Here is a 114355-nt window from a genome sequence, read left to right as displayed (position 1 = left end):
GGATGGGTCCCTTCCGTGGCCTTACGGCCCCGGAACATACACGGCTGACGGGTGGTCACCGTGAATCCGTGAGGTGATTCGTCCGACATTCAAGCCATTCGCACTAAGGTGCGGTGGGCGACCGCACACGTACCGGATCACGTACGGTCGCCCACCGGGCCCTCGGCGGACCGGAACCCTTGACGGGCCCGGCCCTTGACGGTGCGTCGGATCAGGCCACTGCGGCCGTGTCCGGGGTGCGGGTCCCGGTGTCCCCGCCGTCGCCGTCCTCGTCGCCCTCCATCGCGATGCCGCGCCGCTTGGAGATGTAGACCGCGATGACGATGACGGCGATCGAGACCACCGCGACGGTGACGCGTACGCCGAGATTCGCGTCCACGCCGTAGCTGAACTTGACCACCGCGGGGGCGATCAGCAGCGCCACCAGGTTCATCACCTTCAGCAGCGGGTTGATGGCCGGGCCCGCGGTGTCCTTGAACGGGTCGCCGACCGTGTCGCCGATGACGGTCGCGGCGTGGGCCTCGCTGCCCTTGCCGCCGTAGTGGCCGTCCTCGACGAGTTTCTTGGCGTTGTCCCAGGCGCCGCCGGAGTTGGCCAGGAACACCGCCATCAGCGTGCCCGCGCCGATCGCGCCCGCCAGGTACGAGGCGAGCGAGCCGACGCCGAAGGTGAAGCCGACCGCCACGGGCGCGAGGACGGCGAGCAGGCCGGGGGTGGCCAGTTCGCGCAGCGCGTCCTTGGTGCAGATGTCGACCACCCTTCCGTACTCGGGCAGTTCGGTGCCGTCCATGATCCCCGGGTGTTCGCGGAACTGCCTGCGCACCTCGTAGACCACCGAACCCGCTGACCGGGAGACGGCGTTGATGGCGAGGCCGGAGAAGAGGAAGACGACGGCCGCGCCGAGCAGCAGCCCGACCAGGTTGTTGGGCTGGGAGATGTCCAGGGACAGCCAGCGGGCGTCGGAGGCCGCTGGATGGGCCTTGGCGACGGCGGTGTCGATGGCCTCCTTGAACGAGCCGAACAGGGCGGTGGCGGCCAGTACCGCGGTGGCGATGGCGATGCCCTTGGTGATGGCCTTGGTGGTGTTGCCGACGGCGTCGAGGTCGGTGAGCACCTGGGCGCCCTCGCCGTGCACGTCGCCGGACATCTCGGCGATGCCCTGCGCGTTGTCGGAGACGGGTCCGAAGGTGTCCATGGCGACGATGACGCCGACGGTGGTCAGCAGGCCGGTGCCCGCCAGCGCGACCGCGAACAGCGCGAGCCAGACGGAGGTCCCGCCGAGCAGGAAGGCGCCGTAGACGGACAGGCCGATCAGCACCGCCGAGTAGACCGCGGACTCCAGTCCGAGTGAGATCCCGGACAGGATGACGGTGGCGGGGCCGGTCAGCGAGGTCTTGCCGATGTCGCGGACCGGGCGCCTGGTGGTCTCGGTGAAGTAGCCGGTGAGCTGCTGGATCACCGCGGCCAGCACGATGCCGATGGCGACGGCGACCATCGCCAGGGTGCGCGGGTCACCTGCGTGGCCGGAGATGTCGCTGTCGACGCCCTTGAGGTCGGCGTAGGAGGACGGCAGGTAGGTGTAGACGGCGATGGCGACGCCGATCAGGGAGATGACCGCGGAGATGAAGAAGCCGCGGTTGATGGCCGTCATGCCGCTGCGGTCGCTGCGGCGGGGGGAGACCGCGAAGATGCCGACCATGGCGGTGAGGACGCCGATCGCCGGGATGAGCAGCGGGAAGGCGAGGCCGGAGTCGCCGAAGGTCACCTTGCCGAGGATCAGCGCGGCGACCAGGGTGACGGCGTACGACTCGAAGAGGTCGGCCGCCATGCCCGCGCAGTCGCCGACGTTGTCACCGACGTTGTCGGCGATGGTCGCGGCGTTGCGCGGGTCGTCCTCGGGGATGCCCTTCTCGACCTTGCCGACCAGGTCGGCGCCGACGTCGGCCGCCTTGGTGAAGATGCCGCCGCCGACGCGCATGAACATCGCCAGCAGCGCCGCGCCGAATCCGAATCCTTCGAGCACCTTGGGCGCGTCGGCCTTGTAGATCAGGACGACGGCGGACGCGCCGAGCAGGCCGAGGCCCACGGTGAACATGCCGACGACGCCGCCGGTCCTGAACGCGATCCGCATCGCCCGGTGCGACACGTCGGTCAGGTCGGCCGGGGGTTCGCCGGGTGCCGGTGTCGCCGATCTGGCCGCGGCGGCGACCCGCACATTGCTGCGGACCGCCAGCCACATTCCGACATATCCGGTGACCGCGGAGAACACGGCGCCCACGAGAAAGAAGATCGACCGGCCGATCCGCTGCGAAGTGGTGTCCGAGGGCAGCAGCATGAGCAGGAAGAACGCCACCACGGCGAAAATTCCCAGAGTACGGAACTGCCGTGCGAGGTAGGCGTTGGCGCCTTCCTGCACGGCAGCCGCGATTTTCTTCATGCTGTCGGTGCCCTCGTCCGCTGCGAGCACTTGACGTACCAACACCGCGGCGAGCGCGAGTGCGCCCAGTGCGACGACGGCGATGATCCATACGAGGAGACGATTTCCGTCGGTCAGTACCGGTGTCGCGGCAAGCGTGTGAGGGGTAAGTGGCCCCGCCATTCGTCCTCCTTGACGTTTGGCGCATGGGCGTGCGGCTTCACGGCTCGACAAGCCGCAACGCTCAGGCGAGCTGAGCAAGATGGACGGATTGTAGGGAGCCGCAGCACTTCAAAACAGGGTGCCGCGTCGAAAAAGGATATTCGTGAACGCGGCGTTCGCCTGTGAACAGGAGTGAGTGTCGCCTGTGATCAGGCGAGAAAGATGATCTGAGGGGCGGCCGGGGGCCGCGTCGCGCTCAGAACGGTGTGCCGGTCTGGCCGGGCCGCCGGTCGAGCCAGTGCGCCGGTCGAGCGGGTCCGCCGGTCGAGAGGGCCCCCGGTCCACGGTCGGACGGGCGGGACGGGCTACGGTCAGACGGGCGGGACGATCGGCCAGCTCATGCGGATCACACCGCCGGTGGCGGTCTCGGTGACCTCGACGTCGTCGACCAGGCCACTGATCACGGCGAGGCCCATCTCGCCCTCGTCGCTCAGCTCGTCACCCGCGGCGTCGGACGCGGAGCCCGAGGCGTTGCCCGGGACCTCGTCGGCGACCTCGATGGAGAACTTCTTCTCCTCCTCGGTCAGCATCACCCGGACCGGTTCTTCCACACCGTTGCCACGGTGCAGACCCACCGCGCGGCTGCACGCCTCGCCCACCGCGAGCCGTACTTCGTCCAGAACCGCCTCGTCCACCCCCGCCCGGCGCGCCACCGCCGCCGCTACGAGCCGTGCTGTTCGCACATGCTCCGGCTGGGCGCTGAAGAGCAGTTCTACGGTGGGCATGGCCTCCCCTTCGGTCCTTTGGGTGGGCATCACGGGGGCCCGGACGGTGATCCCGTCCGGTACCCCTCGACGGCGATCGTCAGTCGGTCGCCGCGACAGCCTCGTCGACCGAGGTGTGAATCGGGAACACCTTGGTCAGACCGGTGATACGGAAAATCTTCAGGATGCGCTCCTGGTTGCACACCAGTCGCAGCGATCCTTCATGAGCACGCACCCGCTTCAGCCCGCCGACGAGCACACCCAGGCCGGTGGAGTCGAGGAAGTCCACTCCCTCCATGTCCACGACCAGGTGGTAACTCCCGTCGTTCACAAGCTCCACAAGCTGTTCCCGCAGCTTGGGCGCGGTGTACACATCAATCTCGCCGCCGACTTCGACGATCGTACGATCGCCGACGGTTCGGGTCGACAGGGACAGGTCCACGGATCCTCCAGCACCTTGCATCGACGCGGCGCCCCCCTGGGGCCCCCACCAGAAGGTAGGGGACGGATCGACGGCCGCGATGGCATTCAATCACTTCGCAGCGGGCGAGCACGACGCCTTACTGCGATTGTCCGTCACGCCGGTGACACACTGAGTGCCGATGGCCCAGGATCATCTTCCGCAGTCGGCGCACGGCCGCCCGTCCCCCCGAACCGCTTTGGAGCGGCTCGCCAGGGGGGCAGACCGAGCCGCGCGCATCACCCATACGGAGCACCTGCCCCCGCGGGTCGGCCGCCATGCCTCCTGGCCCGACACGATCAGAAGCGAGGTCGTGGACGCGATCCGCGCGGCCGGGATCGACCGTCCCTGGGAGCACCAGGCGCTGGCCGCGGGCCACGCGGCGCGCGGCGAGTCGGTGGTGGTGGCCACCGGAACCGCCTCCGGGAAGTCGCTGGCGTATCTGGCACCGGTGCTCAGCGCCCTGCTGGACGGCTCCGAGGCGCCGAACGGCCGGGGCGCCACCGCGCTCTACCTGTCCCCCACCAAGGCCCTGGCCGCCGACCAGCGCCGCGCCGTCACCCGCCTCGCCGCGCCCCTGGGCACCGCGATCCGCCCCGCGGTCTACGACGGCGACACCCCCGTCGAGGAACGCGAGTGGGTCCGGCAGTACGCCACCTATGTGCTCACCAACCCCGACATGCTGCACCGCGGCATCCTGCCCGGCCACGCCCGCTGGGCCTCCTTCCTGCGCCAGCTGCGCTACGTGGTGATCGACGAGTGCCACACCTACCGCGGTGTCTTCGGCTCGCACGTCGCCCAGGTGCTGCGACGCCTGCGCCGGGTCTGCGCGCGGTACGGGGCCGAGCCGGTGTTCGTGCTCGCCTCCGCGACGGCCGCGGACCCGGCGCGGGCCGCCTCCCGGCTCACCGGGGTGCCGGTGGCCGAAGTGACCGAGGACACGTCGCCGCGCGGCGGCCTGGCCTTCGCGCTGTGGGAGCCGCCGCTGACCGAGCTGTCCGGCGAGCACGGCGCTCCCGTGCGCCGCACCGCGACCGCCGAGACCGCGGAACTCCTCACCGACCTGGTCGTCCAGGGCGTGCGCAGCGTGGCCTTCGTCCGCTCCCGGCGCGGCGCGGAACTGGTCGCCCTGATCGCCCAGGAGCGCCTGGCCGAGATCGACCCCTCGCTTCCCGGGCGGGTCGCCGCCTACCGCGGCGGCTACCTCGCCGACGAGCGCCGGGCCCTGGAACGCGACCTGCACTCCGGCCGCCTGCTCGGCCTCGCCTCCACCTCCGCCCTCGAACTGGGCGTGGACATCTCCGGCCTCGACGCGGTCCTGCTGGCCGGCTACCCGGGCACGCGGGCCTCCCTGTGGCAGCAGGCGGGCCGCGCCGGACGGACCGGACAGGGCGCGCTGGCGATCATGGTCGGCCGGGACGACCCGCTGGACACGTATCTCGTCCACCACCCCGAGGCGATCTTCGAGCAGCCCGTCGAGAGCACCGTCCTGGACCCGGACAATCCCTACGTGCTGGCCCCGCACCTGTGCGCCGCCGCGGCCGAGCTGCCGCTCACCGACGACGACCTCGTCCTGTTCGGCCCCGAGGCGGCGTCGCTGATGCCGCAGCTGGAGAAGCGCGGGCTGCTGCGCCGGCGCGCCTCCGGCTGGTACTGGACCCGCCGGGAGCGGGCCGCGGACCTCACCGACATCCGCGGCGAGGGCGGCAGTCCCGTGCAGGTCGTGGAGACGGCGACCGGACGGCTGCTGGGCACGGTGGACGCCTCCTCGGCGCACACCGCCGTCCACGACGGCGCCGTCCACCTCCACCAGGGCCGCACCTACCTGGTCAAGCGGCTCGACCTGGAGGACGGCGTGGCGCTGGTCGAACCCGCCGACCCGTCCTACTCCACGATGGCCCGCGACACCACCGACATCCGGGTGCTCAGCGGCGACCTGGAGGAGCCGTGGGGCGAGGCGCGGATCCACTTCGGCTCCGTCGAGGTGACCCACCAGGTGGTGTCCTTCCTGCGCCGCAAGCTGATCACCGGTGAGATCCTCGGCGAGACCAAGCTCGACCTGCCTCCGCGCACCCTGCGCACCCGGGCCGTGTGGTGGACCGTCACGGACGCGCAGCTGGACGCCGCCCGGATCCACCCCGAGGAGCTGCCCGGCGCCCTGCACGCCGCCGAGCACGCCGCGATCGGTCTCCTCCCGCTCTTCGCGACCTGCGACCGCTGGGACATCGGCGGGGTCTCCATACCCCTGCACGCCGACACCGGCCTGCCCACCGTCTTCGTCTACGACGGCCACCCCGGCGGCGCGGGCTTCGCCGAACGCGCCTTCCACACCGCCCGCACCTGGCTCACCGCCACCCGCGAGGCCATCGCCTCCTGCGAATGCGAATTCGGCTGCCCCTCCTGCGTCCAGTCCCCCAAGTGCGGCAACGGCAACGACCCCCTGGACAAGGCCGCCGCCGTCCGCCTCCTGGACTGCCTGCTGACGGCGGGCGCCGCCGAGGACGGTGATGGGGCCGGGGCCGCTGACGGCGCCGGGGCCGGTCCTGAGGCGGGGGCCGGGTCCGGGGCCGAGACCGGTCCCGGGGCCGCGCCTGAGGCGGGGGACAGGCCCGGGTCCGGGGCCGAGACCGGTCCCGAGGCCGCGCCTGAGGCGGGGGACGGCGCCGGGGCCGGGCATGAGGCCGGTCATGAGGCAGGGGACGGGGCCGGGTCCTGGGCCGAGACCGGTCCTGAGGCCGCGCCCGGTGCCGCCGACGGCGGCCGGGCCGGGGTCGGGACCGGGGTCGAGTGACGGTCCCGCGCGGGACCGCACACGGGCGCCGTCGACCTCCGCCGTGACGTCGGAGATCTCGCCCGCCACCACGCAGCTCACCAGCCGGGCGCCCTGCGCCGCCGCCACCTCGGCCGCCAGCCCGCAGGCCCGCGTACGGCCCTCCAGCGCGTGGTCGGCCGCGGCGAGCGCCGCCAGATCCGCGGCGCCGCCCGCCCGGTGCCGGGCGATGACCGCCTCGTCCATGAAGAGCACGGCGGCGAAGACCGCGCCCAGCACGGCGATCAGCCCCAGTGACCACACGGTGGCGGAGCCCCGGTCCCCGCGGGGCGCGGGGGCCTTCACGGCTGCCCACCCCCGCCCACGGCGTCCTCGGCGAGCGCGACCGCCTCGGCCCGCAGGGTGACGGGGAAGCGCGGCGCCGGGACGGTGACGCGGACCCGGATCAGGTCGCCCGACCGCTCCACGCCGACCCGCGCTCCGGACGGCGCGGCCTCCCGCGCCACCCGCAGCACCTCGCCCGGCGCCTCGGAGCGCGCCGCGGCACGCGCCCCAGCCCGCGCCGCGTCCACGCACCGCACCTGCGCCGCGGCCGCCATCAGGCCCCAGATCAGGGCGGCGGTGAGCGCCACCAGCATCGGGATCACCATGGCGGCCTCCGCCGTCACATACCCCTGGTCGCGCGGCGAGCGGCCCCGCTCAGAACGGCACATGGAGTGCCTTCACGATCACGCCGGTCAACGCCGAGCGCACCGGCCCGCTCGTCACGATCTTGTAGAGCACCGCCGCGAACCCGCACGCCGCGATCGTCCCCACCGCGTACTCGGCCGTGCTCATCCCCGCCTCCGCCGCCGTACGGCTCATGTCCCTGTACCGCGCCGCCCTCCGCCGCATCCGGGCGACCCACCGCCGCCGCTCGGCCCGCGCCAGGCGAACCGCGCGCGGCACCGGCGGCACCCGGAGCGCGGGCGGAGCCGAGGCCCTCGCACCGGGCGGGTTCTTCGAGTTGATCGCGTTGATCGAGTTCGCCAGGGCCGGCTGGGCCGTCCGGGCGAGGTGCTGGTCCATCGTCTGATGCGTCATCGGGATCTCCTGGTGTCGTGGATGTGCCTGTGGGTGTGCGTGTGGACATGGCTGTTCGAGTCGTTCGCATCGGGTGGTGCGTCGGGCGCGGGCAGTCCGGGGCGGGGGTGTCAGCCCGTGCGGTCCGGGGCGGGGTGTCAGCCCGTGCGGCCGAGGACGGTGCCCGCCAGGCCCATCACCACGGGGGCGACGCCGACCAATAGGAAGGCCGGGAGGAAGCAGACCCCCAGGGGGGCGGTGGCGTGCACCGCGGCCCGCCGGGCCCTGGCGAGCGCCGAACGGGCGTACGCGGCCCGGTAGTCCGCGGCCAGCCGGGACATCTCCGCGACCGGTGCGCTGCCCGTCGTGGAGGCGCGGGCCAGGCAGCGCCCCATCTCGCGGGCGGCGGGCAGCCGTCCGAACCGCTGCCAGCACTCCGCCGGGTCGCCGCCCAGCCGCAGCTCGGCCCTGACCCGTATCAGCGCGGTCCCGAGTGGCCCGGCCAACGACCGGCCCACGGCGCCCGCCGCTTCTCCGGGTGACGCCCCGGCGGCGAGGCAGGCGGCCATCAGGTCCGCGCAGAGCGGGAGTTCCGACGGATCGGGCTTCTCGTCCGCCTCGGAGCTCTCTGTGGCGTTCTGCCGCCCCCGGAGTGATCTCCTGACCCCGAGGGCCGTGAGGACCCCCACCAGGCCGCCCAGCACCCCGCTGATCAACGTCGCGGCCCCCAGCCCGGCCGCGACCGGCGGACCCCAGTCGCGCAGCGGTCCCCTGAGCCGCCGCAGCGCCCGCCGCGGGGACCTCCGGGACTGCCCGGTCCCCAGCGCCACGCGCAGCCGTCGCGTCGCCGCTTTCTCCCTCCGCGCCTCGGCCAGCGCCCCGCCGACGGCGGCCACCGCAGCCGCCACCAACGCGAGCACCACGAGGGCTGTCCCCAGGCTGTGGACACTCCCGGCGGTCACGGCCGCCCCCGGTCCCGCGACCCCGCCGGGGTCGCCGCCTTTCCCCGGCCGACCGTCGCGGTCTCAAGCACCGCGCCACCGGCCGCTGGAGAGCCGCCCCCCGAGGAACCGTCCCTCACGGAAACGGCGGCCGTCGAAGCGCCCTTCGCAGGACCGGGGGGCCGAGTTCTGGCCGCCGTCGGTCCGCCCTCCGCCGCGCGGATGATCCGCGCCGTCCACGCGAGCCCCACCCATTCCAGGCAGCCGCCCGTGACCAGGCAGAGCAGTCCCGCCGGGGTGTGCAGCAGCACTCTTGAGGGGTCGGCGCCCAGGCCCGCGCCGAGCACGACGCCGAACAGCGGCAGCAGCGCGAGCAGCACCGACGTGGACCTCGGACCCGCCAACTGGGCGCGCAGGTCGTCGCGTTGATCGGCGTCCGCCCGTAGCGCCGCGGCGACCCGGTCGAGCGCGGCGGCCAGTCCGGCACCGCCGTCCACCGCGACCTGCCAGCAGGCGGCGACCGCGGCGAGCCCGTGCGTCCCCGCGCCGAGCCGGGACGCCTCCCGCAGCGCGTGCGGCACGTCGCCGCCGAATCTGGCCGCCGACAGCACCATTCGTGCCGCGTCGGCGAGGTCGGGCGAGGCGGGCCAGCCCGCCGACTCGACCGCGTCGGTCAGCGCCGCGTGCGGTGGCCGTCCGGCCCTGAGGTCTCCGGCCACGGTGCCGCACAGCGCGCTCACCGCGACCGCCCGGCGCTCGGCCGCCGCCCGCTCGCCCCGCCGTCGCAACGCCCGCCCCACCAGCGGCACCGCCACGGCGCCCGCGACCACCGGCAGTACCGATCCCGTCAGCAGCCCCAGCCCACCGCCCACCGGCAGGCACACCGCCTCGGGCCCGACCCGGCCGCGCCGACCGGCGAACCGTGCGGCGATCCGCAGCGGCTCCCACGCCCGGCGACGGCCCGCCGTCCGTCCGTCGCGCCACCGCGCAAGCCGGATCGCCCACTCGCGGCGAGCCGTCTCCCCCGCCTTCCTCAGCCGTGCCAGCGGATTCGCCCGCTGCTCGCCGGTAACCGGCCCCCGCTCGCCCTCCCCCGCCTCTTCAGGTCCTGCTCCGATGAGCAGATCGCGCGCCCGGCGGCGGGGATCGGAGGTGCGGCAGCGCGTCACGAGGAGGGCCAGGGCAGCACAGAGGGCAGCGGCCCACACGACCGAGGGCTGAAAGGCCGCCGCGCTCATGACGCACCTGCCCGGCGATGTCCGATCCCCGGCTCACGGCCCGGACCGCGGCACCAGCGAACCCCCGCCCCCGCCAGAACAGCACGCCAGGTGGCAGCCCGCATGACCGAGGGTGGACAGACCGGGGCGCTCATGACGCACCCGCCCAGCGATGCCCGACCCGCAGCTCGCAGCCCAGGCCAGGAGGATTCGAGGCGCGCCAGCGAAGCCCCGCGAGCAACAGAAACACCACGCCGGGCGGCAGCCCGCACGACATCAGGTTGAGAAAGCAGGGCGCTCATGACGCACCCGCCGAGCACAGTGCCGCCAACCGGTCCCAGCCGGGGCCGCGTTCGTGGTGGCCGCGGGCGTCGCGGAGCAGGGCGGGCACGGTGGCGACCAGGCCGTCGGAGCCGCGCTTGAGTACGTGGATCTCGGCGAGGCGGCGCAGGCCGGAGTTGTCGCGGACGAGGTGGATGACGACGGCGAGTGCGGCGGCCAACTGGCTGTGCAGGGCGGCCCGGTCGAGGCCCGCGGTGGAGCCGAGGGCTTCGAGGCGGGCCGGGACGTCGGCGGCGGCGTTGGCGTGGACGGTGCCGCAGCCGCCTTCGTGGCCGGTGTTCAGCGCGCTCAGCAGGTCGGTGACCTCGGCGCCGCGGACCTCGCCGACCACGAGCCGGTCGGGGCGCATGCGCAGCGCCTGGCGGACGAGGTCCCGCAGGGTGACGTGTCCCGCGCCCTCCTGGTTGGCGGGGCGGGTCTCCAGGCGGACGACGTGCGGGTGGTCGGGGCGCAACTCGGCGGAGTCCTCGGCCAGGACGATGCGGGCCGCGGGGTCGACGAGGCCGAGCAGGCAGCTCAGGAGTGTGGTCTTGCCCGACCCGGTGCCGCCGCTGATCATGAACGACAGCCGGGCGTCGAGGACCGCGCGCAGCAGCCGGGCGGTCTCGGTGTCGAGCGTTCCGGCCGCGCCGAGTTCGGCGAGGGTGAAGGCGCGGGCCCGCACCACGCGCAGCGACAGGCACGGCGAGCCGACCACGACCGGCGGCAGGACGGCGTGCAGCCGGGTGCCGTCGGGCAGTCGGGCGTCGACCCACGGGTGGGCGTCGTCCAGGCGGCGGCCGGCGGTGGTCGCGAGGCGCTGGGCGAGCCTGCGCACGGCCGTGGTGTCGGTGAAGCGGACGGCGGCGCGTTCGAGACCGCTGCCGCGGTCGATCCACACCTGGTCGGGTGCGTTGACGAGGATGTCGGTGACGGCGGGGTCGGCGAGCAGCGGCTCCAGCGGGCCCACGCCGACGAGTTCGGAACGCAGTGCCGCGACCACGTCGAGGACTTCGCTGTCGCCGAGCAGGCGTCCACGGGCGCGCAGTGCCGCGGCCACGCGTGCCGGGGTGGGTTCGCCGCCGTGTTCCGCCAGGTGCAGCCGTACGGCGTCGAGGAGTTCGGCGTTCATACCGTCACGCTCCCGCCACTGGGCTGGGCCTGGGCGAGGAAGGCGGCGCAGAAGCGGGCGAGCGGGCCGCGGCTCGCGGAGCCCGGTGGTCCGCTGCCGGACAGGGCGTCCGACAAGCCTGGTTCCGGAGGGAGTTGGCCCGCCAGCGGCAGGCCGACGAGACGGGCGATCTCGTCGTCGGTGAGGCCAGAGTCGAAGGGGCCGCGGGCGACGACGCGCAGGTCCTTGAGGACCATGCCGACCGCCGCGGCGACGCGGGTGGCCGCGGCGACCGCCCGCAACTCTGCGGGTACGACGAGGAGTCCGACGTCGATCTGCGCGAGGGTCTCGGCGACCGCGTCGTCCACGCGCCGTGGCAGGTCGACCACGACGACTCCGCCGCGGCGGCGGGCCGCGCCGAGCACGGACCGCATGGCCTGGGGCGGGATGAGCACGGAATCGCCGCGGTCCCAGCTCAGGACGCTCAACGCGTCGAGCCTGGGCAGGGATTCCTCCAGTGCCCCGCTGTTGACGCGGCCCCGTGAGTCGGCGAGGTCGGGCCAGCGCAGGCCGCCGACGCGCTCGGCGCCGAGCAGGATGTCGAGGCCGCCGCCGAGCGGATCGCCGTCGATGAGCATGGTGCGCCTGCCCGTACCGGCCGCGGTGACGGCGAGCGCGCAGGCCAACGTGCTGGCGCCCGCGCCGCCCCGGCCGCCCACCACCCCTACGGTCAGGGCGGGTTCGCTCACGCCTTCGGCGATGTCGGCGATGCGGTCGACCAGCCAGGTCTCGGCGTCGGGCAGGAAGAGGACATGGTCGGCGCCGATCGCGACGGCTCTGCGCCACACGTCGTGGTCGTGCAGATCACGCCCGACGACCAGAACTCCCTTGCGGCGGACGGTGTCCTGGACCCGCGAGGTGGCCTCGGCGCCGACCAGGACGAGGGGCGCGGTGTCCCAACTCGTCGCGCGCGGGGGCGCGGTGAAGACCACCTCCGGTTCGGTACCGGCCGCGGCGCACAGCCGCAGCAGGTCGTCGAGGAGCGTTTCGTCCTCGGTGACAATCAGCGGGCCGGCCGGCCCTTCGATGGCGGTCGGCCGCTGGTCGGGTGTCGTCGATCCCGTCATTTCCTGTCCCCCGTCGCTTCTGACGCGAGCACCGGTGTGCATCGCCTGGGATCAGGTTGGGGCAGACAGGAGAATTGAGATGATCTTGGTCGGAATCTGTGGACAACTCAGCGATTGTGGATAACTCCGCCACTCTCACGGGTGAGTTCGCCGACGCCTGGCAACGATTACGGACCGTCACACGTCGTACGCATCACAGCCGTGCCGCACGCGAGGGGGAACGACATGAGGATGCGAGTGGAAGGACGTCGCGAGAACCGGGAAAAGGCATCCGGACATGCGACGACCCCCGCCGGGGGGGAGAGCGGGGGTCGTCCCCACGGTCCGACTCGGGGGGGGAGGAGCCAGACCGGGTTAGCACGGTCGCGAACGATCCGTGACTTCCATGGTGTACCCGAAGCCCTTCTCAGGCAAACCCACACGCCCGAGCTTACGCCGAATGGTGGTTGCCTATGCTCGTCACGTGGAAAACCACCTGCCACCGCGCACCGCGGCGTTCTTCGATCTCGACAAGACCGTGATCGCCAAGTCCAGCACGCTCGCCTTCGGGCGCTCCTTCTACCAGGGCGGTCTCATCAACAGACGTGCGGTATTGCGTACCGCATATGCCCAGTTCGTGTACTTGGTCGGTGGCGCGGATCACGACCAGATGGAAGGTATGCGCAAATACCTCTCCGAGCTGTGCCGGGGCTGGAATGTCCAGCAGGTGCGCGAGATCGTGGCGGAGACGCTGCATGACCTGATCGACCCGATCATCTACGACGAGGCGGCCTCGCTGATCGAGGAGCACCACGCCGCGGGCCGCGACGTGGTGATCGTCAGCGCCTCCGGCTCCGAGGTGGTCCAGCCGATCGGCGCGATGCTGGGTGCCGACCATGTCGTAGCCACACGGATGGTCGTGGAGGACGGCGCGTACAACGGGGAGATCGAGCACTACGTCTACGGTCCCGCAAAAGCGGACGCCATCGCCGAGCTGGCGAAGTCGGAGGGCTACGACCTGGAGCGGTCCTTCGCGTACAGCGATTCGGTGACCGACATCCCGATGCTGGAGTCGGTCGGTCATCCGTACGCGGTCAATCCCGACCGGGCGCTGCGCAAGGAGGCCGTCTCACGTGACTGGCCAGTGCTGACTTTCAGCCGTCCCGTGCGGCTGAGGCAGCGGATTCCGTCGCTGTCGATGCCGCCCCGGCCGGTGCTCGCGGCGGCGGCCGTGGGGGCGGCGGCCGCGACGGCCGGGCTGGTGTGGCTGGCGTCCCGACGCCGTCGGCCCGCCCTTATGTCCTGATTGATCCCAAAAGTAAAGAAGTCGGGCGAGGGGTTCCCCTGCGCCTCCCACGGCGGTACAAAGGACGTAGCGGCCCGCGAGACCACGGAGTTCCGAGAGGAAGACCGCAGTTCACAGCACCAGGCCCCACGGACCGAGCATGGAAGTCAGGCACCCACGCGGAGCCGACCCGCTTATCGGGCCAGCCGCACCAGGTGACGGGCGAAGATCCCGGCCTGATCGGCAATTACCGTGCACGCACTGGTAACTTGACGGACATGGCAGCGGCGGCACCTCAAGGTGCCGCCGCATCTCTTTTCAGCCACCACACATCCGGCGGTCGACCGCTCAGGCGGCGCCCCGCTGAAGCGCTTCGCACACCGCGACACTTTCGCGGACCCCGAGTTCCAGTGCCCGCCCGCAATGGCTGATCCACTGGACCATGCCTTCCGGAGTACCGGACGCGTATCCCTCCAGCGCCTTGAGATAACCGGCCCGGCCCAACTCCGCGTGACCGACCTCGGCCGGACAGATCGACTTCGGGTCGAGACCGCTGCCGACCAGCACGATCCGCTCGGCGGCCCGCGCGACCGGCCCGTTGAAGGAGCCGAAGGGCCGCAGGCACAGCAATTCGCCGTGCACGACCGCGCCGACGACCAGGGCGGGCGCGTCGGTGCCCGCCCGCAGCAGGCCGGTCAGACCGTCCAGCCGGGCGGCGACCTCGGCGGGGTCGGGCAGCGGGATCTCGGCGATCTCGACCAGCGGCTCGTCCACCGGCTCCCCCGCCCGCCGCGGGCGGCCGACCGTCGGCTCGTCCGCCACTCCGCCCGCCGCCACCAGGTGCAGCCGGGCGAGCGCCTGCACGGGCGACTGCCGCCAGACACTGAGCAGTTGACCGGCCTCGGCGGTCAGCCGCAGCGCCGCGCCGACCGTACGCGCCTGCTCGTCGGCCGAGAAGTCGCTGCGCCTGCGCACCTCCTCCAGCGGCCAGTCGGCGCCGGCCAGCGCCGCGGACCCGCGGGCACCGCGCAGCGCCGCCTCCGATGTGACCTCGGTGGAGCGGCGCCGCATCACCCGGTGCCCGTAGACCTTGTCCACCGCCTGCCGTACGGCGTCCACCGATTCGGGTACACCCGGCAGCGCGCCGAGGACAGCCATCGGGTCCGTCCGACCGGCGGCGGGAGCGGGATCAGCGTTCGTAGCCATGGTTCCGACCCTAGCCACCCCCCAACCCGCGGAACGACCCCGAAAGAGTGGCCTTCCCCACTCCAAACGCTCACGATCCGTATCCGTGCCGCTACTCTTGGCGAACATGAAGATCGCTTTCGTCGGGAAGGGCGGCAGCGGCAAGACCACGCTGTCCTCCCTCTTCATCCGCCATCTCGCCGCCTCCCGCGTACCGGTCGTCGCGATCGACGCGGACATCAACCAGCACCTCGGCCCGGCGCTCGGGCTGGTGGAGGACGACGCCGCCGCGCTGCCCGCGCTCGGCGCGCACCTGCCGGAGATCAAGGAATACCTGCGCGGCGCCAACCCCCGGATCGCCTCCGCCGAGACCATGATCAAGACCACCCCGCCCGGCCACGGATCCCGGTTGCTGCGGCTGGTCGAGGACAACCCCGTCTACGCGGCCTGCGCGCGCACCGTGCACCTGGACCGAGGCCACGGAGACGACGGGGACTCAGAGAGCGCCGGGAACACCGGGGGCGACACCGCGCGGCTGATGGTCACCGGCCCCTTCAACGAGTCCGATCTCGGCGTCGCCTGCTACCACTCCAAGGTCGGCGCGGTCGAACTCTGCCTGAACCACCTGGTGGACGGCCGCGACGAATACCTGGTCGTGGACATGACGGCGGGCAGCGACTCCTTCGCCTCCGGTATGTTCACCCGCTTCGACATGACGTTCCTGGTCGCCGAGCCGACCCGCAAGGGTGTGGCCGTCTACCGCCAGTACAAGGAGTACGCCCGCGACTTCGGCGTGGATCTCGCGGTCGTCGGCAACAAGGTGCGGGACGCGGACGACCTGGCCTTCCTGCGCGCCGAGGTCGGCGACGACCTGCTGGTCACCGTCGGGCACTCGGACTGGGTGCGCGCGATGGAGAAGGGCAGGCCGCCGCGGTTCGCGCGGCTGGAGGAGGACAACCGCCGCGCGCTGCGCACGCTGCACGAACGGGCGGACGCCACGTATGAGCGCAGGGACTGGGCGCGCTACACCCAGCAGATGGTGCACTTCCACCTCAAGAACGCGGAGAGCTGGGGAAACGCGAAGACGGGCGCCGACCTGGCGGCGCAGGTCGACCCCGACTTCGTACTCGGCGAACGGGAACGGGAACAGCACGAGCAGTTGCCCCGCCCCGCTGCGGCCGCTAGCGCACAGCCGGCCTGATCCGCTCGGGACCGCCCGCCGTCGCGGCGGCGGGCGCTCCGCCCATGAAGGTGTTCCAGCCGTCCTTGGGCGCCTGGCCGACGTCCAGCGTCCGCAGCCGCGCGAGCACCGCAGGGTCCTGCGCGTCCATCCAGTCCGCGACCTGCTTGAAGCTGACGCAGCGCACGCCTTCCTTGCCGCAGACCTCCTTGACGGTGTCCTCGACGGCCTTCATGTAGACGCCGCCGTTCCAGGACTCGAAGTGGTCGCCGATGAAGAGCGGGGCGCGGTTGCCGTTGTAGGCGCGCTCGAAGGCGGCGGCCAGTCCGTCGTGCATCTGCTTGCCCCAGGCGGCCTGCTTGGCGGGGTCGCCGTGCACGGTGCCCGACTGGTTGGCGAGGAAGTTGTAGTCCATGGAGAGCGTCTCGAAGGCGCGTCCCGGCACCGGGATGTCCTGGAGCGGGAAGTCCCAGACGCCGTCGATCTTGGAGGGCCAGGTCTGCCGGCCGCCGATCGAGCTGGCGTCGTAGCGGAAGCCCGCGGCCTTGGCGGCCGGGATGAGATTGTGCTGGCCCTCCAGGCACGGGGCGCGCCCGCCGACCAGTTCCTTGCTGTAGTCGAAGGGCAGCGGGTCGAGCTTGGTGAGGCCGGAGTTGGTCTTCCAGTTCTTCACGAAGCCCTCGGCCTGCTGGATCTCGCTGGACCACTCGTCGCTCGACCAGGTGCCGACGCCGCCGTTGGGACCGCAGAAGTGGCCGTTGAAGTGGGTGCCGATCTCGCTGCCGTTCTGCCAGGCGAGGCGCAGTTCGCGCAGGGTGTCGGTGATGCCCTGGCGGTCGTTGAAGCCGATGTCGGAGGCGCCGCGCGGGTGCTTGGGCGGGGCGTAGACGTCCTTGTGGTCGCCGGGCAGCAGGTAGACGCCGCTGAGGAAGTACGTCATCGCCGCGTTGTAGCGCTCGCCGACCTCGCGGAAGTGCGAGAAGAGCTTCTGACTGTCCTCGCCCGCGCCGTCCCAGGAGAACACGACGAGCTGCGGCGGTCGCTCCCCCGGCTTGAGGCGCGCGAAGACCGGCTGATGGGGCTGCGGGCCGGTGTCGGCGGTCGAGCCGTCGCCGATGAGCCGGACGGCGTGGGGCGCCGCGGCTTCGGGGCGGGTGCCCGCGTTGCCGGGCTCGGCGCGGCCGACGGCCGGGGCGGCGCCGGGGCCGGACCCAGCGGCTGATCCGGTGCCGGAGCCCGAGCCGCCGGCGGCGGAGCACGCGACCGCGCCCGCGGCCAGCGCGGCTACGGCGAGTAGCGCCGGTGCCTTGCGCAGGGAGTGCATTCGTACCTCACATCACAGAAAAAGGGATTTGCCCAAAAAGTGACATGCGACCTTGTCGTGACCGCAACGACCTGGCCGTTTATCTGCCAATTCACTCGATAGCAGTAAATAAAGCCCCGATCAGACCTCTGGACTTCACTCTCCGCAGTCAGTCGATTACTCTCCATTTACTGACGCTTGAGAGTAGCGAGCGATAACGCTCCGCAATCACGTCCCGCCGCCCACCGAAGGAGACGGGAATTATGCAGAGAATCCACCGGTCCGATCTGTCCGCTTCGATCACGGTCTTCCTGATCGCCGTCCCGCTGTCGCTCGGCCTCGCGCTGGCGACCGGGGCGCCTCTCCAGTCCGGCCTCGTCGCCGCGGTCGTCGGCGGCATCGTCGCCGGGCTGCTCGGCGGGGCGCCCCTCCAGGTCAGCGGCGCCGCGACCAGCCTGGTCGTGGTCACCGCCGATCTCGTCCACCGCTACGGATGGCGCAGCACCTGCGCCATCACCGTGCTCGCCGGTCTCGCGCAGCTCGTGCTCGGCATGGCGCGGGTGGCCAGATCCGCGCTCGCGGTCAGTCCCGCCATCGTCCACGGCATGCTCGCGGGCATCGGTACGGTCATCGCCCTCGGCCAGCTCCATGTGGTCCTCGGCGGCAGCCCGCAGAGCTCCGCCCTCGACAACATCACCGCGCTGCCCGGCCAGTTGGCGGTCACCAACCCGGCCACACCCGCCATCGGCGCGATCACCGTGGCCGTGCTGCTCGGCTGGCGGCGGCTGAGAGGCAGGGCGGGACGGCTGCTCGGCGCGATCCCCGCGCCGCTGGCCGCGGTCGTCCTGGCCACCGCCGTAAGCGCGGGGCTGTCGCTGCCGCGGGTGAATCTGCCCGCGTGGAGCGCGCCCGTGCTGCCCACCCTGCCCTCGGGGCCGGTCCTCGGGGTGGTCGCCGCCGTGCTCACCGTCACCCTGGTCGCGAGCATGGAGTCGCTGCTGTCCGCGGTCGCCATCGACACCCTCCAGGGCCGGCGTCCGGGACCGCACGCCCCGCCGGCCAAGCTCGACCGCGAACTGCTCGGCCAGGGCGCGGCCAACATGGTGTCGGGCCTGCTCGGCGGCCTGCCGGTGGCCGGCGGCGCGATCCGCGGCTCGGCCAATGTCGAAGCGGGCGCCGTGACGCGCCGCGCCACCGTGATGCACGGCGTGTGGGTGCTGCTCTGCGCCGGGCTCGCCTCCTGGGCGCTGGAGCTGATCCCGCTGGCCGCGCTCGCCGCCCTGGTGATGCTGGTCGGCGTCCGCATGGTGAGCTTCGCGCACATCAGACACGTCCAGCGGCACCGCGAATTCCCGGTGTACGCGGCCACGCTCGGCTCCGTGGTGCTGTTCGGTGTGCTCCAGGGCGTGATCGTGGGGATCGTGGTCGCGCTGTGCCTGTCGCTGCGCCGCCTGACGCACACGCGGATCACCGTCACCGAGGAGCCGGAGTGCCACCGGGTGCGGGTCACCGGCCAGTTGACGTTCCTGGCGGTGCCCCGGCTGACCCGGGCCTTCGCCCAGGTCCCCGACGGGGCCAACGCGGTGGTGGAGCTGGACGGCTCCTTCATGGACCACGCGGCCTACGAGGCGCTGAACGCCTGGTGCGCCAGGCACCGTTCGCGCGGCGGACACGCGGCGCTCGGCGACGCGGTCGGACGGACCGTCAGCGAACCGGTGAGCGCTCACGCCTGCCGCCCCTGGACGCCGTGGCGCAACCACCACTGCACCCGCTCCGGCACCGTGCCCGCCACCAGCGGCGGTCAACTGCTCGGCGGCGTCAGCGCCTTCCAGCGCAACACCGCGCCGCTGGTCCGCGAGGAGCTGGCGCGGCTGGCCCGCGAAGGACAGCGGCCCGGCCAGCTCTTCCTCACCTGCGCGGACTCCCGGCTGGTCACCAGCATGATCACCTCAAGCGGTCCCGGTGACCTCTTCACGGTGCGCAATGTGGGCAATCTGATGCCGCCGCCCGGCTCCGACGCCTCCTGCGACTCGGTGGCCGCCGCCGTCGAGTACGCGGTGGACGTGCTCCAGGTCTCCAGCATCACGGTGTGCGGACACTCCGGCTGCGGCGCGATGCAGGCACTGCTGGGCTCCGACCACGAGCCGGGCGCGCAGACCCCGCTGGCCCGGTGGCTGCGGCACGGCCGCCCCAGCCTGGCGCGGCTCAACCGGATCGGCAGACTCGGCCGCGGCGAGGTGGCGCTGGCGGACCGGCCGGTCGCCGACGACCTCGAAAGGCTGAGCCTGGTCAATGTGATGCAGCAGCTCGAACACCTGATGGCGCACCCCTGCGTGGCGCGTCGGGTCAGCGAGGGCACGCTCCAACTGCACGGCATGTACTTCCATGTCGCGGAGGCGCAGGCGTACATCCTGGACGGTTCGACGAGTGTGTTCGCGGCGGTGGGGCCCGACGCCGCACCGGACACCGCCCGGGAGGCCGCAAAGGTCTAAACCATTTTTCGGGTAGCTATTGTCAGGGTGGCCCAGGACTGGTGAGGTAGTGCTGGGACATGTGGGACACCCTGACAAGGAGCTGGCGTGAGCAGCAACGAGAGCCTGGCCAACCTGCTGAAGGAGGAGCGGCGGTTCGCTCCCCCGGCCGAACTGGCGGCGTCCGCCAACGTCACGGCGGACGCGTACGAGCAGGCGGCGGCCGACCGGCTGGGGTTCTGGGCCGAGCAGGCCCGCCGTCTGACCTGGGCCACCGAGCCCACGCAGACCCTGGACTGGTCGAACCCGCCGTTCGCGAAGTGGTTCGCCGACGGTGAGCTGAATGTCGCGTACAACTGCGTCGACCGCCATGTGGAAGCCGGGAACGGCGACCGGGTCGCCATCCACTTCGAGGGCGAGCCCGGTGACAGCCGCAGCATCACCTACGCGGAGCTGAAGGACGAGGTCTCCCGCGCCGCCAACGCGCTGACCGAGCTGGGCGTCGAGAAGGGCGACCGGGTCGCGGTCTACCTGCCGATGATCCCCGAGGCCGTCATCGCGATGCTGGCCTGCGCCCGGATCGGCGCCGCGCACTCGGTGGTCTTCGGCGGCTTCTCCGCCGACGCCGTCGCGTCCCGGATCGCCGACGCCGACGCCAAGCTCGTCATCACCTCCGACGGCGGCTACCGGCGCGGCAAGCCGTCCGCGCTCAAGCCCGCCATCGACGACGCCGTCTCCCGCTCCCCGCAGGTCACCAACGTCCTGGTGGTGCGCCGCACCGGCCAGGACGTGGAGTGGACCGAGGGCCGGGACGTGTGGTGGCACGAGATCACCGCGCGCCAGTCCGCGGAGCACACCGCGCAGCCCTTCGACGCCGAGCACCCGCTGTTCATCCTCTACACCTCCGGCACCACCGGTAAGCCCAAGGGCATCCTGCACACCTCGGGCGGCTACCTCACCCAGGCCAGCTACACCCACCACGCGGTCTTCGACCTCAAGCCGGAGACCGACGTCTACTGGTGCACCGCCGACATCGGCTGGGTCACCGGTCACTCGTACATCGTCTACGGCCCGCTCTCCAACGGCGCCACCCAGGTGATCTACGAGGGCACGCCGGACACCCCGCACCAGGGCCGGTTCTGGGAGATCGTGCAGAAGTACGGCGTCACGCTGCTCTACACCGCGCCCACCGCGATCCGTACGTTCATGAAGTGGGGCGACGACATCCCCGCGAAGTTCGACCTGACGAGCCTGCGCGTGCTGGGCAGCGTCGGCGAGCCGATCAACCCCGAGGCGTGGGTCTGGTACCGCGAGCACATCGGCGGCGGCAGGACCCCGATCGTGGACACCTGGTGGCAGACCGAGACCGGCGCCATGATGATCTCCCCGCTGCCCGGCGTCACCGAGACCAAGCCCGGCTCCGCGCAGCGCGCGCTGCCCGGCATCGCGGCGACCGTGGTGGACGACGAGGCCAACGAGGTGCCGGACGGCTCCGGCGGCTACCTGGTCCTCACCGAGCCGTGGCCGTCGATGCTCCGCACCATCTGGGGCGACGACCAGCGCTACATCGACACCTACTGGTCCCGTTTCCCCGGCCGCTACTTCGCGGGCGACGGCGCCAAGAAGGACGAGGACGGCGACATCTGGCTGCTCGGCCGGGTCGACGACGTCATGCTCGTCTCGGGCCACAACATCTCCACCACCGAGGTCGAGTCGGCGCTGGTCTCGCACCCGAAGGTCGCCGAGTCCGCCGTCGTCGGCGCCGCCGACGCCACCACCGGGCAGGCCATCGTGGCGTTCGTCATCCTGCGCGGCACCGCGGAGGACAGCGCGGACCTCGCGGGCGCGCTGCGCGACCACGTCGGCAAGGCGCTCGGCCCGATCGCCAAGCCCAAGCGGATCCTCATCGTCAACGAGCTGCCCAAGACCCGCTCCGGCAAGATCATGCGCCGCCTGCTGCGCGACGTCGCGGAGAACCGCGAGCTGGGCGACGTCACCACCCTCACCGACTCCACGGTGATGGACCTCATCCAGAGCAAGCTGCCGAGCGCGCCCAGCGAGGACTGACACCCCCGGCCCCAGCACACCCGGCGCGGCCACACCCGCGCGACCACACCCGTGAGGGGCGCCCCGGCAACCACCGGGACGCCCCTCACACGTTCGGGTTAGGCTGACACCACATCGCGGCAGGATCGCGACAAAACTTAAGGGCGCGCCGGGAAGTCTGGTCGGCACACGGGACACCTGTGTCCGCAGCCAGCCGCACCCGCCCAGGAGGCCGCCCCCATGACCGAGTACCCGCGTGACTGAGCAACCGCGCCGTCGCGCCGACACCGTCCTCGGACGGCTGCCGCTCCCGGAACGCACCTTCGTCCTGGACGCGCTGCGCGCGGAGACCGTCGGCGGAGTCCTGCTCCTGGTGGCCGCCGTGGTGGCGCTGGTCTGGGCGAACACCCTGCACCACAGCTACGAGAGCGTCAGCCACTTCCACTTCGGCGTCTCCACGCTCGGCCTCGACCTGTCCGTCGCGCACTGGGCGGCGGACGGCCTGCTCGCCGTCTTCTTCTTCGTGGCGGGCATCGAGCTGAAGCGCGAACTGGTCGCGGGCGAGCTGCGCACCCCCTCGGCCGCCGCGCTCCCGGTGATCGCGGCCGTGTGCGGCATGGCGGTCCCCGCGATCTTCTACACCGTCGTCAGCGCCACCGGCGGCGGCTCCCTCAAGGGCTGGGCCGTCCCCACCGCCACCGACATCGCCTTCGCGCTCGCGGTCCTCGCCGTCATCGGCACCGCCCTGCCCGCCGCGCTGCGCGCCTTCCTGCTCACCCTCGCCGTCGTCGACGACCTCTTCGCCATCCTGATCATCGCCGTCTTCTTCACCTCCTCGATCAACTACGCCGCGCTCGGCGGAGCGGCGGCCGGGCTGGTCGTCTTCTGGCTGCTGCTGCGCTCGGGAGTACGCGGCTGGTACGTGTACGTGCCGCTGGCGCTGGTCATCTGGGGCCTGATGTACAACAGCGGCGTGCACGCCACCATCGCGGGCGTCGCCATGGGCCTGATGCTGCGCTGCACCAGGCGCGAGGGTGAGCGCGAATCTCCCGGCGAGCACATCGAGCACCTGGTGCGGCCGATCTCGGCGGGCCTTGCCGTACCGCTGTTCGCCCTGTTCTCGGCCGGGGTCGCGGTCTCGGGCGGCTCGCTGCGCGATGTGTTCACCAAGCCCGAGACGCTCGGTGTGCTGATCGGACTGGTGGCCGGAAAGATCGTCGGCGTGTTCGGCGGCACCTGGCTGGCGGCCCGCTTCACCCGGGCGCGGCTCAACGCCGACCTCAAATGGCCCGACGTCCTGGCGGTCGCCTCGCTCGCCGGGATCGGCTTCACAGTCTCCCTGCTGATCGGCGAACTCGCCTTCAAGGACGACGCGCTGCTCGCCGACGAGGCGAAGGCCGCCGTCCTGGTCGGCTCGCTGCTCTCCGCGGTGCTGGCGACGATTCTGCTGAAGCTGCGGAACAACAAATACCGCGCCTTGTGCGACGAGGAGGAGCGCGACGAGGACGGCGACGGGGTCCCCGACGTGTACGAGCAGGACCAGCCCGCCTACCACCTGCGGATGGCCGAGATCCTGGAACGGAAGGCCGCGGAACACCGCAGGCTCGCCCGTCTGGCCGGGGGCGACGGCGGAGATGACTCCGGCTGAGGCATGATCTGACGGAACGACAACGATTTGACGACGGAGGACGCAATGAGCGCAGCCCACGACGACGACGGGCGCAGCCTCGGCCAGTTGTTCGCCTCCGCCACGGCGGATGTCTCCGCCCTGGTGCACGACGAGATCGCCCTCGTCAAGGTGGAACTGCGGCAGGACGTGAAGCGGGCGCTGTTCGGCAGCGGCGCGATCGGTGTCGCCCTGACCCTGGCCTTCTTCGCCATGCCGATGTTCAGCATGGCCGCCGCGTACGGCATCCACGCGCTCGGGATCACCCTGGGGTGGTCGTTCCTGATCGTCGCCGGGGCGTACGTGCTGATCGCCGCGCTCCTCGGCCTGATCGCGTACGGCCGGTTCAAGAAGGTGAAGAAGCCGGAGCGCTCCATCGAGTCGGCCAAGCAGACCGCCGCGGTGATGAAGAACGCGAAGCCGCACCCGCGTCCGCAGGACACGGCCACGAGTCTGGACAAGGCCGCCGCCAAGCCCGCGCTGCCCCGCGCGGACAGGGACGCGGGACGCGGCGGCGTCCGGGATTCGGTGTCCGGCGCCGGGCCGGATTCGATGGCCGGTTCGACCAGAGCACCCGACCTGAAGATGTGACACTCTCTCCACCATGAGGGTCGTCGGCAGGTCGGGCAGTGCCACGGGAAACGACAGCGGAAGCGGTTCGGGAGAAGAGTCGCGGAACGGCTCGGGGAACGGGCCGGGAACCGGGCCGTCAGGTGCGGGCGGCGGCGGTTCCGTCCCCCGCCTCGAAGGGCCGTGGACCCACCGTGACGTGGCCGCGAACGGCGCCCGCTTCCACATCGCCGAGATGGGCGACGGCCCGCTCGTCCTCCTGCTGCATGGCTTCCCGCAGTTCTGGTGGACCTGGCGGCACCAACTGCCCGCACTCGCCGAGGCCGGTTTCCGCGCGGTGGCGATGGACCTGCGCGGGGTGGGCGGCAGCGACCGTACGCCGCGCGGTTACGACGCGGGCAACCTCGCGCTCGACGTCACCGGGGTGATCCGGTCGCTGGGCGAGCCGGACGCCGCGCTGGTCGGCCACGACCTCGGCGGCTACCTGGCGTGGACGGCCGCGACGATGCGGCCCAAGCTCGTACGCCGCCTCGCGGTCGAGTCGATGCCGCACCCGCGCCGCTGGCGCAACGCGATGCTGACCGATCTGCGGCACAGCAAGTCGGGCGCCTACATCTGGGGCTTTCAGTCGCCCTGGCTGCCGGAGCGTCACCTGGTGGCGGACCACGCGGAGTTGGTCGGCCGGCTGATCCACCAGTGGTCGGGGCCGCGGCTGCCGGACGACGAGGCCGTGGACGTCTATCGGCGCGCGATGCAGATCCCCTCGACGGCGCATTGCGCGGTCGAGCCGTACCGCTGGATGGTGCGGTCGATGGCGCGGCCCGACGGCATCCAGTTCAACCGGCGGATGAAGCGGCCGGTCCGGGTGCCGACGCTGCACCTGCACGGCTCGCTCGACCCGGCGATCCGCAGCCGCAGCGCGGCGGGCAGCGGGGAGTACGTCGAGGCGCCGTACCGCTGGCGGCTCTTCGACGGCCTGGGGCACTTCCCGCACGAGGAGGACCCGGCCGCGTTCTCGACCGAGCTGATCAACTGGCTGAAGGACCCGGAGCCGGACCGCTGAGCCGTACGCTCCCGACGGGCCCAAGCCGCCGCCTCCGCACGGCCTCGCGCCGTAACTGACTCACCCTCAGCGAGGCTCTGACCCGCCATCAGGTGTCCCTCTGCCAGCGCGCCCGCCCCGTACGCATCAGGCGTCCGCGTGTCGGTCATATGATCCGCAAAATGCCGGACGCATACGCCAACCGGGCGACCGAAGGGCGATTACCGACCAAGGGCTGCGGGCACTTAGCTTCGTATGGGTTGGACGCACGACTACCGTGACGTATCACGCAATCGCCGTAACACTTCCGTCTCCGTCAACAGCGGGGCGCCCTTGGCCGTGCTCCCGCCGGGGGAGCCCCAGATCGGAATCCCGCGCATCCTGCGGCGCCGGGCCCGCTGGGTCGGCGCCCGGCTGCGGCACGCCAGGGCGCAGTGACCGCCCGGCCGACGGACGGCCCGGCCGACAGGTACGCCGGGCCGGCCGTCGGTCACCTCACAGCGCGCAGTTCTCCGTGTCGACCTGCTGGCTCGCCGCCCTGCCCGCCGCGATGTCCGGGCGGATCTCGTCGGCGGTGAGCGCGTAACCGGTGTTCGAGTCGTCGAGTGACTTGGCGAAGACGACGCCCGCCACCTGCCCGTTCGTGGTGAGCAGCGGGCCGCCGGAGTTGCCCTGGCGGACGGTCGCGTACAGCGAGTAGACGTCGCGGTGGACGGTGCCGCGGTGGTAGATGTCCGGGCCGTTGGCCTCGATACGGCCGCGGACGCGGGCGGCGCGTACGTCGAAGGCGCCGTTCTCCGGGAAACCGGCCACGATGGCGTCGTCGCGGGACTGTACGTCGCCGCTGGTGAACGTGAGCGCCGGCGCGTTCAGGCGCGGCACGTCCAGGACGGCGATGTCGCGCTGCCAGTCGTAGAGGACCACGCGGGCGTCGTACAGGCGGCCCTTGCCGCCGATCTGCACGGTGGGCTCGGAGACGCCGCCGACGACGTGCGCGTTGGTCATCACGCGGTCCTTGGCGAAGACGAAGCCGGACCCTTCGAGGACCTTCCCGCAGCCCGACGCCGTGCCGACGATCTTGACGATGCTGCGGCGGGCGTCGGTGACGACGGCGCTGTGCACGAGGTTCGGGTCGGGAGGGGGCACCGAGGTGATCGGCTCGGACCCGAAGGGCCCGAAGACCTGCGGCAGGCCGTTCTGCGCGAGGGTGGAGCTGAAGTCGGTGAACCAGGTGTCGGCTTCCTGCGGCACCACCCTGGAGACGCCGAGCAGCACCTTGGACGAGCGCACCTCGCGGCCTATCGTCGGCAGCGCCGTGGTGGCCAGCGCGCTGCCGATCAGCCAGGCCACCAGCAGCATGGCGAGCACATTGACCAGCGCGCCGCCGCCCGCGTCGATGGCGCGGGCGGGCGACCACGTGATGCGGGTCCTGAGCTTGTTGCCCAGGTGCGTGGTGAACGCCTGCCCCACCGACGCGCACACGATGACGACCACCACGGCGGTGATCACCGCGACCGAGCCCGGCGAGGAGTGGTCCGTCGCCTTGTCCCAGAACAGCGGCAGCAGATAGATCGCGGCGAGACCGCCGCCGAGGAAGCCGACCACCGACATGACTCCGACGACGAAGCCCTGCCGGTAACCGACCACGGCGAACCAGACGGCGGCGAGGATGAGCAGAAAGTCCAGCACGTTCACCTGGACACGGTCTCATGGCCGCCCCGCCCGACGGCACCGTACGGCCCAGGTGACCTGCGCGGTACGGCCGATGACCGGCACCAGGAGGCCGAACTCGCCCCGGACACGCACTGGACACCCCTCGACGGAGCCCCGGCACGCGCCCCCGAGGACCGCCGTACGTGCCCCGGCACGCGCCCCCGAGGACCGCCGTACGAGCCCCGCAGAGGCGGGGTACGGCGCGGACACGCCCTAGGCGAGCGGCACCTTGCGGTCGCGGTCCCAGGGCCGCTCCCAGCCCGCGAACTGCACGATTCTGTCGATCAGCCCCGCGGTGAAACCCCAGACCAGCGCGCCTTCGACCAGGAAGGCCGGGCCGAGGAAGCCGCTGGGGTGGGTCAGGGTCGCGCGGTTGGCGGGGTCGGTGAGATCGGCCACAGGCACCCGGAAGACGCGCGCGGTCTCGGCCGGGTCGACCACGCCGACCGGGGTGGGCCTGCGCCACCAGCCGAGCACGGGGGTCACGACGAAGCCGCTGACCGGGATGTAGAGCCGCGGCAGCACGCCGAAGACCTGGACGCCCGTCGGGTCGAGGCCGGTCTCCTCCTCGGCCTCGCGCAGCGCGGCGCGCACCGGCCCGTCGCCGTCCGGGTCGCCGTCCTCGGGGTCGAGGGCGCCGCCGGGGAAGGAGGGCTGGCCCGCGTGCGAACGCAGCGCCCTCGACCGCTCGATGAGCAGCATCTCGGGGCCCCGGTCGCCGTCCCCGAACAGGATCAGGACGGCGGACTGCCGCCCGCCGCCCTCGGGCGGCAGAAAGCTGCTGAGCTGTTCCGGCCGGACCCCGGCGACGGCGTCGGCCACCGGTTCGAGCCACCGCGGCAGCCCGGCCGTGCTGATCTCGACCCCGGTGCCTTCTCCGGCATCGGCGCCGAAGCCGGCTCGCGCGTCGGCGCCGAGGCCCGCTCGCGGGTCCGTGCCGAAGCCCGCGCCCGTCTCCGGCCCGGCACCCGTGTCCGCTCCGGTGCCCGCCCCCCGCGCGTGGGTCATGAGGCCGCCAGCGGGGGCGCGGGCTGGCCCGGGTAGTCCGGCGGGGGCTTCAGGCGCTGTCCGGGGGCGCCGCCCTTCTCGTACTTGAGCAGCTTCTCCGCCTTCTCCGGGTCCGTCTCGCCCTCGCCGTAGGCCGGGCAGAGCGGGGCGATCGGGCAGGCGCCGCAGGCGGGCTTGCGGGCGTGGCAGATACGGCGGCCGTGGAAGACGACGCGGTGCGACAGCATCGTCCAGTCCGACTTCGGGAAGAGCCCGGCGACGTCCTCCTCGACCTTCTCCGGGTCCTGCGACTCGGTCCAGCCGAAGCGGCGGGCGAGGCGGCCGAAGTGGGTGTCCACGGTGATGCCGGGGACACCGAAGGCGTTGCCGAGTACGACATTGGCCGTCTTGCGGCCGACGCCCGGCAGGGTCACCAGGTCCTCGAGACGGCCGGGCACCTCACCGCCGAACCGGTCCCGCAGCGCCGCCGAGAGCCCCTGCACGGACTTCGCCTTGGCGCGGAAGAAGCCCGTCGGGCGCAGGATCTGCTCCAGCGTCTCGGGGTCGGCCACCGCCATGTCCTCGGGCGTCGGGTACTTCGCGAACAGCGCGGGCGTCGTCTGGTTCACCCGCAGGTCCGTGGTCTGCGCGGACAGCACCGTGGCGACCAGGAGCTGGAAGGGATTCTCGAAGTCCAGCTCTGGATGCGCGTACGGATAAACCTCCGCCAGCTCGCGGTTGATCCGCCGCGCCTGCCGTACCAGTCCCGCATGCGTCTGCGCGACCTTCGCCTTCTTGATCTTCTTGACCACCGCACCACTCGTCGCCATGCCGCCAGCCTACGGGCCGCCGCCGACACAGGGCGCCACAACGATCGGGGCGCGGCGTCGCGTGGCCGGGACCGGCGGCTCAGGGGCGGCGGGGCGCGCCGTCACCGGCCGCGCCGGACGCGTGCGGGAGGTCGTCCCCCGGTCCGGGGCGCTCCCCCGCGGCACCCGCCGTCACGCCGTGCGGCCTGTCCGGTACGGGCCCGGCGGCATGCGAGCCGGTGACGATCCGCGAAGTGTCGGCGAGGCCCGCGCCGCGCCCGGTGAAGCCGCGGCCGACGCCGTGTCCCGGCGGGAGTACGGCCAGCTCGTGCAGGAGCTGCCGCAGCCGCAGCAACGGCCTGGTGACCGGCGGCAGCACCGTACCGGCGGCGGGGAGCCTGGTCAGGAGCGCCGCGTCGGCGGTACGCAGGGCGCGGGCGACCTCGGCCGCGGGCCGGCCCTGCGGGGCGGGCGCGAGCGCCAGGGCGGTGGCCGCGTGGCCGAGCGCGCGGCTGGCCTCCGCCAGGTGCGGCGCGGGCGCGAGGCCGGGTGAGCGGCGCGGGCCGAGCGCCAGGGCCCTGGTCTGCCGGGTGACGGCCGCGTAGAGGGTGAGCCGGTGCCGTACGAGGCGCGGGTCGTTGCCCCACACCAGGGGGCGGGTCAGCGGGCGCGCCACCAGGGCGAGCTGCTGGAGGCGGTGGTCCACCACGCGCACCAGGGCGTCGAGGTCGGCGCCGTCGGGGCTTGCGGACCCGTCCTCGCGGTCGGGGCGGCCGTCGTGCTCCAGGCGCGCGGCGGCGGCGTGCATCAGCTCGCCCACGGCAGCGAAGTAGCTGCCGCGCGCGCTGCTGACGGTGTCGCGCGTGCTGGTCGGCAGGACGACCAGGGCGACCGCTATGCCGATGGCGGCGCCTATGGCGGTCTCTTCGAGGCGAAGCATCAGCAGACCGGCGGAGAACTCGTGGAGCTGGGTGTAGAGCTGCGACACCATGATCGTGACGAAGAAGATCATGGCCGCGTAGGAGAGGCTGACCAGGTAGAAGCCGCAGGACATGCTGAGCACGATGACCGCGATCACCCACAGGGTGTGGCCCGCGGTCAGGTGCGCGAGGCCGATGCCCGCGCCGAGGCCGAGCAGGGTGCCGACGACGCGGTTGGTCGCCTTGATGAAGGTCTCCGAGCGGGTGGCGGTGCCGGTGAAGGCGATGAAGGCGGCGATCACCGCCCAGTAGTAGCGGGCCTCCGACAGCTCGCGGCCGATGACGATGGCCAGGGTGCCCGCGACGGCCACCTGGATCGCCTGCCGGGTGGTCAGCGAGAGGCCGCTGAGCCGCCGCCAGCCGCCGCGCGCCGAGACACCGCCCGCGACCGCGGCGGAGCCGGGCAGCCCGCCCATGGCCAGGGTCACGGCGGGGGCGAAGTCGGCCGGGGCGTCGAGAGCGTCGTCGTGGGTGCCGTGAGCGGGACGGAGGTCGCGGCCGGGGCCGTCTGCCGCGCCTTGTGCGGTCTTCGGGCGCCGCACCTTGTGCCCGCTTCCGTTGTGGGATCGTCCGACGTCCGCCTCCGCGGCGCGCCTGACCTCCCTGACCAGCACCGTGAACTCCCAGGCGGCGGTGGCCAGGTGATAGGCGAAGCAATCGGTGGCGGGTTCGGCGCGCGCGGCCGTCACCGGGTCGTCGGAGTCGACGAGGGCGAGTACGTCCCTGGCCCGCCGTTCGGCCGCCGCGTATTCGCTGCGCGCCAGGTGCGCGGCGATGGCCGCGGCCTCGGGCGCGAGGCGCCCTCCGGTGCCCGCGAGCGCGTCGGCCGCGGTCGCCACGGCGTCCACCGCCAGATGCGCGTCCAGCGTCCTGCGGCGTACTCCGGCCGCGGACCGGCCGGGCGGCAGGGTGCCGGGGTGGGCCGACCAGCCCTCGATGACCAGCGCGGTCTCGGCGAGCCTGAGCTGGCGCGAGTGCAGCTCGCGGCGGAGCCGGGCCAGCCGCCGCACGTCCTCGGGGTCGGTCTCCAGCAGGTCGGCGCAGACCCGGGCGACGGCCCCGGCACGGGCGCCGAAGGCGCGGCGGACGCGGGTCAGCGTCCGCTGGGGGTGGGCGCGCAGCACGGTGGTGGACAGCAGCAGGACCCAGCCGGTGGCGATGCCGACGGCCGCGAGCAGGTCGGGGAGCTGCGCGAGGCGGGCGTCGAGGAAGGCGGCGAAGAAGTAGCCCATCCAGATCATGAAGCCGTAGAAGAAGTACGGCAGTCCGAAGCGGCGGATGAAGACGGCCACGAACATGACGGCGACGAAGACCGCGAGCATCGCGTCGGTGTGCCCGGCCACCGAGACGCCGATGACCATGCCGGTGCCGATGGCGACCGGGAAGAACACGGCCGTGCGGATCTTCGGCAGCACCTGGGTGCCGTCCAGCGCCATCGAGCCCATCATCGCCATGACGGTGCCCAGCAGCATGCCGACGAGGGTGCCCTGGGGACCCGCGTGCGTGGCGCGCCCGTAGCCGTACTCGATCGCCAGGGTGGTGCTCATGGCGACCGCCGCGCCGAACGCCGTGCGGAGTCTTTGCAGGCCCGGGTCCGATCCGACTATCCGGTCCCAGACCTCGCGCGTCCAGCCGCTCGACCCCACCGCGTCCCCTCCCGCTCGGCCTCGCCGAATTCATCGGTATGATGCCGATATTAACACGTGCATCGTACCGATATCTGGATCTGGAGTGGCCGTGGCAGGGACCGCGAAGGCAGAGGGGACCGAGGGGACCTCCGCCGCGCTCGATGTGATCGAGCATCAGACCGCCGTGCTCGTCAGGAATTTCGAGCTGTTCTACCGGCGCACCGACATCCACGACACCCTGGACCGGGCCGAGTACCTGCTGCTGCGCACCCTGGCCGGGGGCGGCCCGCAGGACATCAACTCGCTCGCCGCCGCGCTCGGCCTCGACCCCTCGACGGCCGGTCGCCAGGCGGCAGCGCTCCAGGCCCAGGGCCTGGTCGCCCGCTCCCCCGCCCCCACCGACCGGCGGCGCAGCATCGTCACGCCGACCGCCGAGGGGCTGCGGCGGATGGAGGAGGTACGCGCCCGGCGCGCGGAGAGCCTGGCGGGACTGCTCGACGGCTGGACCGAGGAGGAACGACGCACGCTGGGTGCGATGTTCACCAAATACAACCGGTCGGTGGCCGCGCGCTTCCTGACGACGGCGCCGGGGACGACCGCGTCGGGGACCGCCCACGAGGGCGCCCACGAGGGCACGTCCACCGCGGCGCAGGCACCGGCGCCTGAACCGGTGCCGGTGCCGTAAATCCGCGAAGGTCCGGTAAACCCGCGCCGACGCGGGCGTTCGAGCCGTCCGGCGCGCAGGAATTCGTACGAAATTCGTACGGCCGTGCGCGAAGGGCCCACTCCGACGCCCCAGCCGTTATGTTGTTCGCTCATAGCGGAATTCGGCTCAGGGGCCACCCGTTCGGCCCTTCCTGAGCCGTTTACGGACCCCGATCGGACCCCCAATCGGACCCCCGGAGCACGGCTACGGGCCTGGATAAGACATCCTTGTGATTGATCGCACTGTTTGAGACGTCATGCATCATGGGGAAATCCCAGCGATGTCGACAAGGAGAGAGCTCGTGGACGACGTTCTGCGCCGTGCCCCGCTTTTCGCGGCGCTCGACGACGAGCAGGCCGCTGAACTGCGCGCCTCCATGACGGAGGTCACGCTCGCGCGTGGCGACTCGCTGTTCCACGAGGGTGACCCCGGGGACCGGCTGTACGTCGTCACCGAAGGCAAGGTCAAGCTGCACCGCACCTCGCCCGACGGCCGCGAGAACATGCTCGCCGTGGTGGGCCCCGGTGAGCTGATCGGCGAGCTGTCGCTCTTCGACCCCGGCCCGCGCACCGCCACCGCCACCGCGCTGACCGAGCTGAAGCTGCTCGGCCTGGGCCACGGCGACCTCCAGCCCTGGCTGAACGTACGGCCCGAGGTCTCCACCGCCCTGCTGCGCGCCGTCGCCCGCCGCCTGCGCCGCACCAACGACGTCATGTCCGACCTGGTCTTCTCCGATGTCCCCGGCCGCGTCGCCAAGGCGCTGCTCGACCTCTCCCGCCGCTTCGGCGTGCAGTCGGAAGAGGGCATCCACGTCGTCCACGACCTCACGCAGGAAGAGCTGGCCCAGCTCGTCGGCGCCTCGCGCGAGACCGTCAACAAGGCCCTCGCGGACTTCGCGGGCCGCGGCTGGCTCCGCCTGGAGGCCCGCGCCGTGATCCTCCTGGACGTCGAGCGGCTGGCCAAGCGCTCCCGCTGACGCCCTCGGCACCGCACGCACACGAAGGCCCCCGCCCGGTCGAACCGGGCGGGGGCCTTCGCGCTGCCGGGCGGCCCCGGCTACCAGGCGAGTTGGGCGATCTCGTCCGCGACGGCCGCGCAGGCCGCCGTGGACGGGTCGATCAGCGGGAAGTGGCCGGTGCCGGGCAGCCACGCGGCGACGACCTCCTCGCCCGCGACCGCCGCGGCACGGGCGAAAGCCTGGCTGACCTGCGACGGAACCTCATTGTCAGTGGTGCCGTGCACGATGGTTGTGGCGATACCGGTGGGCAGCAGCGCGGCGGGGTCGGCGTCGGGCAGACGTGCCGTCAGGTGCTCGGGTCCGCCCAGCAGGTCGACGACCGCGCCGGAGCAGACACCCAGCCGGATCGCAGAGGTGAGGTCGGCGATCGGGGCGAGGGCCACGACACCGCGTACGGGGGGAGGTGAGGGGCGGTGCCAGGGGGATTCAGGGGGCAGGACATGACGGGCGGCGGCCCACAGCGCGAGGTGGCCGCCCGCGCTGTGGCCGGTCAGGACGGTGCGGCGGGGGTCGACCACGTCGGCGCCGAGCGCCCGCACGGCGAGCGCGGGCAGCGCGTCGAGGGCGGCGGCCACGTCGTCGAAGGTGTCGGGCCAGCGCCCGGCCGGTGGCAGCGCGTCGGGCGCGGGGTCCGAGCCGTCGCGGCCTTCCTGCGGCGCCTCAAGGGCCGGGCCGCGGCGGTATTCGACCGACGCGACGGCGTAGCCGTGGGTGGTGAGGTGGGCCGCGAGCGGCGAGACGTGGGCGCGGTCGTGGGCGGCGCGCCAGGCACCGCCGTGGAAGAGGGCCACCAGCGGGGCCGGACGGCCGGTGGGGGCGCCCTCGGCGGGGGCGGGCCGGTAGAAGTCGACCACCTGGTCGGGGTGGTCGCCGTAGGACGCGGTGGCGTCCGGCGGCACCGGAGCGTGGCCGAACGCCGACGCCTCCTCGGCCGCCGCCCGTCGCCCGGAGGCGGCATCGGCGGCGGGCGGGGACGTGGAGGGGTCGGCAGCGGACATCGGTTACGTGGTCCCTTCGGGTACGTCGAGCGGGTCGGTTTCCTGCGGTACGGCGGTGGGTCGGGCCGCGACGGGCGTGCCCGGTCCGCCGGCCAGGACGTCGGCCAGTACGCGGGCGGCGCGCAAGGCGTCGGCGTACCGGGTGTAGAGCGGTGTGAAGCCGAAGCGCAGCACGTCGGGGCGCCGGTAGTCGCCGACGATGCCGCGCGCGGTCAGCTCGCGCATCACCTCGCCCGCCCCCGCGCAGCGCAGCGAGACCTGGCTGCCGCGCTCCGCGTGGTCGGCGGGTGTGATCGGCTCGGCGCGCCCGTACGGCACCAGCGCGGCCACGCAGTCCAGGAAGAAGTCGGTCAGCGCCAGGCTCTTGGCCCGCACGTCCGCGACGCCGACACCGTCCCAGACGTCGAGCGCCGCGTCCAACGCGAGCAGCGACAGGATCTCCGGCGTGCCGACCCGCCCGCGGGGCGCGCCGTCCGCCGGGGCGTACTCCGGGGCCATGCCGAACGGGTCGGCGTGCGAGTTCCAGCCCGGCAGCGGCGAGTCGAAGCGCGGCTGAAGCTCACGCCGCACATAGAGGTACGCGGGCGCGCCGGGCCCGCCGTTGAGGTACTTGTACGTGCAGCCGACCGCGAGGTCCACGCCGTCCGCGTCGAGCGCGACGGGCAGCGCGCCCGCGCTGTGGCACAGGTCCCAGACCGCGAGGGCGCCCGCCGCGTGCAGGGCCGCCGTGACGGCGGACAGGTCGTGCAGCCGACCGGTGCGGTAGTCCACGTGGTTGACCAGCGCCACGGCGGTACGGTCACCGGCCGCGTCCGCGATCTCGGCCGCGTCCACCGCGCGCACGGTGTGACCGGTCAGCCGGGCCGCCGACGCGGCGATGTAGCCGTCCGTGGGGAAGGTCGCCGCGTCCACCAGGATCTCGGTGCGGTCGGCGGGCGCCATCCGCACGGCGGCGACCAGCGCCTTGAAGACATTCACGCTGGTCGAGTCCCCGACCACGACCTGCCCCGGCGCGGCGCCCACCAGCGGCGCGATCCGGTCGCCGATCCGCTCGGGTGCGGTCCACCAGCCGCTCTCCTCCCAGGACCGGATGCGCAGCTCGCCCCACTCGCGGGTGACGACGTCGCTCAGCCGGGGCAGCACGGCGGTGGACAGCGCGCCCAGCGAGTTGCCGTCCAGATAGACGGTGTCGTCCAGCACGAAGCGGTCCCGCACCGCGGCCAGCGGATCGGCGGCGTCCAGCGCGTCCGCGCGGTCCTGAAGGGCGGCATCCCGTGCCGCGACGGCCTCAGACATGGCTGCGCGCCGTCCACAGCTCGGGAAAGACGTTCTTCGTGGCGCGCTTCTCCAGCCAGGCCACCCCCGCCGAACCGCCCGTGCCCGACTTGGCGCCCATCGCCCTGCGCGTGGCCACCAGGTGGTCGTTGCGCCAGCGCCAGACCAGCTCGGCGACATCCGTCAGGGCCTCGCCGAGCCTGATCAGCTCGGTGTCCTGGTCGGCATCCGCGTATACGCTCTGCCACGCCCGCTCGACCTCCGCGTGCGGCTCGTACCGCAGCGCCGGGTCTCGCTCCAGCACCTCGGCGGGCACCGCATAGCCGCGGCGGCTGAGCAGCCGCAGCACCTCGTCGTACAGGCTCGGCTCGGTCAGCGCCTTCTCCAGCTCCGCGTGCGCGCTGGGGGTGCCCCGGTGCGGCACCAGCATCGACGCGGACTTGTCCCCGAGCAGGAACTCCAGCCGCCGGTACATCGCCGACTGGAACCCGGAGCCCTCACCGAGGGCCGACCGGTACGCGTTGAACTGCGCGGGGGTGAGATTGGCGATCGGTTTCCACGAGGCGTTCAGCGACTCCAGCTCCGGCAGGCTGCGCCTGAGCGCCGCCATCGCCGTCGGCAGGTCGTCCTCCCTGAGCGCCGCCGCCGCGGTGGTCCATTCGTGGACCAGCAACGTGAACCACAGCTCCATCACCTGCGTGGTGACCAGAAAGGCCATCTCGCCGGGCTCGTCGGACAACGGGTGCTGCAAGTGGGTCAGTACGGACGCCTGCACGTAGTCCTCGTACGGCGTGCTGCCCTCGAACGAGAGGTTCGGGGTCGCCGCCTCATCGGTCGGTGCGTCGGACATGGTCTTACCTCCAGAAGCGGACCCGGGATCACCGGGCTACGCCGAGATCATCTGCGGTGCGGCCCAATCCGGCAAGGCCCGGCTCCCCCCAGGGTGCCCCTGCGCAAGGGCCACCGCCCCTCCGGCACCGCTGCGCAGGCGGGTTCGCCGGTAGCCATGGAGCCGAAGGGCGCGCCGGTGTCGAAAGCGACGATGAGCAGGGAGCGAGGAACGAGCGACCGTCGAAGAGGACCGTCGACACCGGATCTAAGCGCCCGGAGGCGGAAGGGCGGCAAAAAAGGGGGAAGGACGGTGAGCCTGCGCAAGGCGGCTCCCCCGCACGTCCCACCGCCACCCCGACCTCACCCAAGACGGCTCCCCCGCACGTCCCACCGCCACCCCGACCTCACCCACGACGGCTCCCCCGCACGTCCCACCGCCACCCCGAGCCAACGCCAGAGGGATCACTCCTCACTCCACCGCCGGACCTCCCACGTACGTCCCCTTCGGGTCGTACGGCCACTCGTTCGCTCGGCACCCGTTCAGGCCCTTGATCTGCTGCATCATCACCGGGGCCGGCTTTCCCGGGCCCGGGCAGCCCTCGTGGCCGTGGCCGATGCGGTGGCCGACCTCGTGGTTGATGATCAGGGCGCGGTAGCCCTCGATGGGGCCCTTGAACTCGGGGGAGCCGAGCAGCCAGCGCTTGAGGTTGACGACGACAGTGGAGCCGACGTCGCAGTTGACCTCGCCGCGGGTGAGGAGACCGGCGGCGCCGCAGATGTCGTCGACGGTGTCGGGGGTGGCGATCTTGACGACGAAGTCGGCGCGGCCGGAGGAGACGAGCTGGAAGCCGTCGTGGCCGTCGGCGGTCCAGCCGCGGGGGTTGGCGAGGATGGCGGCGATCTCGTGGGCGGCGTCGGCGGCGGACAGGTCGATACCGCCTTCGACCTCGACCTTGTAGCGGCGGATGGTGCCGTGTCCCGTGGCCTTGCCGCTGGCGTCGGCGGTGCTGAAGCGACCGGTGCCGGAGACGGGCACCTTCGGCGGCTCCGCCTTGTCCCTCGCGGACGGCGGAGTGCCGCCCCCGGTGTCACCGTCACTGCCGCTAGCGTCGCGGGCCGGTGCCGTGGTGGCGCCGAGGCCGTGGTCGATGGCGGCGGCGGAGTCGACGTTCCTGCCGTGGTTCCAGGTGGCGTACCCGACGCCCGCGGTCACCATGATCAGTCCCACGGCCAGGGCGGAGCCGACTATCGCGGCGCGGCCCCTCGTCCGACGTCGGCCCGGTTGACGGCGTGGCTGTGCCAAGACTCCCCCTGCGCTGGCGCAGCGGTCGTCGAGGCCCCGGCTCCCCGGCCGGTCGCACCCCGTGCTGCGTGTGGACAACCGGATCAGAATCGCACATTGATACGGGGGCTGAGGCGTCGGTCCGCCCTTGTGGCACGACTGCGACAAAGCACGTTCCCCCTGGTGAGACCCAGGGGGAACGCGAGGGAAACAGGAAGAGAAGGGCGGGCCGGCCGTCAGGTCAGGGTGTCGGCGGCGGTCGGCGAGCTGTCCCGCAGGAAGACCGTGCAGCGCTCGTACTCGTCCTGCTCGCCGATCGCCTGGGCGGCGCGGGCCAGCGCGTGCAGGGCGCGGAGGAAGCCGCGGTTCGGCTCGTGCTCGAAGGGCACGGGACCGTGGCCCTTCCACCCGGCGCGGCGCAGCGAGTCGAGGCCGCGGTGGTAGCCGGTACGGGCGTAGGCGTACGACTCCACGACGCTTCCGGCCTCGAAGGCGTCGTCGGCGAGCTGCGCCCAGACCAGCGAGGAGGCCGGGTATTTCGCCGCGACCTCGGCGGGCGCGGTACCGGAGGCGAGCAGTTCGCGCGGCTCCGGGTCTTCGGGCAGATGGGTCGGGGCGGGTCCCCCGAGCAGGTTCTCGTTGATGGCCATGCGTTCCAGTCTGCCCGAGCCCCCACCGTAAAGGCCCCCGGCAGATGCCAGGGGCCTTCGGCGGCGAGCCCGCAACCGCGCGGGGAGGCCCGGAGGCCGCCCGCACACGCAGCCGTACGAGGGCCGCCAACGTCATGCGGTCCGTCCCGGAACCCGTCCGGAAGCCGGCCCTGTGCAGTACGCCGTCCCGGAAACCGTCCGGAAGCCGGTCCCGTCCGGAAGCCGGTCCCGTCCGGAAGCCAGCCCTGTGCGGAACGCCGTCCCGGAACCTGTCCGGAGGACTACTTGCGCTTGTTGCCCGCCGACCGCAGGTTCTCGGCGGCGACGACCACGCGGGCGGCCATGCCGGCCTCGGCAGCCTTGCCCCAGACGCGGGGGTCGTAGGTCTTCTTGTTGCCGACCTCGCCGTCGACCTTCAGGACGCCGTCGTAGTTGCGGAACATGTGGTCCGCGACGGGCCGGGTGAAGGCGTACTGGAGGTCGGTGTCGATGTTCATCTTGACGACGCCGTTCTCCAGCGCCTCGTTGATCTCCTCGAGCGTGGAGCCCGAGCCGCCGTGGAAGACGAAGTCGAAGGCGTTGGCCTTGCCGTACTTCTGGGCGACCGCGTCCTGGAGCTCCTTGAGGATGCCCGGACGCAGGACGACGTTGCCCGGCTTGTAGACGCCGTGGACGTTGCCGAAGGAGGCGGCCAGCAGGTAGCGGCCCTGCTCGCCCAGGCCGACGGCCTCGACGGTGCGGTAGGCGTCGTCGACGGTGGTGTAGAGGTTGTCGTTGATCTCGTGCGAGACGCCGTCCTCCTCACCGCCGGTCGGGGTGATCTCCATCTCCAGGATGATCTTGGCCTTGACGGCCTCGGCCAGCAGTTCCTTGGCGATGGCGAGGTTGTCGTCCAGGTTCTCCGCCGAGCCGTCCCACATGTGGGACTGGAACAGCGGGTCGCGGCCCGCGGCCACGCGCTCCTGCGAGACCTTCAGCAGCGGACGCACGTACGCGTCCAGCTTGTCCTTGGGACAGTGGTCGGTGTGCAGCGCGACCGTGATCGGGTACTTCTCGGCCACGATGTGCGCGAACTCGGCGAGCGCGACCGAGCCGGTCACCATGTCCTTGTTGTACTGACCGCCCAGGAACTCCGCGCCGCCCGTGGAGATCTGGATGATGCCGTCGCTCTCCGCCTCGGCGAGGCCGCGCAGCGCGGCGTGCAGGGTCTGCGACGAGGTGACATTGATGGCCGGGTAGGCGAACTTGCCTGCCTTCGCCCGGTCGAGCATCTCGCTGTAGACCTCGGGGGTTGCGATGGGCATCGTGTCCGCTCCTCATGATCTGCGGGTGGTCCTGCTGTGGCCTTACTGGCGTGGCGACGTCTTTGTCGCCCCCATCTTCCCAGACTCGAACGGATACACCACCTCCGTGCACACCCAGTGGACGACGGCCTCCGGAGTGTTTCACGTGAAACACTCCGGAGGCCGGAAAAACGCAGGTCAGAGCCGGTCGAAAGCGCTCAGGACCCGGTCGGGGCAAGCTCGGAGCCCGCTCAGCGCCGACTCAGGACCGACTCAGGACCGGCTCAGGACCGCGACACGGCTGCGCGGCTCAGGCGGCTCACGCAACTCAGGCGGCTCGCGCGGCTCACGCGACTCAGGCGAGGCCCAGGTCGTCCAGCGAGTACGCGGCCAGGTACGGCAGTCCCGCGTCCGCGATCGCCCCGGCCGCGCCGCGGTCCACGATGACGGCGACGGCCACCACCTCGCCGCCCGCCTCCCGTACCGCCTCGACCGCGGTCAGCGGCGAACCGCCCGTGGTCGAGGTGTCCTCGACCACCAGCACGCGGCGGCCCTTGACCTCGGTGCCCTCGATTCGGCGCTGCAAGCCGTGCGCCTTGTTGGCCTTGCGGACCACGAACGCGTCGAGCCGCTGCCCGCGCGCCGCGGCGGCGTGCAGCATCGAGGTGGCCACCGGGTCGGCGCCGAGCGTCAGCCCGCCCACCGCGTCGAAGTCCAGTTCGGCGGTGAGGTCGAGCATCACCTGTCCGGCGAGCGGCGCGGCCTCGCCGTCCAGGGTGATCCGGCGCAGGTCGACGTAGAAGTCGGCCTCGAGCCCCGAGGAGAGGGTCACCTTGCCGTGCACCACGGCCTTGTCCTTGATCTGCCGCAGCAGCGCGTCTCGCGTCTGGTCACTCATGCCGACCAGTATCCCGGCAGGCCGGGGGCTCAGCCGATCCGGTGCCAGGTCCACTCCGTGCTGATCTCCAGCGGGTCGATCGGGGTGACCAGGCGGGGCAGGGTGTTGAGGCCGTTCGGCGGGCCGGACTGGGGCTCGACGCAGACCGCCTCGGTCGGCTCGGTGTAGACGACCGCCCATTCGGAGGGGCTGGTCACCCGGACCGTCATCTCGCCGGGCCAGGTGAGGGTGATGTCCACGCCGTCGGGCATGCCGAAGCAGTCGTCCCAGGGGCCGGGCCTGGGGTCGACGCGGTTGCCGTTCGGCAGGTGGTTGTCGCCGCGCTCCTCCTGCCAGGCGGCGGTGAAGGCCAGTTCGACGTCCTGGCCGCCCTGGCCGAGGTTGCGCAGCCACCACGGGTGCCAGCCCGCCTGCGCGGGGAAGGAGTCGCCGGACGCGTCGGCCTCGACGCTGAGCGTCAGCTTCACCGAGTGCGGGGCCAACTCGACGGTGTGCGTCACCCGTCCGGGGTACGGCCACGGCTCGGCGAGGTCGAAGTAGTACGCGGCGGTGGTCTCGGTCGCGGGCGCGGCCTCCTGCCAGGCGGTGTGGCGCCCGGTGCCGTGGATGGCGTGTGGGGGCGCGTCGACGGGGAGTTGATGGGTGACGCCGCCGTTGCGGAACACCCCGTTCTCCGTACGGCCGCACCACGGCACCATCAGGAAGGCGCCGAATTTGTCTCCCTGGCGCAGGAGTTCGGTCCCGCCGACCTTCAATGAGGCGATCCGGCAGCCGTCGTGGGGCCGCAGGATCAGTTCGGCGTCGCCCGCCGTCAGCTTCGTCTCGTTCGACACGGAACGAGAGTAACCGGGCTGTGTTACCTGCGGCGTCGCAGCACCCGGCCGACGACCACGGCGGACGCGACGAGAGCCGCGGCGGCGGGGGCCGCCCAGCGCAGGGTCGCCGCCGCGGAGGTGGCGTCCGGCGCGGGTACGGGCGCGTAGCGTCCGCGCGGCGGCGCGTGGTCGACCTCCTCGGCGCTGCGGCCGATCATCGTGCGGCGGGCGTGCGCGGCCTCGGCGGGCGGCACCAGGTCGTCCAGCGCGGCGGCGCTCTCCGGGACCTCCACCTCGACCTCGACCAGCTCGAAGTCGTCCAGGTCGGACGGCGGGGCGGGCTCGCCGAGGTCGTCCACGACGTCCGCCTCGGGCTCGGCGGGCTCGGCGTCCTCATCGGAGTCGGCCTCGGCGGAGTCGGCGGCGGTGTGGGTGTCGGAGGTGTCGGACTCCGTGGTGATCCGGGGGTCCCCGGCGGGCGTGTCGGCGGCGTCCTCCGCGGTGTCATCAGCGGTGTCAGCCGTATCGCCAGCGGTGTCAGCGGCTTCCTCGGCCGCGGCGTCCGCCGCTCCCGCCTCGGCGCCCGGCTCGTCCGGCCGCTCCGACGATTCCACCTGCTTCAGCGATTCCGCCCGCTCCGCCGATTCCGCCCGCTCCGAGGCCGCCCCTGCCTCCACGACCGGCACGATCGTTTCTTCGACGGTCACGTCCGAGGGCGCCGGGTCGGGGGCCGTCTCCTCCTCCGGCGCGTGCGCCGCCAGGTCCGCGGAGAAACGGTCCAGCAGCCGCCGTACCGCCGCTTCCACGACGTCCGGCTCGTACGACGCCAGGCGGCCCTCGGCCTGGGCCGCGCCGCGGAAGATCAGCAGGGCGCCCGGCTCCGGGTGCGTGGCCTCGGCCACGACGATCTCCAGCGTGGCCTTGACCGTGCCCGTACCGCGCACCTCCGTACCGCTCGCCTCCGCCGCGAAGGGCGACGAGGCGCCGGTGACGCGGACCGTGCCGCGGTAGGTGATCGTGGAGCCGCCCACGCGCAGCCGGAGGCGGCCCGCGGCGCCGCCTTCCGGCGCGGACCCGTCAGCCCCGTCGGCGCCGTCCGCGGCGCCGGACGCGTCCGGCTGCCAGCCGGGCAGGCTCGCGGTCACGCGCGCGGGGCTGCGCAGGGCGTGGCCGATGCGGGTGGGGCTGACCGGGACGAAGACCTCGTGCTCCATGCGGCGGAGCCTACCCACCGGGACGGTGCCACGCGGCTTCGCGGGCGGAACTTTTTACGGGCATACGTGGCACGCGGCCCGGGCCCGTACGGACGCGCCCGCCGCCGTACGCCACCGCCGTACACCCGCGGGCCCGGGCCCGTACGGACGCGCCCGCCGCCGTACGCCGCCGCCGTACACACTCCCCCTTGTGCACACGCCCGGCGCCGTACGCCCGTCCCCCTGTCGACGCGCCCGGCGCCGTACATCCGCCCCCGCACCCGTACGCGGGCGTCCCGTCCCCTTACGCCACCCGGCGTCCCCGCCGGCCGGCCGTCTCACCGCACCCTCGGGCGCAGCAACGTCGAGGCCGGGAGGGACTCGGTGGGGCGGCCGGCCAGCGGGGCGGCGGCGGCCTTGCGCAGCAGCGCGGGGGTCAGCCAGAGGTCAGGGGGGTGGCGGGGCGGGAGGGCGATGGCGGGGGTGGTGAGGCCGGACAGCACGAAGCCCCAGTTCGTGGCGGACGGCGGCACCGAGCCCGACCAGCGGTCGGGCCCCGCCTGCGCCCCGCACGTGCGGCCGGTGATCCAGTACGGCGCCGTCCGCAGCCCCACCGCCCGCAAGGTGGCCTCGATGGTCCAGAAGGTGTGCGTGGAGGCGCTGGGCGTGCCCGCGTGGACGGCGAGCCGCCCGCCGGGGGCCAGCGTGCGCGCGGCGAGCCCGTAGAACTCCTCCGAGTACAGCTTCGCGCTGCGCGAGATCCCCGGGTCCGGCAGGTCGGCGATGATCACGTCGAACGGTCCGCGCCGCTCCTCGCGCAGCCAGTCGAAGGCGTCGGCCGTGACGGCGGTGACGCGCGGGTCGTCGTACGCGTGCCGGTTGAGCGCGGACAGGCCGGGGTCGGTACGGGCGAGGCGGACGAGTTCGTCGTCGAGGTCGACGACGGTGACGGCGCGGACCCCGCTGTAGCGCAGCGTCTCGCGCAGGGCGAGGCCGTCGCCGCCGCCGAGGATGAGGACGCGGCCGTGCGGGCCGTTCATCGCGGGGTGCACCAGGGCCTGGTGGTAACGGAATTCGTCCGTGCCGCAGACCCGTAGCCGTCCGTCCAGGAAGAGTTGGAGCGGGGCTCCGGTCCTGCCGCCGCCGGTGAGGACGATCTCCTGCACGGCGGTCTGCTCCGCGACGCGCACCTGTCCCCCGTACACCGCGTGCCGCGCCGCCGCTTCGAAGGGCCCGGCGGCAGCGGCGGCGGCGCCGAGCACCGCGAGCACGGAGACGTTCGCGGCCAGCAGCCACCAGCGGGTGCGGGCGGACAGGTCGCCGCGGAAGAGCCACAGCACGGTCGCGCCGCCCGCCACCGCGTTGACCACACCGGTGGCCAGCGCGCCGGTCAACTGCCCGAAGTGCGGCAGGAGAAGGAAGGGGAAGGCGAGGCCGCCGACGAGCGCGCCCACGTAGTCCGCGGCGAAGAGGTCGGCGACGGCGCCGCCCGCGTCCTGCCGCCGGATCCGCTGGACGAGCGTCATCAGCAGCGGTACCTCGGCGCCGATCAGCACGCCGATCGCGAACGCGCAGCCGATCATGGCCAGTCGGGCCTGTCCCGCCCACGCGAAGCAGGCGTAGAGCGCCATCACCGACAGCCCGCCGACCAGCGCGAGCGCCGTCTCGACGGCGGCGAAACCGGCCGCGGCCCGTATCCGCAGCCGCTTGGCGAGCAGCGAGCCGCAGCCCATCGCGAAGACCATCACGGAGAGGATGACCGACGCCTGGGTGACGGAGTCGCCGACCAAGTAGGAGGCGAGCGCGACGAGTTCGAGCTCGTAGACCAGGCCGCAGGCGGCGCAGACGAAGACGGCGGCCAGGACCAGCGCGCGTGCGGCGCCCGCGGCCACGGGAAGCCGCAGGTCGAGTGGTGCCGCGGTGCGGCCTGGCTGGTCGATCATGAGTGCACGCTATGTCAGTCCGGTGGCGGCACAAGTCACCCACAGGGGTGTAATCAGGGGCGGTTGACGGCGCTTTCGCGGACCGCACCGGCGCACGGGGGTACGGGTGCGGCGCACGGTGTGGACGTATGTGCCGTCGGCCGTACGGGCGTTCGTCCGTCGGTGCGTACGGAGGTACGGTTCGTGCCCCGGACCGCCCGCGTGCGGGTGCCGCCGACGTACGTCCGTACCGCACGGGTCGGGAGGCGCGGCTCCGCGCGGACCGGCGCCGTACGCCCCAACACCCCTTCAAGGAAGGGCGTTCACCCGGGTCCTGGTGGTCACCAGCCGTCCCTCCTGCGGGTACGCGTGCCAGGTGCGCCACCGCACGCTGCCCTCCGCGCACTGCACGAGCATCGCGGTGAAGGCGTGCGGGTCGCCGGGGAAGGTGCCCGCGAGGCCGTTGGGGTGGTCGGCGACCAGGGCGAGCAACTCCTGGGCGCGGCCCGCGAAGGAGCCCTGCGACAGCGTCTCGATCCGGGCCGCGAACTCGTAGTCCCAGCCGCCGACCCTGCGTGCCACGCCGAACGGCAGCGGCGCCTGGCTGCCCGGCATGCACGCGACGGTCTCCGAACACCCGCCGTCACGACCGGTGTCGACCAGTACCTGGTGGGACGCGCCGAGCAGCCGCATCTGGACCTTGGCCCGCAGCCCGCGCGTGTCGCCGACTTCGAGGTCGAGCACGGCGAGCGCGGGCAGCGGGTCCTTCCCGAGACACCACGCGAGGTCTCCGGCACGGGTGTCGGTGTAGGCGGTCTGGAGGGTGGTGAGCATGGGTCGGCTCCGCAAGCACGCAGTGGATGATGGGCCGACCCGCGTCTGACGGAGAGACGCGGCGGCTCGGTGCCCACGTGGGGTCCGGTAGATCCGAGAGCTACGGAATCATGAAACTCGCGCCGTCCTCAGCGTTTTTACCCATCTGTGCGTACTTTCCATCCCTTGGAGCGCTTAAGGGCTCACGTGTTCACTACGTCGTTCCCACACCGCTTCCGGGCGCGCCCGGCGCACACCCCCGGCGGCGGACGCCGTACGGTACGGAACCCGGGACGCGTCCCGGTACGGTCCCCGTACGGTTCCGACGGAGAGTGGGTGCGGGAAATGGGCGGGCGGGAAGCGGGCGGGCGGGAAATGGCCGGGCTGGGAGCAGACGGGCGGGAAATGGCCGGGCTGGAAGCGGGCGGGCTGGAAGCAGGTGGGCGCATGCGGGACAGGCCGCTGCTGAACCGCCGCCTCGACGGCCTCGGTACGACGATCTTCGCCGAGATGTCGGCACTGGCCCTCTCGACCGGCGCGATCAACCTCGGCCAGGGCTTCCCCGACACCGACGGTCCCGAGTCCGTACGGGAGGCGGCCGTCCGCGCCCTGCGCGACGGCCGCGGCAACCAGTACCCGCCGGGCCCCGGCGTCCCCGAGCTGCGGCGCGCCGTCGCCGACCACCAACGCCGTTTCTACGGGGTCGACTTCGACCCCGACACCGAGGTCCTGGTCACCGCGGGCGCCACCGAGGCCATCGCCGCCGCGATGCTCGCCCTGCTCGAACCGGGCGACGAGGTCATCGCGTTCGAGCCGTTCTACGACTCCTACGCCGCCTGCATCGCCATGGCGGGCGCCGTCCGCGTCCCCCTGACCCTGCGCGCCCCCGACTTCCGCCCCGACCTCGCCGCCCTGCGCGCCGCCGTCACGCCTCGTACGCGGCTGCTCCTCCTCAACTCACCGCACAACCCGACGGGCATGGTCCTCACCCCCGCCGAACTCACCGAGATCGCCGCCATCGCCGTCGACCACGACCTCCTCGTGGTCACCGACGAGGTCTACGAGCACCTCGTCTTCGACGGCGTCCACACCCCCCTGATCTCCCTCCCCGGCATGCGCGACCGCACGGTCTCCATCTCCTCAGCGGGCAAGACCTTCTCCTTCACCGGCTGGAAGGTCGGCTGGGTTACCGCCTCCGCTCCCCTCCTCGCGGCCGTGCGCACCACGAAGCAGTTCCTCACCTACGTTGCCTCGGGCCCGTTCCAGTACGCCATCGCGGAAGCCCTCCGCCTCCCGGACGCGTACTTCACCGCTTTCCGCGACGACCTCCAGGCGAAGCGCGACCTCCTGGCCGACGGCCTCACCGCGGCCGGCTTCGAGGTCTACCGCCCCCAGGGCACGTACTTCATCACGACGGACATCGCGGCCCTCGGCGAGAAGGACGCCCTCGCCTTCTGCCGCTCACTCCCCGAGCGCTGCGGCGTGGTCGCCGTCCCCAACTCCGTCTTCTACGACGACCCCGACGCCGGCCGCACCCAGGTCCGCTTCGCCTTCTGCAAGCGGCAAGACGTCCTCAAGGAAGCGGCAGCCCGCCTCCACGGATAGCAGCTCACAGCTGTAATGCAGGGTCCGGGTGGCGGCAGAGAGTCGTCCGCCCGGTTGCTGAACATCCCCACTGCCAGGGCAGCGGTTCACTGAGGCTTCGTCGGCCACACGTCCGGCGCTCTGGCCGACCGGCGGTGCGGGGCCTCTGCCGTGCGCAAGTGGGCTGCAAAGGCGAGGCCCGTGACAGTCGAGACGTAGGCTGGTCCACAGTGCTTCCTCACTCGGCGCCGTATCGGCTGGCAGGCCAGCGGCGCCGGGGTAGATCGTTTAGGGCGGTCGTCATGCGCTCCGGCGGGTGGTGCTCCAACGCCACAGGGCCGGGCGGCCGTCGGTCGGAGGTCTGGCTCCCTCCAAGCGGCGGATGACAACAATGATCCGCAGAAAACACGTTTTGCCTGACGGCATTTTCCGGGCTACAAAGCGGACCGGAACACCACACCCTCAGTCGGCCCTCTCCACGACCCCACCGTCTCCCGCATCCATCCCATGTCTCCTCGCTCGCCATCGGCACGACTCGTCAGCAGGAGAAACCCGGTCCTCGAGCCCCCGCGCCGGAGCCGACAGTCCCACACGATCAGGAGCTGGGTCAGACCGGAAATCCGTGATAGAAGCCGATGGCGCAGCCCCGACGGGCTTCGTTCACGTCCGGCGGCCCCGACTCAGCCTCCGCAGGCTGGCCGCACCGAGCGATCCACCATCACGCTCGAATAATTCGGGAGCGGTGGAGTGCAGGTGGCTCGTACGATCGCGAGCGGGATGGGGCTCGTAGCGCAGTGGTCGTCGCGCCTTCACCGCATGTGGGAGGACGCCGGTTCGAATCCGGTCGGCCCCATCCCCTTCCTGCGCGGGATCGGTCTCCTTCCGATCAGCGAAGCTGGGGGCACCTGGGGTCCGGGAAACGTCATTTTCCCGGCTACTTCAGGAGTCGGAAGCCGGGCTGTTGTACCCACGCCCTGAGGAAGTCGGCTGAGCCGTACGCGGCGAGCCACGGATCGGTCACCGTCGCGACGATGCCCGGAAGGCCGGTCACGATCGGTACCTGGTCCTCCCGTAGTTCGACGTTGGCGATGCCGCCGATCACGTCCATGACGGCGGCGGTCAGCAGAGCCGCCACGACATGGTCGACGGGACTGTTGCAGAACGCGACGACATCGACGGCGTGGGTCGGAGCGAACCCGATAAGAGGTTCCTGGTCGACCTCATCGGCGTGTTCGGCCTCGAAGACGACCTCGTCGCCGATACCGGATCCCACGAGGGAGACCAAGATGGGCCGACGTCCGTCTTCGCCCGAGGTGTCCGTGACACCAAGGCTCTCCGCGCGGATGTGCACGTTGTACTCGCCCAGCCGCGTCTCCTCAAACCCCACCGAGGAGCGAACCAGGAACTCGCGGACCCGCAGGATTGCCGCGTGCGACGGGGCCTCAGCCAATTCGATCACCACCACGGGTCCGCTCATGGCTCGGAGAGTAGCCAGGTGGGATCGCCGTCCCCAACGAATTACTCAGCGTGCCGGCTCCTCAAACCCGGGCCAGGCCGGGAGCCGATCGTGGCCCACCTCCCACGGTCCGTGGGTATACGTCACCGGTCAGATCCCGAAAACGGCCTCTTCTTGCGGCGGTACCGGAGGGTCGAGGACATCACGGAGGCGGGTGATGTCCCGGTGCCACTTCCGCCCTTCCGCAACGTCGTCCCACAGCTCTGCGATTTCCGACGACTCAGCCACCACCTGGTCCAGGGCTTCGACAGCGAGCGTCCGGAGTTCAGCCGAAAGCCCTGGCAACGGCTCCGACGGACTGTAGTTCGAACACGCGGGTCGGCCGCCCGGCTGCCGCGCGACGACCAAGGCTGCTGCGGCAACGGCTCGCTCGGCGTCAGGGGTCTCCAGGAAATCCGTGACATCGGCAGCGCGCTTGAGGACTCTGCGGATCATGGGCTCGCGCTCCTCCAGCGCCGCCTCGTCCAGGTCGCCTCTCGCAGTGGCCACCGACAGCCGAGCCTGGAGCGTGCCTGCGCCACACAGCAGGCGGCGGGAGGCCATCGATTGGAGCACACGGGCTATTCCCTCGACATCGCGCAGCGCAACGGCATCGCGCATGACCGCATACGGGAGATCGCGACAGCCGTTGTCGGGGTACTCCTCTGAGTGCTCCAGCAGGTACAGCGTGCATGCGCCCCGTCCCACGCCACCCTCACCCGGCTCCTGGCCGCCCTCGACGGCGATGCCCTGGACGCCGCGATCGGCGCCTACCTGGCCGAACGCGGCCACACCGATGCCCGCGCCGTCAGCTCGGCGCCCAGGGCGGCGATCGCGGTGGACGGCAAGGCGCTGTCCGGGTCCGCGCACCGCAGGCAGCGCCACCGGCACCTGCTGTCTGCAGTCACCCACGCCCCCGCCGTCACCTTGGCCCAGGCTGAGGTGGGGGCCAAGACCAACGAGACGGCCGCCTTCCGACCGCTGCTCGAACCACGCGAACTGACCGGCGGCGTGGTCACCTTCGACGCCCTGCACAGCGTCAAAGGCCAGGTGCGCTGGCTGGTGCCAGGAGAAGACATCGCGGTGATCAAGGGCAATCAGCCGACCGCGTCGGCCCAGCTCAAAGCGCTGCCATGACAGAAGGTGCCCGTGGCGCACACCGTCTCCCAGGCCGAACACGGGCGGAGGGAGTCCCGCTCGCTCAAGACCATGGCCATCGCGGCAGACCTGGGCGGGATCGCCTTCCCCGAAGCACGGCTGGCACTGCGCGTCCACCGGCGCCGACAGGAGTCCGGCAAGCGACAGACTCGGGAGACCGTCTACGCCGTCACCAGCCTCGACACCCACCAGGCCAGCCCCGCCTACCTGGGCGGATATGTCCGCAGGCACTGGGCAATCGAAAACTCCAGCCACCACGTCAGAGACATGACCTTCGCCGAGGACGCCTCCACCGTCCACACCGGCAGCGCGCCACGGGCGATGGCCTCCTTGCGGAACCTGGCCATCGGCAGGCTACGACTGCTCGGAGCGGACAACATCGCCAAGACCACCCGAGCGATCCGGAACGCACCCGAACACGCCCTCTGGATCTGGGGCATCACCGACAACCCACCCCGACACGGAACTTGAATCCGCCCTGGCAGTCGGCTGCCTGTCGGTTGAGGCCGACTGCGTGGTGATCACGCACCGAAGCCGTCGTCTGGGGCGTCGGCTTCCGGAGGCGTGCACTCATGGGTGGAAATTCCAGCGGCCGGCGCTGTCCGGAAGGGTGTCGGAGCCGGCCTCTGTCCGCAAGGTGAAGGTGGTCCCCGTCGACTCCACCTGTAGAGCCAGCTGTCCCGACGGCTGATGGACTGTCACTGGAACGAAGCGGCAGCCAATCGAGTCGAGCTCCGCTGTGACCTGCGCGTAGGTGAGGGATCCAGCGGACGTGGCGAGTGACTTCGTCTCTTGGACAGGAAGTTCGATGGCGTCTCGCCAGGCCTGCACGGTGATCACCGTGACGCGGCGGCAGCGGCACACGCAGAACTCGGCGTCTCCGTAGGAGAACAGGTGGGGCCAGAGAACAGGCACGTGATTGCGCCGTGCAGTGCCATGTGACTGACCCGTTCCCGGGCGGCGTGCCCACGAGGTCCGCCGCTCCGGGGCCACCAGCGGCCCGTCCAGCAGCCCGGGTATGTGTTCCCGCCCGGGTGGAAACTCCTCCAGCGCGTGCCAGGGCACCCCGGCCCCCAGTCATCCATGGCCCGGAGGCCAGGGGACGCGTTTCGCAGCTAGGCGCTGCTTAACTGTGCCGCCAGTCGACGTGCACCATTCGTGGTACATGGACTACTCTTGGTACATGTCTATGAAGCGCACCAACGTCTACGCCGACCCGGAAGATCTGGCGATCATCAAGGAAGCCGCCGCCCGGCGCGGGGTCAGTGAAGCCGAGATCATCCGGCAGGGCATCCATCTCGCAGCCATGGCGAACCGCGTCTGGGACGAACCGCTTTTCTCCCGCACCTTTGAAGGTTCGGGGCGTACTCCTTCCAAGGACGACGTCCGCAACGCGGTCACCGACGGCGTCCGGCGCGAGGGCAGCTCCGAGGTCACGGCGTGATCATCGTCGTCGCCGACGCATCGGGCCTGCTGGCCGCGCTCGACTCCACGCACCCGGAACACCAGGGGGCCAACGAGGCGATCATGGCTGCCGGACTCCTCGTGATGTCCCCACTGCTGCTCGCCGAGATCGATCATGTCGCGACCCGCGAGCTGGGACGGGAAGCGGCTGTCAGCGCGATCGACGACATCCGGCGGTGGATGCGGACAAGCCGGATCGTCGTGCCGGAAATCACCGAGGCTCACCTCTCAGCCGCACAAACGCTGCGCGCCCGGTATACCGCGCTCAGCCTCGATCTCGCCGACGCCGTGAACGTCGCGCTCGCTGCCGAGTACGACTCTGACGCCGTTCTCACGCTCGACCGTCGGGACTTCCGTGCCGTCCGCCCATTGAGCCGGCACAAATCCTTCCGCATCCTGCCCGACGACCTACCGCTGCAATGAGTGCGTGAAAACGGCGTGGGCTGGGTGACGGGGCCGCGGGAGCTGGTGGCCGCCGTCCGCACGACGAAGCAGTTCCTCACCTACGTCGCCTCCGGGCCCTTCCAGTACGCCGTCGCCGAGGCCCTCGCCCTGCCCGACGCCTACTACGCCGACTTCGCCGCCGACCTCCGCGCCAAGCGCGACCTGCTGGCGGCGGGCCTGCGCGACGCCGCCGACTGCCTCCGCACGGCATTCAACAGCTGAGCGGGGCCGGGCTGCCGAGGCGGCTCAGCCGATCCGGTCCAGCGCCTCCGTGGCCGCGCGGCAGATCTGTTCGTCCAGGAGGATGCCGCCGCCGTAGCGGCGGTCCGCGTCCAGCACGGCGCGCAGCGTCGGCGCCGCGGCCGCCGCGGGGCTGCCGATGCGTCCCAGCGCCTGGACCGTTCGCAGGACGAGCGGCGTGACCTCGTACGCGGCCAGCGGCCGCAGTTCGGGCAGCAGGGCGTCGACGGCGGTGGCCGCGTCGCCGGTCAGCCGCCACCATGCCTCGGCCGCGCCGACCCGGCTCCACGCGCCGGGGCAGCCGAGCAACGGCCGGACGGCGTCCGCGTAGCGGAAGGCGAGGGAGCCGAGGTCGGCGAGACGGGCCAGTGCCGGGCGGCCGAGGCCCGCAAGGGCTGCCGCGCCGATCACGCGCAGGGCCAGTTCGGCGTCGCCGGTGACGCGCCAGTGCGCCCAGGCAGCGGTTTGCGCGCCGTGTCACCCCTGCGACGCGGGCGGCGGCACACAGCCGAATCCGGCGGCGCCGCGCGGGGGACGCAGGTCACCGCGGGCGAGTCCGGCGAGCAGGTCGGCCACCGCCTCGCCGCCCGCCGTGCGGGCCGCGGGACCGATCCGCCCCAGGGCGTCGGCCGCGGGCCCGGCGTACGTCGTGTCGAGCAGTCCGGCCAACTCCGGTGTCGCGGGCACGGCGGACGGGCCCCACGCGGTGAGGGCGTTCAGCACCTCGGGTATGCCCCGGGCGCCGGGGCCGCCGCGGAGCCGTTCGCGGAAGGCGGGCAGCAAGTGCGGCGCCCACCGCAGGGGCGGCGGCTCGCCCCTGAGGTAATGGCTGCCGAAGCGCTCCCGGTACCGGGGCAGGGCACGGTCGTCGGCCGCGCCCATCAGCGCCCGCACTGCCAGATCGACGGTCAACGTCGAGGTGGCGGCCCGGTCCTGCTCCTGGACGAAGCGCGCCAGCCGGTCCGCGTACGGGGTCACCGCCGCTCCGCCCCCGGCGAGGATGTCGAGCGCTTGCGCGCGGACCCGGTCCTCGTCGTCCAGTCCGGCGACGACCGCTTCCCACAGTCCGGCCGACGGACGCCGCCAGTACCGCAGTTGGGCGTCGGCTGCCACCAGGGCGGCGCGGCGCAGGTCCGCCCTCGGGGCCCCGGTCAACGCGCCGACCAGTTCCCGCGCCTCCCGCGGCTGCGCCCGCAGCGGATCCGCGAAGCCGCGGACCGCCTCGCGCCCCTGGGACCACCACGGCACGTCGGGCAGGGACGCGGCACCGAACGCGACGAAGGCGCTTCCGGCCGCGCCGCCGAGTCCCCTGGCGGCGGCGGACGTTGTCGCGGTCGGCAAGGCGGCCCGGATCGCGGCCAGCCGGACCAGGGGGTCGGGGTGCGTCAGCCAGGGCCGGAACCAGGACGCGTCGGTGACCGCGCCGTGCGCCGACAGGCTTCCCAGCGCCAGTAGTTGGGCTTGCAGGGCCGTGGGGTCCGATTCAGCCGCCGCCTGCTTCCTGAGGCCGTCGAGGGCCGACGCGTCGTCGCCCGGGACCTCCCCCAGGAACACGGCGGCACAGGTCCGCACGCCCGCGTGCGGGTCGGACAGGAACGGGACCACCCGCGGCCGGCCGGCCACCAGCGCGGCCAGCGCCAGCCGGTCCTCCCGCCACCGCTTCCCGGACAGCAGGCGGGCCTGCCGGGCGAGCAGATCGAGGACCCTGCGGCGGTGGTGCGGGTCGAGGGCAGGGAGAAGACCGAGGAGAGCGGCGGCGGCCGGGGCGAAGTACGGGGCTCCGACGTGATCGCGGAGGCGCTTGTCCAACTCCGCCCAGGAGGCGCGCCGGTCGGCAGCCCTCAGGAGTCCGGCCAGCAGCCCCGGTGTCCGCTCGCGCCCGGGCGGGACCTCTTCCAGAACGTGCCAAGGCGCTCCGGCCCCCAAGGTGTCCACCAGGGGAGCCTAGAGAGGCCGGGTTCGGACGCGGGGGCGCGGGTCCCGAAGGGGCAAAGGTGACCCCGACAGGAAGGGGGAATTAGGTTAGGCTAACCTAAGCGGTGTGAGAGCTGGGGAGAGTGCTGGCGGCGGGATGCCCTCGCGGGGGCATGAGTTGGCGGCCACAGGGATGACGGTCGCGTACGACCGGGTGGATGTCGTGCATGACGCCGCTGTGTCGCTGCGGCCGGGCGAGGTGACGGCACTGGTGGGGCCGAACGGCAGTGGGAAGTCGACGCTGCTGCGGACGCTGGCGCGGTTGCAGCGGGCCCGGGAGGGCGCGTTGACGCTGGACGCGGGGACGGACGGATTCCAGCTCACGTCACGGGAGTTCGCGCGGCAGGTGGCGCTGCTGACCCAGGGGCGGCCGACGCCGAGCGGGCTGAGCGTGCGGGACGTCGTGGAGTTCGGCCGGTATCCGCACCGGGGGCGCTGGGGGCGGCCGGACCCCGGCGGGACCGGCGCGGTGGAGCGGGCGCTGACGCTGACCGGGGTCGAGCACCTGGCCGCGCGGGGCGTCGAGCACCTGTCGGGGGGACAGCTCCAGCGGGTCTGGCTCGCGAGCTGCCTCGCGCAGGAGACCGGCGTGCTGCTGCTCGACGAGCCGACGACGTATCTCGACCTGCGGTACCAGATCGAACTGCTCGACCTGATCCGCGACCTCGCCGACGACCACGGGATCGCGGTCGGCGTCGTCCTGCACGACCTCGACCAGGCCGCGGCCGTCGCCGACCGCGTCGCGCTGCTCCACGACGGCCGGATCGTCGCCGACGGCCTCCCCGAGGACGTCCTGACCCCCGAACGCCTCACCGAGGTCTACGGCATCCGGGTCGACGTCGACACCGACCCCTCGACCGGCCGGCTGCGGACCCGTGCCGTCGGCCGCCACCACAGCAGAAGCCAGACCGAGAACCGGACCACAAGCGACCGGAACACAAACGACCCGACCACAAGCGACCGGGCCACAAGCGACCGGACCAGAAGCGAAAGGCTCCACCCCACCTCATGAGACGCCTCCCCGTACCCGCCGCCGCAGCCACCGTCGCCGCCGTCGCGGCCCTCGCCCTGACCGGATGCGGAACGACGCACTCCGCCGCCGACGAGTCGGTCAAGTCCACGGACTCCGCCTCCGCTTCGGCCTCGGGGCCGATCACCCTCACCGACGCCAGCGGTACGGAGGTACGCCTCGACGCGCCCGCCGCCAAGGTCATCGGCACCGAGTGGAACGTCGTCGAGGACCTGGTCGCGCTCGGCGTCGACCCGGTCGGCGTCGCCGATGTGAAGGGGTACACGGACTGGGACAAGGCCGCCCCGCTGAAGAACTCCCCCAAGGACATCGGCACCCGCGGCGAGCCGAGCATGGACACGATCGCGGCCCTGTCGCCCGACCTCATCGTCGCGACCACCGACCTCACCTCGTCCGCCGTGACCCAACTGCGGAAGATCGCCCCCGTCCTCCAGATCAGGTCCGCCGACTCCACCGACCAGATCGGCCTGATGACGAAGTCCCTCGACCTCATCGCGCAGGCGACCGGCACCACGCGGAAGGCGACCGAGGTCAAGCAGGCGTTCGACGCGAAGCTCGCGGAGGGCAAGAAGGCCCTCGCGGACGCCGGTCTCGCCGGGACCCCGTACGCCTTCGGGGACGGGTACGTGCAGGCCAACCAGGTCTCGATACGCCCGTTCACCAGCGGCTCCCTGATCGGGAACGTCAACGAGCGGATCGGCCTCACGAACGCCTGGAAGGTCAAGGGCGACAAGGACTACGGCCTGGCCACCACCGACGTCGAGGGCCTCACCGGGCTCGGCGACATCCGCTTCACCTACATCGCGAACGCCTCCGACGGCGACCCCTTCGCCGACACCCTCGCCAAGAACGCCGTGTGGAAGTCGCTGCCCTTCGTCAAGGCGGGCCACGTGAGCCGACTGCCCGACGGCGTCTGGATGTTCGGCGGTCCCGCGTCGATGGAGGCGTACGTGGACGCCGTCGTCGCCGCCCTCACGAAGTAGCGAAAGGGCGAAGCAGCGCCGTGAGCGTCACGACTCCCCCGCGCACCACCGAGCCCGCGGCCGACGCACGGACGGCCGCGCCCGCCCAGGGCACGGCCGCGGTGACGGCCGGACTGGTCCTCGTCCTCGTCCTCGCGGTCGCCGTCCTCGCCGTCGTCGACATCACGCAGGGCACCGCCGACGTCGGCGCGGGCGAGGTGTGGAAGGCGCTGACCGGACGCGCGGAGCACGGCGACGCCTCCGTGGTCATCGCCTCGCGGCTGCCGCGCATGGTCGCGGGCCTCGTCGTCGGCGTCGCGCTCGGCGCGGCCGGCGCCGCGCTCCAGGCGGTCAGCCGGAACGTACTCGCCGCGCCCGACACGCTCGCGGTCAACGCGGGCTCGTACCTGGCGCTCGGCATCCTCACCGTCACCGGCGCCTCGCTGCCGCTGCTCGCCTCCTCGGGCGTCGCGTTCGTCGGCGGTCTCGCGGCGGCGGCGCTGGTGCTCGCGCTGTCCGGGCTCGGGGCCGGGACCGTACGGCTGGTGCTGGCGGGCAGCGCCCTCGCGCTCGGCCTCGGCTCGGTCACCGACGCGCTGCTCCTGCTCTTCCCCGAGCAGACCAACGGCCTCTACCAGTGGAGCCAGGGCAGCATCAGCCAGAACGGCTTCGACGGCGTGAACCAGATGGCGCCGATCGCCCTGCTCGCCCTGCTCGGGCTGCTGCTGGCCGGCCGCCGCATCGACGCGCTCGCGCTCGGCGACGACGCGGCCCGCGGGCTCGGCGTGCCGGTCCTGGGCACCCGCGTCACGGTCGTCCTGCTCACGACGCTGCTGTCCGCGGCGGCGGTGACACTGGCCGGGCCGATCGGCTTCGTCGGCCTGTGCGCGCCCGCGCTCGTCCGCCCGCTGGCCCGGCGGTTCCGCGGTCTGGTCAGGGCGCGGGCGGCCGTTCCGGTCGCCGGGCTCGCCGGCGCGGCGCTGGTCCTCGGCTCCGACGTGCTGCTGCGGGCCACGGTCGGCGCCGAGTCGGCGGTCGCCGTGCCCACCGGGGTCATCACGAGCGTCGCGGGCTCCGTCTTCCTCGTCGTGATCGCGCTGCGCACCCGCGGCTCCGGCGCGTCCGCCGCCCCGGACCGGCTGCGTATCCCCAGCCGGGCGGCGTTCGTCGCCGTCCTGGCCGTACTCGTGGCCGTGTTCGTCGCCGCGGCCGTCGCGGCGGTGCTTCTCGGCGACACCAAGCTGCTGCTCGGCGACGTCGTGAACTGGGCGCAGGGCAGGGCCGACCACGTCGTCACCTTCGTCCTCGACACCCGCGTGCCCCGCGTGCTGGCCGCGCTCCTGGCGGGCGCCGCGCTCGCCCTGTCCGGGACGCTCGTCCAGGCCGTCACCCGCAATCCGCTCGCCGAGCCCGGCATCCTCGGCGTCTCGGGCGGCGCCGGTCTCGGCGCCGTGCTGCTGGTCACCACCGTGCCGACCGCCGGGTCGTGGAGCGTGGCGGGCGCGGCCTTCGCGGGCGCGGCGGCCACCGCAGCGGTCGTCTTCGGGCTCTGCGCCCGGGGCGGCTTCCAGCAGAACCGGCTCGTCCTGGTCGGTGTCGGCGCCGCCGCCGGGACCTCGGCCCTGATCAGCCTGCTCATCGTCCTCACCGACCCGTTCAACGCGACGAAGGCGCTGATCTGGCTGTCCGGTTCGACGTACGGCAGGACCATGCCCGATGTGCTGCCGGTCGCGGCCGTCCTCGTCGTCGGCGCCGCCGTGGCCTTCTCCCGCCGCGCCGAACTCGACCTCGTCTCGCTCGACGACGACACCCCGCGCCTGCTCGGCCTCGCCCTCGGGCCGACCCGCCTCGGCCTGCTCGCCGTCAGCGTCCTGCTCAGCGCCACCGCGGTCGCCGCCGCGGGCACGATCGGCTTCGTCGGCCTCGTCGCCCCGCACGCCGCCCGCGCCCTCGTCGGCCGCCGCCACGTCCGCGTCATCCCCGTCGCCGTCCTCCTCGGTGCCACCCTCGTCTCCGTCGCCGACCTCCTCGGCCGCACGGTCATCGCCCCCGCCCAGCTCGGCGCGGGCCTGATGACAGCGGTCATCGGGGCGCCGTACTTCGTGTATCTGCTGGTCAGGACGCGGCGGTGACACGGTCACGACGGTGACAGTCGCGCCGGGCGCTCCGGCGCTTGTCACACCCCAGGAGGTCGACGTACAATTTCCTGTACGTAAAGGAGGCCGACTATGAAGACCATGACGTACTCGGAGTCGCGCGCGCGGTACGCCGAAGTGCTCAACTCCGTCAACGACGACCGCGAAGAGGTCGTCATCACCCGGGCCGGACACGACCCGGTCGTCATCGTCTCCCTCGAGGACTACGAGTCCCTGAAGGAGACGGCCTACCTGCTGCGCAGCCCGGCGAATGCCCGGCGCCTCCTCGCGTCCATCGACGAGTTGGAGAACGGCGGCGGCACGGTACGCGAACTCGTGACGGACACGACGGACGAATAAGGGCCGCACGTGAAGATCACCTTCTCCTCCCGCGCCTGGGAGGACTACCTGTGGTGGCAGCTTCAGGACCGGAAGATCCTCAAGCGCATCAACACCCTCATCGCGGATATCGCCCGGAACGGGAACGAGGGGATCGGCAAACCGGAACCCCTCAAGCACGGATTCCAGGGCTACTGGTCACGCCGCGTCAATGACGAGCACCGCCTGATCTACCGCGTCACCGAGGACAGCGTCCTGATCGCACAGTGCCGGTACCACTACGAGAGCTGACCTCGAGGACCGACAGGACGGACCGATTCCCGGGAGCGATGAGTTTTCCGTGCCCCGGCGGTCGTAGGGGGAGGTGTACCTACGAGGAACAGGGAGCGGTCATGTTCGGACAGACGCAGGCGTTCAGCGGATTCTCGGTGGACGACGTGGAAGCGGCGAGGAAGTTCTACGGGGAGACGCTCGGAATCCGGGTGTCCGAGGCGAACGGGCTGCTGACGCTGCACCTCGCGGGGGACCGCAACGTGCTGGTGTACCCGAAGGGGGCGGACCACCGGCCCGCCACGTTCACGATTCTCAACTTCCCCGTGCCGGACATCGACGCGGCCGTGGACGAGCTGGGCCGCCGGGGCGTGCGGTTCGAGCGGTACGAGGGGATGCCGACGGACGAGAAGGGGATCTTCCGCGGCGGCGGCCCGCTGATCGCGTGGTTCACCGACCCGGCCGGGAACGTGCTGTCCGTGCTGGAGCAGGACGCGTAGGGCCCGACGGCCTCACACGGGCGGCACGACCGCGTCCGTCGCGAGGCGCGCGTGCAGATGGGAGTCGTGGCGCGCGCCCGCCAGGTCGAGGAAGAAGGCCCGCATCAGGCCCTCCTCACGGAAGCCCGCGCGGGCCGCGACCCGGCAGGAGCCGGGGTTGGCCAGCGAGTGGTCGAGGCTGATGCGGTACACGCCGAGGCCGCCCGCGGCGGGGACGGCGAAGGCCCAGCCGGCGGCGGCGTGCAGGGCGCGGGCGGCGACGCCGCGGCCACGGGCGGCCGGGGTGACCCAGTACGCGGCCTCGGCCTGCCCGGGGACGCGGTGGACGTCGCGGATGGTGACGTAGCCGAGCAGGTCGTCCGAGGCGGCGTCGGTGACGGCGAGCGCGGCCGAACCGTTCTGCCAGGAGACCAGCCGCGGCGCGAGCCATATGGCGGCGCGGTCCGCGACCGGCGCGGCGTTGACGGCCAGGCCACCGGCCCAGCGCAGGATCTCCGGGTCCTCCATGGCGCGGGCGACGGCGGGCTCGTCGGACTCGGCGAAGGGGCGCAGACGCAGGTCACCTGCGGTGAGCTCGTGCGGGGTGAGGCTGCGGGCGAATGCGGAAGTCATGTCCGCACCCTAAGCCGGGGGCCGGGGCGGCCCGACGATCACCCGGCGACGGCCCGAGGCGGTCGCCCCGGGACCGCTCGGCGACGGTCAGGTCGGCACCCACCGGCGCCCGGCAACCGCCCACGCCGGTCACCCGCCACCACCCGGCGACCGTCACGCCGGTCACCCCCAACCGCCCCGGCGACCGCCCGCGCCGGTCACCCCGCCACCACCCGGTGACCGCAAAAGCGACCCCCCGGCACCCCCGACCCTGGGTGAACGTGCGTCCTCCTCGGGCGTGTCAGACCCGGACCACGGGGCGCGGAGCGCGATAGTCGGTTTGTCCGACTAAGAGAAGTTCGTGAGCCCCCCGAGGAGCCGGGTCCATTGGTCGTCGTCGAACCGGTGACGTCGTCGCCGAAAGCACTGGCCGTGCGGGCGGCGACGGGGGCCGGCCCCGCGGTGGCGGGCTTCGTCGTGGCCCGGATGGCGGGCCTGGTGGTGCTGACGTTGTGGGCACACCGCACCCACCGCCACCCGCGCGATCTGCTCGGCCTGAGCTGGGACGGCCTCTGGTACCACCGGATCGCGGAGTGGGGCTACGGCACCTTCATCCCGGCCTGGGAGGCGCCGGGCCTGCGGTACGACGATCTGGCCTTCTTCCCGCTCTACCCGATGACGGTGCGCGCCGCCGACGCGGTGCTCCCGGTCGGCTCGGTGGCGTGCGCGCTGCTCGTGGCGTGGGCGGGCGCGGTGGCCGCCGCGTGGGGGATCTACGCGGTGACCGAGCACCGCTACGGCCGCAGGACGGCGACCGCGCTGGTCCTCGTATGGGGGCTGCTGCCGCACTCGGTGGTGCTGTCGATGGCGTACACCGAGTCGCTGATGACGGCCTTCGCCGCCTGGGCGCTGTACGCGGCCGTCACGCGCCGCTGGCTGACCGCCGGGCTGCTGGCCGTACTCGCCGGGCTGACCCGGCCGAACGCCGTCGCCGTGGCCGCCGCCGTCTCGATCGCGGCCCTCGCCCACTGCCGGAGGGACCCGCGCGACTGGCGGGCCTGGGCCGCGGCCGTCGCCGCGCCGCTCGGCTGGTGCGGCTACCTCGGCTGGGTGGGCCTGCGGACCGGAGCCGTCCGCGGCTACTTCGACGTGCAGACCCGCTGGGGCTCGCGGTTCGACTTCGGCCACTACGCGCTGCACTACGTCAAGCACATGGTGCTCGAACCCGAGACGCTCTCCGCCTACATGGCGACGGCGGTGTGCGCGGCGGCGGCCGTCCTGCTCGTACTGGCGCTGCTGGACCGGATGCCGCTGCCGCTGCTGGTGTACGCGGCGGTGCTGGTGGTGATCGCGCTGGGCGGCGCGGGCTTCTTCTCCTGCAAGCCGCGCTTCCTGCTGCCCGCCTTCCCGCTGCTGGTGCCGTGCGCGGCGGCGCTCGCGAAAGCCCGGCCGCGCACCGCCGCCGTGACGGTGGCGGCGCTGGCCGGGATCTCACTCGGCTACGGGACGTACCTGCTGACGGTCGTCCCCGTGCCCCTCTGACGGACCCGTGCCCCTCCGAGGCGAGGGGACCGCGTCAGTCGTCGCTGCCGCCGTCGCCCTCGGCGCCGCCGTCCGTACCGCCCTCGACGTCCTTCTCCAGGCCGAGCGTCTCGCCGACCCACTTGTCGAATTCGATGGACGCGCGCACCCAGCTCACCGTGCTGGACACGAAGTGCTCGAGGCCGACGCCGAGGCCGATCAGGAGCTGGGCCTCGCCGATCAGACGGACGGAGCCGTCGTCGTGCGTGTGCGTGTAGACCTTGGGCCACAGGGTGCGGCGGTTCCAGTCGTCGATGACCTCGTGGAGCTGAGGCTTGTCGTCGACCGAGTACGCGTGGTCGTAGAAGGTCCGGACGGCGAAGACCGCCTGCTCACCCTCGCCGCGGAACATGAAGTACGTGCGGAATTCCTCCCACGGCGCGGCGAGGTCGCCCTCCTCGTCGACGAGGTACTTCAGCTCCATCTGTTCGAGCAACTGCTTGACCAGTTCCTGGTCAGGGATGACCACGCTGCCGGCGGGTCCGTTCGGCTCGGGGTCCTGGCCCCCGAAATTGGGGATCGAGGACGGGTCGATGCTCACGGTGAAGGTTCCCTTCGAGACGTTTCTCCTCCATCCTCCCCCATTCCCGCCGGGCGGTGGCAACCCCCGGCGATACGCGTTGGGCGTACCGCCGGGGGCCCGCCGGTGAAAGGCGTCACCGCCCGCCGGTGAAAGGCGTCACCACCTGCCCGCGAAGCGCGTCACCACCCGCCCCCGAAGAGCGTCACCACCTGCCCGTCGGGCACCTCATTTGCTGAGGTCGGGACCCGTCGTCGGCCCCACGATCAGGCCGTCGGCCGCCCGGTCCACCCGTACGTTCTGCCCGTCGATCACCTCGCCCGACAGGATCGCGCGGGCCAGCGGGTCGCCGATCGCGGTCTGCACGAGGCGGCGCAGCGGCCGGGCGCCGTACGCCGGGTCGTTGCCCTCCTCGGCGAGCCAGTCGAGGGCGCCGTCGGTGACTTCGAGGGTGAGGCGGCGGTCGCGCAGCCGGTCCGCGAGCCGGTCGGTCTGGAGCCGGGCGATCTGCCGCAGCTCGGTCGGGTCGAGCGCGGAGAAGACCACGGTGTCGTCCAGCCGGTTCAGGAACTCCGGCTTGAAGGACGCGCGGACCGTCTCCAGCACCCGCTCCTTCTTCTGCGCCGGGTCCAGCGCCGGGTCGACCAGGTAGTGGCTGCCCAGGTTGGAGGTGAGGATCAAGATGACGTTGCGGAAGTCGACCGTACGGCCCTGCCCGTCGGTCAGCCGTCCGTCGTCCAGCACCTGGAGCAGGATGTCGAAGACCTCGGGGTGCGCCTTCTCCACCTCGTCCAGCAGCACGACGCTGTACGGGCGGCGCCGTACCGCCTCGGTGAGCTGGCCGCCCTCCTCGTACCCGACGTAGCCGGGAGGCGCGCCGACCAGCCGGGCGACCGAGTGCTTCTCGCCGTACTCGCTCATGTCGATCCGGACCATGGCCCGCTCGTCGTCGAAGAGGAAGTCGGCGAGCGCCTTGGCCAGCTCGGTCTTGCCGACGCCGGTGGGGCCGAGGAAGAGGAAGGAGCCGGTGGGGCGGTCGGGGTCGGCGATGCCGGAGCGCGAGCGGCGTACGGCGTCGGAGACGGCGCGTACGGCCTCGGTCTGGCCGATCAGCCGCTTGCCCAGCTCCTCCTCCATGCGCAGCAGCTTCTGCGTCTCGCCCTCCAGCAGGCGGCCCGCGGGGATGCCGGTCCAGGCGGCGACGACGTCGGCGATGTCGTCGGGGCCGACCTCCTCCTTGACCATGTTCGTCGAGGGACCCTGGGCCGCGGCCTCTTCCTCCTCCCTGGTGGCCTCCTCCAGCTCGGCCTCCAGCTTGGGCTTCTCGGCGTAGAGCAGCTTGGACGCGGTCTCGAAGTCGCCGTCGCGCTGGGCGCGTTCGATCCGCGTACCGATGTCGTCCAGCCGCTCCTTCAGCTCACCGACCCGGTTGAGGCCCTGCTTCTCCTTCTCCCAGCGCGCGTTGAGCCCGCGCAGCTCCTCCTCGCGGTCGGCGAGGTCCTTGCGGAGCTTTTCCAGCCGCTGTACGGAGCCGGGGTCGGTCTCGTTCTTGAGCGCCATCTCCTCCATGCGCAGCCGGTCCACGGCCCGCTGGAGCTCGTCGATCTCGACGGGCGAGGAGTCGATCTCCATGCGCAGCCGGGACGCGGCCTCGTCCACCAGGTCGATGGCCTTGTCGGGCAGGAAGCGGGAGGTGATGTAGCGGTCGGAGAGGGTGGCGGCGGCGACCAGCGCGGAGTCGGCGATCTGCACCTTGTGGTGCGCCTCGTAGCGGCCCTTGAGGCCGCGCAGGATCGCCACGGTGTCCTCGACGGACGGCTCGGCGACCAGCACCTGCTGGAAGCGGCGCTCCAGCGCCGGGTCCTTCTCGATCCGCTCGCGGTACTCGTCCAGCGTCGTCGCGCCGACCATCCGCAGCTCGCCGCGGGCCAGCATCGGCTTGAGCATGTTGCCCGCGTCCATGGCGGAGTCGCCGCCCGCGCCCGCGCCGACGACGGTGTGCAGCTCGTCGATGAAGGTGATGACCTGGCCGTCGCTGTCCTTGATCTCGGCCAGGACGGACTTCAGCCGCTCCTCGAACTCGCCGCGGTACTTCGCGCCCGCGACCATCGCGCCGAGGTCGAGCGAGACCAGCCGCTTGTCGCGCAACGACTCGGGCACGTCGCCCTTGACGATCCGCTGGGCCAGGCCCTCGACGACGGCGGTCTTGCCGACGCCGGGCTCGCCGATCAGCACCGGATTGTTCTTCGTACGGCGGGACAGCACCTGGACGACGCGGCGGATCTCCTGATCGCGGCCGATCACCGGGTCGAGCTTGCCCTCGCGGGCGGCGGCGGTGAAGTCGGTGCCGTACTTCTCCAGGGCCTTGTACGTGCCCTCGGGGTCCTGGGTGGTCACGCGCTGCCCTCCGCGGGCGGTCTCGAAGGCGTCGAGCAGGCTCTTGGCCTTGGCGCCCTGGGCGGCGAGCAGCTCACCGGCGGGTCCGCCCTTGACGGCGGTCCCGATCAGCAGGTGCTCGGTGGACAAGTAGGCGTCGCCCAGCTCCTTGGCGCGTTGCGAGGCGTCCGCGATGACGGCCAGCAGGTCGCGGTTGGCCTGCGGGGGCGCGACGGTGGAGCCCTGCACCTTCGGCAGAGCCGCGACCAGCCGCTCCGCGCCCGCCCGCAGCGTATCGGGGTCGGCGCCGGTGGCGGCCAGCAGGTCGAGGATGTTCTCGTTGTCCGTGCCGCTCAACAGGGCGAGCAGCAGATGCGCGGGCGTCAGGTCCGGGTTGCCCTCGGAGACGGCCCGGGTGTTGGCGGCGTTCAGCGCTTCCCGGCTCTTGTTGGTCAGCTCGGCGTCCACTGGCGTCGGCTCCTCCTCTTGATCGACGTGTCCGATGCTCCGATGCGATCGGCGTAAACCTGCCTTGAGCAACATGAGGCAAGTTGAGTCTATTCCACTCAAGGTGACTTTGGGGCGACTTCGGGAACGGTCACACGGAGACGTCGGGAACGGGGCGGAGAGTCCGCGCGCCGGACCCCGCGGCGAGCAGATGTGTTTTTGTATGAACGTTGAGTAAATCCCGGCGGCGGTGCGACAATGCCTGCTTCAACTCCGCTGGAAGGCAGCGGAGTTGGGGTCCGCTCCAGCCGTTTTGGCCGCATCTGCGCTTGTCCGTACGGCCGCATGTCCGCTTGACTCCTCCATACCCGCCGTCCGTGAGGACTCCCATGAGCGACGCGCACTCCATGGACCCGACCGGCGCCGCGCTGCACGCGGACGCCGCCGCACTGCGCGAGGTGGGGGCCGTCTGCCCCGTGACACTGCCGGACGGCGTCCCCGGGATGATCGTCTCCCGTTACCAGGAGCTGCGCGATTTCTTGGCCGACCCCAAGGTGGCCAAGAACGCCGCGCACTTCGCCGCCCTCCAGCGGGGCGAGGTCCCCGAGCAGTGGCAGCTCAACGCCTTCGCGCTGGTCAACGGCATGACGACGGCGGACGGTGACGACCACAGGCGGCTGCGCGGCCTGGCCACCAAGGCGTTCACCCCGCGCCGGGTGGCCGCGATGCGCCCGCGGATCGAGGCCCAGGCCGCCGAGCTGCTGGCCGCGCTCCCCGGCCGCGCGGACGCCGACGGCGTGGTCGACCTGCGCGAGTGCTACGCCTATCCGCTGCCGATGGGCGTGATCTGCGAGCTGCTGGGCATCGTCCCCGCCCACCGGGACCGGCTGCACGCCCTCAGCCGCCTGATCGTCAGCACCAGCAGCTCCGCGGCCGACGCGATGGCCGCGCAGCGCGAGACGTACGCGATCCTCGGCCAGGTCGTCGCGGAGCGGCGCGCGGCACCCGGCGACGACCTGACGAGCGCGCTGATCGCGGCGCGCGGCGAGGAGAGCGGCGACGGCGACGGCTCGGGCGGCTCCCGCGACGGCTCCCGCGCTGCCTCCGGCGGGCGCCTCAGCGACGCCGAGCTGACCGGCACCCTGCTGCTGATGATCGTCGCCGGGCACGAGACGACCCTCAATCTGATCGTCAACGCGGTACGCGCCCTGTGCGGCCACCCCGACCAGCTCGCGCTCGTGCTGGCGGGCGAGGTGTCCTGGGACGCGGTGGTCGAGGAGACGCTGCGCTGGGACGGCCCGGTGGCGAATTTCCCGTTCCGCTACCCGATCACCGATCTGGTGGTTGACGGCACCTCTGTGCCGCGTGGTACAGCCGTCCTCGCCGGATACGCCGCCGCCGGACGCGACCCGCGCGAGTACGGCCCCGACGCCGACCGCTTCGACATCACCCGCCCCGCCAACCGGCACCTCGCCTTCGGCCACGGCAGCCACTACTGCCTGGGCGCGCCGCTGGCCCGCCTCGAAGCGGTGATCGCCCTGCGCGGCCTGTACGCCGCGTACCCCGGCCTCGCCCTCGCCGTCCCCGACGCCGAACTCCCGCCGCTGCCGGGCTTCGTGGGCAACAGCACCGCCGCGCTCCCGGTCCGCCTGACCTGACCCGTACGAGCCCGCTCCTGACCTGTACGAGCCCGTGCCCGGCCCGTACGAGCCCGCGCCCGGCCCGTACGAGCCCGAGGCCGCCCCCTGCGCACCCGCCCGCGCGCCTCCGCGTACCGTCCCGTCCATGGCATCCGATCCCCGCTCCCCCGCACCCGGCTACCTCGCCTTCTGGCGCGAGCGGCACCTGTGCACCCTCACCACCCCGCGCCCCGACGGCTCCCCGCACGTCGTCCCGGTCGGCGTCACGTACGACCCCGAGGCGGGGCTCGCCCGCGTCATCGCCAATGGCAGGAGCACCAAGGCCCTGAACGTCCTGGCGGCGGGCCCTGGCGGCGCGCGGGTCGCGGTCTGCCAGGTCGAGCGGCGGATCTGGGCCACCCTCGAAGGCGTGGCCACCGTCTCGGCCGACCCGGACCGCGTCGCCGAGGCCGTGCGCCGCTACACCGAGCGCTACGGCCGCACCCCCTCCCCCAACCCGGACCGCGTCGTGATCGAGATCGCCCTGACCCGAGCGATGGGCAACGCGTGAGGGGGTATCACGGCACGCCGTCGGCGTAACGCCCACAACACGCGTAACAGCCGCAACGCCCGTACGGCGTGCGGCGGATGACGGCATTCGTCGGCTGTTCGCCCGGAACTCACCCCCACAAGGCGGGGTCTTCGCGTAGGACGGCTCTCATCGGGCGCGGAAGCCGCCCGCCCGCAGTCGTCAGCCGTCAGCCGTCGTACGTGAAGGGGTCTTCATGGAGCACACCAAGGGTGCCGCGCGGGTACGCGTCCGCACCGTCGTGGCCGCCGTCGCCGTACTCGCCGCCGTCGTACCGCTCGCCCTCGACTCGACGGCCCAGGCCGCCGTGCCCGGTCACGGGCCGGACCCCTCGGCTGCCACCGGCCACCGCAACCCCGTCTCGTCGCGGTGGACGACACGGGACCTCGCCCCCGGCCTCCAGGTCCGCACCGGGACGATCCGGCGCGCGGACGCGGCGCCGTCCTGGACCGTCACCGTCCAGCGGCCGGCCACCAGCAGGCTGACCGGCGCGCCGACCGGGCTCGAAGTGAGCGACAGGGCGTGGGCGGACGACACGGCGGCGCGGCTGCGCGCGGCGGGCTTCGCGCCACGCGTCGAGACCGTCCGGTGGCCCGCCTACAGCGACACCCCGCACGGCACGATGGGCCTGCGGGTACGGATCGGCGGGTACGCCACGCAGGCCGCCGCCACGGCCGCCGCGCAGCCCGTCACCGCGGCGGGCTTCCTCACCGCAGTCGAGTGGACCGGCTACGACGCCGACCAGCCCGCCGACGTGCAGAACATCCACATCGCGACCGTCGACCCGCGCGTGTTCCGCGGCACGGTCGCGGGCACCCACGACGGCGACGTCGCGCGCCGTGAGACCCCGTCGTCGGTCGCCAGGAAGCTGGGCTCCCTGGTCGCCGTCAACGGCGGCTTCTTCGTCATCACCAACGCCGGCGGCATCCAGGGCACCCAGTCGGGACTCGGCGCCTACGACGGGCGGCTGGAGTCGATGTCGGCCGGCGCGCGCGCCGCCCTGGTGCTCGCCGACGGCGGGCGGCACTTCCGTATCGCCGACCTGAACAGCACGGCCACCGCCCGCGCGGGCGGCGCGTCCTACGCCGTGCAGGGCGTCAACCGGCTGCCCGGCACCGTCCGCGACTGCGGGCGCCCCGGCGGCACCCCGAGCGAGCTGCCCTGGCAGGACGTCACCTGCTACGAGAAGGACGACCTGGTGGTGTTCACCCCCGCCTTCGGCGCCGCCCTGCCCACCGGCACCGGTGTCCAGGCCGTGCTCGACGCCCGGGGCGACGTGGTGTCCGTCGGCGCGCGCGGCGGCCGGGTCCCCGCCGACGGCTCGGTGCTCCAGGGCATCGGCTCGGCCGCCGACTGGCTGACCGCGTACGCCCGTACGGGTGAGCGCGTATCGGTCGGGACGACCATCCGCGACACCGCGGGCGAGGTCCTCGCCCTCGGCCCCGACGACAGCGTCGTCAGCGCCGCCCCCACCCTCGTCCAGGACGGCCGGATCGCCGTGGACGCCGCCGCCGAGGGCGTCGTCGACCCGCTCGACCTGTCCTTCGGCTACGTCTGGGCCAACGGCCGCCAGCCCCGCACCCTGGCCGGGATCGACGACCGGGGCCGCCTGCTGCTGGTCACCGTCGACGGCCGCCAGACCGGCGGCGGCAGCGAGGGCTTCACGCTCATGGAGGCCGCCGCCTTCATGCGCTCCCTGGGCGCCGTCCAGGCCCTCAACCTCGACGGCGGCGGCTCCACCACCTTCGCCGTCGACGGCACCCTCGCCAACAACCCCTCGGACGCGACGGGCGAGCGCGCCGTGGGCGACTCCGTCCAGGTCGTCCCGGCCGCGCTCCACTGACCGGCGCCGCCGACCGGACGCACGACGACGGACGGTCCGTCTCCCTCACGTGAGGGAGACGGACCGTCCGTCGTAAGGAGCCCTGGGCCGTGCGGGTGAGCGGGCGTCAGCCGTCGCGCTTGGGCCGCCAGACCACCAGCGCGCTGGTGTGCTGGACGTCCTGGTAGGGAACCAGGTCCCGGCGGTACGAGGCGTGCACGGCGGCCTCGCGCTGCTGGATGACGGCGGCGGCGCCCTCGACGGCGGCGGAGAGTTCGGCCACGCGCGCCTGGAGGGCGGCGACCTGGTTCTCCAGCTCGATGATCCGCTTGATGCCCGCGAGGTTGATGCCCTCGTCCTGCGAGAGCCGCTGCACCTCGCGGAGCTGCTCGATGTCACGGGTGGAGTAGCGACGGCCGCGCCCGGCGGTACGGTCGGGCGAGACCAGCCCGAGGCGGTCGTACTGACGCAGGGTCTGCGGGTGCAGCCCGGACAGCTCGGCCGCCACCGAGATGACGTAGACCGGGGACTCCTCGGTCAGTTGGTAGGGATTACGGCCGCGCGGGCCTCTCATACCGCTTCCGTCGACGCTCATTCAGGTCACGCTCCCTTTGCGGCCTTGAACAGCTCCGCCCGCGGGTCGTGCCCCGCGGTCGCTTCCCGGTAGGACTCCAGCGCGTCCAGCGCCTTGCCCTCGGTCTTCTCCGGCACCGCCACCTCGATGGTGACGAGCAGATCGCCCCGTGAACCGTCCTTGCGCATGGCGCCCTTGCCGCGGGCGCGCAGCGTACGGCCGTTCGGCGTACCGGCCGGAAGCTTGAGGGTGACCGGCGGGCCGCCCAGGGTGGGCACCTTGATCTCGCCGCCGAGCGCCGCCTCGGCGAAGGTCACCGGCACGGTGACCGTGAGATTGGACTCGCGGCGCCCGAAGACCGGGTGCGCTCCGACGTGCACGACCACGTACAGGTCGCCGCCGGGGCCGCCGCGCTCGCCGGGCGCGCCCTTGCCGCGCAGCCGGATCCGCTGCCCGTCGGTGACACCGGCCGGGATACGGACCTGCATGGTGCGCGAGGAACGGGCCCGCCCGCTGCCCTTGCAGACGTCGCAAGGGGTCTCGGCGATCAGGCCGCGGCCCTTGCAGTCCACGCACGGGTCGGTGAGCGAGAAGCCGCCACCGCCGCCGCGCGAGACCTGCCCGGTGCCGACGCAGGTCGGGCACACCCGGGGCGTGCCGTTCTTGTCGCCGGTGCCGGAGCACGCCTTGCAGGGCGCCTGCGAGGACATTCGCAGCGGGACCGTGGCCCCGTCGACCGCCTCGGTGAAGCTCAGCGTCACCTCGGACTCGATGTCCTGGCCGCGGCGCGGCTGCACCCGCGTGCCCGCGCCGCCCCGGTTGAACAGACCGCCGAAGACGTCGCCCAGGCCGCCGCCGAAGCCGCCGCCCTGCCCGCCGGTGGTCTGCCCGCCGGGCTGGCCGCCCGTGCCGCCGAACAGGTCGCCGAGGTCGAAGTTGAAGCCGCCGGCGCCGCCCGCGCCGGGACCGGGGCGGAAGCCGCCGTTCCCGAACAGCGCGCGGCCCTCGTCGTACTCCTTGCGACGCTTGGCGTCGGACAGCACGTCGTTGGCCTCGGAGATCTCCTTGAAGCGCTCCTCGGCCTTCGCGTCGCCCTTGTTGGCGTCCGGGTGGAACTCGCGGGCGAGCTTCCGGTACGCCTTCTTGATCTCGGCGTCCGTGGCGTCCTTGGGCACGCCGAGGACCTTGTACAGGTCCTTCTCCAACAGGTCCCTACTGACGCTCATCCCCGACGTCCCTCCTCTCCACCACTTCCAGGCGCGCCGCCGGTGACCGGCACACTCCTACGCCCACTTACTTCTACGCCGTCAGCCCTCGTCCGGGCCACCGGTCTCCTCTTCGTCGGCCTTCTTCTCCGCCGCCGACTCGTCCTTGCCCTGGCTGCCCGGCTGCGGTTCGGCGACCGCGACCCTGGCGGGCCGCAGATTGCGCTCCCCGATGCGGTACCCGGGCTGGAGGATCTGCACGCATGTGGTCTGCGTGACATCCGGCGAATAGCTGTGCATCAGGGCCTCGTGCACCAGCGGGTCGAAGGGCTCGCCCTCCTTGCCGAACTGTTGCAGCCCCAGCTTCGCCGCCACCGTCTCCAGCGACTCGGCGACCGACTTGAAGCCGCCGACCAGCTCGCCGTGTTCCCGCGCCCGGCCGATGTCGTCGAGCACCGGGAGCAGTTCGGTGAGCAGATTGGCGACCGCGACCTCCTTGACGGCGACCCGGTCCCGCTCCACCCTGCGGCGGTAGTTCTGATACTCGGCCTGGAGCCGCTGGAGGTCCGCGGTGCGCTCGTTGAGCGCGGTGCGCACCTGGTCCAGCTGTGCCCGCAGGGCCGTCAGCTCCTTCGCGTCCCCGTCCGGGGCCGGGGCCGCCGGGCCCGCCTCATCGGCGGACCCGGCGGCCTTCGCGGCGGCGTCCGGCTGCTCCTCGCCGGCCTCTGAAGGGACGTCGGGCTCCGACTCGAAGCCCTTCGGCTCCTCCGTCACGCGGCACCGTCCCTCTTGTTGGCGTTCTCGTCGTCGACGATCTCGGCGTCGACCACGTCGTCGTCCGCGGCGGCGTCGGCCTGACCGTCGGAGGGGGCGTCGGCGGTCGCGCTGCCGGAGGCGCCGTCGGTCTGCGCGTACAGCGCCTGGCCCAGCTTCTGGCTGGTGGCCGCGACCTTCTCGGTGGCCTCGCGGATCGCGGCGGTGTTGCCGTCGTCCGTCGACTCGTTCTTCAGCTTCTCCTTGAGGTCCGCGACCGCGGTCTCGACCTCGGACCTGACGTCCTCGGGGAGCTTGTCCTTGTTGTCCGCGATGAACTTCTCGGTCTGGTAGACGAGCTGCTCACCCTGGTTGCGGGTCTCGGCGGACTCGCGGCGCTTGTGGTCCTCGTCCGCGTACTGCTCGGCCTCCTGGCGCATGCGGTCGACCTCGTCCTTGGGCAGCGAGGAGCCGCCGGTGACGGTCATCCGCTGCTCCTTGCCGGTGCCGAGGTCCTTCGCGCCGACGTGCATGATGCCGTTGGCGTCGATGTCGAAGGTGACCTCGATCTGCGGCATCCCGCGGGGGGCGGGCGGCAGGCCGGTCAGCTCGAACATGCCGAGCTTCTTGTTGTACGCCGCGATCTCGCGCTCGCCCTGGTAGACCTGGATCTGGACCGACGGCTGGTTGTCCTCGGCCGTGGTGAAGATCTCGGAGCGCTTGGTCGGGATGGTCGTGTTGCGCTCGATCAGCTTGGTCATGATGCCGCCCTTGGTCTCGATACCGAGGGACAGCGGGGTGACGTCGAGCAGCAGGACGTCCTTGACCTCGCCCTTGAGCACACCGGCCTGGAGGGACGCGCCGATGGCGACGACCTCGTCCGGGTTGACGCCCTTGTTGGCGTCCTTGCCGCCGGTCAGCTCGCGCACCAGCTCCGCGACGGCGGGCATACGCGTCGAGCCGCCGACCAGGACGACGTGGTCGATCTCCGAGAGCTGGATCCCGGCGTCCTTGATGACGTTGTGGAACGGCGTCTTGCAGCGCTCCAGCAGGTCGGTGGTGAGCTGCTGGAACTGGGCGCGGGTGAGCTTCTCGTCCAGGTGCAGCGGGCCCTCGGCGGACGCCGTGATGTACGGCAGGTTGATCGAGGTCTCGGTGGACGAGGACAGCTCGATCTTCGCCTTCTCCGCCGCCTCGCGCAGGCGCTGGAGGGCCATCTTGTCCTTGCCCAGGTCCACGCCGTGGCCGGACTGGAACTGCTTCACCAGGTAGTCGACGACGCGCTGGTCCCAGTCGTCACCACCGAGGTGGTTGTCGCCGTTGGTGGCCTTCACCTCGACGACGCCGTCGCCGATCTCCAGCAGCGAGACGTCGAAGGTGCCGCCACCGAGGTCGAAGACCAGGATGGTCTGGTCGTCCTTGTCGAGGCCGTAGGCCAGCGCGGCGGCGGTCGGCTCGTTGACGATGCGCAGCACGTTGAGGCCCGCGATCTCACCGGCCTCCTTGGTGGCCTGGCGCTCGGAGTCGTTGAAGTACGCGGGGACGGTGATCACCGCGTCGGTGACCTTCTCGCCCAGGTACGACTCCGCGTCCCGCTTGAGCTTCTGCAGGATGAAGGCGCTCATCTGCTGCGGGTTGAAGTCCTTGCCGTCCAGGTTGATCTTCCAGTCGGTGCCCATGTGGCGCTTGACCGACCGGACGGTCCTGTCGACGTTGGTGACAGCCTGGCGCTTGGCGACCTCGCCGACGAGCACCTCGCCGTTCTTGGCGAAGGCGACGACGGACGGCGTGGTCCTGGCGCCCTCTGCGTTGGTGATGACGGTGGGCTCGCCGCCTTCGAGAACGCTGACGACGGAATTAGTCGTGCCCAGGTCGATGCCGACCGCACGTGCCATGGTGAAATCCTCCTGCTGACTTGAGTGGAACTGACTCAAGACTGCACGACCCGGGATCTTCTGTCAACAGACGTGAGTCGACCCCACTCAACTTACCTCTGCTTTATGTGCGCAGGGCGGATGTTCTCGCAGGTCGGACGGGGTGCGGCGAGGTGCGGCGAGGTGCCGCGTCAGCGGCTTGGAGAGGCCGGCACCGGGCGGTCCGCGCGCAGCGCCGCCAGCAGCGGACCGGACTCGGCCGGCCGGGCCGACAGCGTACGGAAGGCGAGGGCGCCGTCCGGCACCTTGCGCAGGCTTCCCGCCAGCTCGTACAGCGCGGGCAGCGTACTGAGTCCGGGATCGGCCGTGAGGGACGAGGTGGCCGTGTCGACCAGGCCGAAGAACCGGGCCGGATGGCGCAGCGTGTCCGCCCCGCGCGCCTCACGGGTCAGCGTACGCAACAGCTCGCGGCGGCGCTCACCGGCGTGGGCGCCGACCGCGGCCTCGATCCGGTCGAACCCGGCGAGGTCCACCACCATGTGGTGGTCGACGCGGATGCCGCTGAGCCGTTCGAAGGCGCGGATCGAGCAGGCCGCCCCGCCGCCGCTGAAGGCGCGGCCGAAGGGTTCGTACGCGGCCGGGCTCGTACCGCCGTCCGGGCGGGGACAGCTCGGCACGCCGACCTTCAGGGAGCGCGGTACGCCGACGGCGGCGGCGTGGCGGCGGTCGGCGGACAGGTGCAGCAGGACGGCGGCGTCGGAGGTGTCCTCACCCGGGGGCGCGCCGGAGCCCGGGCCGCGCTCGGCGTTCTGGCCGCCGTGGGCTCCGCTGCCGCTCGGGCCCCCCTGGCCGCTCTGGCCGCCCTGGCCGCCCTGGCCGCTTTCGGAGCCCAGCATCAGGATGTTGCGCGCCTGCGGCACCAGCGCGCGGGGCCGCTCCTTCGCGTACCGGGCGAGCACCTTCTCCGCGGCCCGGTCGGTGTGGATGTTGCCGCTGAACTTCCGGTAGGACGCCCAGCCCAGACCCGCCGTCACCACGAGGAGGAGCCCGGCGCCGATCGCGACCCAGCGCAGCACGGCCCGCATGCCCGCCTCCTCCCGCGTGATCGTGGCGCCTCGTCCGTCATGGCCCGCTCGCGCGGTGGCCCGACATCCGATGAACTTAATGTCGCCTTTGCCATACTTGTCACGATTAGGGCTAATTTAAGCGTCATGGAACCCACCGAAGACAGCCGGCACGTCGTCGTCGTAGGCCAGGGCCATGTCGGGCTGCCGCTGGCACTGCGGGCGGCGGAGGCCGGTTTCACGGTCACCGGGATCGACATCGACGAACAGCTGGTCAAACGGCTGACGGCCGGGGACTCCCGCGTCGGCGACGTCCCCGCGGAGCGGCTGGCCGAGGCCCTCGCCTCCGGCCGCTACCGGGCCAGTACGGACTACGCCGACGCCCGCGACTTCGACGTCTGCGTGATCACCGTCCCCGTACCGGTCCACGACGGCGTCCCCGACCGCGGCGCGATCGTGGACGCGGGCCGGGCCGTGGCCCCGCACCTGCGCCCGCGCGCCACCGTCGTCCTGGAGTCCACGACCGCGCCCGGCACCACCGAGGAGCTGCTGCGGCCGGTCCTGGAGGAGATCAGCGGCCTGACCGCGGGCAGCGCCTTCCACCTGGGTTACAGCCCCGGGCGCACCGACCCCGGCAACCCCCGGTGGCGGCTGGAGAACACCCCCAAGGTCGTCTCCGGTGTGAACGTACGATCGCTCCTCGCCGTCGACGGCTTCTACTCCCGAATCGTGCGCAATACGGTGCCGGTTTCGTCGCCGCGCACCGCCGAGCTGACCAAGCTCATCGAGGACGCCTTCCGCCAGGTGAACATCGCCCTGGTCAACGAACTGGCCACCGTCACCGGGCCGATGGGCACCGACATCCGTGAGGCGATCGACGCGGCGGCCACCAAGCCGTACGGCTTCCTGCCCTTCCACCCCGGCCCCGGCGTCGGCGGTCACCGGCTGCCGGTCCCCCGCGGTCTGCTGCGTTTCGCGGCGCTCGCCGAGGAGATCAACGGGCTGATGCCCACCCAGGTAGTGGACAGGATCGCGGCGGGCCTCGACGCCAGGCAGCGGCCGGTCGAGGGAAGCCGCGTCCTTCTGCTGGGTCTCGCTTACAAACGCGACAGCGGCGACCTTCGCGAATCGCCCGCGCTCGCCATCGCGGCCGGGCTGACGGCGCTCGGCGCCCGGGTGCGCGCGGTCGAGCCGTACGCGGACCCGGCCCGGCTCCCCGCCGACCTGCTGTGCGTGGAGCTGACCGAGGAGGAGGCCGCGGCGGCGGATGTGGTGGTCGTCGCGACCGACCACGACGTCTTCGACTACACGATGGTCGCGCGGGCGGCGACGTACGTCTTCGACACGCGGAACCGGTGCCGGGGTGAGAGCGTGGAGCGGCTCTGAGCCGGTCACGGCAGGGCGCGACAGGCCGCACCGCGACGCAGATCACGAGTTGCACGGCTGTATGCGCCCGCGGATCGCGGGTAATCTCAGCGGAGACCGGATTAAGTTACCGCTTAGTACGACCTTGCTCGTACGACTCGTACGGGACCTTGCTCGTACGACCCGCACGACCCGGTACAAGCGTTGCCCGTACGACCTTGCCCAGCACGAAGCCTTCCCGCCCGATCCTGAACCCACGGCCCCCTCCCACTGAACCGCCGCGCAGGCCCGAGGAGCCCACATGCAACTCGCCGCGATCATCGTGTCGCTGGTCCTCACCGCGGTCGGCGTCGCCCTGATCAGCCTCGCCGTCGCGCAGATCTTCCGGTTCGTCACGCTCGGCCAGCCCGTGCCCGCGGGCTCCCGCACGAACGACTGGGTGGCCAGGTCCACGACCCTGGCCAGGGAATTCGTCGGCCACACCCGGATGAACAAGTGGGGCGTCGTCGGCGTCGCGCACTGGTTCGTGGCGGTCGGCTTCCTCACCCTCGGCCTGACGATCGTCAACGCGTACGGCCAGCTCTTCAAGGCCGACTGGATCCTGCCGTGGATCGGCACCTGGCTGCCGTACGAGGTGTACACCGAGTTCATCGCGGCGCTCACCACCCTCGGCATCCTCACCCTGATCGTGATCCGGCTGCTGAATCTGCCCTCGCGCGCCGGCCGCAAGTCCCGCTTCACCGGTTCGACGGCCTGGCAGGCGTACTTCGTGGAGTACGTCGTTCTGATCATCGGCCTGGCGATCCTGACGCTGCGCGGCCTGGAGGGCGCCCTGCACGGCGTCGACCACTACGAGGCCGCGTACTTCGTCTCGTACCCGCTGGTCGCCGCCTTCCGGAAGATGAGCACCGGCAGCCTCCAGAACACGGTCTACGCCGTCGCCATGGTCAAGCTGGGCGTCACGATGATCTGGGCGATCGTGCTCGGCCTGCACACCAACATGAGCGTGGCCTGGCACCGCTTCCTGGCCTTCCCCAACATCTGGTTCAAGCGGAACGCGGACGGTCCGGTCGCGCTCGGCGCGCTCCAGCCGATGGTCTCCGCGGGCAAGCCCATCGACTTCGAGGACCCGGGCGAGGACGACCAGTTCGGCGTCTCCCAGATCGAGCACTTCTCCTGGAAGGGCATCCTCGACTTCTCCACCTGCACCGAGTGCGGACGCTGCCAGTCGCAGTGCCCCGCCTGGAACACCGGCAAGCCGCTCTCCCCCAAGCTGCTGATCATGTCGCTGCGCGACCACGCGCACGCCAAGGCGCCGTATCTGCTGGCCGGCGGCGGCAAGAACGCCGAGGGCGAGGAGACCGGTACGCCCGAGCAGCTCGCGGGCGTCCCCGCCGCCGCGCTCGCCGAGGCCGAGCGCCCGCTGATCGGCACGGCGGAGGAGAACGGGGTCATCGACCCCGACGTGCTGTGGTCCTGCACCACCTGCGGCGCCTGCGTCGAGCAGTGCCCGGTCGACATCGAGCACATCGACCACATCGTCGACATGCGCCGCTACCAGGTGATGATCGAGTCGTCGTTCCCGAGCGAGGCGGGCACGATGCTCAAGAACCTGGAGAAGAAGGGCAACCCGTGGGGCCTGCCGAAGAAGCAGCGCCTGGCCTGGGTCAAGGAAGTCGACTTCGAGGTGCCGGTCGTCGGCGAGGACGTCGAGGACCTGACCGAGGTCGAGTACCTGTACTGGGTCGGCTGCGCGGGCTCCCTGGAGGACCGCGCGAAGAAGACCACCAAGGCTTTCGCCGAGCTCCTGCACATCGCGGGCGTCAAGTTCGCGATCATGGGCGGCGACGAGAACTGCACCGGTGACTCCGCCCGCCGCCTGGGCAACGAATTCCTCTTCCAGCAGCTCGGCCAGGAGAACGTGGCCATGCTCAACATGGCCTTCGGCGAGTCCCTCGACGAGGACGGCGCGGTGGACCCCTCCACGCGCAAGCCGCGCGCCTCGAAGAAGATCGTCGCCACCTGCCCGCACTGCTTCAACACCATCGCCAACGAATACCCGCAGCTCGGCGGCGAGTACGAGGTCGTCCACCACACCCAGCTCCTCCAGCACCTCGTGGACGAGGGCAAGTTGGTGCCGGTCACGCCGGTCGAGGGCCTGATCACGTACCACGACCCCTGCTACCTCGGGCGGCACAACAAGGTCTACACACCGCCGCGCGAGATCATCGCGTCCGTGCCCGGTCTGCGGAACGAGGAGATGCACCGCCACAAGGAGCGCGGCTTCTGCTGCGGCGCGGGCGGCGCCCGGATGTGGATGGAGGAGCGGATCGGCAAGCGCGTCAACAACGAGCGCGTCGACGAGGCGCTTTCCCTCAACCCGGACATCATCTCCACCGCGTGCCCGTTCTGCCTGGTCATGCTCTCCGACTCCGTCAACGGCAAGAAGAACGACGGCCAGGCGAAGGAGGCCCTCCAGGTCGTGGACGTCTCGCAGCTTCTCCTCCAGTCGGTGAAGGCACCGGCGGACGCGGCCGAGCTGAGCGAGGAAGCGCCGGCCGGGACGGCCTGATCCGGGGCCTCACCAGCCCTTACGGGTTCCCCTAGGGGTTTGCCCGGGGGTCCGTCGACGGGTTCGCCGCCGCGTGTCACAGGTTGGCAGCAATGGGCGGCGGCGGACCGGCCGACAGGAGCGGTGCGGCGGCTTACCGGGTACGTTCGATGACGTGGCTGGATTCAGGAATCGACACGGTGAGGGCGGTGGCCGGGGCGGCCGTCCCGGCCAGGGGCCGGGATACGGCGCGGGTCACGGGCAGGGCGCGGGTCACGGGCAGGGCGCGGCTCAGGGACACGGCGCGGGGTACGGGCAGGGTGCCGGTTACGGGCAGGGCTCGGGTCACGGGCAGGGCTCGTACGGAACGCCTCCCGGCGAGCCGGAGTACTACGCGCCCGCGGCGGGGCAGCCCGGCGGGTACGACGAGTCGCCCGGCCAGACGAAGGCGTTCACGCTGGGCGCCGGGTTCGCGGGCCAGGGCCAGGAGCCGTACGTCGATCCGTACGCCGGGCAGCAGCCGTACGCGCAGCCTTCGCACGCACAGGCTCCGTACACCCAGCCCCCGTACTCGGGGGACAACGTGGCGACGTACCGCGCGGGTCAGTCCGCCGCGCCGCCGGTCGGTCCGCGGCTGCACTGGAAGGAGTTGCTGAGCGGCGTCGTGCTGCGCCCCGGCCGCACCTTCTGGCAGATGCGCGACCACACGGTCTGGGGCCCGGCCCTGACCGTGACCTTCCTCTACGGGCTGCTCGCCGTCTTCGGCTTCGACGCCGCCCGCAGCGACGTCCTGGACGCGACGCTCACCACCAGCATCCCGTGGGTGCTCACCACGGCCATCGCCGTCGTCATCTCCGCGGTCACGCTCGGCGCGGTCACCAACACCCTCGCGCGGCAGTTCGGCGGCGACGGCGCCTGGGCGCCGACGATCGGGCTCTCGCTCCTGATCACGACGCTCACCGACGCCCCGCGTCTCTTCTTCGCGCTCTTCCTCGGCGGCGCCAACAGCTTCGTCCAACTCCTGGGCTGGCTCACCTGGCTGGGCTGCGCGGCGCTGCTCACCTCGATGGTCAGCAAGTCTCACGACCTGCCGTGGCCGAAGGCGCTCGGGGCGGCGTCGATCCAACTGATCGCGCTGCTCTGCCTGTTCAAGCTGCCGCTGATCTGACCCGCCCCGGGGTCTCAGACCTTGGTGCGGTGGAAGTTCATGAAGGACCGTGAAGGCGTCGGCCCGCGCTGCCCCTGGTAGCGGGAGCCGTACTGCTGCGATCCGTAAGGGAATTCGGCGGGCGAGGTCAGCCGGAAGAGGCAGAGCTGCCCGATCTTCATTCCGGGCCAGAGCTTGATCGGGAGCGTCGCGACATTCGACAGCTCCAACGTCACATGCCCGGAGAAACCGGGGTCGATGAACCCCGCGGTCGAGTGCGTCAGCAGCCCCAGCCGCCCCAGACTCGACTTCCCCTCCAGCCGCGACGCCATGTCGTCGGGCAACGAGATGACCTCGTACGTCGACCCGAGCACGAATTCCCCCGGATGCAGGATGAACGGCTCGTCACCCTCCGGCTCCACCAGCCGCGTCAGATCCGGCTGTTCCACCGCCGGGTCGATGTGCGGATACCGGTGGTTCTCGAACACCCGGAAGAACCGGTCCAGCCGCACATCAATACTCGACGGCTGCACCATCGACGGCTCGAACGGGTCCACGCGCACGCGTCCGTTGTCGATTTCGGCTCGAATGTCCTTGTCAGAGAGAAGCACGCCCCGAAGGTTACGCGCCCGGAGCGGCCCCGACCCAATCCTCCGGCCCGGAGCCGCCACCTCACCGGCCTCCGACTACCGCTTCTCCCCGCCCCCGGCCACCGGCACCGCGTGCCTCAGCCGCGCGCACTTGGGACACCTCAACAACCGCCCGGGCCCCAACCGCTCGGCCCCCAAATGCTGCATCGGGAACGAAGCCGTACTGAACACATGCCCCTCGGCACAACGAACAACGGTGCGCTCCATCAAGTCCCTTCCCCAACCAACCGGCGTGGACGACAAACCCACACATTAGGGGATCAACCCACCGCGCACCCACTCACCACTCCGCCCCCAACCTACGCCCCACCCCACCCCCCACATGCGGTAGACTCCCCCACGAAGCCACCCCCACCAGGGCCTTCACGCGGATGTAGTTTAATGGTAGAACATGAGCTTCCCAAGCTCAGAGCGCGGGTTCGATTCCCGTCATCCGCTCCATTAATAAGCCCCAGGTCATAGACTTGGGGCTTTGTTGTTGTCCAGACCAATTAATGGGCCGTGCACCACTTGTGCACCACATCTGGCGGTTAATTGGGTCCGACGAGCGGGGCCGAATGACGCGTCGAATATTGATGCGGTGTAATTCTCGAATCCTGAGACGGACTTTGAGTGACCTGCGTCACATAATGAAGTCACCTTCGGTCATGCCCTGTTGAGAGCCGCGCGGCGGCACCGACGCGCATCGACGGGCAACACCTCTGGTCAGAGGCTGGATTGCGGTCGGCGGGGCGCCGCGTACGGCCGGTGGGTTCCGATACGGATCGTCACGGCGAGCATGGTTCGGGGGCCGACGCGGCATCGCGTCGGCCCTCGAACAGGCGGTCAGATCGGCGTCAGGCCAGCCGCACCACTTCCGCACCAGATAGGCCGTTGCCCGCCTCCTCCTGGCGTTCGGCGCGCACGCGGGCGTCGAGCCCGGCCGCTACCTCCTTCTGGCGTTCCAGCGTCGAGTGCTGGTAGATCAGGGCGGCCTTCTCCGAGGACTGACCGGCACGGACCATGGCGTCCTTGAGGGTGCCGCCCGACTGGGTAACGAGGGTGTTTCCGGTGTGGCGGAGGTCGTAGAAGCGGAAATTGTCGGGCAGGCCGACTTTCGCGCGGGCCTTCCGCCATTTACGGCCGAAGGTGGAACGCCGGAATGGCGCTCCGCGCTCTCCGACGAATAGCAGGCCGTCTGGTTCCTTCGCGGCGAACCAGTCGAGATGCCGTCGGAGGTCCACCGTCAGGAATGCGGGCAGGACGACGACACGCTTGCCCGCGCGGGATTTCGGGTCTCCGGTCGCGCGACGCCCCGTTGTGAGCTCCGGTGATGCCCGGGTGATTCGGAGCAGCACAGGCTCACGGGGCAGGTCCCGCCGCCGCTTGAGCTCATCCGGTTCGTCGGGCAGGGTCACGTCGGACCTGCGCAGCTCGGCCTGCTCCTCGGGACGGAGGCTTCCGTAGGCCGCGAGGTAGACCATGAGCTGCCAGCGAGGGCCCATCACCTCGGCCACGGCGTCGACCTGCTCGACGGTGGCGATGGGGCGTTCCTCGGCTTCCTCCTTGCCTGCTCCCTTGATACGGCAGGGGTTGCGACGGATGAGTTCGTCGTCTGCCGCCGTCTGAAGGATGGCCTTCAGCAGGCGATAGCTCTTGGCGACGGTGGTCGCCCCTGTTGCCTCCAGCCGTTCGGCGCGCCAGGCGCGGACACCTGGCGGGGTTATCTCGTTGAGGTCGAGAGGACTGAAAGCCGGCAGGAGGTGCAGACGCAGCAGCCTCCGGTACAGCTCCTCGCTCGTCGGGGCGAGGCCCCTCTCCTCCACCCAGCGCAGCGCGTACTCCTCGAAGTTCACCGCTCCGGCATCCGGGTCCGTCCAGTCGCCCCGGGTGAGGTCGGCCTCGACCTGGGACAGCCAGACCTCGGCGTCGGTCTTCGTCGCGAAGGTCTCCGGTGAGTTACGGCGCAGGCCGGTGGGGTCGATATAGCTGGCGGTCCAGCGGCCGGAGCGGTAGCGCCGGACCGACCCGAAGCGGCGCTTGGCGCCCTTGGCGTTGGGCATCAGGCCGCCTTCCCGTAGTGCGCGCGCGTGCGGCGGCGGGTGGCGGGCTGGACGGTGTTCGCCGCGATGTAGGCGTCCAACACCGTTTCGGAGAGGCGGACGTGGCGTCCGACCTTGACGAAGGCGATCCGCCGCTCCGAGATGAGACGGCGCACAAAGCGCTCGCCCGTGCCGAGGATCTCGGCGGCGTCGGCGACGTTGAGAAGGCGCTCAGGCATGGGCGGTCGCCTCCCCGGTCAGGTCGCGGGCATGGGCGGAGGCGGGCATGGCGGGGTGACGCACGAGAGGTCCTTCTCTGGCGGGCACGGGGAGCGGCAACTCCGTGGGTGTGCCGGTGCGGTGTTCAGGGATGGGCGGTGGGGTGCTGGTTCGGTCAGGCGGGGTTACTGGGGCTCCTCTTGGTCGGGGTCTTTGCGGTGCGCCGCTGATGGGGCTGGGGCAGGCCGGTGAGTTCTTCGGCGACGGCGAGGGACGCGGCGGCTTCGGCTTCCTCACGGACGTCGGGGTGTTCGTCGAGGTAGGCGTCGAGGGCGTCGCGGGCTTCGGCGGCGGCGAGGGTGGCCATGTGGGAGGCGCGGTAGGCGCGGCGAATGTCCTCGACCAGCTCCATCGCGCGGGCGTGGGAGGCGAGTCTGGGAGGGCCGACGAGGTTGGCCAGGGAGATGCCGAAGACCTCGGCGAAGCCGAGGGCGTCGTCGACGTTGACCCGGCGCTGGCCGTTCTCGATCCGCCAGACCGCCGAGGGGTTCATCTCGTAGCCGGCGGCGTTCAGGCGGTCGGAGACGGCGTTGGTGCTCCAACCGCGGGTCTCGCGTTCGAGCTTGATGCGGACCGCGATGTTGTCCTCGCCGGCGAGTTGGCTAATGCTCGGTCCGGGCACGTCCTCTTCCTCGTCGTCGGGCACGGTGATCATCCTTCCATTCGTAGTGACCTTCTGCAATTCGCAGGGAGACCACTAGGATACACGACGTTCTGCCGATTGCAAGTACTTGCTGCGATCCGCAGAGATGTGGTATAGTCTTACCATCCCCCGCACCCTGCCCACCTACCTCCGGACACGACAAAGCCCCCGGCGCTGACACGCCGGGGGCTGAAGCAGAACCTCAAGACCGCCCATCCCTGAACGACCACTACCGGCATACGGCCTCGGGATTGCCGCCCCGAAGCCCGCCAGGAGAGGAACTTCTGTGTACCAGCGTACGGCCCCAGCCGCCGTGCCCGCATCCCCATCACCGCAGTCGGCACCGACGGCGGGGTGGTAGCGATGGCCCGCATACGCACCATCAAGCCTGAAGCCTTCGCCTCGGAGTCCCTCGCCGCGGTGTCCCTGTCCGCCGAGCGGACCTTCTTCGGCCTGCTCACCCAGGCCGATGACCACGGCCGCTTCCGCGACCAGCCCGCCGTCATCGCCGGCCTGCTGTGGTCGCTGCGCCCCGACCACGGACCCCTCGGCGTCGAGGACGACCTCACCCAGCTCGCCACCGCCGACCTGATCTGCCGCTACGAAGGCGGGGGCGGGAAGCGCTACCTGCACATCGTCACCTGGAAGCTGCACCAGAAGATCAACCGCCCCAGCGGGATCCGGGCACCGGCCTGCCCGCACCACGACCCGGCCGGAAGCAGTGAGCCGTCACGGCAGGCGCAGCCGATCCTCCGTGAGGACTCACTGAGCCCTCACCGACACCGCACCGAGGGCTCCCCACCTACCGGCGAAGCCGAAGAACCCACAGGCCAGGGCACATTCGCTGAGCCTTCACCGAGCGCTCACGGAGGGCTCAGTGAGGTCCCGGTGAGCCCTCACCGTCCGGATCTAGGACCTAGGATCGTGGACCTAGGATCTGTTCCTTCGGGGGGCACGAGCGCCCCCGCGCCCCGCACCACCGGCACGGTCTCGGCGAAGCAGCTCCTCGGCGAGTACGTCGCCGCGTGCGCCCACCGCCCGCCCGAGAAGTTCCTGGGTCACCTCGGCCGCGAAGTCCACCAGTTGCTCGCCGAGCACATCGCACCGGGGCATATCCGCGCCGGGCTGGAGCGCCTGCGTGCCAAGGGCCTGAGCCCGAGCGTCCTGCCGAGCCTGGTCAACGAGGCGATGAACGCCACGCCCTCGCAGACCAACCCCCGCCCGCCGCACCGTGCGTGGACCAACCCCGACGATGTCGAGGCAGCGTACGGCGGTGACCTGTGAGCACCGCCACTCGCGAACCCCGCACCGCCGGCGGCGCGGTGGGCCGTCTCGCCGCGATCCTCACCGCCCGGGGCATCGACCCAACCACCGCGACTCCGGCGGGGCCCGAGCCGGTCACCGCGCTGGAGCTGGCCGACGCCCGGATCCCGCCCCGCTACCGTGACGCCCTCGCCGACCATCCGCGTGTTGACGCCTGGGTCGCCGAGATCGCCCGCGCAGGACGACCCGGGCCCGGCGGGGCTCCTGGTATCGCCACCGGCCCGTCGCTGCTGATCGCCGGGCCCACCGGCACGGGCAAGACCCACCAGGCGTTCGGTGCGATACGGGACCTGCTCACCAAGGGCGTCCGGCTGCGCTGGGAGGCGACAACCGCCGCCGACCTGTACGCAGCCCAACGCCCCCAGCACGGCAACGATCCCGAGCGGCAACTCCTCGCTCTGGCGCGGTGTCCGCTCCTGCTGCTGGACGACCTCGGCGCTGCCAAGCAGTCGCAGTGGACCGAAGAACTGACCTACCGCCTGGTCAACCACCGCTACAACCAGCTCCTGCCAACGCTGGTCACCACCAACCTGCCCGTCGCCGAGCTGCGCGACGCCGTCGGCGACCGCGTCGCCTCCCGCCTCGCCGAGATGACCGAACGCGTCATCCTCACCGGCCGCGACCGCAGAAGGCACACCGCCGGATAACCGGCCGTCCGGGCCCGCCCCCGGCCCCGCCTTCGCATCACATCCCCGCCACGCTCTCCCGCTGCCTGCCTGCCCGCGCGCGGAAGCAGAACCAACACACGGAGTACCCGCATGCCCCCGAACACGCCCGCCACCGCCCACCAGGCCACCGCCTGGGACCGCGCCGCCATCACCCTGCTCGGCGCGGCCGGCTGCACCCTCTCGTACGACGCCCTGCAGCAGATCGCCCTCGCCATCCACATACGCCCCGCCCTGACCTACCTCTTCCCGATGATCATCGACGGGTTCATCGCCTACGGCATCCGCGCCCTGCTCGTCCTGCGCAACGCCCCCTTCCGCGCCCGCCTCTACGTCTGGACCCTCTTCGCCACCGCCACCCTGGCCAGCGTCTGGGCCAACGCCCTCCACGCCATCCGCCTCAATCAACAGACCCACTCCACCGGCCTGCACCTCGGCGACACCACCGTCGGCATCCTGTCCACCATCGCCCCGCTCGCCCTCGCAGGCGCCGTCCACCTCCACATCCTCATCACCCGAGCGGGCACGACCCCGGCCACACCCGGCACTCAGCCCCAGACCGCCGAGCACCAACTCGAGATACCAGGCGGCCACGAGCAGGAGATCCAGCACACCCGACCGACCCCCGCCCCGGCAGACCACAAAGCCGACAGCCCAGTCCGCCGGATCGGCCGCCCGCCCAGCGCCGAACTCGACGACCTCCTCGACCTGGCCCGCCCCGCCTTCGAGCTGCACGAAAACCCCACCCGCACCGTGGTCCGCGAGACCATCCATGCCGCCGGCCACACCATCGGCGAAGACCGCCTCACCCAGATCATGACCACCCTGCGACGCGAGAGAAACGGCCACTGACCGGAAGTCCCCGCAGGTCAACCGGCGGACCAGCCACCACTGGTCCGCCCATCCGGTCACACCCAAAACGACCGGTCCACCGCACGAAAGTCTGCGGACCACCGCCCACGGGGCCTCACCAAACAGCCTGCCGGAAGCTCGTCCTGTTCAGTTACTGAACAGGCGGGCCGTTCAGTAACTGAACAGAGGCCGTGTTCTGAAACTGAACGGACGCCCCTCGCCTCGTTCCCGCCACGGAACAAGAACTCCGTTCCCACCACGGAACTCCCTGCCTGTTCCGCGACGGAACACCTGCCAGCGCCAAGGTGGCACGGCGCTGACGACCGGTCTGAACCCTCTCCTCCCTACACCCCCGGAAACGAGCCCTTGATTCCCCATCACCACGAAACACCCGTCGATCCGAAAACGCCGACCCGGTCCGTCCGAGACGAGACCGGCACCCAACCTGCCTCCTCCCCCAACAGCCCGGACACCGTCAAAAACCCAACCACCAGCGGAGCAAGGTATGGCGCTGGACCGTCCAGTGGCCGGTCCTACGCAGGTCCCTCCGCCCCGGGGGTGGCGGAGGGGTTCCGGCGCCAGGGGGCACTGGAGGGAGAAGCCGTCGACGCGTCCGCCGATCCGCCGAGCGTGATGCGTGCTGCCGCTGAAGCCGCCGTCCGCCGCGTCGCACGCCGTCGCCGCCGCGACCACAAGCAGCGCACCTTCCGCGTCGACGTCCGCTACAGCGAAGCCGAGCACCAGGCCATCAGGGCAAAGGCCAAGGCCATGGAGATCGCGGGCGCGCACCTGGTCGGTGCGGTGGTCATGGCCTTCATCGAAGGCACCCAGCCGCTGCCCGGCCGGCGCACCGCCACCGACGACCTGATCGACGAACTCGTCGCCCTGCGCGCCCAGGTCGCCAAGATCGGCGGGAACGTCAATCAGATCGCCCACCGCCTCAACGCCGGCGGCACCCCCTACCCCGCGGACGCACCGCTCCTCGCCCAGGCCCAGCGCACCCTCGACACCGTCCGCGCGGCCGTATCCGGCATCGAAGCCGCCGCCCATCAGGCGGCCGGCCGGAAGGCGGCCTGATTGATCGCGAAGATCACCCGGGGCAAGGCCGTCCGCCGTCTGCTTGGGTACCTCTACGACACCGTCCGCGCCAAGGACCACAGCGATCCGCACCTGGTCGCCTCCTGGGACGGCTTCGCCCCCGACCCCGGCCGCGACCACGACACCAAAGCCGCCATGAAGCAACTCACCCAAGCCCTCGAACTGCGCCTGCACCAGGCCAGGGGTAAGGATCTGACCGTTCCGGACCGGCCGGTGTGGCAGTGCTCGGTCCGCGCAGCCCCCGAAGATCCCATCCTCACCGACGAGCAGTGGGCCGCCATCGCCCGCCGCGTCGTCGCCTCAACGGGCATCGCGCCCGACGGTGACCCGGACGGCTGCCGCTGGGTCGCCGTCCGTCACGCCGACGACCACATCCACATCGCCGCCACCACCATCCGCGGTGACCTGCGCACCGCCCGCCACTGGAACGACTACCTGCGCGCCGACAAGGAACTCGAAGCCGTCGAAAAGGACTTCAACCTGCGCGTCGTCATACGCGGCGACCGAACCGCCGCCAAACGCCCCACCCGCGCCGAAACCGAGAAAGCCCACCGCACCGGCCACCACCACACCCCACGCGAACAACTCCGCGCCGCCGTCCGCACCGTGGTCGCCGTATCCAGCAATCCGGAGGAGTTCCTGCACCTACTGGCCCGCAGCGGCGTGAAGGTGGAAGTGCTGCGCTTTCCCTCCAGCGACATCCGGGGATACAAGGTCGCACTCGAAGGCGACACCAATGCAGCCGGTGAACCGGTCTGGTTCTCCGGCTCCACCCTCGCCCCCGACCTGTCCTACCCCCAGATCCACGACCGCCTCACCGCCGGCGAACCCCAGGCCATCCAGCACCTGACCGGGCCGCGCCGACCCAACCCCTGGCACCAGGCCACCGCCGCCATCGAACGCATCCCCCACCACCTCGCCCAGAACGACGACCCCGCCTCCCAAGCCCACATCACCGCGTTCGCCGAAGCACTCGACGCCCTCCCCCTCAACGCGCCCCAGCACCTACGACCTCAGCTCCGGCAAGCAGCCCTGACCTTCGAACGCGCCAGCCGCTCCCGCATCCACGCCGACCACCAGCACGCCCACGCCCTACGAGGAGCCATCCGCAGCATCGCCCGCCAGCCCGCCGGCAACGACGGCGCCGGACTGGCGATGTTCCTCGACGCCGCGATCCTCGCCATGATCGCCATCCGCCGCTGGTCCGCCACCCGCCACCACAACCAGCAGGTCGAAGCCGCCCGCCAATCCCTCCTCCACCTCCAAGCCGCCTACGACCAAGCCGCCACCGCACCCCTGGCCGCCCTCGCCCAGCGCACACCCGCGCAACCGGTCGTCGAACGCCACGCCCACCAGATCCGCCAGATCATCCCCGCCCACGCGGAACAGATCCTCAACGACCCAAACTGGCCCGCCCTCGCCACCGCCCTCACCGACGCCAAAACCGCCGGCCACGACCCGGTCCGCCTCCTCCACCAAGCAGCCGACCAACGCGCCCTGGACGACGCCCGCTCACCCGCCCACGTCCTCACCTGGCGCCTGACCCGGCTCACCCAACGCCCCGCCCCCAGCGCACAAGCCCGCGCAGCCCAAGCCCGCACCACCCTGGCGACGGGCGGACGGCCACAGCCAACCCCGTCGACAGCGCCGCAGTCCCCCAACTCCGATGCGGTCAAGCGGCCACCACACCAGCGCCGCTAGGGCGAGGAGCAAAGTCTCACGAGCACGGCAGGGTGCACCGCGCCGGGAGCATCCCCTCGGGCGCAGGGAGCAAACTTGGGCTTTCCGATCGTGCCTGTGGCCTGGTGAGGCGGTCGGCGTCGAGGTCAGCCGCCTCTGGACGGTGGGAGGCATTCATGATCGGCTTGGGGCATGAGTTCTTTGATGCGTCATGTCACCATCGATGCCGCCGACCCGTTCGTTCTTGCGGGCTTTTGGGCCCAGGCCCTGGACGGCTCGCTGGCTGATGACGACTTTCCCGGGGATCCGGAAGCCGCGGTCACGGCTGCTACTGCCACCTTGCTTTTCGTCAGGGTCGGTGACAGCAAGACGGTGAAAAACCGCGTGCATCTGGATCTCCAACCCTAGGACTGCACCCGGGACGAGGAGATGCAGCGCCTGCTCTCGCTCGGTGCCACGCTTCAGGGGGACCGCCGAAGGCCCGACGGAACCGGGTGGGTGACGCTGCAGGACCCCGAGGGCAACGAATTTTGTGTGGAACGCAGCGCGGCGGAGCTGGCGACCAGTTGATGTCCTGTTGCCCAGTTGCGCCTGTCAGGTCCGGAGCCGCATGAGCACGGCAGCAGCGGTAACGGTGCTCAGGTAGACGTAGCCGCGCTTGTCATAACGGCTGGTTCCAAAGCCATCCCGACAACCACGTACAGAATCGCGTCCCCCGGCTCTTCACTCACGCGGAAACTTCCAATGCACGTGCGGATCAATGCGGCTCCGGCACCGTACGGAGCCGCCCCCGCTCCGCCGATTTCGCAGGCAATTCGCCTTCCATGCGCGATACAACGTCCGCCCAGTTGACGACCAAAGAGTGGGATGCCCGCCAGTAGCCGTGGAAGTGGCGGACGGCACGGCTTAAACCCAGCGCGGCGGCCTGGGGAGAGATCTGTCGGAGGACCCTCCGCGTGATGCTCCCGGCGCCGCGGGCGGTGGGGGTGATGCCGTTGGCGATGAGGAGGGTGGCGGTGCGGATGGCGTCGAGGGTGTCGTTAGGCGCCGCCTCGGCGAGGGGGCCGAAGATCAGGTCGGGCCACGAGGTGCGCGTGCGGACCCAGGCGAGGCGTTCGAGGGAGGTGCCCAAATCGAGGGCGAGGCGGTCGGGGTGGGCGGCGTTCCAGAGGAGGACGAGGTCGCCGAGGGGGGTGCCAGCGTGGTCGAAGCGGAGGGTGATGCCTTCGACTTGGCGGCGGCGCCAGATGGTGAGGCGGCCGTGGAAGGTGATGTGGCGGGCGTGGAGGCTCAGGCGCGACAGGACGCTGAGGAGTTGGTCGAAGGCGGCAGCGTACGCGTCCAGATCGGGGATCAGTTCGACGTGGGACGTGTTGACGAAAGACGTGAGGAAGCCGTCTTGCAGTGAACCGTCGGGTGCGCGCTTGGCGGTGAGGCGTACGACGGACTGGGGAATAAAGCCCTGGCGGTAGGGGATCGTGCCGCCGTCCTTGAGAACCGGGTCGAGCGCCTGGACGGCGGAGATGGTCAGCTCGGTCTCTCGGCCCCAGCGAAGGGGGAGGCAGGGGGCACGGGGGACGCCTTGTTCGGCGAAGGCCGATTCCAGGCGGGCGAGCAGGTCGGGCCACGGAAGAGCGTGCCGGGGTGGGCAGTACGGCGTCGCGTGATCCTGGTGGCGGATCTCCAGGCGGTCGCCGTCGATGGTGAAGTCCCATCGAGGCCCGAGGACTTTGCGGAGCAGGCGCGGTATCTCGATGGGGTCGACTGTGCTCAGCATGGCCGGGACGCCAGAGCCTCGAAGTGGCACTGCGGGTCGAAGCGCTGCTGCCCAATCGCCTGTACGTGAGCAGGGTCCAGGTCTTCCGTGCGAGTGATCGCATCTGCGAGTGCCCGCGCTGCCATCTCGTCGTCTGCCTCGGGCGGCAGGACCGTAGCCTCGCCGGTCAAGGGGCAGAGGGCGGCCTCCGCGCAGGTGCCCTCGCGCCAGGTCAGAGCTGCCACCGGTGTTCCTGCCCGCAGCGCCTCCCCGAAGACTGCGGCGCCGGCTTCGACGTAATCGCGGGCGTACGTATAGACAAAGGTTCCGGCAACGCGGAAAGCGGCGGCCTTGGCGGCACCGCCCAGTTCCCCGTCCCACTGGACATGCTCGGCGGCGAAGAGCCGTTCGTGGCGCTGGACGTACGCCGTGTCGAAGACTGGGCCGACCAGGCGTATGCGGCGGCCGAGGAGTTCGGCGGCGCGGAGGGCCAGGTGCGGAGCCTTCTGGGCGTCGATGCGGCCGACCCATACGAGGTCGTCGCCCGTGACCGCTGGTGGTTCAGCCTCGCCCAGGCCGAGGTGGACGGCCAACTCCGCACGGGGATGCCAAGCCGCGTACCGCTCGACCATCTCGGGCGAGTAGCAGTACAGCCGGTCCCGTTTGCCGTCGAAGGCGTCAGGTGCGTGCTGGAAGTCCGGGTTGTGCTGGAAGGTGGCGACGTCGCAGTCGAGCGTGTCCCGAACGCGGCGCCACGCAGGCAGTGTCGGGTACTCGTGGCCGACGACGAGCAGGTCGTATCCGGTGGCGGCAAGGCTGCGGGTGGCGGGCGAACCCGGTGCGATGTCCTCAAGCCGAACTGGCTTGCGGGTCCACTCGGGTCCGAGGTCGTCCCGCCAGCTCGGCCCGAGGAGGTGTACGTCGGCGCCTGCGGCTCTCGCCCCTACGGCGACTGCCCATAACCAGCGTTCGATCCCGCCGTACCCGGCCGGGGGAAATGCGTAGCTGCCAGGGAAGTCGCAGACGCCGACCAACACTTATGCCTCCGAGGGTGCTCCGTCCGCCGTGATCCGGCGGAAGCCGAGGTACGGACGAGGGATTGCGGGAGCAGGACGGAGCCGTCCTGCTGCTGGTGCTGTTCCAGGACCGCGGCCAGGGTGCGGCCGACGGGCAGGCCGGAGCCGTTGACGGTGGCGACCGGGGTGGGCTTGTTGTACTCGTTGCGGGTACGGATGGCGGCGCGGCGGCCCTGGAAGGTGCCGAAGTCGGAGATGGAGGAGATCTCGCGGTACGTGCTCTGGCTGGGCAGCCAGACCTCGATGTCGTACGTGAGCTGGGCGGAGAAGCCGGTGTCGCCGGCGGCGAGGGTGACGACGCGGTAGGCGAGATCGAGTTCCTTCAGGCACGCTTCCGCGTGGCCGACCATCTTCTCCATCTGGGCCCGGGAGTCGTCGGGTGCGCAGATGCGGACCATCTCGACCTTGGAGAACTGATGTTGGCGGATCAGCCCGCGGGTGTCGCGGCCGTACGAGCCGGCCTCTGAGCGGAAGCAGGGCGTCTGCGCGGTCAGGGCGAGAGGCAGCTCGGCGGGCGGGATGATCTCATCGGCGTAGAGGTTGGTGAGGGGGACCTCGGCGGTGGGGATGAGGAAGAGTTCGCGGTCGGCGACGCCGGTGGCGAACAAGTCCTCCTCGAACTTGGGCAGTTGGCCGGTACCCGTCATGGTCTTACGAGTGACGAGGAATGGCACGGAGTGCTCGACGTACCCGTGGCGGCGGGTGTGCAGGTCGAGGAAGAGCGTGACAAGGGCGCGTTCCAGCGCTGCGCCGACGCCGCGAAGGACGCTGAACCTGGGGCCGGACAGCTTCGTGGCCCGTCCGAAGTCGAGGATGCCCATGCCCTCTCCCAGGTCCACGTGGTCCTTCGGCTCGAAGGAGAATGTGGGCGGGTTACCGACCCGGCGCTGCTCGACGGCAAAGTCCTCGGAGTCGCCGTCGGGCGCCTCGTCGGCCGGCAGGTTCGGGATGGTGAGGAGGAACTGGGTCAGCTCCTCCTGGATCCGTTCCTGCTCGACCTCCGCCTCGCGGATCTGCTCCTTGAGCTTGCGGGCCTGGTCCTTGAGGGCAGACGTGTCGCCGCCCGACTTCGCCGTCTTCTGGACCTCGGCTGCCACGCTCTTGGACTCGGAGCGCAGCTCGTCGGCGATGCCGATGCTCTGGTTGCGGCGGGACTGGAGGGACTCCAGGGAGGAGAGGTCCAGGGCGTAGCCGCGACGGGCGAGGCGGCGGACCGCCTCATCTCCCATGTCGATCAGAGCGCGTGCATCATGCATGAGGGGGTCTCTCCTCGAGCGGGGTCGGTAGAGGATCGAAGTTAGCAAGAATGGACACCCTCCTCCGACCCGATTGCGTACGGTCACCTCCCGACGGCTCTACGCGACGGTCAGTTTGGCTCAGACCGTCGAGGAGACGCCCAATGAGCCGGACCAGCCGGGCGTCCGAGACGACCAGCGGGTCCAGGCACGCGGCTTCCGGGAAGAACAAGGGCATGGGCGAGTCCGGGGCTTCGGCCACAGCCCAGCCGAGGACGGACAGCAGAAGACCGTGCGCCACCAGGACACGCGGGCCAGGCCGCATCAGCGCAGCCTGGACCCCGGTCAGCATCCTGGCGATGCCTTCGCGTTGCGACTCGGCGGAGCCTTGCGGTCGGATCCACGGGCCGTGCCCGCCGAGCCAAACCGCGTAGTCAAGGAACGGGCCGCCCTCGAAATTGCCGTAGTCGAGTTCGTTGAGCCGCGGGTCGCTTTGGTGCGCGACCCCAGGAGCGTTGGTGAGTAGGGCGGCCGTCTGCCGGGCGCGCGAGAACTCGCTCGCAATCCACGTCCGCAAGCCGCTCAGGGAGCCGGTGTCGCGCAGCCGCTCGCACGCGGCGACTCCTTCCGGGTCGAGCGGGAGAGCGATGCTTGGGTCACCGTTCACCAGGTAGCGGGTGCTGTACGTGGTGCTCGCATGTCTGAGCAGGTACGTCGTCATCTCGCTGGGCTCCACTCGGCCTGGGCGCACAGAGCGTCGAGGACCGTTGCCATGCGGTTCACGCGCCGGTCGCCGCTCTCCTCGTAGTAGAGGAGTCCGTCGATTCCGATGAGGAGGCACCACGGGATGATGCGGGACCGACGGTTGCGAGAGCGGGATGCGGCTTGGCGGAGCCGTTCCTGCGTGCCGTCGCCGAGGCGGTAGTAGAGAGTCCAGAAGGCCCAGTCGAACAGAGCGTCTCCGTCCATGGGCACCGGGTCGAGGAGAACCGGTCGGCGCTGCCTCGTGAAGGCGACGTTCTCGCGGTACAGATCGGCGTGGAGTACGGTCCTGCGGCCGTGATCCTCTGCCAGTCCGTCCGTGTGCACGGCTACTCGAGCAGCGAGTTGGCCGTATGAGCTGCCGCTCCGACGCTTCTGTACGCGAGGCAGCACCTCGTCCCGCAGGTGGTCGGAGTGCGACGGAAAGGTTCCGGGCGGCACCCTCCGCCCAATGCTGTGGGCCTGCTGGATCGCTGCGGCTACGAGGGTGGTCTCGCCGTCCGGCGGTTCCTCGCCTCCCGGCCTCGGGCCGACCATGCGGAGGGCGGCCACCGACAAGTCGTCGTCCGTCGTCAGCACGACTCGGCCGGGACCCGGATGCCAGAGCCGGAGAGCGGCTACCTCCCGCGCGTATCGGCTCGGGTCGGGCCACGCCTTCAGCAGTACGGCGCGGCCTCGACGGTTGACGGCGGTCGCGAGCGCGGAGGCGTGTCCAGCGTCGTGGTAGCCGGTGAGAGTCAGTTTCCACTGGCGGCCGGCGGCGGCGAAGAGCTGCGGGACACGGTCCAGCCATGCGTCCGCCGCCGATCCGTAGTGCACGGTCAACCGAACTCGGCAGCTCGCAGAGACTGGTGGGAGGAGGGTTGGCGCGTTCAACTCAGCAGCACTCCATCCTGGATGAGTTCCTCCGTGAGGGCGGGGAATCCGGCGAGAGCCTCGACGACGAGTGCCTGGACCTTGTCCACCTGGGCCGCCGGTTCGGAGAGCCGGATCAGGATGCGCCACGGCTGGTCCAGCGGCTCACCCGTCGCGCTGACCAGATGCACCTCGGCGTGACCGCCCGTCTCCTGGTGGAGTCGGTGGGCCAGGCGGGTCGCGGCCAGGTTGTAGAGCTTGCCGACGTGGTAGACGGGGTTCTTGCCGCTGGCGCCCTCCATGTTCATGGGGCGCAGCGGGGTGATCAGGCCGTTGACCCTGTTGCCGCGCCCGACCACTCCCTCGTCCCCGGACTCGATGGAGCTGCCGGTGTAGGTGAGGTACAGCTCGTCCTTCTCCGGCACGTCACGGACGTTCAAGCGGAAGTCGACGGGGGTGCCGGGAAGGTGCAGGCCGGCGAGCCAGCGGCATTCGGCGAGGATCGTCTTCTTGTTGGCGAGGTACGCGGCGCGGTCCGGTACGAGCGGACTCATCTGGGGGACGCACAGCACGACGTCGGCGCGGTCGCCCTCGTAGTAGCCCATGACCTTGACGTCGGTCCCGCACCACGGGTGCGCTCCGGTGACGGCACTCGTACCGGAGAAGTCGTCGGCCAGTTCGCGTACGAAGGTCTCGAAGGGGCCCTGGGGCGCCCAACCGGTGCCCAGCGAAGTGTCGTTGGCCAGCAGGACTCGCCGCTCGCGCAGATCGTCCACCGACCGCGGGGCGAACCAGCGTGTGCGTTCCGGGGCATCGGCGTCGGTGATGACCGCACCCGGACTGGAATTGCTGGTGATGTGGAAGTGCAGGTCGAGGTGGTCGGCGAGAGACGGCAGCCGTTCGGAGAAGAAGGCACGTACGGTCTTCTCCGCCAACTCGTCCACGGGGATCTCGATGTCGCCGCAAGCCCGCGCGGCCCGGCCGTTGATCAGGACGCGAACGGGTGCCGTCATCGCGCCGGCGCCGTACTCGACGCGGCTCGCCCCGCCCAAGAGCGCGAGCTTGTCGAAGTTGTGGTGCAGCACAGCCCCGAAGTTCTCCAGGGTGTAGCGGCTGTACGCCTGCGAGAGCCGCTCGGCGAGATGGTCGGCGAGGGTGTCCGGGTGTCCCAGCCCCTTCCGCTCGACGATAGTGGTGGCGTCCGGATACGGCGTGCCGGTCTCGATGACGATCCGGCTTCGTCCAAGGTTCCTGGCAGTGCGGTTCACGGTGTGCTCCTGAGCATCTCGACGGACAGGGCGAGCGGGATGAGCTGAGCTGGGTTACCGCGGAACACCGGCGTCGCACAGACCGGTGATCAAGAGAGCGAGGGTTCGTACGACGCTCTGTGGATCGGGCGAGGCCATCAGGTCGCGCAGGTCCTCGGTGGGTACGAGGTCGAGGTCGTCAGGGCCGCGTCGGTCGAGCCACCGCATCAGGCGCCAGGCGGCGGCCGGACCGGTGACGGGGAGTTGGCTGATCACGTCAATGGGCAGCGGCGAGACCTCTGAGTAGACGAGGTCACGGACCAGGTGGAAGGCCGCGTCCATGAAGTCGCACATCGCCGGGCCCCGGGCGGCTGCCTCCCAGTCGACGACATGGACGGCGCTACCGGAACAGATGAAGTGCTCCGGCTTGATGTCGCCGTGCAAATACACGCAGTCCTCGTCGTCCAGGACGGCGAGCGCCTGTTCCAGCTCGGGCCACCAGGGCGCACGCTGGCTTGGCGATATAGGTGCACAGGCGTCGTCCTGTGCATTTTCGACCCTCGCCTGCGCTACACGCACCAGCGCACTCAGCCGCCGGGTACTGGTCAGTACCGCCTCATCGGCGACGATGACGAACACCGTCTTGCCCAGTTCCTTCGGAACCCATCCCCAGCCGTGCGAGAGGCCCTCCACCAGCGCGAGACCGCGGCCGGACGTGTCGTCGGAGGAGGCTTCCGACGCGACCGGCGGGCGGAGGGAATGATCGGTGACTTCGACCTGGAGGAACTGACCCGTCCAGTGCGTCCGTACCCAGCACTCGCTGCCGCCGTGCGTGAGGGCGTTGGCGATGATCTCGCTGGCGCACAACTCCACGTCGGCCAGGGCGGATTCGGACAGCGGAACTTTCCAATGCCGCGCCGTGACGGTGATCCTCCGCCGAGCGCGGCTGACGGCGTCCGCGCCGGCTCGGACGTGGAACTCCTCCGGAGCCGGGAGTTGCTGGTGGTTCATGCGGAGCCTCTCCTCGGCATCGGGGTGGTGGCGGCTGGCACCTGACGGGGGACAGATGCCAGCCGCCGGTCTGGTTGCCCTCTGTTGCCTGTTCAGCACACCGGATACCGTTCGACGGCAGGAGCCCATCAACCGGTCAACTCGGTCAACTTCGTTGCCGAACCGAGTGATCGTCCGCGAGAAGCGGCACCATGGGATGGGCGGAGGCGCGCAGCGACGCGGGGGTGGACCTCTGAATGAGCCGACGACCAGAAGGGCCGAATCTCCAGCTCGCCGCGTGCCTGAACGAACTGGGCTGGAGCCCCAAAGTCCTTGCGCGGAAGGTGAATCGGACCTTCGGTGACGGGACGGTTGCCGAGTCGGCGCCATACCACTGGCGCGACCACGGCAGCCTGCCCCGCTCGCCGTTACCGACAGCGGTCGCGCACGTGCTGTCCCAGGAGCTGGGCCGGACGGTGACCGTCGAGTGGTTATGGCAGGCGCGGTCGACGCCCTCGCAGGCGCTCGTGCCAGCGGACAGCGACCTCGCGCGGCCTTGGACCGCTCGTGAACTGGGAGGGATCATGGAGGACTGGGTCCGCAGCGGATTGCGCGACCGCCGGCACTTCCTCGCCGCCTCCGGCGCCACTCTCTTGGCCACCGTGTCGCAGTACGTCGACGGCCCGGCCGGGCGCGGGCAGTTCACCGACCGGCTGGCACACGCCACCGATGCCGACCCCCTCATCGACCAGGTCGAACAGAACCTCCCCCTCCTCCAACTACTGGACGACGAACACGGTGGGGCCCGCCACTTGTCCTACGTGGGGGCCCAGTTCCGCGCTGTCGCCCTCCTCCTCCATGAGGGTGGTCACTCCGCCTTCGCGACGGCGCGACTTCTGCACGCCCTCGGTGAAGTCGGCCAACTCGCCGGATGGATGGCCTTCGACGCCGGCGACCACGGACTGGCCCAGCGCTACTTCGCCACCGCCCTGCGCGCCGTTCACCAGGTCAACGACAAACCGCTGGCCGCGCACATCCTCGCCGACCTCGCCTTCCAGGCCGCCAGCCGCGAACACCCGGCCGACGCCGTCACCCTCGGCGAAGCGGCGGCCCGTACGAGCGAGGGCGCACCCGCCGGGGCCCGAGCCTCCGTGCTCTCCCGCCTCGCCTACGCCTACGCAACCGCCGGGCGCACGACCGACTTCGACCGCACCCGCGAAACGGCGCGCCTGCTGGTCGAGTCCTCATCTCCGGACGGTTCCGAACCGCGCTGGATGTACTACCTCACCGGAAACCACCTCGACTGCCAGGCGGGTTACGCACTCGTCCAACTCGGCCGCATACGCCAAAACGAAGGCGCCACCGCGGAAGGCCGCCGCCTCATCGCCAAGGGAACGACACTGCTCACCACCGGAGCCCACGACGTGCCCCTGGTCGACCCCAGCCAGCGCCGCGCCCTGTTCGAGGGCTCCTGGCTCGCCCTCGGCCACACCGCTCTCGGCGAGACCGAACTCGCCTGCCGGATCGCAGGAACCGCCACCCAACGCCTGGCCACCGTCCGCTCGCCCCGAAGCACTGCGCTGCTCCAGCAACTCGCCGCCGACCTGCGCCGCCGCCAGCGCAACCCGCACGTCCGAAGCTTCCTGCCGGAGCTGGAGCGCGGCCTCGCCAAGCACCCCGCCGAGCCCGCAAACGCGCGCTAGGGTCCGGTCCTGTGACCGGAGCCGAGAACGTAACCGTCATCGGAGCCGGAGTATCCGGCCTGACCACCGCCATCGTCCTCGCGGAGGCCGGAATACGCGTCCACGTAGTCGCCGAGGACCTGCCCGGCCGTACATCCCTGGCGGCCGGCGCGATGTGGGGCCCGTACCTGGTCGAGCCCAAAGAGAAGGTCGACGAGTGGAGCCAGAACTCGCTGGAGGTCTTCCGCGCTCTGGCCGACGATCCGAGTACGGGCGTACGGATCACCTCCGGCATCGAAGCCTCCCGCCATGCGGACGCCCCGCCTGACTGGGCGACGACGCTGCCCGGCTTCCAGCCCTGCGAGCCAGGCACGCTCCCTCCGGGCTTCACGACGGGGTACCGGTTCGAAGTCCCCCTGATCGACATGCCCGTCTACCTCGCTTACCTTCAGGGCCGATTGATCACGGCTGGCGCCACGATCACCCAGAGCACGGTCACGGACCTCGACGACCCCGCCCTCGGCCCCCTCGTCGTTAACTGCTCGGGCCTCGGAGCACGCCAACTCGCCGCCGACAGCGACCTACGCCCCATCCGCGGCCAGCACGTCATCGTCACCAACCCCGGCATCACCGAGTTCTTCTCCGAGGACACCGGCACCTCCCCCGACCTGCTGTGCATTTACCCCCACGGCGACACCGTCGCCCTCGGCGGCACCGCGATCGACGGCTGCGACGACCTCGCCCCCGACCCGGCCGCGGCCGAAGCCATCCTCCGCCGCTGCACAGCCGTCGACCCCCGCCTCGCCAACGCCCGCATCCTGTCCCACCGCATCGGCGCCCGCCCCACCCAAGCGGCCGTCCGCGTCGAAGCCGAGCACCGCCCCACCGGCCGAACCATCCTCCACAACTACGGCCACGGCGGCGCCGGCGTCACCCTCTCCTGGGGCTGCGCCCGCGACATCGATCGCTTGTGCCCGGCACCGCACTAACCCTCCGGGCCTTGGCGCGGACCTTGATTCGCCAGGACGACGGCACAGCATCAGACGGCCGCGGGGGACGAGTCAGGAGAGGCAATCATCTCCCTATGGCGAGATTCCCTCTCTGGGCGGCCGCCAGAGCATTGCGCGCCGGCCTCCGAGGCATACATCTGTCCAGCAAAGTGAGGCGGTCATACCGTGCTGCCTGACAACTCCCACTCACTGTCAGAGGGCGACTATACGGTTGTCAGTTATTGGGCTGTCTGTCCTCGCCGGTCACGGTTGATCCCTTCGCCGCTGCTGGTGGGTGCTCGTTCGGCACTACAGGGCGGCAGCGTGGCGTTGCTGGCAAAGGAGCTGGCAGTGGGTATCGACAACAGGCAGATTCAGACCGCGGTGATCGGAAAGGCGGATTCTGATGATCCGTTGGTGTGTCCGACGGACGCGCGAGAGCTGGAATCGTTCCGTGACGAATACGAAGGCGCGTCCTTCTGGTGCGGCGTTCTACTGGGAGGCTGTGGCGGCAAACTGACGACCAAACAGTACGACGACCGGGTATGCCACTTCGCTCATCTTCCCGACCCCGAACACCTGTTGCCGCAGTGCGGGCGCCGCGGGGGGTCGGCAGGGATCAGCAGCGCGGATCACCTGTACGTGAAAGCGGCGACGCAAACGTGGCTCCGCGAGAAGGGACATGCGCCGCGGTACGCCTTTGTCCCCCACGACGAGGCGTCCTTCGGGTCTGTCGTCGACGTCACCGGCGGGGTCCTCAGCCTCCGCTTCCACGTGGAGCCGTCCCTTCCGCCCGACTGGGAGGCCGCCGGGGAGCTGGTCCTCGGCCCTGGGGTTCAAGTTGATCAACCGACGCTGCAGCGCCGCCGTTACGTCAACCGGTTCAAGTTCGACACCGTGGGCAGCACCCGTGTGCTGCGGATTGGCACCCAGACGGCGGCTGACGGCACCGTGTGGTTTGAGGACGCCGAGCAGTGCGAGATCACTCCCGACGGTCTGCTGCTGACCCCGGTGGTGGAACGGATCTGGAGCACCCAGGGCCGTCACCCGGCTGTCCAGGTAGCCGATCCGGTCGAAACGCCCCGAGCACCCGTGCGAGTGACGCGTAACGCGCCCATCACCGAAGTTCGGGTTCCATTGCAGATCGGCGCTCTGGTGCGCCGCATCAAAACCGAGGTCCGCGCAGAACACGTCTCGTCGGTGCGCCTGTTGTGCCAGGAAGCCGAACGCAAGATGGACCTCTGCGAAGGACTCGCGCTCGTCGAACTCCGGCGGGCGGTCACGAGCGCCGGCACCTGGCTGGACCACCAGGACAAGCTGCGGCAGGTGGTCTTCCGGCGCTTGGAGGAAGCGGTGCGTGCCAAGGCATCGGGCGCGGTCCGATCCATGCTGGCGCAGGCGGACGACTTCATCAGCCGAGGCGATGATCCCAACAAGGGCGAGGCGGCGCTGCTGGATTCCCGCCAGACCATTCCGGGTTCCCCAGCGGGTCACGGCCACCGAGCTCCGTCCCGTCACCATGACTCCTCGGCCGCCGTCTGCTCCGCGCCTCCTTTCCCCACGCCCCGCCGGGGTGAACCGTAGAGAGGCCGACCGCTCCCGCCGCACGGCAGCAGCTGAGGTGCAACGCACCCTGGGACTCCTGCGTGGCAACCCAGGCATGTCTCATAACGAGCAGCGGCGCCTGGTCGTCGACTTGTCGAAGGCTGTGGCTGTCGCCGGTGACAAGCTCACCTCGCGCCAGCGCCGGCAGGCCACAAAGTGGGCCGTCAGGCAGCGCGCAACCATCCACGTCGACGGAGAAGCCGCATTCGCGAATACGGCATCGGATGCGACTGTGCACCCCAAGCGAGGAATCCCGGGATCGCTGCTGACGCCAGAGAAGCTGGCATCTGCAAGCGACGCGGTACGCGGGGCCCTCAAGGAAGCCGCCCGCGAAGGGACGACCACTTCTTGGACGCGGCTGCGCCAACAACTCGGCAGTGTCCTGCCGCGGACCACCACCTCCGAGCGGATCGCCGTACTCACTCACGTCGACCAGCCGACGCCGCCCGACGAACCACTCCTGTCAACGCTGCTGGCTGCGGGCGACCCCGACGTGATGACGTACTACCGCACCGTAGCCGCCACCTTGGGCAGGGACGCCCCCACCGACGACACCGAACTGCGCGCCTCCATCACCGCCTGGGCTTGATCCGCTTTGACGGACATTCGAGATCAGGGGCTCTGCCCCGGGAGGATGTCCATCATGGAGAGCATGGGGAAGAAGAAGCCTCGCCCTCGCCGCTCGTTCACGCCGCAGTTCAAGGCCGAGATCGTGGAGCTGTGCCAGCGAGGTGACCGCACGGTCGGCCAGATCGCCAAGGACTTCGACCTGACCGAGACCGCGGTGCGTGACTGGGTCAAGCAGGCCGAGGTCGACGCCGGCGAGCGCGACGGCCTGACCAGCGGCGAACGCGAGGAGTTGGCCGCGCTGCGGCGGGAGAACCGCTGGCTGCGCGAGGACGTCGACATCCTCAAGCGGGACACGGCTTTCTTCGCGAAGGAGACCCGGTGACGGTGCACCCGTTCATCGAGGCGGAGAAACGCGCAGGTCACAGCGTCAAACGCGCCTGTGAGCTACTTTAGGTCTCCCGAGCCGCCTACTACGCCCGCCGCACCGGCACCCCTGGTCCCCGCGCGGTCCGCGACGCCGAGCTGACCGAGCAGATCACCGCCGTCCACGCCAGGTCGCGGGGAACCTACGGCACCCCACGCGTCCACGCCGCTCTCCAGCATGAGGGCGCCGCGTGTGGGCGTCGCCGTGTCGCCCGGCTGATGCGGGCGGCCGGCCTGGCAGGCGTGTATCGCCGACGTCGGCACCTGACCACCGTCCCCGATCCGAAGGCCGCCGCCCGTCCCGACCTCATCGCCCGGGACTTCCAGCCCGACCCCACCGCGCTGGACGCCCGCTGGTGCGGCGACATCACTTACATCCCCACCGACGAGGGCTGGCTCTACCTGGCCACGGTCATCGACATCGCCTCACGCCCCGTCGTCGGCTGGGAGACCGCCGACCACATGCGCACCGACCTTGTGGCCGAGGCCCTGACCGCCGCGTGCCGGCAGCGCCGCCCGAGGCGGCCGGTGATCTTCCACTCGGACCGCGGGAGTCAATACACCAGCCAGCAATTCGCCACTCTGGCAGACCAGTTCGGGGTCCGCCTGTCCGTCGGCCGTACCGGGCAGTGCTGGGACAACGCACTGGCCGAATCGTTCTTCGCCACCATCAAACGCGAACTCCTCGACGCGACCTTCTGGCCTACCCGGGCCGCCGCACGCACCGCGATCTTCGACTTCATCGAGAGCTGGTACAACTTGCACCGACTGCACAGCAGCCTCGACTACCTCAGTCCCGCCGACTACGAGACCGCACACGCAGCCTGACCACCACACCAATGGTGTCCGCCAAAGCGGAACAAGCTCAGTCCGGCCAACTCCGCATCCAACCTGCTGCCCCCTGTATCCCCGCCATCACAGCTCGTAGCACCTCACGGTAGTGGCCCGACCCGTGCGCCGGAAGATCTCCCCGGAGACGCGCCACGGACCAAGCGACAGGGCCACCTTCGGCTGATCCCCTCGAATAGGCTGCCTGATCGCAGCCAGGACTCATGTCGCAGCCTTAAAATGGGCCCCAGGTTCCGCAGCGTTCGCATGCGGGCAGACCAAATACAAATCACGACCGTGGGCGGGGCGGTCATACGGGTGACCACCGATCGAATCCCGCTCCGCGTCGCGAATCTCGGTGCCCTACCTCACTGGCTCGCCATGCCGCGAGCGCACCGACGCCGCTGACTCCCGACATGGAGCCGGCTTCTTTATTCCCACTATCGAATTTGAGCCGTGGGAGTGCACCACTGCTTTATATGCCTTCGTTAGCAGTGGGCTTCTGCCAACGCCGATGCACACGAGCACGGCGTTTCTCGACCCGCGCGCACTGGTAGCACAGCCATCCTTCTTCGACCAGAGCAACTGTCTTGTTACCACAGCTTGTGTTCGCACAAGTCCTGGAGTTACCGGGCCCAACGTGTACCGAGAAGGCACCGGCAGTCAAGAGGGAAGGAGGAGGGCCTTCCGGGCGTTCGGTGACGATGAATTCGGCGTGAACGTTGACGCGGAAGTCGACCCATTCTTTACGCACGTGGTCCGGTGCCGAGTAGCCGATGTGAACGCGACAGCGCTGGTCCAACCATCGCTTGCTTGTCATATAGTCCAGAGCCCGCAGGTCCCATACCCACATGCGACCGCCGTTGATGTTGAGGATCTGCTCGCCTTCCCGGCCTGGCGCGGTCGGGGTGTCGATCAACTCCCAGTCACCTTCGGTATCGTCGAAGACCCCTCTATTGCAGCGCTCTCCGCTGCTACCCGCGGTGGCAATACACCGCAGGTCTTTGAGCGCTCCTGGCGCCAGGCGTAAATCCGAAAGCGTAGCGAAACGTACAGTGTGCCGGACATCACCGGGGAGGGCGGCATTATCTGGCTCCGGTTCTGCGACCTCTTCCTCGTCGGCCGAGTTTACCAGCCGCGGAATGAATCCACCTTTGTCGATCCTCTGCCGCATTCGCACGCCCAAGATACGGACAAGGTCATCTAACTCTGATGGCAGATCAACGTGCTCCAGGGCGGGGCAGATCGACGGATGCGGCAAACGGCAATGATCGGACGACGGATCAAAGCCGGGATAAGCGACTCCGCGGGCGACGTACCAGGAAAATTGGGCAGGGACGGCATGCTGGGGGAACTCGTTTGTCAGGGGTATTCGCTTGGAGTCATAGCGATCGAACCACTCAAGCGGAGTGCCGCAGTAATAGCAGCGATCCACCGCCTTACTACGCAGCAAGCGACTACTGTTCGAACTGTGAAGACGTAATCCCATAGGTTCCCCACCGCCGTCAGTTGGACACGATCTTGAAAATCAATCGCTCTCAACGCATCCAGCCGACGGCCGCCCCGCCGCCGGCATCCGATGCCTGGCAGTGTGCCACCTCGTAGCGCGGGAGGTGTCCTTACGTAGGGAGATGTACGTACCACCTCGTGTCCCCTTGCGCCGGCAGTTGTGCCGTCATCGCGTTCCGGAGACGCGCGTATCCGCAACAGATCGAGGGCCATGCACGAGGCGAGCGCGATCACGGCCCCATACGGTCCCGTAGTTCCGGGGCTTGCCTGAGAGCCAACCCGCCAACCCGATACCAACCGAGTCTGCACTGCCCAGGGCCACCGGCGTAAGGGATCTGATCGATGTGACGATCGACCTTCAGATATCCCCTTTAGAGTCCTCCGACTCCGTCGATCAGGCGAGGCCAACGGTCTGACAGCACACTGGTGTCAACGACCTTGGGCACCCCTCTCGGCGCCAACGACATGCGCTGGGGGAAAGACCACTGGATGGTGGAAACGGGACTGGTCCTGAGCTCACCTCCGCGAGCGCGGAAACTCGAGCAGCCCGGTCCTCCGCAGCGAGACCAGACGCGGTTCAGACCCGGCTCTCTGTCGAAGCCGGCGCTGGACCGATGCCGTGAGCATCAGGCACCTGTCGCAGTAGCAGTGACTGTAGGACGATACGACCGAGGCGCGATCAACCGGCTACGCTATGCAACGTAGCGGTAGCCTTCCTAACGCGAGGTTGTCTGTGAGCAGTTCGCGATCCCGTCCACCGTCCCAGGAGCCGGACGGCGGGCAGTTAGACCTCTTCGGCTCCCAGGCCAAGCGGAAGACTCCGCGACAGCCGACAGAGTCGGCGGAGCTGTTCTGGAATCCCCAGGCCGAGTTGCGGAGCTTAGTTGGCGAGCTGAGCCGGACGACCAAGCTGAGCTACGGGGCAGTTAATGCCCAGATCAACAAGCGGCTGGGCATCAGCAGCAGGACAGGTGCTGATCTTGATTTGATCCGCCAGGCGGTTGAGGTGGCGAGGACGTGGCTGACCGAGCTCGCCACTGAGGATTCCTCCCCACAGGACACGTCCGCTCGACACATCCCCGCGCCGCCTCGTGCGACCTCGGGAGCAGAGCACCCCGCGGCGTCCTGGGCTCGCCCACAGCGCGCACCGGGGCTGCGGGCCACCGAGGAACAGGACGCGGCGGTGGAGACGTTCCTGTCCCGACAGCACCTGGCCTTGCAGGCCGGGGCCGGGACTGGCAAGACGACGACATTGACCCTGCTGGCGAAGGCCGATCGGCGGCGCGGCCGCTATCTGTCATTCAACAAGGCGATCGCTACGGACGCGGCCGGCAAGTTCCCGCCTAACGTGGCCTGCCGTACGGCTCATTCGCTGGCGTGGGAGGCGGTCGGCCGCCGCTATGACCAACGGCTGCGGGCACCTCGCAAGCCCGCGTGGCGGGCCGGCGCCGCCTTGGGGATCGCGCCGACGATGCAGGTACGGATCGGGGACCGCACCGTCACCAACAAGGGCCTGTCGTATGCGGTCGTCCGCACGGTGCGGCGATTCTGCCAATCGGCGGACACCGCCTTGCGCCCGCACCATGTTCCGTGGCTTCGAGGCCTGGCGGCAGAAGACCTCCACCATCAGCTCGTCAAGATCGTCTTGCCGTATGCGCAGAAAGCCTGGGAGGACCTCCAGAACGCGACCGGCGGCGCGATGCGCTTCGAACACGATCACTACTTCAAGATGTGGGCGCTGGGGCAGCCGCTGATCCAGAGCGATTACCTGCTACTGGACGAAGCCCAAGACACTAACCCTGTCTTGGAGGAGGTCTTCAACGCGCAACGGTCTCACGCCCAGCTCGTCATGGTCGGCGATTCTGCGCAGGCAATCTACGGTTGGCGTGGGGCCCGGGATGTGATGGCCGGCTTCGACGGCGAACATCTCGCACTGTCTCAGTCCTTCCGCTTCGGCCCGGCTTTGGCGCGAGAGGCGAACCGCTGGCTGACTGTGGTGGAGTCCCCTATCCGGCTGATTGGCGCCCGAGCTCTGACCACCACCATCGGCCCGTCGGACACCGCTGACGCGATCTTGTGTCGTACTAATGTCGGCGCGATGGTCGCCATCCTGCGGCTGCTCGCCGATAACTGCCGAGTCGCCCTGGTCGGTGGCGGCAAAGCACTGGAAGACCTGGCCGTGGCCGCCGGACAACTGAAGGCCGGGCGCCGCGCCAGCCATCCGGAACTGGTGCTGTTCAGCACGTGGGGCGAGCTCCAGGAGTACGCGGAGTTCGACCCTTCCGGGCAGGACCTGCTGCCGCTGGTCGAAATCATCGACGAGCACGGCGTGGAGGTGATCCTGGCAGCCGTACGACGTCTCTCCGAAGAGCACGACGCCCAGATCGTGGTTTCCACCGCGCACAAAGCCAAGGGCCGAGAATGGCCGTGTGTGCAGATCGCTCCTGATTTCGAGCCCACGCCCAGCGAGGAAACCGATGAGCGGGGTCAACCGATCTCACAGCCTATCGACGTGGAGGAAGCCCGCCTGGCCTACGTCGCCGTCACCCGCGCGCGCCAGCACCTGGATCCCGGCGGCCTGGCCTGGTTCGACCACCACCCCGACGCGCCGCCGCGTGACCACACCGCAGCCAAGCCCCTGGCACCGCTCGGGCAACCTGCACCAGCGGGGCGACTCAGGCTCGAAGGCTCTCCGTGGGACCGGCTGGGACCGCCTCCGTGAGCCACGCACGCGCTGAGAACAAGCCGGACAGGTCGTATCCGACCGACCCCAACCGAACAGTACGGACCTCGGCGGTGCTGGCAAGCCTTCCGCTCACCTTCTTGTGGCCCCCTGATCGATCCCTCTAGAACTATGGAACAGAGCGCATGACCGAGCGAATCGTCTACCTCGACCCTGCTCCGCACAACTGGCGCTCCCGCAAAATCAGCGTCCGGGCATCCCGCTGGTACGCCACAGTCGAGCTCGACCGCGATGGGTACGTCGACGCAGCAGCCTCGCAAGGTCACGATGCCGAACTACCCACCCCGTACAAGGAGGCCGTGGAAAGGGTGGTCAGCGCGTCTACTGACCGCATCTGGTATGACGGCTACCCGGGCAGCTTCTCCTGGGGCGACGGACCACGTTGGATCACTCTGTTCGTACAGTTCTCACACGTAGAGGCCACGCTCGATGCGCTACGCATGGCCGAACTCGACCATGACTACAGCAAGCTCCACGCAATCGCTGACCGACTGACGCTCCCTATTGATGCCTGGCTTGCTCCCGGCGAGCGACAGCTGGTCCGCGGCGTCGACTTTAAGGCGCCCCCTGGCGCATTCCTGAGATTTCTGCGCAGCAAGGCAAACAACCAAGGAGTGCGCCTCAACGGCCGAGCAACAGCCGGAAGCGTGTGGGTCCGGCCGACACTGACGCTTGCTGCGAAACAATTACGAGAGAGATACCCGGAGCAGTATCCCGGATGGGTCGACCGCTGGAGTGAGTACGTCGAGTCGGAAGAGGCGTCTTTCCGGCCTTGGGTGGGCGGCAGGAACCAAGACCTCAGTTACGGCGCCAAACCCGTCGCGTTCCGCGCAGTCGCGACGCCGAGCTACGACGAATGCCCCTGCGGCTTGAGCCTGCGAGAGTCCTGGAACGACAGCAAAGAGCACACCACCCACCATGCGGCGTGGGCGTTCGGCCTTCGGGCGCCCAAGAACCTGGAGTGGTGGGGTGCCCTGGCCATCGTGACGACGCAGTCACCCATCGCGTGGCGAAAGCTGGCCTACCAGATGGGGCGGATGCCCCAGAAGGAGAACCACTACGACTTCAACTCGTGGTCCCACCTTCGTGAGCCCGAGGTGACCCCCGACAACGTGCGTGCCTACCTGTTGAGGGCGAACGGGGATGTCATCGGTTACCTGGCTGTCCACGACGTCAGCGACCACCGCCGCTGGGATCTGGTCGAGGGATCACCAATTGGCGAACGCGATGACACTCTGCGCCCTCTCATCGACCTGATCTGGGTGGCAGACTCCTACCGCCGCCAGGGCATAGGAGCCATGCTTGTTCATACACTCGCTGACGACTTCGGATGCCAAGTCACCGACATCTCCTGGTCGACCCCGGTCAGCGAGGCGGGCCAGCGCCTCGCACGCCGGATCTCACCCGAGGGCATCTGGGTCAGTTGACCCGCGAGTATGCCTGAGTGTCGCCAATTAGCGTGCATCCCAACGCGCTCTAGCGTTGCGGACAGTCTTCGGGAGAGCACCGATCTCCGATGCCCATCAGCCGGATCAAGCCCGGCTCCTGGTCGGCTCCGCAGTGCAGGGCACATGGCCTGGGCATCCATGAGTCTGTTGAATGGTTACAGCAAGAGAGGGTTACATGGGCAAGCGCGGGCGTCGGCGTGACCGAGAAGCAGCGGCACTCCAGGGCGCATCTGGGTTCAGTGCCGTCCTCGACGTGGATGAGGAAGTAGACGGACCCTCGTACCTGACGCCCAGCCAAGGTGTCCCACTCTTGAGGATCGTGATCGGCGTCGACACCCCCGATGACGTCCTCAAGCGAGCACTGCGCTACTGGTCGCTTACAGAGGACGGCTCCTGGAGCAACCGTGTCGCGGACCTTGGACCGGTCAACTGGGTAGCAGAGACAGTGAAGGGCCATGCACACGCGCAAATACTGACGCTTGGGTGCCTCGACTGCGGGGTAGCTCCTACCGCACAGACGCGCTCCGAACTCGACGCCATCCGCAGCAAATACGACGGCAGTTATCTTTGCCAGAAATGCGCGTCCCGGCCCCAGCCAGCCATTCCTCCTCCCGCGCGCTCTCCTGAACAGGAAGACGCTCAGCATCGTGAGAAGAACGAAGCCGAGGAGACGCCCCAAGGGGAGCCAGCGCCAGGTCTCGAACTTGACCTCCTGGAGGACGCGCCAGAAGAGCTCGTCGCCATCGCCAAGCAGTACTGGAACCTCACCCACATCGATCTGGAGGGCCAGTACGCGATCTGGGCAGGGTCGGTCAAGACAATCGACACCGCTGGATGGGGGCAGGCATATATTGCCGCCGGTGCAGCCGTCAGGGCTCGCATGCCCGGCCGTTCCTGTCCCATGTGCTCTGGGCAGCTCACTCTCACCTCACGCACAGCGTTTGATCAAGCGTGCTTCGGCTCGCCTCCCCCCTGCGTGGACTGCAGCCCGGCTTTGCTGGAGAAGATGACGAAACTCCGCAACTCCTCGCGCAAAACCGGTACCCCTGCGCGGAAGCAGAGCACTTCACGTTCCCAACGCCACAGCACCGAAGCTCGGTGGGACGAGCAGCAGACAGAAGCGATCCGCGCCCAATACAAGGTGACCTTTCTGCAGCAGGACTCGCTGCCCACCGCCAGCGTTCGGATCGAGGCCACCGCTCTGGCCCTGCTCCACTACGCGCCGTCCACCACGCCGATCGGTCCCCTCCGGCTATGGGCTGAGCCACTGGACCCTGATCCCTACCGCACTGCGGGAGATCTTCTGGCCCACAGCTTCCTCCGCATCCACCCCGACAGCACCCCTGCTTCCTTCTGTTGGCAGCCGGAAAGCTTCCACGAAGCGATTACCGCCGCCGGCGGTGACATCGACGCCGTTCAACCGCCTCAGCTCACCAACAGGTACTACGCTGGAGAGGCTGTCCACTACGTGCCCTATGGCACGTCAATGGGAACCGCAGTCGAAAATCTCGTCGCACACTTGACTACACGCCTCGCCCTCGCTGCTCTCGACCAAGAGCGCAAGGAGGAGCTGCTCGTCCTAGTCCAAGAGCTCATCGCGGCCGAAGCTCTTCGCTACTTCGACCTCCAGCTCGCCAAGCGCCACCTCCCGCCTGTCCCCGACAACCATCTGGCACGGCTGAGGGACATCGCGCAGCGCGGCAGTACAACCCTGGCGCTCGGAGAACTGAACAACCTCGTCTGGCGGGCTGCTCGCTCTGCAGCGGACGCGGCCCAGCGCAACCCCCAAGCCCCACGGGCAAACATCAGCACTTTCGCCGTCAACTGCCTTGAGACATACGTCCAGCAGGCCCTAACGGACATCCAACCGATCAAGCCGTACACCTTCGATGCCAGCCTGCTCGCCGCCCTTACCCGCACCGTCTTCTACACCATCCTCAACGCCGACCCGTTCACCACCGGCGTCGACCAGGCGGATCAGAACCTGCCCGAACCCGCTCCTCCTGCCACCGAACTTGCCAATCAAGACGACCGGCCGCAGCGCGACGAGGACCCTGGCGCAGATACAGCCGGGCATTCCGAAGAAGACAACGAGACGGCCAGGACCATCTTTAACTGGCTGGCTCAGCACCGCAGCGAATGGACCCCACAAGACTTCGCAAACCACCTCCTATACCTGCAATCACAGGCTTTCGCCCCACGGCCCACTCCGGAGCACCACGCGCAAGCGGCGACCGCTGGCCACATGAGGGACCTGTACCACGACCTGGCGTCCCTGACGGACGGCAACAGCCAAAGCGCGGTGCTCGCGGTCTGCTCGGCGGCACAACACCTGCTCGGCGATCGAGTGCATGGTGCAGTGGGGGCAGGAATCGTGGAACAGTTCGTACTGCGGATCCTGCCGGAGCAAACCCCTGACCTCGCCCCGCACGACAAGTCGTAATGAATAGGTGACACGTCGGGCAAGGGGGCAAGCAGACCGGAATCCTGTCCCCGGTCCGCGCTCAGAGCCGCCTGAACTTGTTTCGCTTTAGCGGATACCGTCGGTGTGGTGGTCAGACCGCGAGGGCGGCCTCGTAATCGGCGGGTGAGCGATAGCCGACACTGCTGCGGAGCCTCTGCAAGTCGCCCCAGGCCACGAGGGCTCCACATCATTCGGCCTCAACGGCGTGCGCCTGCTTCGCGAGACCGCGTGGCCCAACCCCCGCCAAGGACACGCGCGAACCAGCGCACTGTCCGTGCCGCCGCCATCGCCGACACCCGCGTGTCCTTCGCTTGCTCCTGCCCTAGCCGGTCAGGGCAGGAGCAGGACCTGAAATCGCAATGGAGAGAGTCGCATTAGCTTCGATCGACGGTCAGGATGACTATGTGTCATCTCCAAGTCAGGGCCACCAAGTCGAGGACTACGCCCGCCGCCTCGCCGGCGGTCTCGGGGTTCCCGATTTCGTCTACGAACCCGTTCTGGTTCGCCGAGGTAGCAGCAGTCGCGAGGTCAGCGACGGCCTGCTGGTCGCCGGTTCGGACGGACTGATCATGCAAGTCAAGAGTCGCGAAAGTGAGGCGGCGAAGGGTGACACCCCCGAAAAGGCGATCAGTTGGAGCCTCAAGAACGGCATGGCCGCCAAGGGGCAAGGATCGGGAACTCGACGCACGCTGGCGACCAACGCTGTACGCATGCGGTCTCTCCGCGGTTACGAACGCGACCTGCCCGACGCCGGTACTTGGCCCGTCGTCGTGATCATCGACCATCCGCTCGCGCCCAACGCGACGTTCGAATCCTCGTCGGACACCTTGTTCATTTCCTCGTCCGACTGGCTCAACCTGCACCGCATGGTGCGGTCCACCGCGGGCGTGATCAACTACGTGCTCAGAGCATTGAGCAGCGGGATCCCGGTGCCGCTGGGAGACGAAGCCAGGCGCTATGGCGCCTTGGCCGAAGCCGATCTGCGGGCGGCGAGCGGACTGACGTCCTTCCCGACTCTTCCGTACGGTCCGCTCGGCGACCAGGAACTGCAGGACGTCGCTCTTTTCGATGACCTTGTCGAGTGCGTCGCCGATCCAATCGGCGGTACTGGGTGGGATCCCGAGGAGTACCTGATCATCGTTGAACAACTCGACCGCACTCCGCTCATCGGACGCGGCCGGATCGGCGCCAGGATGCGCCAGAATTTCATCGAGATGGCGAAGACCAAGGCGAGCCGCACGTTCCGGGCCTTCGACCCCTCCGGCTGCGGCGACCGTCTGGCGTTCCTATACGCCTATGACGACGGCCGGTACGGGGATGACGGCCAGCGGTTCGTTGCTGAAGTCGGCTGCTACACCGCGCTGCGCCAGCACCAGGCCCTCGATGCCGGGGCCGACGCCGGCTCCGCCACCCTCGGCGTTGGCATGCTCCACCACCCCGAACGCGGACGACGCTATGCCTTCGCCCGCTTCCCCGGACGCCCAGCCGCTTTCCCGGAGGACCTTCGCCAATCCCTTGAAGGGCGGTACGGAAACCCGCGCCTCTGACAAGGCCCGCCCGGGTGGACGTGAACGGGCGGTATTCCGACCACCTCCCCGGTCCGAGCACCGCCCCGGTGAGGAAAGTCCACCCCTACGTCCACGCAAGCTATTCAACGGGCAGCGCGGCTGGCCAGGCTGTCCGACCCGATCCGCCGCTGAATCCATCAGCGACAGGGGCGGGACCAAGTTCACTGAGCCCCATCAAGGGTTCTTCATGACCAGCTACCACGTGAGAGTGGCAGGCAAAGCTCACTCGAACAAACTTGTGCGCGAGCACCCCGCGTTCAGCAAATCTGGCCCAGTGCTACGCCTTCCAACACCACGCGGGATCCTCCCCTCCTGGGTGCGCGACGCCGTGCTGTCCGCTGCCGGCGGATGGTGCACTTATTGCGGAAGCATGGGTATTCGCGCCGAGGTAGTCGACCACGTCGAGCCTCTTGAGCAGGGCGGTGCCGACGACATCACAAACCTTGTTCCCGCCTGCCGCTCCTGCAACGCGAGCAAGAAGGACCGCACTCCAGCGCAATGGAGGAAGAGCCTGGAACGTCGTCACTACGGCCCGTCCAAGTGGTGGGACGATCCACCATATCCGGACATTATGGACTACACCGATGCCGGATTGACGCATCTGGTGTGCGAGATGCAAAGCGAGGTGAGGGCAGCGGCGCGCTCCCATCAAGAGCGAGCCACTACGAGAATGAAGGCGCGCGTCGATCGCCTTGACGCGAACCTGCGTAACCTCACCCCATCTCAGAGGGAGGAGGTGCTGAAAGCGCTGCGTGCACTCATTGATCAATATGGCAGCTGACAGCAGCGGCAGACACAGAGCGCGATCATGTCCTCCGAGAGTGTCCGCAGCCACGGCCTCCCGCGCAAAACCGCTCGGGGTTGTCAGACCGGAGGAGCACAATCGGACCATGTGGGAGATTCCGCGTTTCCAAATGCCCGACGGGGCGAACATCGTCGGCCGCCAAGGCGACCAGATCCGCATCAGCATCCAGATGCCCGTCGACGAGGACGGCTTCTTCGGGCGGCAGTGCCCCGAGTGCAAGCTGCTCTTCCGGATGGACGCGCAGGATTACCACGCTCTTCCCGACGACCTGATCCTCTGGTGCGTCTACTGCGGCCACAGCCAAGGACACTCTGAGTTCATGACGCCTCAGCAGCGCGAGCGCATCATGGGAGCCGCGCAGGAGTTCGGCGCGCTCTACGTCCGGCAGGCACTCGGTGACGCATTCGCCGGCCTCGCCCGGAGCACACCCCGCAACAGTCCGGTCTCCTTCTCGGTCTCGTCGAAGCCCTACTACCCGCGACCGTTGCCGGGCATCGACGAAGAACGGCTCGCACGTATTCGAGCGTGCGCGGGATGCAGCGTGAAGTACGCCGTGTTCGGCGAACACCGCTATTGCCCCGTCTGCGGCCTGCTCCCCGCCGCCACTGTCGCCTTCGACGCGCTCCAGGCCGACACCACCCGCCTCGACGCCCTCGCGGCACTGCCGACGGAGACGAAGAGGGTCCTGCGTGAGCAGGGTGTCTTCACCAGGAGCTGGGTCGACACCATCGAGAACGTCGTCGGCACCGTCGAAGCCCTCGCCTCTGCCCTCTTCCGCGCCAAGGTCCCGGACGCCGAGGCTCGCCGCAAGGGCAAAGGGAACGTCTTCCAGCGCCTCGACGACACCGCCGACCTGCTCACCGCAGCCGGCTACACCGACCTCCGTACGGTCCTCGACGCACCCACATGGCAGCGGCTGACCCAGACCTGGGCTATACGCCACCTCTTCACCCACAGCGACGGCATCGTCGACCAGAAGTACCTCGCGAAGGCCCCTGGATCTTCCGCCCGGATCGGCCAGCGGCTGATCATCACCGAAGCCGACTGCCGCCACGCCATCACCGACGCCACAGCGCTCTGCCAGGCCCTGGTCGACCTCACCTCGTAGGACAGAGCCTTCGCGGCCTCGCCAGCCGAGTACCGCAGCCGCCCCGTGTCCGGCATGCTGGGAGGTATGAGCAGGTACGCGACGGCCAAGCCGTACACCCTGCCGGAGTCGCTCGCGGAGCTAAACGGGCCGACGACCGGCATGGTCACGCTGCCACGCACCATCGACTGGGGCCCCCACTACGTCTACGACCTCGGCGACCCCGCAGACCTCGTGCTGATGTACGAGCGCGTGATCCGCGAAGCTCAGACACCCAACGACCTGCGGACCTACCTCCACGGGACAACCTTGCGCCGCCTGTGGCCGAGCTTGTTCCTCCCCGCCCCGGCCCGCGCCGCCTGGCTCACGAAATTCCCCGAACTCGGCCGATCGGCAGCAGCGGCCTAGTGGACGACGAACTGCATCACCGCCTCATCCGCATCGGCCTGGAAGCCCTGGCCGACGACTACGGATACGCCCTCGCTGGCGGCTACGCGATCCAGGCCCACGACATCGTCGAACGCTTCAGCGAGGATGTGGACCTCTTCGCCCCCATCGAACGGGCCCGGGACGAGATGCCCGCAGCAGCAGCATGTCTCATCGCCGCCTACGAGGCCGCGGGCTACGACGTGGAACTCGCGCAGCAGGTCGACACCTACACCCGGTTGAACGTCACCGATCCGGTGACCGGGGATCGCAGCAAGGTCGAGCTGGTCGCAGAATTCCTGCACCCCCCGCCGGTCGACTCCGACCTCGGACCGGTGCTGCACCGCGACGACCTGGCCGCGGGCAAAACCAGCGCCCTCTACAGCCGCACGGAGGTCCGCGACGCCATCGACATCGACGGGCTGCTCAAGGCTGGTACTACAGGTGGGCTTCGTGTCCGCTGACTGAGTGACGCGTTGTTCAGTGTGTGGAGACGTTGCATGATGTGGAGATGTGGGCGGAGT

At 70.6% G+C, this 114355-nt stretch carries 94 protein-coding genes, 2 tRNA genes and 6 pseudogenes; 51 read left to right on the top strand and 51 right to left on the bottom strand.

Features of this window, described 5'->3' with window-relative positions; translation table 11 throughout:
* Positions 1-211 precede the first annotated feature (211 nt).
* The 3 genes from ACZ4EF_RS27590 to bldG form a co-directional block, all read right to left on the bottom strand.
* Positions 212-2599 (bottom strand): sodium-translocating pyrophosphatase, encoded by a 2388-nt coding sequence (locus tag ACZ4EF_RS27590; protein ID WP_402712751.1) that lies wholly within the window; start codon positions 2597-2599, stop codon positions 212-214.
* 350 nt (positions 2600-2949) lie between these two features.
* Positions 2950-3363 carry an ATP-binding protein gene (locus tag ACZ4EF_RS27585; protein ID WP_355346130.1) on the bottom strand — a complete coding sequence of 138 codons (414 nt, stop codon included), beginning with the start codon at positions 3361-3363 and terminating at the stop codon, positions 2950-2952.
* 79 nt (positions 3364-3442) lie between these two features.
* Positions 3443-3784 (bottom strand): anti-sigma factor antagonist BldG, encoded by a 342-nt coding sequence (gene bldG / locus ACZ4EF_RS27580; protein ID WP_031520166.1) that lies wholly within the window; start codon positions 3782-3784, stop codon positions 3443-3445.
* Positions 3785-3944: 160 nt separating this feature from the next.
* Between bldG and ACZ4EF_RS27575 the strand changes: the two genes are divergently transcribed.
* Positions 3945-6593 (top strand): DEAD/DEAH box helicase, encoded by a 2649-nt coding sequence (locus ACZ4EF_RS27575; RefSeq protein WP_467506753.1) that lies wholly within the window; start codon positions 3945-3947, stop codon positions 6591-6593.
* A 72-nt stretch (positions 6594-6665) separates the two neighbouring features.
* On the opposite strand, the pseudogene ACZ4EF_RS27570 reads toward ACZ4EF_RS27575, so the two are convergent.
* The 7 genes and pseudogenes from ACZ4EF_RS27570 to ssd all read right to left on the bottom strand — a co-directional run.
* Positions 6666-6851: pseudogene (locus ACZ4EF_RS27570) on the bottom strand (Rv3654c family TadE-like protein); the annotation flags it as partial.
* A gap of 62 nt (positions 6852-6913) precedes the next feature.
* The gene (locus ACZ4EF_RS27565; RefSeq protein ID WP_467506751.1) at positions 6914-7285 is read right to left on the bottom strand and encodes a TadE family type IV pilus minor pilin; all 372 of its coding nucleotides are present in this window, start codon (positions 7283-7285) and stop codon (positions 6914-6916) included.
* A complete protein-coding gene (locus ACZ4EF_RS27560) occupies positions 7272-7655 on the bottom strand; it encodes a DUF4244 domain-containing protein (protein WP_467506749.1) in 384 nt (127 codons plus the stop codon). The genes ACZ4EF_RS27565 and ACZ4EF_RS27560 overlap by 14 nt, the downstream gene beginning before the upstream one ends.
* 137 nt (positions 7656-7792) lie before the next feature.
* Positions 7793-8596, bottom strand: a complete 804-nt coding sequence (locus ACZ4EF_RS27555) for a type II secretion system F family protein (protein ID WP_467506747.1) — start codon at positions 8594-8596, stop codon at positions 7793-7795.
* Positions 8593-9813: a type II secretion system F family protein gene (locus ACZ4EF_RS27550; RefSeq protein ID WP_467506745.1), complete on the bottom strand. Its 1221-nt coding sequence runs from the start codon at positions 9811-9813 to the stop codon at positions 8593-8595. Before ACZ4EF_RS27550 ends, ACZ4EF_RS27555 begins: the two co-directional genes overlap by 4 nt.
* Positions 9814-10090: 277 nt before the next feature.
* On the bottom strand, positions 10091-11245 hold the full coding sequence (locus ACZ4EF_RS27545; RefSeq protein WP_401305940.1) for a TadA family conjugal transfer-associated ATPase: 1155 nt from the start codon (positions 11243-11245) through the stop codon (positions 10091-10093).
* Complete coding sequence (gene ssd / locus ACZ4EF_RS27540; RefSeq protein WP_467506743.1) at positions 11242-12351, bottom strand: septum site-determining protein Ssd; 1110 nt, start codon at positions 12349-12351, stop codon at positions 11242-11244. Before ssd ends, ACZ4EF_RS27545 begins: the two co-directional genes overlap by 4 nt.
* Before the next feature lie 439 nt (positions 12352-12790).
* Between ssd and ACZ4EF_RS27535 the strand changes: the two genes are divergently transcribed.
* On the top strand, positions 12791-13636 hold the full coding sequence (locus ACZ4EF_RS27535; RefSeq protein ID WP_355346325.1) for an HAD family hydrolase: 846 nt from the start codon (positions 12791-12793) through the stop codon (positions 13634-13636).
* A 327-nt stretch (positions 13637-13963) separates the two neighbouring features.
* Here ACZ4EF_RS27535 and ACZ4EF_RS27530 read toward each other — a convergent pair whose 3' ends face one another.
* On the bottom strand, positions 13964-14821 hold the full coding sequence (locus ACZ4EF_RS27530; RefSeq protein WP_355346152.1) for a Fic family protein: 858 nt from the start codon (positions 14819-14821) through the stop codon (positions 13964-13966).
* 106 nt (positions 14822-14927) lie between these two features.
* Here ACZ4EF_RS27530 and ACZ4EF_RS27525 point away from each other — a divergent pair, with 106 nt between their 5' ends.
* A complete protein-coding gene (locus ACZ4EF_RS27525; RefSeq protein ID WP_467506740.1) occupies positions 14928-16001 on the top strand; it encodes an ATP-binding protein in 1074 nt (357 codons plus the stop codon).
* On the opposite strand, the gene ACZ4EF_RS27520 is transcribed toward ACZ4EF_RS27525, so the two are convergent.
* The gene (locus ACZ4EF_RS27520; RefSeq protein WP_467506738.1) at positions 15982-17304 is read right to left on the bottom strand and encodes a polysaccharide deacetylase family protein; all 1323 of its coding nucleotides are present in this window, start codon (positions 17302-17304) and stop codon (positions 15982-15984) included. The genes ACZ4EF_RS27525 and ACZ4EF_RS27520 overlap by 20 nt on opposite strands.
* 242 nt (positions 17305-17546) lie before the next feature.
* Between ACZ4EF_RS27520 and ACZ4EF_RS27515 the strand changes: the two genes are divergently transcribed.
* The 6 genes from ACZ4EF_RS27515 to ACZ4EF_RS27490 all read left to right on the top strand — a co-directional run bounded on the left by ACZ4EF_RS27515 (position 17547) and on the right by ACZ4EF_RS27490 (position 25516).
* The gene (locus ACZ4EF_RS27515) at positions 17547-19775 is read left to right on the top strand and encodes a bifunctional SulP family inorganic anion transporter/carbonic anhydrase (protein WP_467506736.1); all 2229 of its coding nucleotides are present in this window, start codon (positions 17547-17549) and stop codon (positions 19773-19775) included.
* An 87-nt stretch (positions 19776-19862) separates the two neighbouring features.
* The gene (gene acs / locus ACZ4EF_RS27510; RefSeq protein WP_355346164.1) at positions 19863-21821 is read left to right on the top strand and encodes an acetate--CoA ligase; all 1959 of its coding nucleotides are present in this window, start codon (positions 19863-19865) and stop codon (positions 21819-21821) included.
* A 235-nt stretch (positions 21822-22056) separates the two neighbouring features.
* Complete coding sequence (gene nhaA / locus ACZ4EF_RS27505; RefSeq protein WP_467347979.1) at positions 22057-23448, top strand: Na+/H+ antiporter NhaA; 1392 nt, start codon at positions 22057-22059, stop codon at positions 23446-23448.
* A gap of 45 nt (positions 23449-23493) precedes the next feature.
* On the top strand, positions 23494-24057 hold the full coding sequence (locus ACZ4EF_RS27500) for a phage holin family protein (protein WP_355346170.1): 564 nt from the start codon (positions 23494-23496) through the stop codon (positions 24055-24057).
* A gap of 13 nt (positions 24058-24070) precedes the next feature.
* Complete coding sequence (locus ACZ4EF_RS27495; RefSeq protein WP_391158230.1) at positions 24071-25099, top strand: alpha/beta fold hydrolase; 1029 nt, start codon at positions 24071-24073, stop codon at positions 25097-25099.
* A gap of 234 nt (positions 25100-25333) precedes the next feature.
* Positions 25334-25516 (top strand): hypothetical protein, encoded by a 183-nt coding sequence (locus ACZ4EF_RS27490; protein WP_223187240.1) that lies wholly within the window; start codon positions 25334-25336, stop codon positions 25514-25516.
* A 57-nt stretch (positions 25517-25573) separates the two neighbouring features.
* Here ACZ4EF_RS27490 and ACZ4EF_RS27485 read toward each other — a convergent pair whose 3' ends face one another.
* From ACZ4EF_RS27485 to ACZ4EF_RS27470, 4 genes are all read right to left on the bottom strand, one after another.
* Positions 25574-26773 carry a MarP family serine protease gene (locus tag ACZ4EF_RS27485; protein ID WP_391041546.1) on the bottom strand — a complete coding sequence of 400 codons (1200 nt, stop codon included), beginning with the start codon at positions 26771-26773 and terminating at the stop codon, positions 25574-25576.
* A gap of 231 nt (positions 26774-27004) precedes the next feature.
* On the bottom strand, positions 27005-27799 hold the full coding sequence (locus ACZ4EF_RS27480) for an NUDIX hydrolase (RefSeq protein ID WP_391158232.1): 795 nt from the start codon (positions 27797-27799) through the stop codon (positions 27005-27007).
* The gene (gene nth, locus ACZ4EF_RS27475) at positions 27796-28608 is read right to left on the bottom strand and encodes an endonuclease III (protein ID WP_355346183.1); all 813 of its coding nucleotides are present in this window, start codon (positions 28606-28608) and stop codon (positions 27796-27798) included. Before nth ends, ACZ4EF_RS27480 begins: the two co-directional genes overlap by 4 nt.
* A gap of 79 nt (positions 28609-28687) precedes the next feature.
* Positions 28688-31114, bottom strand: a complete 2427-nt coding sequence (locus ACZ4EF_RS27470; RefSeq protein ID WP_467347975.1) for an FUSC family protein — start codon at positions 31112-31114, stop codon at positions 28688-28690.
* Positions 31115-31304: 190 nt separating this feature from the next.
* Between ACZ4EF_RS27470 and ACZ4EF_RS27465 the strand changes: the two genes are divergently transcribed.
* The gene (locus ACZ4EF_RS27465; RefSeq protein WP_467347974.1) at positions 31305-31880 is read left to right on the top strand and encodes a MarR family winged helix-turn-helix transcriptional regulator; all 576 of its coding nucleotides are present in this window, start codon (positions 31305-31307) and stop codon (positions 31878-31880) included.
* Positions 31881-32202: 322 nt separating this feature from the next.
* Positions 32203-32877, top strand: coding sequence for a Crp/Fnr family transcriptional regulator (locus tag ACZ4EF_RS27460; protein ID WP_033174884.1), 675 nt, complete (start codon positions 32203-32205; stop codon positions 32875-32877).
* 80 nt (positions 32878-32957) lie between these two features.
* Here the strand turns inward: ACZ4EF_RS27460 and ACZ4EF_RS27455 are convergent, their stop codons facing one another.
* From ACZ4EF_RS27455 to ACZ4EF_RS27405, 11 genes are all read right to left on the bottom strand, one after another.
* Positions 32958-33917 carry an alpha/beta hydrolase family protein gene (locus tag ACZ4EF_RS27455; protein WP_391041556.1) on the bottom strand — a complete coding sequence of 320 codons (960 nt, stop codon included), beginning with the start codon at positions 33915-33917 and terminating at the stop codon, positions 32958-32960.
* 3 nt (positions 33918-33920) lie between these two features.
* Positions 33921-35213: a kynureninase gene (gene kynU, locus ACZ4EF_RS27450; protein ID WP_467506732.1), complete on the bottom strand. Its 1293-nt coding sequence runs from the start codon at positions 35211-35213 to the stop codon at positions 33921-33923.
* Positions 35206-36042 (bottom strand): tryptophan 2,3-dioxygenase family protein, encoded by an 837-nt coding sequence (locus tag ACZ4EF_RS27445; RefSeq protein WP_401851871.1) that lies wholly within the window; start codon positions 36040-36042, stop codon positions 35206-35208. Before ACZ4EF_RS27445 ends, kynU begins: the two co-directional genes overlap by 8 nt.
* A 450-nt stretch (positions 36043-36492) precedes the next feature.
* Entirely contained in the window at positions 36493-37251 is a 759-nt protein-coding gene (locus tag ACZ4EF_RS27440) for a DUF3152 domain-containing protein (RefSeq protein ID WP_467506730.1), read from the bottom strand.
* 290 nt (positions 37252-37541) lie between these two features.
* Complete coding sequence (locus ACZ4EF_RS27435; RefSeq protein WP_355346204.1) at positions 37542-37955, bottom strand: DUF3151 domain-containing protein; 414 nt, start codon at positions 37953-37955, stop codon at positions 37542-37544.
* A 281-nt stretch (positions 37956-38236) separates the two neighbouring features.
* Positions 38237-39259 (bottom strand): class II fructose-bisphosphate aldolase, encoded by a 1023-nt coding sequence (fbaA, locus tag ACZ4EF_RS27430; RefSeq protein WP_355346207.1) that lies wholly within the window; start codon positions 39257-39259, stop codon positions 38237-38239.
* A gap of 334 nt (positions 39260-39593) precedes the next feature.
* Positions 39594-40136 carry an orotate phosphoribosyltransferase gene (gene pyrE / locus ACZ4EF_RS27425; protein ID WP_355346210.1) on the bottom strand — a complete coding sequence of 181 codons (543 nt, stop codon included), beginning with the start codon at positions 40134-40136 and terminating at the stop codon, positions 39594-39596.
* A 29-nt stretch (positions 40137-40165) separates the two neighbouring features.
* Complete coding sequence (locus ACZ4EF_RS27420; RefSeq protein ID WP_355346213.1) at positions 40166-40969, bottom strand: aldose epimerase family protein; 804 nt, start codon at positions 40967-40969, stop codon at positions 40166-40168.
* A 23-nt stretch (positions 40970-40992) separates the two neighbouring features.
* A complete protein-coding gene (locus tag ACZ4EF_RS27415) occupies positions 40993-42165 on the bottom strand; it encodes a CoxG family protein (RefSeq protein ID WP_467506727.1) in 1173 nt (390 codons plus the stop codon).
* A gap of 317 nt (positions 42166-42482) precedes the next feature.
* Entirely contained in the window at positions 42483-44087 is a 1605-nt protein-coding gene (locus ACZ4EF_RS27410; RefSeq protein ID WP_391041565.1) for a polyamine aminopropyltransferase, read from the bottom strand.
* 288 nt (positions 44088-44375) lie between these two features.
* A complete protein-coding gene (locus ACZ4EF_RS27405) occupies positions 44376-44900 on the bottom strand; it encodes a DUF2617 family protein (RefSeq protein WP_355346222.1) in 525 nt (174 codons plus the stop codon).
* 426 nt (positions 44901-45326) lie between these two features.
* Here ACZ4EF_RS27405 and ACZ4EF_RS27400 point away from each other — a divergent pair, with 426 nt between their 5' ends.
* Both ACZ4EF_RS27400 and ACZ4EF_RS27395 read left to right on the top strand, forming a co-directional pair.
* Positions 45327-46484 (top strand): pyridoxal phosphate-dependent aminotransferase, encoded by a 1158-nt coding sequence (locus ACZ4EF_RS27400; protein ID WP_467506725.1) that lies wholly within the window; start codon positions 45327-45329, stop codon positions 46482-46484.
* A 758-nt stretch (positions 46485-47242) separates the two neighbouring features.
* Positions 47243-47316, top strand: a tRNA-Ala gene (locus ACZ4EF_RS27395).
* A gap of 81 nt (positions 47317-47397) precedes the next feature.
* On the opposite strand, the gene ACZ4EF_RS27390 is transcribed toward ACZ4EF_RS27395, so the two are convergent.
* Positions 47398-47940, bottom strand: a complete 543-nt coding sequence (locus tag ACZ4EF_RS27390; RefSeq protein ID WP_467506723.1) for a DUF6368 family protein — start codon at positions 47938-47940, stop codon at positions 47398-47400.
* A 129-nt stretch (positions 47941-48069) separates the two neighbouring features.
* Positions 48070-48579, bottom strand: coding sequence for a DUF4259 domain-containing protein (locus ACZ4EF_RS27385; RefSeq protein WP_467506721.1), 510 nt, complete (start codon positions 48577-48579; stop codon positions 48070-48072).
* Between the two features lie 48 nt (positions 48580-48627).
* Between ACZ4EF_RS27385 and ACZ4EF_RS27380 the strand changes: the two are divergent.
* The 4 genes and pseudogenes from ACZ4EF_RS27380 to ACZ4EF_RS27365 form a co-directional block, all read left to right on the top strand.
* Positions 48628-49587 (top strand): annotated as a pseudogene (locus ACZ4EF_RS27380) (ISAs1 family transposase).
* A gap of 712 nt (positions 49588-50299) precedes the next feature.
* A complete protein-coding gene (locus ACZ4EF_RS27375; protein ID WP_467506719.1) occupies positions 50300-50560 on the top strand; it encodes a ribbon-helix-helix domain-containing protein in 261 nt (86 codons plus the stop codon).
* Complete coding sequence (locus ACZ4EF_RS27370) at positions 50557-51003, top strand: type II toxin-antitoxin system VapC family toxin (RefSeq protein ID WP_467506717.1); 447 nt, start codon at positions 50557-50559, stop codon at positions 51001-51003. Before ACZ4EF_RS27375 ends, ACZ4EF_RS27370 begins: the two co-directional genes overlap by 4 nt.
* Before the next feature lie 15 nt (positions 51004-51018).
* Positions 51019-51213 (top strand): annotated as a pseudogene (locus ACZ4EF_RS27365) (aminotransferase); the annotation flags it as partial.
* A gap of 57 nt (positions 51214-51270) precedes the next feature.
* On the opposite strand, the gene ACZ4EF_RS27360 reads toward ACZ4EF_RS27365, so the two are convergent.
* Complete coding sequence (locus tag ACZ4EF_RS27360) at positions 51271-51675, bottom strand: hypothetical protein (protein ID WP_467506715.1); 405 nt, start codon at positions 51673-51675, stop codon at positions 51271-51273.
* 66 nt (positions 51676-51741) lie between these two features.
* Positions 51742-53199: a hypothetical protein gene (locus tag ACZ4EF_RS27355; RefSeq protein ID WP_467506713.1), complete on the bottom strand. Its 1458-nt coding sequence runs from the start codon at positions 53197-53199 to the stop codon at positions 51742-51744.
* 136 nt (positions 53200-53335) lie between these two features.
* Between ACZ4EF_RS27355 and ACZ4EF_RS27350 the strand changes: the two genes are divergently transcribed.
* The 6 genes from ACZ4EF_RS27350 (at position 53336) to ACZ4EF_RS27325 (ending at position 58474) form a co-directional block, all read left to right on the top strand.
* A complete protein-coding gene (locus ACZ4EF_RS27350) occupies positions 53336-54250 on the top strand; it encodes an ABC transporter ATP-binding protein (protein ID WP_467506771.1) in 915 nt (304 codons plus the stop codon).
* Positions 54247-55251 carry an iron-siderophore ABC transporter substrate-binding protein gene (locus tag ACZ4EF_RS27345; protein ID WP_355346225.1) on the top strand — a complete coding sequence of 335 codons (1005 nt, stop codon included), beginning with the start codon at positions 54247-54249 and terminating at the stop codon, positions 55249-55251. The genes ACZ4EF_RS27350 and ACZ4EF_RS27345 overlap by 4 nt, the downstream gene beginning before the upstream one ends.
* Before the next feature lie 20 nt (positions 55252-55271).
* On the top strand, positions 55272-57362 hold the full coding sequence (locus ACZ4EF_RS27340) for an iron ABC transporter permease (protein WP_467506711.1): 2091 nt from the start codon (positions 55272-55274) through the stop codon (positions 57360-57362).
* A gap of 96 nt (positions 57363-57458) precedes the next feature.
* Entirely contained in the window at positions 57459-57725 is a 267-nt protein-coding gene (locus ACZ4EF_RS27335) for a type II toxin-antitoxin system Phd/YefM family antitoxin (RefSeq protein WP_391041576.1), read from the top strand.
* 9 nt (positions 57726-57734) lie between these two features.
* Positions 57735-57995, top strand: coding sequence for a Txe/YoeB family addiction module toxin (locus tag ACZ4EF_RS27330; protein WP_355346234.1), 261 nt, complete (start codon positions 57735-57737; stop codon positions 57993-57995).
* A 101-nt stretch (positions 57996-58096) separates the two neighbouring features.
* Positions 58097-58474: a VOC family protein gene (locus ACZ4EF_RS27325; RefSeq protein WP_355346237.1), complete on the top strand. Its 378-nt coding sequence runs from the start codon at positions 58097-58099 to the stop codon at positions 58472-58474.
* A gap of 12 nt (positions 58475-58486) precedes the next feature.
* On the opposite strand, the gene ACZ4EF_RS27320 is transcribed toward ACZ4EF_RS27325, so the two are convergent.
* The gene (locus ACZ4EF_RS27320; protein ID WP_467506709.1) at positions 58487-59086 is read right to left on the bottom strand and encodes a GNAT family N-acetyltransferase; all 600 of its coding nucleotides are present in this window, start codon (positions 59084-59086) and stop codon (positions 58487-58489) included.
* Positions 59087-59452: 366 nt separating this feature from the next.
* Here ACZ4EF_RS27320 and ACZ4EF_RS27315 point away from each other — a divergent pair, with 366 nt between their 5' ends.
* The gene (locus ACZ4EF_RS27315; RefSeq protein WP_355346243.1) at positions 59453-60607 is read left to right on the top strand and encodes a hypothetical protein; all 1155 of its coding nucleotides are present in this window, start codon (positions 59453-59455) and stop codon (positions 60605-60607) included.
* Between the two features lie 34 nt (positions 60608-60641).
* Here ACZ4EF_RS27315 and ACZ4EF_RS27310 read toward each other — a convergent pair whose 3' ends face one another.
* Both ACZ4EF_RS27310 and clpB read right to left on the bottom strand, forming a co-directional pair.
* A complete protein-coding gene (locus ACZ4EF_RS27310; protein ID WP_355346246.1) occupies positions 60642-61187 on the bottom strand; it encodes a type III secretion system chaperone family protein in 546 nt (181 codons plus the stop codon).
* A gap of 207 nt (positions 61188-61394) precedes the next feature.
* Positions 61395-64010, bottom strand: coding sequence for an ATP-dependent chaperone ClpB (clpB, locus tag ACZ4EF_RS27305; protein WP_355346249.1), 2616 nt, complete (start codon positions 64008-64010; stop codon positions 61395-61397).
* A 368-nt stretch (positions 64011-64378) separates the two neighbouring features.
* Between clpB and ACZ4EF_RS27300 the strand changes: the two genes are divergently transcribed.
* The 3 genes from ACZ4EF_RS27300 (at position 64379) to ACZ4EF_RS27290 (ending at position 68040) form a co-directional block, all read left to right on the top strand.
* Complete coding sequence (locus ACZ4EF_RS27300) at positions 64379-65647, top strand: cytochrome P450 family protein (RefSeq protein ID WP_467506707.1); 1269 nt, start codon at positions 64379-64381, stop codon at positions 65645-65647.
* 127 nt (positions 65648-65774) lie between these two features.
* Positions 65775-66179: a pyridoxamine 5'-phosphate oxidase family protein gene (locus ACZ4EF_RS27295; protein ID WP_355346252.1), complete on the top strand. Its 405-nt coding sequence runs from the start codon at positions 65775-65777 to the stop codon at positions 66177-66179.
* Positions 66180-66393: 214 nt separating this feature from the next.
* Positions 66394-68040 (top strand): phosphodiester glycosidase family protein, encoded by a 1647-nt coding sequence (locus ACZ4EF_RS27290; protein ID WP_467506705.1) that lies wholly within the window; start codon positions 66394-66396, stop codon positions 68038-68040.
* A gap of 106 nt (positions 68041-68146) precedes the next feature.
* On the opposite strand, the gene ACZ4EF_RS27285 is transcribed toward ACZ4EF_RS27290, so the two are convergent.
* From ACZ4EF_RS27285 to ACZ4EF_RS27265, 5 genes are all read right to left on the bottom strand, one after another.
* Entirely contained in the window at positions 68147-68614 is a 468-nt protein-coding gene (locus ACZ4EF_RS27285; protein WP_391041587.1) for a heat shock protein transcriptional repressor HspR, read from the bottom strand.
* A 5-nt stretch (positions 68615-68619) separates the two neighbouring features.
* The gene (dnaJ, locus tag ACZ4EF_RS27280; protein ID WP_355346258.1) at positions 68620-69819 is read right to left on the bottom strand and encodes a molecular chaperone DnaJ; all 1200 of its coding nucleotides are present in this window, start codon (positions 69817-69819) and stop codon (positions 68620-68622) included.
* Positions 69820-69900: 81 nt separating this feature from the next.
* Positions 69901-70572, bottom strand: coding sequence for a nucleotide exchange factor GrpE (gene grpE / locus ACZ4EF_RS27275; protein ID WP_355346261.1), 672 nt, complete (start codon positions 70570-70572; stop codon positions 69901-69903).
* Complete coding sequence (dnaK, locus tag ACZ4EF_RS27270) at positions 70569-72446, bottom strand: molecular chaperone DnaK (RefSeq protein WP_355346264.1); 1878 nt, start codon at positions 72444-72446, stop codon at positions 70569-70571. The genes grpE and dnaK overlap by 4 nt, the downstream gene beginning before the upstream one ends.
* 170 nt (positions 72447-72616) lie before the next feature.
* Positions 72617-73510 carry an LCP family protein gene (locus ACZ4EF_RS27265; protein ID WP_467506702.1) on the bottom strand — a complete coding sequence of 298 codons (894 nt, stop codon included), beginning with the start codon at positions 73508-73510 and terminating at the stop codon, positions 72617-72619.
* A gap of 126 nt (positions 73511-73636) precedes the next feature.
* Between ACZ4EF_RS27265 and ACZ4EF_RS27260 the strand changes: the two genes are divergently transcribed.
* The 3 genes from ACZ4EF_RS27260 (at position 73637) to ACZ4EF_RS27250 (ending at position 78573) form a co-directional block, all read left to right on the top strand.
* On the top strand, positions 73637-74875 hold the full coding sequence (locus tag ACZ4EF_RS27260) for a nucleotide sugar dehydrogenase (RefSeq protein WP_467506700.1): 1239 nt from the start codon (positions 73637-73639) through the stop codon (positions 74873-74875).
* Positions 74876-75155: 280 nt separating this feature from the next.
* Positions 75156-77426, top strand: coding sequence for a (Fe-S)-binding protein (locus ACZ4EF_RS27255; protein WP_391041594.1), 2271 nt, complete (start codon positions 75156-75158; stop codon positions 77424-77426).
* A gap of 154 nt (positions 77427-77580) precedes the next feature.
* Positions 77581-78573 carry a Yip1 family protein gene (locus tag ACZ4EF_RS27250; protein ID WP_467506698.1) on the top strand — a complete coding sequence of 331 codons (993 nt, stop codon included), beginning with the start codon at positions 77581-77583 and terminating at the stop codon, positions 78571-78573.
* 14 nt (positions 78574-78587) lie between these two features.
* Here ACZ4EF_RS27250 and dcd read toward each other — a convergent pair whose 3' ends face one another.
* Complete coding sequence (gene dcd / locus ACZ4EF_RS27245; protein ID WP_355346279.1) at positions 78588-79163, bottom strand: dCTP deaminase; 576 nt, start codon at positions 79161-79163, stop codon at positions 78588-78590.
* Positions 79164-79569: 406 nt separating this feature from the next.
* On the opposite strand from dcd, the gene ACZ4EF_RS27240 reads away from it, so the two are divergent.
* Positions 79570-79643, top strand: a tRNA-Gly gene (locus ACZ4EF_RS27240).
* A gap of 395 nt (positions 79644-80038) precedes the next feature.
* Here the strand turns inward: ACZ4EF_RS27240 and ACZ4EF_RS27235 are convergent.
* The 3 genes from ACZ4EF_RS27235 to ACZ4EF_RS27225 form a co-directional block, all read right to left on the bottom strand.
* Complete coding sequence (locus tag ACZ4EF_RS27235) at positions 80039-81244, bottom strand: tyrosine-type recombinase/integrase (RefSeq protein WP_467506696.1); 1206 nt, start codon at positions 81242-81244, stop codon at positions 80039-80041.
* Positions 81244-81462, bottom strand: a complete 219-nt coding sequence (locus tag ACZ4EF_RS27230) for a helix-turn-helix domain-containing protein (protein WP_467506694.1) — start codon at positions 81460-81462, stop codon at positions 81244-81246. The genes ACZ4EF_RS27235 and ACZ4EF_RS27230 overlap by 1 nt, the downstream gene beginning before the upstream one ends.
* A gap of 155 nt (positions 81463-81617) precedes the next feature.
* The gene (locus ACZ4EF_RS27225; RefSeq protein WP_467506692.1) at positions 81618-82157 is read right to left on the bottom strand and encodes a helix-turn-helix domain-containing protein; all 540 of its coding nucleotides are present in this window, start codon (positions 82155-82157) and stop codon (positions 81618-81620) included.
* Between the two features lie 351 nt (positions 82158-82508).
* Between ACZ4EF_RS27225 and ACZ4EF_RS27220 the strand changes: the two genes are divergently transcribed.
* The 6 genes and pseudogenes from ACZ4EF_RS27220 to ACZ4EF_RS27195 all read left to right on the top strand — a co-directional run bounded on the left by ACZ4EF_RS27220 (position 82509) and on the right by ACZ4EF_RS27195 (position 88333).
* Complete coding sequence (locus ACZ4EF_RS27220; RefSeq protein WP_467506690.1) at positions 82509-83429, top strand: hypothetical protein; 921 nt, start codon at positions 82509-82511, stop codon at positions 83427-83429.
* Complete coding sequence (locus tag ACZ4EF_RS27215) at positions 83426-84115, top strand: ATP-binding protein (RefSeq protein ID WP_467506688.1); 690 nt, start codon at positions 83426-83428, stop codon at positions 84113-84115. The genes ACZ4EF_RS27220 and ACZ4EF_RS27215 overlap by 4 nt, the downstream gene beginning before the upstream one ends.
* Before the next feature lie 111 nt (positions 84116-84226).
* Entirely contained in the window at positions 84227-84985 is a 759-nt protein-coding gene (locus ACZ4EF_RS27210; protein WP_467506686.1) for a DUF2637 domain-containing protein, read from the top strand.
* A gap of 633 nt (positions 84986-85618) precedes the next feature.
* A complete protein-coding gene (mobC, locus tag ACZ4EF_RS27205) occupies positions 85619-86062 on the top strand; it encodes a plasmid mobilization relaxosome protein MobC (protein ID WP_467506684.1) in 444 nt (147 codons plus the stop codon).
* Positions 86063-87784 carry a relaxase/mobilization nuclease domain-containing protein gene (locus ACZ4EF_RS27200; RefSeq protein WP_467506682.1) on the top strand — a complete coding sequence of 574 codons (1722 nt, stop codon included), beginning with the start codon at positions 86063-86065 and terminating at the stop codon, positions 87782-87784.
* 171 nt (positions 87785-87955) lie between these two features.
* Positions 87956-88333: pseudogene (locus tag ACZ4EF_RS27195) on the top strand (VOC family protein).
* A gap of 187 nt (positions 88334-88520) precedes the next feature.
* Here the strand turns inward: ACZ4EF_RS27195 and ACZ4EF_RS27190 are convergent.
* The 7 genes and pseudogenes from ACZ4EF_RS27190 to ACZ4EF_RS27160 form a co-directional block, all read right to left on the bottom strand.
* The gene (locus ACZ4EF_RS27190; protein ID WP_467506680.1) at positions 88521-89540 is read right to left on the bottom strand and encodes a hypothetical protein; all 1020 of its coding nucleotides are present in this window, start codon (positions 89538-89540) and stop codon (positions 88521-88523) included.
* Complete coding sequence (locus ACZ4EF_RS27185; protein ID WP_467506678.1) at positions 89534-90556, bottom strand: glycosyltransferase family protein; 1023 nt, start codon at positions 90554-90556, stop codon at positions 89534-89536. The genes ACZ4EF_RS27190 and ACZ4EF_RS27185 overlap by 7 nt, the downstream gene beginning before the upstream one ends.
* A pseudogene (gene serS, locus ACZ4EF_RS27180) lies at positions 90557-91851 on the bottom strand (serine--tRNA ligase).
* Complete coding sequence (locus ACZ4EF_RS27175) at positions 91844-92551, bottom strand: histidine phosphatase family protein (protein WP_467348283.1); 708 nt, start codon at positions 92549-92551, stop codon at positions 91844-91846. The pseudogene serS and the gene ACZ4EF_RS27175 overlap by 8 nt, the downstream one beginning before the upstream one ends.
* A complete protein-coding gene (locus ACZ4EF_RS27170; RefSeq protein WP_467506769.1) occupies positions 92548-93411 on the bottom strand; it encodes an aminoglycoside phosphotransferase family protein in 864 nt (287 codons plus the stop codon). Before ACZ4EF_RS27170 ends, ACZ4EF_RS27175 begins: the two co-directional genes overlap by 4 nt.
* 53 nt (positions 93412-93464) lie before the next feature.
* Positions 93465-94715 carry a methionine adenosyltransferase gene (locus tag ACZ4EF_RS27165; RefSeq protein ID WP_467506676.1) on the bottom strand — a complete coding sequence of 417 codons (1251 nt, stop codon included), beginning with the start codon at positions 94713-94715 and terminating at the stop codon, positions 93465-93467.
* A gap of 54 nt (positions 94716-94769) precedes the next feature.
* Positions 94770-95705 (bottom strand): ATP-binding protein, encoded by a 936-nt coding sequence (locus ACZ4EF_RS27160; RefSeq protein WP_467506674.1) that lies wholly within the window; start codon positions 95703-95705, stop codon positions 94770-94772.
* Between the two features lie 236 nt (positions 95706-95941).
* Here ACZ4EF_RS27160 and ACZ4EF_RS27155 point away from each other — a divergent pair, with 236 nt between their 5' ends.
* The 6 genes and pseudogenes from ACZ4EF_RS27155 to ACZ4EF_RS27130 all read left to right on the top strand — a co-directional run.
* On the top strand, positions 95942-97387 hold the full coding sequence (locus ACZ4EF_RS27155) for a carph-isopro domain-containing protein (protein WP_467506673.1): 1446 nt from the start codon (positions 95942-95944) through the stop codon (positions 97385-97387).
* A gap of 11 nt (positions 97388-97398) precedes the next feature.
* Positions 97399-98355, top strand: a complete 957-nt coding sequence (locus tag ACZ4EF_RS27150; protein ID WP_467506671.1) for an FAD-dependent oxidoreductase — start codon at positions 97399-97401, stop codon at positions 98353-98355.
* Positions 98356-98706: 351 nt separating this feature from the next.
* Positions 98707-99939 (top strand): hypothetical protein, encoded by a 1233-nt coding sequence (locus ACZ4EF_RS27145; RefSeq protein ID WP_467506669.1) that lies wholly within the window; start codon positions 98707-98709, stop codon positions 99937-99939.
* 253 nt (positions 99940-100192) lie between these two features.
* A complete protein-coding gene (locus tag ACZ4EF_RS27140) occupies positions 100193-100549 on the top strand; it encodes a hypothetical protein (RefSeq protein ID WP_467506667.1) in 357 nt (118 codons plus the stop codon).
* Positions 100550-100603: 54 nt separating this feature from the next.
* Positions 100604-100912, top strand: a complete 309-nt coding sequence (locus tag ACZ4EF_RS27135) for a transposase (protein ID WP_467506665.1) — start codon at positions 100604-100606, stop codon at positions 100910-100912.
* A gap of 83 nt (positions 100913-100995) precedes the next feature.
* Positions 100996-101781: pseudogene (locus ACZ4EF_RS27130) on the top strand (IS3 family transposase); the annotation flags it as partial.
* Positions 101782-102256: 475 nt separating this feature from the next.
* Here the strand turns inward: ACZ4EF_RS27130 and ACZ4EF_RS27125 are convergent.
* Entirely contained in the window at positions 102257-103270 is a 1014-nt protein-coding gene (locus tag ACZ4EF_RS27125) for a DUF6083 domain-containing protein (RefSeq protein WP_467506663.1), read from the bottom strand.
* Positions 103271-104443: 1173 nt separating this feature from the next.
* On the opposite strand from ACZ4EF_RS27125, the gene ACZ4EF_RS27120 reads away from it, so the two are divergent.
* From ACZ4EF_RS27120 to ACZ4EF_RS27085, 8 genes are all read left to right on the top strand, one after another.
* On the top strand, positions 104444-106012 hold the full coding sequence (locus tag ACZ4EF_RS27120) for a UvrD-helicase domain-containing protein (protein WP_467506767.1): 1569 nt from the start codon (positions 104444-104446) through the stop codon (positions 106010-106012).
* 146 nt (positions 106013-106158) lie between these two features.
* Positions 106159-107460, top strand: coding sequence for a GNAT family N-acetyltransferase (locus ACZ4EF_RS27115; RefSeq protein WP_467506661.1), 1302 nt, complete (start codon positions 106159-106161; stop codon positions 107458-107460).
* Between the two features lie 331 nt (positions 107461-107791).
* Entirely contained in the window at positions 107792-109924 is a 2133-nt protein-coding gene (locus ACZ4EF_RS27110; protein ID WP_467506659.1) for a hypothetical protein, read from the top strand.
* A gap of 380 nt (positions 109925-110304) precedes the next feature.
* Positions 110305-111492, top strand: a complete 1188-nt coding sequence (locus ACZ4EF_RS27105; protein ID WP_467506657.1) for a hypothetical protein — start codon at positions 110305-110307, stop codon at positions 111490-111492.
* Positions 111493-111700: 208 nt separating this feature from the next.
* Positions 111701-112294: an HNH endonuclease gene (locus ACZ4EF_RS27100; protein WP_467506654.1), complete on the top strand. Its 594-nt coding sequence runs from the start codon at positions 111701-111703 to the stop codon at positions 112292-112294.
* Positions 112295-112403: 109 nt separating this feature from the next.
* Positions 112404-113426: a hypothetical protein gene (locus ACZ4EF_RS27095; RefSeq protein WP_467506652.1), complete on the top strand. Its 1023-nt coding sequence runs from the start codon at positions 112404-112406 to the stop codon at positions 113424-113426.
* Positions 113427-113492: 66 nt separating this feature from the next.
* A complete protein-coding gene (locus ACZ4EF_RS27090) occupies positions 113493-113813 on the top strand; it encodes a hypothetical protein (protein WP_467506650.1) in 321 nt (106 codons plus the stop codon).
* A complete protein-coding gene (locus ACZ4EF_RS27085) occupies positions 113813-114295 on the top strand; it encodes a nucleotidyl transferase AbiEii/AbiGii toxin family protein (RefSeq protein WP_467506648.1) in 483 nt (160 codons plus the stop codon). Before ACZ4EF_RS27090 ends, ACZ4EF_RS27085 begins: the two co-directional genes overlap by 1 nt.
* Positions 114296-114355 lie beyond the last annotated feature (60 nt).

It is taken from the genome of Streptomyces sp. NPDC025721, from assembly GCF_055558595.1.
The sequence above is the reverse complement of the archived record's forward strand: the minus strand, read 5'-3'. Positions and strand labels throughout refer to the sequence as shown.

What these genes read in the sequence shown, in the direction of transcription:
- ACZ4EF_RS27590 (WP_402712751.1), bottom strand. Translation starts at nt 2,599, where the DNA reads ATGGCGGGGCCACTTACCCCTCACACGCTTGCCGCGACACCGGTACTG.
- ACZ4EF_RS27585 (WP_355346130.1), bottom strand. Translation starts at nt 3,363, where the DNA reads ATGCCCACCGTAGAACTGCTCTTCAGCGCCCAGCCGGAGCATGTGCGA.
- ACZ4EF_RS27575 (WP_467506753.1), top strand. Translation starts at nt 3,945, where the DNA reads ATGGCCCAGGATCATCTTCCGCAGTCGGCGCACGGCCGCCCGTCCCCC.
- ACZ4EF_RS27565 (WP_467506751.1), bottom strand. Translation starts at nt 7,285, where the DNA reads ATGTGCCGTTCTGAGCGGGGCCGCTCGCCGCGCGACCAGGGGTATGTG.
- ACZ4EF_RS27560 (WP_467506749.1), bottom strand. Translation starts at nt 7,655, where the DNA reads ATGACGCATCAGACGATGGACCAGCACCTCGCCCGGACGGCCCAGCCG.
- ACZ4EF_RS27550 (WP_467506745.1), bottom strand. Translation starts at nt 9,813, where the DNA reads ATGAGCGCGGCGGCCTTTCAGCCCTCGGTCGTGTGGGCCGCTGCCCTC.
- ACZ4EF_RS27545 (WP_401305940.1), bottom strand. Translation starts at nt 11,245, where the DNA reads ATGAACGCCGAACTCCTCGACGCCGTACGGCTGCACCTGGCGGAACAC.
- ssd (WP_467506743.1), bottom strand. Translation starts at nt 12,351, where the DNA reads ATGACGGGATCGACGACACCCGACCAGCGGCCGACCGCCATCGAAGGG.
- ACZ4EF_RS27535 (WP_355346325.1), top strand. Translation starts at nt 12,791, where the DNA reads ATGGTGGTTGCCTATGCTCGTCACGTGGAAAACCACCTGCCACCGCGC.
- ACZ4EF_RS27530 (WP_355346152.1), bottom strand. Translation starts at nt 14,821, where the DNA reads ATGGCTACGAACGCTGATCCCGCTCCCGCCGCCGGTCGGACGGACCCG.
- ACZ4EF_RS27525 (WP_467506740.1), top strand. Translation starts at nt 14,928, where the DNA reads ATGAAGATCGCTTTCGTCGGGAAGGGCGGCAGCGGCAAGACCACGCTG.
- ACZ4EF_RS27520 (WP_467506738.1), bottom strand. Translation starts at nt 17,304, where the DNA reads ATGCACTCCCTGCGCAAGGCACCGGCGCTACTCGCCGTAGCCGCGCTG.
- ACZ4EF_RS27515 (WP_467506736.1), top strand. Translation starts at nt 17,547, where the DNA reads ATGCAGAGAATCCACCGGTCCGATCTGTCCGCTTCGATCACGGTCTTC.
- ACZ4EF_RS27500 (WP_355346170.1), top strand. Translation starts at nt 23,494, where the DNA reads ATGAGCGCAGCCCACGACGACGACGGGCGCAGCCTCGGCCAGTTGTTC.
- ACZ4EF_RS27495 (WP_391158230.1), top strand. Translation starts at nt 24,071, where the DNA reads ATGAGGGTCGTCGGCAGGTCGGGCAGTGCCACGGGAAACGACAGCGGA.
- ACZ4EF_RS27490 (WP_223187240.1), top strand. Translation starts at nt 25,334, where the DNA reads ATGGGTTGGACGCACGACTACCGTGACGTATCACGCAATCGCCGTAAC.
- ACZ4EF_RS27480 (WP_391158232.1), bottom strand. Translation starts at nt 27,799, where the DNA reads ATGACCCACGCGCGGGGGGCGGGCACCGGAGCGGACACGGGTGCCGGG.
- nth (WP_355346183.1), bottom strand. Translation starts at nt 28,608, where the DNA reads ATGGCGACGAGTGGTGCGGTGGTCAAGAAGATCAAGAAGGCGAAGGTC.
- ACZ4EF_RS27470 (WP_467347975.1), bottom strand. Translation starts at nt 31,114, where the DNA reads ATGAGCACCACCCTGGCGATCGAGTACGGCTACGGGCGCGCCACGCAC.
- ACZ4EF_RS27455 (WP_391041556.1), bottom strand. Translation starts at nt 33,917, where the DNA reads ATGTCCGCTGCCGACCCCTCCACGTCCCCGCCCGCCGCCGATGCCGCC.
- kynU (WP_467506732.1), bottom strand. Translation starts at nt 35,213, where the DNA reads ATGTCTGAGGCCGTCGCGGCACGGGATGCCGCCCTTCAGGACCGCGCG.
- ACZ4EF_RS27445 (WP_401851871.1), bottom strand. Translation starts at nt 36,042, where the DNA reads ATGTCCGACGCACCGACCGATGAGGCGGCGACCCCGAACCTCTCGTTC.
- ACZ4EF_RS27435 (WP_355346204.1), bottom strand. Translation starts at nt 37,955, where the DNA reads ATGGCCATCAACGAGAACCTGCTCGGGGGACCCGCCCCGACCCATCTG.
- fbaA (WP_355346207.1), bottom strand. Translation starts at nt 39,259, where the DNA reads ATGCCCATCGCAACCCCCGAGGTCTACAGCGAGATGCTCGACCGGGCG.
- pyrE (WP_355346210.1), bottom strand. Translation starts at nt 40,136, where the DNA reads ATGAGTGACCAGACGCGAGACGCGCTGCTGCGGCAGATCAAGGACAAG.
- ACZ4EF_RS27415 (WP_467506727.1), bottom strand. Translation starts at nt 42,165, where the DNA reads ATGGAGCACGAGGTCTTCGTCCCGGTCAGCCCCACCCGCATCGGCCAC.
- ACZ4EF_RS27410 (WP_391041565.1), bottom strand. Translation starts at nt 44,087, where the DNA reads ATGATCGACCAGCCAGGCCGCACCGCGGCACCACTCGACCTGCGGCTT.
- ACZ4EF_RS27405 (WP_355346222.1), bottom strand. Translation starts at nt 44,900, where the DNA reads ATGCTCACCACCCTCCAGACCGCCTACACCGACACCCGTGCCGGAGAC.
- ACZ4EF_RS27400 (WP_467506725.1), top strand. Translation starts at nt 45,327, where the DNA reads ATGCGGGACAGGCCGCTGCTGAACCGCCGCCTCGACGGCCTCGGTACG.
- ACZ4EF_RS27390 (WP_467506723.1), bottom strand. Translation starts at nt 47,940, where the DNA reads ATGAGCGGACCCGTGGTGGTGATCGAATTGGCTGAGGCCCCGTCGCAC.
- ACZ4EF_RS27385 (WP_467506721.1), bottom strand. Translation starts at nt 48,579, where the DNA reads ATGCGCGATGCCGTTGCGCTGCGCGATGTCGAGGGAATAGCCCGTGTG.
- ACZ4EF_RS27375 (WP_467506719.1), top strand. Translation starts at nt 50,300, where the DNA reads ATGTCTATGAAGCGCACCAACGTCTACGCCGACCCGGAAGATCTGGCG.
- ACZ4EF_RS27350 (WP_467506771.1), top strand. Translation starts at nt 53,336, where the DNA reads ATGCCCTCGCGGGGGCATGAGTTGGCGGCCACAGGGATGACGGTCGCG.
- ACZ4EF_RS27345 (WP_355346225.1), top strand. Translation starts at nt 54,247, where the DNA reads ATGAGACGCCTCCCCGTACCCGCCGCCGCAGCCACCGTCGCCGCCGTC.
- ACZ4EF_RS27335 (WP_391041576.1), top strand. Translation starts at nt 57,459, where the DNA reads ATGAAGACCATGACGTACTCGGAGTCGCGCGCGCGGTACGCCGAAGTG.
- ACZ4EF_RS27325 (WP_355346237.1), top strand. Translation starts at nt 58,097, where the DNA reads ATGTTCGGACAGACGCAGGCGTTCAGCGGATTCTCGGTGGACGACGTG.
- ACZ4EF_RS27320 (WP_467506709.1), bottom strand. Translation starts at nt 59,086, where the DNA reads ATGACTTCCGCATTCGCCCGCAGCCTCACCCCGCACGAGCTCACCGCA.
- ACZ4EF_RS27300 (WP_467506707.1), top strand. Translation starts at nt 64,379, where the DNA reads ATGAGCGACGCGCACTCCATGGACCCGACCGGCGCCGCGCTGCACGCG.
- ACZ4EF_RS27295 (WP_355346252.1), top strand. Translation starts at nt 65,775, where the DNA reads ATGGCATCCGATCCCCGCTCCCCCGCACCCGGCTACCTCGCCTTCTGG.
- ACZ4EF_RS27290 (WP_467506705.1), top strand. Translation starts at nt 66,394, where the DNA reads ATGGAGCACACCAAGGGTGCCGCGCGGGTACGCGTCCGCACCGTCGTG.
- ACZ4EF_RS27285 (WP_391041587.1), bottom strand. Translation starts at nt 68,614, where the DNA reads ATGAGCGTCGACGGAAGCGGTATGAGAGGCCCGCGCGGCCGTAATCCC.
- dnaJ (WP_355346258.1), bottom strand. Translation starts at nt 69,819, where the DNA reads ATGAGCGTCAGTAGGGACCTGTTGGAGAAGGACCTGTACAAGGTCCTC.
- dnaK (WP_355346264.1), bottom strand. Translation starts at nt 72,446, where the DNA reads ATGGCACGTGCGGTCGGCATCGACCTGGGCACGACTAATTCCGTCGTC.
- ACZ4EF_RS27265 (WP_467506702.1), bottom strand. Translation starts at nt 73,510, where the DNA reads ATGCGGGCCGTGCTGCGCTGGGTCGCGATCGGCGCCGGGCTCCTCCTC.
- ACZ4EF_RS27260 (WP_467506700.1), top strand. Translation starts at nt 73,637, where the DNA reads ATGGAACCCACCGAAGACAGCCGGCACGTCGTCGTCGTAGGCCAGGGC.
- ACZ4EF_RS27255 (WP_391041594.1), top strand. Translation starts at nt 75,156, where the DNA reads ATGCAACTCGCCGCGATCATCGTGTCGCTGGTCCTCACCGCGGTCGGC.
- ACZ4EF_RS27235 (WP_467506696.1), bottom strand. Translation starts at nt 81,244, where the DNA reads ATGCCCAACGCCAAGGGCGCCAAGCGCCGCTTCGGGTCGGTCCGGCGC.
- ACZ4EF_RS27230 (WP_467506694.1), bottom strand. Translation starts at nt 81,462, where the DNA reads ATGCCTGAGCGCCTTCTCAACGTCGCCGACGCCGCCGAGATCCTCGGC.
- ACZ4EF_RS27225 (WP_467506692.1), bottom strand. Translation starts at nt 82,157, where the DNA reads ATGATCACCGTGCCCGACGACGAGGAAGAGGACGTGCCCGGACCGAGC.
- ACZ4EF_RS27220 (WP_467506690.1), top strand. Translation starts at nt 82,509, where the DNA reads ATGGCCCGCATACGCACCATCAAGCCTGAAGCCTTCGCCTCGGAGTCC.
- ACZ4EF_RS27210 (WP_467506686.1), top strand. Translation starts at nt 84,227, where the DNA reads ATGCCCCCGAACACGCCCGCCACCGCCCACCAGGCCACCGCCTGGGAC.
- mobC (WP_467506684.1), top strand. Translation starts at nt 85,619, where the DNA reads ATGCGTGCTGCCGCTGAAGCCGCCGTCCGCCGCGTCGCACGCCGTCGC.
- ACZ4EF_RS27190 (WP_467506680.1), bottom strand. Translation starts at nt 89,540, where the DNA reads ATGCTGAGCACAGTCGACCCCATCGAGATACCGCGCCTGCTCCGCAAA.
- ACZ4EF_RS27175 (WP_467348283.1), bottom strand. Translation starts at nt 92,551, where the DNA reads ATGACGACGTACCTGCTCAGACATGCGAGCACCACGTACAGCACCCGC.
- ACZ4EF_RS27160 (WP_467506674.1), bottom strand. Translation starts at nt 95,705, where the DNA reads ATGAACCACCAGCAACTCCCGGCTCCGGAGGAGTTCCACGTCCGAGCC.
- ACZ4EF_RS27155 (WP_467506673.1), top strand. Translation starts at nt 95,942, where the DNA reads ATGAGCCGACGACCAGAAGGGCCGAATCTCCAGCTCGCCGCGTGCCTG.
- ACZ4EF_RS27135 (WP_467506665.1), top strand. Translation starts at nt 100,604, where the DNA reads ATGGAGAGCATGGGGAAGAAGAAGCCTCGCCCTCGCCGCTCGTTCACG.
- ACZ4EF_RS27125 (WP_467506663.1), bottom strand. Translation starts at nt 103,270, where the DNA reads ATGGGATTACGTCTTCACAGTTCGAACAGTAGTCGCTTGCTGCGTAGT.
- ACZ4EF_RS27115 (WP_467506661.1), top strand. Translation starts at nt 106,159, where the DNA reads ATGACCGAGCGAATCGTCTACCTCGACCCTGCTCCGCACAACTGGCGC.
- ACZ4EF_RS27105 (WP_467506657.1), top strand. Translation starts at nt 110,305, where the DNA reads ATGGAGAGAGTCGCATTAGCTTCGATCGACGGTCAGGATGACTATGTG.
- ACZ4EF_RS27100 (WP_467506654.1), top strand. Translation starts at nt 111,701, where the DNA reads ATGACCAGCTACCACGTGAGAGTGGCAGGCAAAGCTCACTCGAACAAA.
- ACZ4EF_RS27095 (WP_467506652.1), top strand. Translation starts at nt 112,404, where the DNA reads ATGTGGGAGATTCCGCGTTTCCAAATGCCCGACGGGGCGAACATCGTC.
- ACZ4EF_RS27090 (WP_467506650.1), top strand. Translation starts at nt 113,493, where the DNA reads ATGAGCAGGTACGCGACGGCCAAGCCGTACACCCTGCCGGAGTCGCTC.